The sequence below is a fragment of the Halobacteria archaeon AArc-dxtr1 genome (assembly GCA_025517425.1).
Lineage (GTDB): Archaea > Halobacteriota > Halobacteria > Halobacteriales > Natrialbaceae > Halostagnicola.
Map to the genome: position 1 here is coordinate 282,504 of JAOPJY010000001.1, position 110,926 is coordinate 393,429.

Consider the following 110,926-nt stretch of genomic DNA (forward strand, 5'->3'; position numbering starts at 1 on the left):
GCCCTCTCCAGCACCGGCAGTGTAGAACGACCCGGAGTAGCCCGACGGATACGTTGGGTTGTTGTAGCTCTGGAGGACCTGTACCTCGTAGGTCTCCATCAGGAAGACGCCACTGTTACCTGGCCCCTGACCGTCGCCACCTTCGTCGATGTCGACGAACCCTTCGTACTCTTCGGGGACACGGTACTCGACGTGGACGTGACAGTCTCCGAGTTCTTCTTCGGTGCTGATGTCACCGGTACCGAGGTCGACTTCGAAGTAGTCGTCGTGTTCGTCCCACTCGGCGGGTTCGCCGCCGCTGTCGAAGGCTACCCAGTCGTCTAACGTAGCGTTCTCGCCGTCCCAGAGGATCGTCGCGTCCTCGGGTGCCTCAGCGCCGACATTAAGCGGGCTCGAGCCGGGGACGACACTCTCCGGCGTGTCGTCGGGCGCGTCGTACTCGTCCCACGGGTTGTCTTCGCCGTTGCCGTTCGGATCGTCGGCGTCGTCGCCGTTTGCGTCGTCACCGTTCTCCTCGTCGTCGTCACCGAGACAGCCGGCGAGGCCTGCGATACCGAGTCCGCCAACGGATTGGAGGATGCGTCGTCGTTCAGCCGATAGCGACTGGTTGTCTGTTGGTTCGTTCACAGACGCTATTATACTATTCTTGGATAAATATTTGCGGGGTGTCTCTCTGTTAGCTTTTAATCAGGTGTAGTCTCCCCCTATCAAAGAAACCAGTCCGTACAGGACGTTATTGCAGTTACAAGCGGTCTGTGTCGGGTTTTACTCGAGCGACCGGATCCAGGTATTCTGGACGCTAACGTCGCTGCCGTCTTCTGGTGGTTCTGCCAGACGGATCAAGCGGTCACTTTCCTCCTCGTCGCCAGCATTTGGCTCGTCGGTCCGGAGGCGCGACTGGACGACGATGCCGTTGAGCAGGGCGGTGATCTGGGCCGGACCGTCGTCCCGTGGTCCCTGGAAGACGACATCGAGTGCCTGCCACTCGCCGGACTCGCGCACCGCATCGTAGTACGGGCCTACGTGATCGGTGTAGGCGCCGGCCCACTCTTCTGCGTCGACAGGGTTGTCGTGGGTGTCGAGAATCTGGATCTCGTACTCACCGATCTGGAGACCGCTGTTGCTTCGCCACGGTCCCATCGCGTCGGCGTCGGCGTCGGCCTGCCACTCGACGTGGACCTGGCAGTCGCCGTACTCGTCGTCGCTCTCCCAGCCGCCGTCGCCGGCGGCGAGCGTCTCCTCGCCGTCGATCAGTACGTCGGCGTCACCCGGCGGATCGCCCGTCGTCCCGACGCCGCCGGGATCGACCATCTCCGGGAACTCTTCTCCGTGAGCGCTGTCGTACATGGGCATCCCGTCTGGATCGTCGAGGTCGACCGGCTCCTCGGGGAGGTCGTAGAACCAGATATTTCGGAAGTACGCCATGTCGTTCTCGGCCATGTGGTCTTGCAGGTAGAAGGGTACGTGTTCTAGGAACTCGCCGTCGTCGCCGGTGTGGTGGCCGTGCTGATCGTGGTCGAAGGGGTGGATTCCCGCCCAGTTCGGGCCCGGAACGTCGAAGTGATTCTTCACGCAAACGCCGTTGAAAAAGACCGTCAGCTGCGGGTAGCGGATCAGCTCGCCGTCCTCAGATCGCGGGCCGCGCCAGATGATGTCGAACTCTTGCCACTCGCCCTGCGGCCGGGCCGGCATCGCCAGGGTCGGCTCCGTGGCGTAGTACGAACCTGCCTCGTTCCCGGGCGAGGTTTCGTTCTCGTAGTTATCGAGAACCTGGATCTCGTAGCGCTCCATCATGAAGACGCCGCTGTTACCGCGGCTCTGTCCGTCGCCGCCGACCCACTCGGGGACCATCCACTCGATGTGGAGGTGACAGTCGCCCATCTCGCCGCCGGCGCCGTCCCACTCGGGGCGGATCTCGCCGGTCCCGAGGTTGACCTCGAAGTGGTCGTCCTCCTCGACCCACATCGCGTCGTCGCCGTCCTCGCCGTCGCCGCCCATCGGCGACGCCGTCGAGTGCTCCCACTGGTCGAGCGTCGCGGTGTCGCCGTCCCAGAGGATCGTCGCGTTCGCCGGCGGTTCGCGGCCGAGCCCGACGTTTTCCGTATCGACGCGCTCCGGCCACTCGTCCTCCGGTGGCGCGTCGTACTCGTCCCAGGGCTGCTCCTCGCCGTTTCCGTTCTCGGTATCGTCGCTGTCGTCGCCGTTTGGCTCGTCGTCACCGTCGTCATCGCCGAGGCAGCCGGCGATCGAGAGGGCGCCGAGTCCGCCGACGGTCTGCAGGATGCGCCGTCGCTGCATCCACTCGCTATTGCTATCAGTTGTCTCGGGATCGTCCATGAACTCACGTCTCTCACAGGACGCTATATATCTGCTGACGGATTTGATGAACAGTTATGATGGATGTGTCTGCGGGCTGTGTTCCTCTGACAACGGCGATCTTCTCGCTTCGCGAACGGCGAAGCCGTTCGCGGTTCCGTGGCGCTAACCCGCCACGCTTCGCTCGTCGTCGTTGTGTCGTCAGAAATGGGTTGGGGCAGATTTGAACTGCCGGCCTCCTCCATGTCAAGGAGGTGTCATAACCAGACTAGACCACCAACCCGCCTGGTTTTCTGCGCTCCGTCGCGGCGCGCATCTCGCAACTCATCGTTGCCCGCCGCCGTAATTGAAGGTTTCGAATCGCTGGACGTACGCGAGCCACCAGCATGGCGCCGTTCGGTACCCTTAAGTCGATGCACTCTTTTGGACATTGTAAGACAACTCCGTACATCGAGGATCACAATGAAAGAGTACGTCGAACACGTTACGGATGGATCGAATCTCTCCCAAGCGGAGGCGAGAGCGGCCTCGACGGCCGTTTTCGAGGAGGCAACGGAGGCACAGATCGGCGCCCTGCTCGCGGCACTGCGCGCGAAAGGCGAGACCGAAGCCGAGATCGCCGGCTTCGCGGAGGGGATGCGTGAGGCGGCGCGGACGATCGAACCGGACCGCGAGCCACTGGTCGACACCTGCGGGACCGGCGGCGACGACCACGACACGATCAACGTCTCGACGACCAGCGCCATCGTGGCGGCGGGTGCGGGCGTTCCGATCGCCAAACACGGGAACTACTCCGTCTCCTCCTCGTCGGGCAGCGCGGACGTACTCGAGGAGGTCGGCGTCAACGTCGAGGCCGAACCGTCGGCCGTCGAGGCCGCAATCGAGTCCGATGGCATCGGCTTCATGCTCGCACCCGTCTTCCACCCGGCGATGAAGGCCGTCATCGGTCCGCGACAGGAACTCGGTATGCGGACCGTCTTCAACGTCCTCGGACCGCTGACCAACCCCGCGGGCGCCGATGCCCAGGTCGTCGGCGTCTACGATCCCGATCTCGTTCCCGTGCTCGCGAACGCGCTCGCGCGTATGGACGTCGATCGGGCGCTGGTCGTCCACGGCTCCGGGACCGACGAAATCGCAATCCACGGTGAGACTCGCGTCGCTGAAGTCGATGGATCTGCTGTCGAAACCTACGAGATCGAACCGGCCGACGTTGGCCTTGACCGACACGCGATCGAGGATATCGCGGGTGGCACACCGGCCGACAACGCGGCCGACCTGCGCGGTATCGTTGCCGGCGACGTGACCGGCGCCAAGCGCGAGGTCATCCTCGCGAACGCGGGTGCGGCGATCTACGTCGCCGGCGAGGCGGACTCCCTCGACGCCGGCGCCGATCGCGCCCGCGAGGCGATCGAATCCGGCGACGCGGCGGCGATGCTCGACCGACTCTCCGACACAGTTCCGGAGGCTCAATGACCCGGGTCAAAGTCTGTGGTATCACGCAACCGGCAGACGTGCAGGTCGCCGCCGCCGCCGGCGCCGACGCAGTCGGCATCATCTGCGACGTTCCCGTCGAGACACCCCGGGAGGTCGACGTCGAGCGCGCCCGCGAGCTGGCCGCCGGTGCACCACCGTTCGTAACGACGGTGCTGGTGACCATGCCCAGAGATCCCGAGCGAGCCGCCGAGCTAGTCGACCGAATCCAGCCCGATGCGATCCAGCTCCACGGGGCGATCGAACCCGACGCGGTCGCCACGGTCCGGGCTAACCTCCCCGTCGACGTCCTGCTCGCGATCGACGCGGCGGACCTGGACGACGCAAACCGCTTTGACGACGTCGTCGACGGCTTCGTCGTCGACTCGACCGACGAGCACGGCGGCGGCGGCACCGGCGAGACCCACGACTGGGAGCGCACGCGCGACGAGACCGCCGACCTCGACTCGCCGGTCGTCCTCGCCGGCGGACTGACTTCCGACAACGTTGCCGACGCCGTCGAAGCGGCGGCCCCGTTCGGCGTCGACGTCGCCAGTGGCGTCGAGTCGAGCGGCGGCGTCAAGGACCACGACGCCGTTCGATCGTTCGTTGCGAACGCAAAGGCCCGCCGCGAGACGGCGGGCGCAGAACCCTGACTCACTATGGTTTCCCCAACACTCGACCTCGACCGAAGCGCGTTCCGCGAGCACGCCGGTGATCGCGAGGACCGGCCCGCCGTCGTCAGAACCGTCGCGACGCTTGACGTGGAGACGACGCCGCTTTCGGCCTACGCCGCCCTGACCGGCCGGTCGGAGACCAGCGATCGCGACCGATCTCCCTATGCCTTCCTCCTCGAGAGTGCCGAGAAGACCGCCTCGAGCGACCCCGACGGTGCCTTCCGTCCCAGCGCGGCACGCGCCGATCGCCACGCCCGGTTCTCCTACGTTGGCTATGATCCCGAAGCCGTGATCACGGTCGGCCCGGAGGGAGCCGACGTCGAGGCGCTCTCCGAGGATGCGCCGGTCGACCTGCTCGCGAACGGCGCGGACGGCGACACCGTCGATTCGCTCCGGGCGGCGCTGCCCGACGTGCGGCTCGCGAACGTCCCCGAGCACGACCGCCAACACTTAGAGGGCGGCTTGGTCGGCTTCCTCGCGTACGACGCGGTCTACGACCTCTGGCTCGACGAGGTCGGCCGCCAGCGACCGGACTCGCGCTTTCCCGACGCCCAGTTCGTGCTTACGACCAAGACGGTCGCGTTCGACGAGCGCGATGGGTCGATCACGCTCACGTTCACGCCGATTCTCGATGCCGACGACGATCCCGACGCGGTCTACGACGAACTCCGCGCGGAGGCCGACGCCGTCGCCGAAACGCTCGCCGCGGCCGACGAACCTGAAACCGGCGGCTTCGTCCGGCAAGGAGAGGGATACGCCGGCCCACAGGCGGAGTACGAAGAGAGCGTTCGTCGGGCGAAAGAGCACGTTCTCGACGGCGACATCTATCAGGGCGTGATCTCTCGCCGACGTGAACTCGAAGGCGAGGTCGACCCGCTTGGCTTCTACGAGGCGATGCGGGAGGTAAACCCTTCACCGTACATGTATCTCCTGGCACACGACGATCTCACGGTCGTCGGTGCCAGCCCCGAGACGCTCGTCTCGGTTCAGGGGCGCCGGATCGTCTCGAACCCGATCGCCGGCACCTGCGACCGCGGCTCGAGCCCCGTCGAGGACCGTCGGCTGGCCGGCGAGATGCTCGCTGACGGGAAAGAGCGCGCCGAGCACACGATGCTGGTCGACCTGGCGCGAAACGACGTGCGCCGGGTCGCCGAACCCGGCTCGGTCCGCGTCGAGGAGTTCATGAACGTCTTGAAGTACAGCCACGTCCAGCACATCGAGTCGACCGTGACGGGGACGCTCGCTGCGGAGGCGGACGCGTTCGATGCGACTCGGGCCGCCTTCCCGGCCGGGACGCTCTCGGGTGCGCCGAAGATCCGGGCGATGGAGATCATCGACGACCTCGAAGCGGAGCCCCGGGGGCTCTACGGCGGCGGCGTCGGCTACTACTCCTGGACCGGCGACGCTGACTTCGCGATCGTGATCCGGACGGCGACCGTCGAGGAGCAAGCGAGCGGGACCGACCTCATAACTGTCCGCGCGGGTGCGGGACTGGTTGCCGACAGCGACCCGACCGCCGAGTACGAGGAGACCGAGAAGAAGATGGGTGGCGTTCTCGCCGCCGTAGAGCGTATCGAGCAAGATGTCGAGGAGATTTCAGACTGGGACGAGTCGGCCGCCGAGGACGAGTCGACAGCGGAACCGGAGGTGTCGCGATGAGTGCAACGGTCTCGGGTGGAGACGACCGCCCGCACGTCGTCTTCGTCGACAACTTCGACTCGTTTACGTACAACTTGGTCGAGTACGTCAGCCAGCACGCCGAGACGACGGTGTTCAAAAACACCGCGTCGTTGTCCGAGATCCGCGCAGCCGAGCCGGACGCGATCATCGTCAGCCCCGGCCCCGGCCACCCGAAAAACGACCGCGACGTCGGCGTCACGATGGACGTCCTTCGTGAACTTAGCCCCGAAATCCCGACACTCGGAGTCTGTCTGGGACTCGAGGCGGCCGTCTACGCCTACGGTGGCTCGATCGGCCGCGCACCGGCGCCGATCCACGGGAAGGCCTCTGCGATCGATCACGACGGCGAGGGAGTCTTTGTCGGACTTGAGGACGGCTTTCGCGCGGGCCGGTACCACTCACTCGTTGCACACGACGTTCCCGACTGCTTTGAGGTGTCGGCGACCGCAGACCACGACGGACACACGCTCGTGATGGGTGTTCGCCACCGCACCCATCCGATCGAGTGCGTCCAGTTCCACCCCGAAAGCGTGCTCACCGCCGTCGGGCACGATCTGATCGAGAACTTCTTAGACCGTGTCTCGAAGCCGGCTGATGGCACAAGCGACTAGCTCCAGTCCGAAAACCGAACACTACTCCCACGTTCTGTTGCCGGCTCCTAGAACACGCCCAGATAGCCGGCGGTGTAGTACGATGCGAGGACGACCGCCGCGACGATGCCGACGCGGACAGCGAGTTTGATAGCGATGCGAATAGCGATAACGGCGACTGCGAACGCGGCCAGCGCCGCAAGAACAAGCAGTCCGGTCGACCCTGTCAATGCCTCAAGCATACCCGGGTATGTCGAACGAAAGTACGTAACCTTTCTGGTGTCGTGAATGACAACAATCCGTGAGTTGCGCGTCGAGTCGCCGTCGGCGCCTCTCCGAGATCTACGTTCCGACTCAGCCTGGGGGACGACCGCCGAGACCACTTTCGCTGCGGTCTGAAAATCGTTAAGACCGTTCGCCCCGTACCTACTGACAGGCGGTCAGACGGCCGTTTGACTCACGGCCCAGACCTCGTCACTACACAGAGTCTTCTATACAATTTCAGTTTCAGTACTACAAGCAAACACGAACTACAACATTACGTTTATATTGTATGCACGACTACCGAACCTTCGCCACGAATGATACACGCCTGGACCCGGACCCACGACAGAATCGGCGTACGAGGCCGCGGTAGCATCGAGGTGTCGCGCGCATGAGCGGCTCCGAGCTCTCCGCGGACGAACTGACGCTGCCGATCAAACGCACCGAGGGCGACACGCTCGAGGAGCGCATGACGGCCAACGCCTACCACAACATCCTCCCCGCCCGCTATCTCCGCAAGGACGCCGACGGCGAACTCGTCGAGACCCAAGAGGAGCTGTTCACTCGCATCGGCCAGAATATCGCACTCGCAGAAGTTCCCTACGAGGCCGCAAAGCGCGACGTCGAGATCACCGTCACGCCCGAGCAGTTAAAGCCCGGCCACCCCCGCCGAGACGAGCTCGCCGCGGAGGTCTTCGGTGCAGGAACGACTGCCGAAGACGACGTCGAGACCGCGCTCACCGAGCACAACGTCAACAAGTTCGCCTACGAGACCGTCGTCCCCGAGTTGCCCGCGGAGATCCGCGAGCACGTCGAGGACGTCGCCGACACGTTCGTCGAGGGGATGGAGAGTCTCTCCTTTATGCCGAACTCGCCGACCCTGATGAACGCCGGCGACGAACTCCAGCAGCTCTCGGCCTGTTTCGTCATGAGCCCCGACGACGACCTCTCGGACATCCACGAGACCGCCAAGAAGGCCGCGGAGGTCTTCCAGTCCGGCGGCGGCGTCGGCTACGGCTTCTGGCAGCTGCGCCCCTTCGGCGACTCCGTCGGCTCGACCGGCGGCATTGCGTCGGGCCCGATCACCTTCATGCGGACGTACGACCAGCTCTGTGAGACCATCGCGCAGGGTGGCACGCGACGCGGTGCCCAGATGGGGATCATGCGCGTCTCCCACCCCGACGTCATCGAGTTCATCCACGCGAAGAACAAGGACGTCTCCCTGGCTCACACGCTGCGACTCAACGACCCGGACGACTACACCTACACCTCGTTCTCGGAGGCCTTAGAAGAGGCCCGCGACCTCATCGACGAGGACGGCCGCGTCCCCAAACACCTCCGCAACGCCGTCGAGGGCCACCTCTCTAACTTCAATATCTCCGTCGGCGTCACCGACGACTTCATGGAGGCGCTCCAGAACGGCGAGGAGTACACGTTCACAAACCCGCGAACCGAAGAGCCCCACATCGCGACCGAAGAGACCAAAGAGATGTACGGCCGCTACGATCTCGGCGAGCACGTCGAGGTCGGCGAGCCGCTTTCGATCCCCGCCGATCTCGTCTGGGAGCGTATCGTCTCCGGCGCCCACGAGAACGGCGAACCCGGCGTAATCTATCTCGAGCGCGTCAACAAGGAACACTCCTTCGACGTCGAGGCCCACCCCGACCACCGGATCCTCGCGACGAACCCATGCGGTGAACAGCCCCTAGAGGAACACGAGGCCTGTAATCTCGGCCACATCAACCTCTCGACGGTCGCGGATCTCGACGCCCCGGACTGGCGCGTCTGGTCCGAGGAACACGGCGACGAGTACGACTCCCAGGAGGCGGCCATCGAGGCGTTCCTCGAGGACGCGATCGACTACGACGAGTTCGACGAGCGCATCGAGTACGGCACGCGCTTCTTGGAGAACGTCGTCACGATGTCTGACTTCCCCGTCGAGGAGATCGAGCAGACGGTTCGTGACATGCGCAAGATCGGCCTTGGTATCATGGGGCTGGCCCAGCTGTACATCCAGCTCGGCATCAAGTACGGCAGCGACGAGGGTGACGAGGTCGCCCGCCAGCTGATGACTCACATCAACCACGGCGCGAAAGCCAAGAGTCACGAGCTTGCCGAAGAGCGCGGCTCGTTTAACGACTGGGATGAGTCGAAGTATGCGAACCCGACCGAGTACCGCGAGTGGTTCGAGCACCAGACCGGCGAGGACGCCAACGACTGGGAAGGCGGCTTCCCGATCCGGAACCACAACGTGACCACCATCGCGCCCACGGGCACGACCTCGATGGTCGGCAACACGACCGGCGGCTGTGAGCCGATTTACAACGTCGCCTACTACAAGAACGTCACCGACGACGTGCAGGGCGACGAGATGCTGGTGGAGTTCGACGACTACTTCCTGCGCGTGCTCGAGGCCAACGACATCGACGTCGAGGCCGTCAAAGAGGAAGCTCAGGAGCAGATGGCGACCAACCAGTTCGACGGCGTCGAGGGACTCGAGACCGTCCCGAACGCTATCGGCGAGCTGTTCGTCGTCACCTCCGACGTCTCGGCGAAACAGCACGCGGCGGTCCAGTGTGCCTGCCAGAAGGGCGTCGACTCGGCGATCTCGAAGACGGTTAACGCGCCTAACGACTCCTCGCTCGAGGACGCCAAGGATGTCTTCGAATGGGTCTACGAGAACGGCGGTAAGGGCGTTACCTACTACCGCGACGGCACTCGTAGCAAGCAGGTGCTGACCACACGCGCAGACAACGCCGACTTCGCCGACGAAACCGAGGCCGCAGAGGCACTCGTCTCCCAGATCGACGAGATCTTCGGCGGGCTCGAAGCCTTCCTCGAGAGCGACGACGTCCAGGACAGCCTCGGGGACGATGCCGAACCGCTCGTCGGCGACGCTCCAGACCCCGTTCAGGTCGACTTCACCGAGAAGCGCGAACGACCCGACGCGCTTCAGGGCGTCAGCCAGCGCATCGACACCGGCTACGGGAAGGTCTACGTAACGATCAACGAAGATCCCGAAACCGGCCAGCCCTTCGAGCTGTTCGCGAACATCGGTCACTCCGGGGGCTTCACGAACTCCTTTACCGAGGCGCTGGCGAAGGTCATCTCGACCTCGCTGCGCTCGGGCGTCGACCCCGAGGAGATCGTCGACGAACTCTGTGGGACTCGAAGTCCCAAAGTCGCCTGGGACAAAGGCGAGCAGATCCAGTCCATTCCGGACGCCATCGGTACCGCGATGCGACGGTATCTCGACAACGAGATCGACAAGCCGTACCCGACCCAGCAGACCTTAGAGGACGCCGCCGACGCCGACACGACCGTCGAGTTCGACGGGCCGGAGACCGACGGCGGGGCAGCCACCGAGGCCCCTGCTGGCGATGCCGACGACGCCGTCCAGGACCTCATCGATGCCGGTGAATCCCCCGAGTGTCCCGACTGCGGCTCGCTCTCGCTGTACTACTCGGAGGGTTGCAAAACGTGCAATAGCTGCGGATGGTCCGAATGCTGACGCAGTAACGCGTTCGATACCGCTCAACTCTCGAAACAATCTTCCTATTTCGCTCTCCTGTTCGAGTTTTTACCCGAAGACGATCCCACACATTCGTATGGTAACGGTAGACGAGTGCCCCGCTTGTGGGAGATCGGATTTTAAGAATGAGTACGGAATTGGTATCCATCTCGTTCGGTATTGTGACAAGTGTACTGAATCTCAGAAAGAGTTCGGCCGAGAGCTGATCTCCGGGGAGAACCATCCGATGTATGGGTACAAAATGTCCGAAGAGACGAAACGAAAAATCGGCGAGGCGTCGTCAGGGAGAAAAATGCCAGAAGAGGCAAAACAAAAAATTAGCGATTCTCTGAGTGGACACGAGGTGTCGGAAGCGACTTGAGAGAAAATAAGTGAATCACTCCAGGGAGAACGGAATCCGTGGTATGGAGTTACCGGAGAAGACCATCCCAGGTACGGTGACTCATTCGAGCTAACTGAACAGAGCCGGAAACGACTGTCCCAATCACTCAAGGAGACCTATGCAGACGATCCGACCAAGCACTCGATGTATGGACGAACCGGAGAGGATCATCCGCTCTATGGCTACACCTGGAGTGATGAACAGCGGCAGAAATTGAGCGACGCGTTGCGGGGTACAGTTCCGGGAAAAACCAAACCACGCCAAGTCATAAAATCCAGACATGTCGTCAGAAATGGCTGGGAAGCCGCAATAGACCTAATTCTGCACGACTCACCGTTCGAATACTCGTACGAGGACGTTTCGTTCCAGTTGAGCGGTCAATCGTATACGCCGGACTTCGTAGCCGCAGGTGTGGTAATTGAAGTGAAAGGAATGGTATGGTCCGGGGACGACGATAAAGCCAAGACATTCATGGAGTTGTATGATCGCCCATACGTCGTCGTGGGTTCCGAGTTGCCATGCGACGAACACCTTCCGTGGGATGAGCGAGAACAGCTCCCTGGCGTCATCGAAGCACTTCGTTGACTAGGTACGCCTCTTTCAAAGGCGTTCCAGCCGTCCCCGATGAACAAATCAGACCCCGAAAATATTAGCACGTGATCGAATAAGACTCGATATGACCGCTGACAGGGATACTTCAGGTGACATTCCGACGTGTCCGTTCTGTGAGGCTCCCCTCTACAGGCGCCACTGCAAGTACGTCTGTCCCCAACACGGGGTCGTGATCGACTGCAGCGATCCGTTTCTCTAATTCTTCTCTGGCTCCGCCGACGCGTTCTCACGACAGATCACCGGTCCGATAGCCGGAACGCTTTTGCGAATCGCCGAAAAGCACCCACCGATGGACGACCGCGTCGAGCGTGGATTGGCCCTACTTGAGCGCTTAGAACACGAGTCGCTACCGCTGGCTGACGCCGTCGACCGGCTCGAGGCGGTGACCGCCGATCCCCACGTCGTCAGAACCACGCTGGACGAGGCGGAGCTTCGAGGCATTATCGAGCGCGAGGACGGGATTGTCAGGCCGAAGAGTCGCCAGTACGTCCGCTTTGGTGAAGACGTCGTGACCAAAGAGGGAGAGTTCACGTGTCAACGGTGCGGGTCGTCGCTGTCGACCGGCCACTTCATCGATCTCGATGCGGGCGAGATCGGACCCTTCGGCTCGTCGTGTATTCGAAAAGTCACGGGTCGAGAGTAACGCTGAGACGGCCGTCCGTTACCGTCCGCGACGGAGCTCTTCGATGAGTTGTTCGATCGTCTCTTGTTGGTGTTCGAGCAGTGCGTGTTGCTCTTCGATCGCCTCTTCGAGGTGGTCGATCCGCTCGAGCAGGGCCGGATCGGTGGTGTCTGCGGGCTCGAATCCGCTTCCCTCGAAAACGTCGGCGTCCGCGGTTGTAGCTGTCTGCTCGTCGGTGTCTGGATCGGCGGTGCTCACGGATTGGTGTGCCTGGCCGCCGTCCTCACTCGCTGCGGTGCTGGTCAGCGGTTGCGATTGGTCGGTCGTCGGCTCCGACGCCGAATCTGATACCCCACCGAACCCGGAGAGCGGGTCGTCTGTCTCGGACGACGGCTCTGTGGCCGCCTCGTCGTTGCTCTTGTCAGCGCTGCTCGCGCTCAGGGGTTCGACGCCCTCGCCGAAGGCAGATGCGGGATCGGCTGGGTCGTCGTCGGTCTCGTCCTCGACTGCGAGCTCGTCTAAGGATCCGACGCCGTGGTACGAGCAAATCGCGCGCTCGAGGCGCTCGCGAAGATCGTCGGCGTCCTCGTTGGGTGCTTTGATCCGCTGTGGTCGCCCGTCGACGACGAGGACGATCTGGGTCGCGACGTTCCCGTCCTCGATCGAGAGGTCGGATACCTTATCGAAGTGATACTCCTCGAAGTCGCCGTCCCAGACTGCCTCTCCGATATGTTTGACCAGTCGGTTGCTGGTGAGGATCACCGTGAGCTCGCTAAAGCGGTAGGTCTGTACCACGGATTCGCCGGGCTCGGTGATTCCGTTGCCGCTCAACACGCCCGCGAGCACGGCGTGGAGGGTACTCTCCGTGCTACTGGATGGAACGGTAAACTCGTGCGTTCCCTCGAGCGTGTACTCCAGCCCGATTCGCGTCTTGCGTCGGCCCTCCGAGAGAGTCAGCCGGTCGGCGTCGTGTCCGTACTCTTCGACCGTCTCGTCGCTCAGCAGGCCGTCGGCACGGTAGACGATCGTCCGCGTCGGTGTGACAAACAGCTCGTCGTCGCCGCCCAGAGAGACGCGAGTAGCGACGTCCTCGCCGTCGAGAGTGGAGTGTACGATCTCGGGAACGCTCATGCTGGCGGGTTGGTTAGGCCTCGTGATAAATCCGTGGGTGTCCGTTGCACGCGAGTTTCGAATGGGAAGGTTAAAGAAACGGACCCGACTACTCGAAGATGAGCCCGGGTGGCTTAGCTGGACATAGCGCCGCACTCATAGGGTTCAGAGATTCGGTGCGGTTTCGCCTTGGAAGCCTGCGTGTCCCCCGAGGACTCTGCCGAGCCTCGAACCTGGGACATGCGGAGATCGAGGGTTCGGAGCCCTCCCCGGGCACTGACTTTCTACACGACGTCACGAGTCGGAGACGAATGAGAACGCCGAGTTCGGGATCTCTCGAACAGGAAGGCACTGTCTAGTTTCGCACCTCGTCAGCTGGCGATCGTCCATCAAGCGATTGATGCGGTCTCTGATGGTTGGAGTAATGTACAAACTGCTCAATCCAGTTACGGGTGCTCCGCCAACTGCCCACCCAGGAGTTATCGAAACGGTCAACTCGCATTTTGAAGGTGTGGACAAACTGATTCGGTAAACACAGGAACTAAACTAGGATGTAGTTCACTCAAGTAGCTGTTTGACCATAGAATGCACCATATTCACACGTGGACAGCTACCGGCCCGGTGTAGATCTCTCGAACGGGATACTGACGATCAACTGCTCAAAATCGAGATAGATGGTGTGGGGTCTGCTAGGGACGGGTGATGGTGGTTTCGTTGTCCCACAGAGTGTGCTCACCGTGGTTCACTAGTGAGCGTTTGAATGTTCGGTCAGTTGTATATAATCCTTTGGCACATTCTGATTGTCTGGGAGCGTGGAGTCCGGTCCAAGTACGGGCGTGACGCAGCCGGCGTCGATTTCAGTGACGACGGCACGTTTTGGAGTTCGGTGGGGGAACACGCCCGTCTTCACTCCTCCCCACGTGCTGTCTGGAACATCTCCAGGGCCGCCTCCCGGCGCGTCGCGTGGTCGACGATGGGATCGGGGTACGAAGGAGCGATCTCGGCGCGCTCCTCGGCAGGAAGCTCCGACCACTCGTGGATCGCCTCTGTCGGGGCATCGCGAAGTTCGGGGACGTACTCGCGGATGTAGTCGGCGTCGGGATCGTAGCGTTCCCCCTGCGTCGTCGGGTTAAAAATTCGGAAGTATGGCTGGGCGTCGGTACCGGTGCTGGCTGCCCACTGCCATCCGCCGCTGTTGTTCGCCGGATCGTGATCTGCGAGACGCTCGCGGAACCAGGCGTACCCCTCTCGCCAGTCGATCAGCAGATCCTTCGTGAGGAAGGAGGCGACGACCATCCGGACGCGGTTGTGCAGATATGCCTCCTCGCGAAGCTGGCGCATTCCGGCGTCGACGAACGGATAGCCGGTCTCGCCGCGTTTCCAGGCGTCCAGTCCCTCGGGGTCGTCGGCCCACTCGATCGGGTTCTCGTACTCGCGGTAGTTTCGGCTCACGACACGGGGGTGAGCTGCCAGCACATGGGTGTAAAACGCCCGCCAGGCGAGTTGAGAGGCGAACTCCTCACAGGAGTCGGCACCGTCTGCATCGGGCGCCGTATCTGTCGCCTGCTCGACAGCCTCACAGACGGTTCGGATACCGATCGTTCCCCACCGGAGGTGGGGGGAGAGTCGCGACGTGCCCTCCTCGGCAGGGTAGTCGCGTGCCGCCTCGTAGTCGTAGATTGGGGCCTCACAGAACGCCTCGAGCAACTCAGCTGCGACCGCCATGCCGCCGTCGGGAACCGTCGCCGCAGGCTCCTCGAAGCCGAGATCCGCCGCTGTGGGAAGGGGGTCGCCCTCGACGGTCGCGAGTTCGGTCTCACTCGGCGCCTCGTACGGCGGCGTCTTCTCGCGGTCGCGCCACTTCTTCCAGAAGTACGAGTAGACCGCGTATGGCTCGCCCTCGTTGGTCGTGATCGAGCCTGGTTCGTGGACAATCGCGTCGTGGTAGGCGGCTGATTCTACGCCGACGTCGGTAAGTGCCGCCTCGACGTCGGCGTCACGCGCTCGCGCCAGGTCCGAGTAATCTCGGTTCCAGACGACGCGATCGCAGCCGTACTCGGTCGCAAGCGACGGGATCGCCTCTCGCGGATCACCCGTCGCGATCACGAGGTCGCTCCCTCGCTCCCGGTACCACGACCGGAGATGAGAGAGCGAATCGAGCATGAACGCGACTCGTGGAGACGACGCATACTCGAGAACGTCCGGATCGAAGACGAACGCGGGGACGACGGTATCTGTCGCGGCTACCGCAAGCCCTCGATTATCGGTCGACCGGAGGTCGCGACGGTGCCAGTGGAGTTCCATGGGCCGAGAACGGACGCTATGACCGTATAAGTGGAGATTTTCTCTCAGAGACGATGTGTGTCTATCAATGTGTGTCTATCAGTGTCACAGTGAACTCGTATGAATCAACTGCCGGTGACGAGTATGGGGCACCAAGTTTTCAGACGAGATTATACCCACACACATATATAATTATAAACTATTATGTATTGTTAGACCGTCCATTCGACTATGGAACACTCGAATCGGGATACCAAAATGATTCGGGGGACCTACGATTGGTCCCAAACGGTGCCGAGCCTGGCCGTTCTCGACGCCATCGCAAAACTGGAAGGGGTGGCCACTCCAGCGCTTCAGATCGTGTTGTACGATCACATCGACCCCGACGCTCTGGACGCGCTCCTCACGACTGAGAAAGCTGTCACCGTTCGGTTTCAGGTCGAGGGATACCAGATTCAGATCGTTGGTGACGAGCTAACTGTTTCGCTGGTATACTGACTCAGAGAGCCCACCATCGATGGCCCTCTCTGTGCCAGACTCGACAGACCGGTCAGGTCGTCACACTCGCGATCGCCTCTTCTATCTCTGACTGAGCGTCTGGCCACTGCGTTTCGATCCACTCGATCGTCGCGACGATGTCCATCCGAAGTTCGTACTCGTATTGTTCTTTCAGACAGTCGGCGTACTTCGAGGCATCTGTCTCACTGTCGGCGTCGAGGATCTCGGTCGACTCGACGCAGTCTTCGGGTTCGTCATCGGGCGCGATATCGCTTTGATCGATCGAAATAGCAACTGCGCCAGCCGGTCCAACGAACAGCGCCGCCGTAACGAGGAGAGCGATCAGTGCGGTCACCAGACGCATATGTACTGGGGTGGACCATGACTGGCCACATACCTCTTGTGTCGAGTTTCAGGCTCTCGAACGGCTCCTCTCGTGGGTAATAGTCGTTCGCCTGCGTATCAGCTACGACGAAACTGACGCAGAGTTATCTACCCGAGCGAGGAACGGTGAGTCGGAAACGATCATGTACCGTGAAGGACACATTGGGCTGAACGCGCTCCTTTACTCACCGGTCGCTGTCGGCCTCCTCGTCACGGGTCACGTCGAGCTGGCGGCACTCGGCGCCGTCGTGGCGATCGGAACGTCGACGCTTCCGGATCTCGATCTCGTGATCCCCTGGATTCGACACCGCGGAATTACCCACACCGTCTGGTTTGCCGTCACCGTGGGTCTCGCGACCGGCTATCTCGCGACGTTCGTCCCGCTGTCGTACGAGCCGACCGTCCTGTTCGCATTCGGCGCCCTCGTCGGCGCTGGCGGCATCTTGGGCCATCTCCTCGGAGACGCATTCACGCCCCTCGGTGTCGAACCGTTCCGGCCACTCAGCAACTCTCACTACACGCTTGGTCTGTTCACTGCCGAAAACTGGGTTGCGAACAACGTCTTCTTGCTGGTCGGCGCAGTCGCATTGGCGCTCTCGTTTAATCTATGGTTCGGAGTCGTCTGACTGTCCCTTCCCAGTGAGAGCAACATACTTGACTGACCACCCGAAGCAACGACTGTGATCGTCGTCGCATTGGGACACCGGCTCACCGATCCGACCATCCACCCACACCTCCGGAGACGCGTCAACGCTGCCGTTGACGCCTATCAGGCGACCAGCGCCTCGGCGTTGCTCGTCAGTGGCGGCCGGCGCAACGAGGCGGTCGACCGGTCGGAGGCGGCAGTGATGTACGAGCACGCTCGCGAGCGCGGCGTTCCGGCGACACGGCTCCTCGCGGAAGACCACTCACTCGATACGATCGGCAACGCCTACTTTACACGCTGTCTGCTCGATCGACGAGAGATATCTCCGGAGACCCTCCTACTGGTTACAGCCGACCAGCACGCAGACCGGGCCGCGTTCGCCTTCGAGCAGTGTTTCGAGGACGTCGAGATCGATGCGTCGGTTACTGTCGAGGCGCCACGAACCGAATCGGGCCACGACGAGGGAGAACAGTCAGGTGCAGGTCCTCGCACCCGTATGGACCGAACGCGGACCTTCTTCGAGCCAGTTGAACCAGGCGATCGGATCGCGATCGCCCGTCGACTCGTCGATACCCACGACTGCTACGGACCGGGCGACGTCGCCGATGCAGTCGACGAGACGTTCCCACGCCGTTCGGTTTAGGGGGTGAAGAACCGCTTCAGTTTCGCCACGAGCCCGCCCGAGGAGTGAGCGTCGTCGCTCGATTCGGTCGTGTTCCGCTCGTCTCCCTCATCCGAGCCGTCGGCGGGGCCCTCGATCGTCGCCCGCGTGGGTGAGCTGGCGTCGATGTCGTCCAGCGAGAGGTCAATCTCGTCGACGTCGGGGGTCGGCTCGCGTCCCTCGCCGGCTTCCGCCTGTCTGACGTCTGCGCCCGTCACTGCGCCTCGCTCGATTCGATCGGCGAGCTCGTCGGGATCGGGCCGCTCGTCTGCCGGCTTCTCGGCTGTTGATTTCTTGTCTTCGGCTGTTTCGTCTGCCGGCTTCTCGGCTGTTGATCTCTCGTCTTCGGCTGTTTCGTCTGCCGGCTTCTCGGCTTCTGGCGCTTCGTCGTCCTCGCCGACGGTCGGCTCCGAACTGTGCTCCGCCACGGACGCGTCCGGCTGCGACGCCGGCGGCTCGTCGTCCGTCTCGTTTGGCCCGGCCTCCTGCTCGTCGTCTTGGCGCGTGATCGAGTTGAGGATGTCGTCGACGCTGGTGTCTGAGACGACTCGCTTCGGGCCACCGCCGGGCTCCGACCGGTCGGCGTCCTCGTCGGAGGGCTGGTTCGTGTGGTCGTCGGCCATCGTCTCGGTGTGACGAGGCGGGCGACATAACTGTTCCTCACTTCGTGGGTCCGGGACTGGGGTTCAGGCCGCAAGCGAGGGACGCGACACGACGACGTTCACGACTGCTCCGAGCAACACCACGATGCCGGCCAGGTAGAGCCACGTAACGAACAACAAGACGGCACCCAGCGCGCCGTAGGCCTCGTACTGCCCTGCGTTCGCCGCGTAGAGCTGGAATCCCGCCTGCAGGACCACCCAGCCTACGGCAGCCACTCCCGCTCCCGGGAGCGCCTCTCGAAGCCCGATCGAAATCGGCGGCAAGACGTAGTACATCGGGAGAAAAACCACCACCAGACCGAACAGGAGGACGAACCAGCCAAACACCCCGACGTAGGGAATCGGCGTCAGCCGCAACAACGTCCCGACTGCGAACATCAGTGCGAGGCCGCCGACTCCCGCAACGAGGACGATCACTCCCTCCCGGAGCTGGTCTACGAACGAATCCTCCTCGACCGTCCCGTAGATCCGATCGAACGCGAGGCTCAGCCCCCGAAACACCTTGAGGGCACCCCAGGCGGCGACGAGCAGTGCCACGACGGTCGCCTCAGCACGGCCCGACTCGGTCGTCAGTACGTCCATCACGAGGTCTTCCCCGGCGTCGGGAAGGAAGTCCCCCGCCAGCACGACGAGCTGTTCGGCGGCAGCCTCACCGTCGACCAGCGAGCCGATTACCACTGCCAGTAAGACAAGCGGAATCAGTGAGACGAACGCGTAGTACGCGAATCCAGCCGCGAGGTACGTCAGGTCCCGATCGCTCGCAGTCCGGTAGACGGCGAGCCCGGTTGACTTTACTCCGTCGACGGTCATACACTACGTTTACCGACGACGACCAAGAGTGTGTCACTCCATCGCAGCGAACGCAGCCGTCGTCTGACTGTCGCGGAGGACATTACTGGGTAAACGTGATCGGGAAGCTGTCGGCCTCGATGCAGAAGTTGTGCGTCGCGTACACCTCGCCCGAGCCGGTAATGTAGACGCCGACGCCGCCGCGGTCCCACGAGTCAGTCTGGTTTTCCTCTAAGATCGCTGCGCGGTGATCGGTCGAGTTCATCCACTGATCGACCAGCCCCTCGGCGATCCCCTCTGCGGTGTGGTACTCGACCGTTCCACCGTTGCCAGGCTGCTCGACGGGGCCATCGAGGTGGTTCAGTGCCAGGTTTTCGCCGTACCGTTGACAGTAGTCAGCCACTTCCTGGAAGCGATCATGGGGTTCCTGTCCGTCGGGATTCGTGTGGGCGAAGTAGTCTCGATCGGACATATCGTAGCTGTGGGCACGTGACACCGACGCGATCGTGCCGTCCCAATCGATCGACTCGAGCCCGTGATCGGCACGACGGTCGTTGACTTCGGCGTGGACGAAGTCTTCGACTGTAGCCGAGCTGACGACCTCGACTTGCGTCTCGTAGCTCGATTCGTTCGGATCGTCTGGATGGACGAGATCTGGGTCACGGTCGCCAGTCTCCGGCGGGTCGCCGCTCGGAGCGGGGAGTTCACCGGGCGAGAACGGCCCCCGATCGAGTTCGTCGACGATCGCCGGGCCGAAAGTGATGGCTCCGGCGACGAGCACCACGACGAGCCCGATCGTTCCGAGCAGGCGTACTATGCTCCCGGCTGTGCCCGTGTCGCTCGTCGACGCCTCCCTGCGAGCGACGGTGTCGGTCCCCTCGCTTTCGTACTCGGGTGTCTCCCAGTCGATGACGTCGGACGGGCTGGTGTCATCGTTTTGGGGACGAGCCCCCGTCGAATCGTCCGGCGAACGGTCGGGGGAGTGTGAGTCCATACGATCTTCGTGTCCAGAAACGGGCGGCCAAAATAAGACCACCGGGATCGATCGCAGCTGCTGCGAGGTACCCGGTCGAGGAGTCACCGGCCCACTCACTCCGACTCGGGAGGCGACATCGCCGGCTCGCCGAAGATCGTCTCGTGAAACCCGATGACGAGTCCGGGAACGACGGCCATAAAGAGGTGTTCTTCTATCGGAATGCCGGCGACGTCGACGCCGGTCCGGAGCTGAATGTCGAAGACGCCGACGGCGAGCGTGTACCGATCCCAGAGGTACGCGATCGGGTACAGCGCGAGGATCGTCGCGCCCGCGCGGCGAAGTGCGTTTGCACGCCACAGCAAGACGAACGCGATTGCCCCCCAGAACAGTTCGGTGGCCAGATACGTGTATCGGCCCAGAACGCTGATATCGAGGCTCATGGGCGCATATCCACCGCCAGCGACAAAAGCGCAGACCCGGCAACGAATCGGCCTGCCGCAGGGTTGCGTGAGTTCCCACGGGGCAGTCACCGGCGGTACGTTGAATATCCCGGCGCGAGTAGCCTCGCCCGGAACGATGAATATCGCTGATATCGCCACCACGGAGTACATCGACGTGGACGCCGGAACGCGAATGGGGAAGGTCCGTTCGACCTTCGAGAACGGAAACCCCAAGGGTATTATTGTCACTGACGACGGCGAGTACGAGGGCGTCATCAGCGAGCGGGAGGTCCTCCAGTCGCACGTCGAAGACGACGCCAAGGTGGCGGCGCTGATCAAGCCGAGTCGGAAGGCCCCCGCACCGAAAGTCGACAGACACGAGAACGTCCGGGAGGTCGCACGCGTCCTTATCGAGGGGAACTCGAAGGTTGCGCCGGTGTTCCAGAACGACGAGCTCTGGGGTGTGATCACCGACGACGCGATTCTCCGAGCCGTTCTCGAGAATCTGGATGCTCTGTCGGTTGCGGACATCTACACGGACGACCCGGTCACCGTCCAGGAAGACGACGGCATCGGGAAGGCGATCAACTACCTCCGCGAACACGGAATCTCGCGACTACCCGTCTTGAACGAGAACGGCTACCTCACCGGCGTCGTCACGACTCACGACATCGCCGACTTCGTCATCCGCCAGAACGAGCGGATGACCACCGGCGACCGAGTTGGAGACAACGACCGGATGCTCGACGTCCCGATCTACGACATTATGAACAGCCCGGTCCAGACGACCTCGCTCGACGCCACCGCCCGCGAGGCAGTCGAGCAGATGCTCGAGTCCGACTACGCGGGGTTGATGGTCACCCCAGAGGACGACGATCGGATCGCCAACGGCGTGATCACCAAAACCGACGTGCTCCGGGCGCTGACCTTCACCGAAGAAGAGCACATGGACGTCCAGATCACGAACGTCTCGCTGCTCGACACCATCAGCCGAGAGTCGGTCGTCGAAAGCATCCAGCAGGTGGCCGATAAGTACCAGGACATGCAGGTGCTTCACGCACACGTGCGCTTGCACGAACACAACGAGAAGCTCCGTGGGACCCCCCTGATCCGCGCCCAGATTCGGCTGCGGACGAACAAGGGACAGGTCGCCGGAACCGGCGAAGGGTACGGCGCCGAAAACGCCTTCCGCGTCGCCCTCGATAAACTCGAGCGCAACGTCTTAGAGGTGAAGGGCGTCCAGAGCGACGAAGAGTACCGCGGTCAGTTGCTTCGGAAGCTAAACGAGCTGTAGCCGGCCCCGGTTCGATCAGCAAAGCATTATTTTCGATTCTCACGGACAGGTTGTTATCCGTCGTGCCGCCAGTCCAGCGCCGACCGCGATCACCGCGACGGCTGCGGCGCCGACACCGAAGCCGGGAATCGCGCTCTCGGTGCTCGCGACCGTGACGGTTATCGACTCGACCGCGCCGCTTTCGACGGGATCGGTCGCCACCTCGCCGTCCTCGTAGCCCTCGGCCATAGCACTGAGGGTGTAGCTATCGCCGGTTCCAGGAACCGTGACCGTCACCTCGCCGTCGGCGTCGGTCCCGTCGCCGACTGTGAACGCCGAGCCGTCGGGGCGTTCGACAGTCACCGTCGCGTCTGCAACTGGCTCGTTCCCGTCGGATGCGACGACGACCTCTACCGTCGCGTCGCCTGCGAGCGAGACCGATTCTGCGGTCGTCGTGGCGGGGTTCGTGACGTCGACTGCGACCGATTCCTCGTCGTAGCCCGCTGCGCTTACGGTGAGGTCGTAGTTGCCCCCGCTCGGAACGGCGTCGATCCGGTACGTGCCGTCGCTGTCGTGAGTTCCCTCGTAGGTCCCCTGGTCCCCGGACCCCTCGACGGTCGCGTCGGTAATCGCGTCGGTGAAGTGGGAATCGGTCACGTCGAGTTCGATGGCGGCGTCGCCGGCGAGCGTGACGTCGGTTGCCTCACCGACCGGGGCCGTCTCGGTGGTCGTCTCGTAGCCATCGGCACCGACGGACACGTCGTAAGCCGACGCTGCTCCGGAAACGATCACATCGAGCTCGCCGCTGGCGTCGGTTTCGCCGGGCGCCTCGAACGTGGCGCCGTCTGCGCGCTCGACCGTGATGGTCGCAGCTTCGATCGCGGTTTCTGTCACCGTGTCGGCGGCTGCGATCTCGACCGCCGCGGCTCCCGAGAGCGCGATCGGATCGGCGGTCGTCGTCCCCGGATCAGCGACGGTCAGCTCCACTGCCTCGGACTCGTAGCCATCGGCAGCGGCCGTCAGCTCGTAGGCGCTCTCGCTGGGTAGCGCTTCGACGACCAACGTGCCGTCGTCCGTCTCGGAACCGGGGTAGGTTCCTCGCTCTCCGCTGGCCTCGACGGTCACGTCGGTAATCGCGTCCTCGAAATGGGCATCGGTCACGTCCAATTCGACGGCCGCGTCACCGGAAAGGTCGATTGCGATCGATTCCTCGTCACCGCTTCCGAGCGACGGCGTCGCGTCGGTTTCCGCCTCATAGCCCGTGGCTGCCGTCTCAACGTCGTACGCCTCCCCTGTTCCGGGCACGGTCACCGAGAGCATTCCGTCGGCATCGGCTTCGCCGGGCGCCTCGAACGTAGCGCCGTCTGCGCGCTCGACTGCGACGGTCGCGTTCTCGATCGCAGCCTCGGTCACCGAGTCGGCGGCGTCGACCTCGAACGCCGCATCGCCTGAGAGGGCAACCGAATCGGCGGCTGTCGTGCCGGCGTCCGTGACGTCGACCGAGACCGTCTCGTCGAGGTATCCATCGGCGCTCGCGGTGAGGTCGTAGTTTCCGAGGCTGGGGACGTTGTCGATCACGTAGGTGCCGTCTTCGTGATGAATTCCCTCGTAGGAACCCTGGGAACCCGAGAGCGTGACATCCGCGTCGGCGATTCCATCCGCAAAGTGGGCGTCGGTGACGTCGAGTTCGATGGCGGCGTCGCCGGCGAGTGCGACATCGTGGGCGACAGTGTCGCCAGGTCCGATCGTTTTGGTCTCCTCAGCGGGGTCGTACCCATCGGCTGCAACCGAGATCGCGTACGCCTGTTCGGTGCCGGGAACGGCAACGGCGAGATCGCCGTTGCTATCGGTTTCCTCGTGCGCTTCGAACGTAGCGCCGTCCTCGCGCTCAACCGCGACGGTGGCGTTCTCGATTGCCGCCTCAGTCACCGCGTCGGCGGCGGAAATCTCAACCGTCGCGTCGCCGGAGAGCGCGATCGGATCAGCGACCGTCGTGCCGGCGTCCGTGACGTCGAGTTCGGTCGTTCCGTCGTCGTAACCCGCCGCGCTCGCCGTGAGATCGTAGCCGCCGACGCTTGGAACGGCTTCGATCCGGTACGTGCCGTCGCCCTCGTAGGCGCCTTCGTAGGTTCCGTGTTCGCCCGACACCTCGATGGTCGCGTCGGAAATGTCGTCTCCGAAGTGGGCGTCGGTGACGTCGAGTTCGACGGCTCCATCGCCCGTCAGTTCGACCGCAGTAGACCCGTCACCCTCCGCGGAGGTCGTCACCGACACTGGCTCTGCGTCGTGGTATCCGTCCGCGTCGATACTCAGATCGTATGCTGCTTCGGCCCCGGGAACGGCGACAGCGAGGTCGCCGCCGCTATCGGTTTCGTCGGGCGCCTCGAACGTGGCGCCATCTTCGCGCTCGACCGCGACAGTTGCATCTTCGATCCCAGCCTCTGTCACCGCGTCCGACACCGACACCTGGATCGACCCGGAGCCGGTCATGGAGACGTGCTCGGTAACGGTCCCTGGCTCGGTGACGATGAGTTGTGGATATACGTCCTGATAGCCGGCTGCGGCAATGGTGACGTCGTACCGATCGATACCGGGAACGTCCGGAATCGTATAGGTGCCGTCGCCGTCGTACGTTCCCGGGTAGCGCTCTCCTGCCGTCGCCTCAGCCTCGACGGCCGCGTCAGCGATCTGATCGCCGAAGTGGGCGTCGGTGACGTCCAGTTCGATGGCGGCGTCACCCGCCAGCGAGACGTCGTGGACGGTCGTCTCGCCGTCGTCGATGAACCGGTCTTCGTCGCTGCTCTCGTAGCCGTCTGCCTCGATTGTGACCGCGTACTCGTCCCCACCGTCGATTCCCTCGACCTCGTAGGTGCCGTCGCTTGCGGTCGTCACCTCGCGATCGTCGACCGTGACGGTCGCGCTGCTGATCGGCGCGCCGGTCACGTCGTCGGTGACGGTGCCGGTGAGCGTGGCCGTCGTCGCCACGTCGTCAACAGCTGCGTGGGCGTCGATCACCCCGTCACCGTACCGAACGTCTTGGTCGTCCGGCTCTCCGTCGGGCTTCCAGGCAGTCTCGCGCAGTGCCGACTCGATCTCGTCGGGCCCTACCACCCGGTCGGTCGCCGACTGCATGAGTGCAACCGTGCCGGCGACGTGAGGTGCGGCCATGCTCGTTCCGGTCTTTGTATCGTACCCACTGGGAACTGCGCTGTGAACGCTGACACCCGGTGCGGCGACTGTCGGCGTGACGTACTCGTCGGGCCAGTGGTCTGGAACGTCCGATCCCCACGCGGATTCGGTGGTAATGATGGTGCCGCCCGAGTCCTCCCAAATGTCGCCGCTGGTCGTCGTCGCCCCGACGCTTATCGTGTCGTAGACATTCCCCGGCGAGCCGGTACAGCCCTCGCCGTCGTTTCCGATCGAGCCGATTACCACCGTTCCAGCCTCGCGGGCGTTCTGGATGGGGGCGATGCTCCCCTGTGCATACGTCTGGCAGGAGGTTCCGAGACTCATCGCGATCACGTCGACGTCGGCTTCGATCGCCCACTCCATCCCAGCATACACAGCACTCATCGACCCGCTTTCTTCGCCCAGTACTTTTCCGTGCCGGAGCTTGGTCTCCGGTGCGACGCCAATCGCCGTCCCACTCGCGTCACCGCCGGCAACCGTACCGCTGACGTGCGTACCGTGGTCGCCAGCGTCGTACGGTGTCGACGCTTCGATCTGTTCTCCGTCGTCGTTGAACTCCGCCCATCCGCCGGGGTACGTCGGATCGTCCGGATCGTCGGTGTAGAGGTCGATATCCGAGTGGGACGGATCGACGCCGGTATCGAGGACCGCAATCGAGGTGCCCGCTCCGCGCGTGTCGAAGGTCTCCCAGACGTCCGGTGCGTTGATCGCCGCGAGATCGTTCGTGACGTGACTCTGCGTGCCGAGATTCGGCCCGCCGGAAGTTGGTGTTGGCCCGGTTCCGCCCCTGTCGGAGGAGGCTGGCTGGCTGGCAGTTGCGCTCGCTGGCACCGTTTCGTAGTTTTCGGTCAGCGCAACCACGCCGTCGACGGCCGCAAGCGCAGAGAGCGACGTCACGTCGCGATCGACGGTGACGAGCGCAGCGTTCGCAATCCAGAAGCTTCGGTGGTGACTCACACCGTCGGTCGCCTCGGCGTAGCGTTCGAGGGCGCTCTGTTCCGTGGCGGCGTGGGCCTGTAGCGTGCGCGTCGCGTCGGCGCTCGTCATTAGCATCTGGCTGTCGGCCTCCGCGAACCGGACCAGCACATCTATCTCTCCGCTTCCGTTCTCGAGCGCTGGTTCGATCGTCGCCGAGCTGTCCTCGCTGGGCTCCACACGTTCGTCGATGGCAGCGAGTTCCGTGGTCGATTCTACTCCGGCGCCCACATCGAGTTCGGCGCTTCCTGTTGCTCCGAGCCCGGTCGGTGCGAGGAGTGCTGTGGCGAGAACGATCGCCAGCACGAGCACCCACCACCGCCGACCGGTCGGCGAAGACGACATTATCTGGAAGAATAAACTCATCCGGATAAAGATATTGGTCGATCTAGATCCGAAACTGGTCAGATCCTGGGAACTATCGATAGATTATATATATCTATAAGTCATACGTTCACTCTCGAAAATCAATCGGTGGACGGTGACGTCTCAGCCGCCGACCGACGCATCGACGCGTTCGGCGGCCTCAGGCTCCGCCGGTTTCGCTACTGCTGAGGCCGGTTTCCGTGATCTGAAACGTCGCGGACTCGCCTGCGGGCTTCGATCGATGTTTCTCCAGAGTCGCCCGTCGGTTCCCTCCGCGGAACCGGTCGATTCGGAGTACCGTTCCAGTCCAGTGTTCTAACGTATTCCCGCCCAGTGCGCGGGTTCGGTCACCGTCCGGATCAGCGAACACCTGGTTCGTGAGCACGACCGCGAGATCGTGCTTTCGTGCCAGTGAGAGCAGGTGGGTTACCTGCCGGGTGACGCTTCGCAGCGCCTCGCCGTCGTCGCCACCCCCAGTCCGTTCGAGCCGGTAGAAGCCGGTCGCACTGTCCAACACGATCAGGTCCGCCTGGGGCGCGAACTCCGCGGCGTCCCGGACGGCCTCCTCTTGCTCGCCGAAGTCAAGTGCGTCCTCGATGACAATTCGAGAGGCGACGGCCTCGACGTCCTCGACGCGAGCCGAAAGGAGTTGCTGAAAGCGGTCGACTGAGACACCCTCGGTATCGATGTACACCGCTGTCGCGCCCGCTGCTGCCGTTTCGACGGCTCCCGAGAGCGCGAGATTCGTCTTTCCCGCTGCCGGCGGACCGTACAGCTGCGTGACGGTCCCCCGTTCGAATCCCCCCTCGAGTAGCTCGTCGATCGGGTCACACCCGGTCGGAATCCGCTCGTCGTTCACGATCGGAGTTAGAATGGGATCAGCAAAAAGCCCCCGGAACGGGCGGTGTCGCCACGTGGACTCGATACGCCGCCGGGCTGGCTCCACCGACGCGGGCCTGCCCGGATCGTCGCGTACGTTTATTCGGGTCGACCGCGAACGACCAACCGTGATCGTCGTCGCTACGTCTGATTTCGAGGTCTACCACGGCGTCGTCTCCGAGCTTCGCGACCGCGGATCCGAGTTTACCACGGTTGAGCCCGACGACGAGATTCCCGATCGAACCGCAGTCGTCGTGACGGACGCCGACAACGCAGACCGATTCGGGGCCGTTCCGGCGATCGTGGCCGACCCCGACGCGCCACGGCGCGCGGTCGACCAGGCCCTGTCGACCGTCCGAGGCGGCGACGGGAGAACCGTCATCGGCGTCGATCCGGGTCGGAAGCCAGGGATTGCCGTGCTCGCAGGCGACACTGTCGTCGCCGCTTTTCAGGTCCCCCTCACCGACGCCGTCGACCGCATCGAGCGCGAGGTGGCGGAAGCGCCCGCCCCGATCGTCCGCATCGGCGATGGGTCCCGTCTCGAGGGAGCGACGCTCGTCAACGACCTGCAGGATGTCCGGGTCGAACTCGTCGACGAGACCGGCACTACGCCCTACCTCGGAACCGGGGCACGCGGGATGGGCGACGTCCTCGCGGCGATCAACATCGCCCGTCTCGAGGGTGAGGAAGTCGACAGCCGCCAGATCGAACCCACGGAGGGCGAGTTGCGCGTCATCAAAGATCGCTCGAGAGAGCACAGCGACCAAAACCGTGAGATCGACGAGGTGCTGGCCAGGCGCGTCGCTGCGGGTGAGTTGACGATCGAGGAGGCGCTGGCCGAACACCGCGACCCGGGCGAGGGGAGCCCCGACAGCTGACGATTGGACCCGTGGTGTGGGTGGGTCGCCGTCGAGGTAGCCGGGCGGTCGAGATTAGTCGTCCGTGCAGCTACAGAGCGTCCCGGCGTCGGCCTCGGCGATCTTGACCCCGTCGTAGAACAGGGACACCGGCTTGAGCGTCTTCTTGAAGTCGACGGTGAAGCCTCGCTTCGTCTCGGCAGGGACGGTGACCTTCCCACCCTCTTTGTTGTTTTTCACACTCCAGGAGAGCTTGAGTTTGTGCTCGGTCTCGTTGTACACCGCGTAGGTTACCGTCTTCCCACCATCAGTGTTCGTTTCAATTGAGACGGATTTCATCTGCACGCCGTCTTTGACGTCAGATTTCTTCTTGTCGTCTTTGTCGTCTTTGTCGTCCTTGTCGTCTTTCTTCTCGTCTTTCGTGAACTGCTTGATCTCGCCGAAGAACGTTCCGTCGTTCGCTGTGACGACTGCACGGAACTCGTAGGTGCTACCTCGGTCGAGACCCGACACGGTCTCACTGAACGCACTCATCTCCGTGCGCTGTTGGGGCTCTGTTGCCTCCCACTCATCAGTGCCTTCCAGACGGTATTGGAAGAAGACGAACACCTCCTCGAAGTCGCCGAGCGTGGTGAGAGAGCCGTTGAGCGTCGCCGTGGACTTGTTGACGTCGGTCGGCTTTTTCGTTTTGACCTTCGGCTCTCGGGGGTCGTCGACCTCCTTAGTAAACGTCTGGATGGCACCCTCGAAGCGCTCGTCGTTTGCCTCAAGAATCGCGCGGAACTCGTACTCCGTGTCGTCGTCGAGGTCGTCGATCTCGGCGCTGAACGGCCCCGAGGCCGTGAGCGTCTGGGGCTCGGTCGGCAGCCACTCTTCGGCGCCGATTGCGCGGTACTCGAAGAAGACCGTCACCTCCTCGAAGTCCCCAAGTGAGGTGAGAAAGCCGTTGAGCGTCGCGCTCGATTCGTTTACCTCCGTGGCAGGCCGGGTCTCGAAGTCAGGGTCTTCAGGTTCGGTTTTGATGAATCCGAACACGTCACCCGAGACGACGATCTCTTGGTCGTTACTCCCGCGTGCAACCGCGAAGAACTCGTACTCGGTGTCGAGATCCAGGTCGGTGAGGGTTTCGCTGAATGGGCCGGGTGCCCCCAGTGTCTGTGGCTCCGTTTCCTGGAACTCGTCGGTTCCGACCGCTCGCCAGCGGAAGAAGACCTCGACGGAGCCGAAGCCGCCGAGGTCGAGCAGGTTGCCCTGCAGCGTTGCGCTCCCCTCGTTGACTGCGGTCGCGTCGAGGGTGATGACGTCGAGAGCCGGCCGTTCGCCGTCGTCGTCGACGCAGGCTCCTTCACTGATGGTGAGAATTGGGTTCCCGCCGCCACCGCTGAACGTGACGCTGGCGTCAGTGACCGTTCCACCGCCCTCCTTGTAGACGAAGAACTGGACCGCACCGGAGCCACCAGGCCGTAGCTCCCCCTCGACATCCTCGATCACTGTTCCGTCCTCGAACTCGACCGTGAGCGTCGGGACGGGATCGGGTGCGATCGAGGGCTGTCCGCCCGGTGTGAGGATCCACTTCCAGAAGCCGAACTCGTCTTCGGCACAGTCTTGCGTGGCGAACTCGCTTCCCTGTCCGCCCCACTCCAGCGTTCGCTGGTTTGGGTTTGACGACGGGTTTCCGTTGTCGTCGTTACCAGTATCGTCGCCACCGTTGTCGTCGCCACCGTTTTCCGCACTACTCAGGCAGCCAGCTAAGCCGGCACCGACTAACCCGCTCGTCGCGATGACGCTTCGTCTGGATGGATTTCGATCCATGGACGAGTGTCTACCAATATGGTATATTGTTTATCACTGTGTACCCAGTAGCGATGGTTCGTCATTTTGTTCACCTCTTCTGAACGAAAATGTAGCACAACCGTTCTGAGAATGGCGATCAGTTACCAGGTGCCTTCACCGCCATCGATCATCTCGGGTCGCTGTGCGATTTTCCTCGGTGTGGAGGGTTGGAATCGGGAGATACGCTCTGAGGTCACCGGTGAAGCACTCTCGGGATTGGTACGACGTCGATACTCACCAGTAGTGACAACATACTCAAACTAGTGATCGTCATCGTCTGCCACAGGTTACTCCTCGAAACGAAACCGGGAGGTGTCGGCCGTGGGGTGCCATCAAATCCAAGATCCATGATGACTCGACGATTCGAACCTGAACGTCCCGTGGTGTCGATACTCGGTCTCAGTATGTTGCTCTGTGCCCTTGCCGTCGCCGTCGTCGCCAGCTCGGCAGCGATTCCGGTGATGGGGGCAGTGGCCGAATCCGACGAGATCTCCGAAGAACCGTTCCTCGAACCGGTCCCCGACGCCGACGACGACTATTTCGAGGCCGAAGCGAGTGACGGAAGCTGGATCAGCTACGTCAATCCGCGAGACGAGTACCGAAGTCCGTATCTGGGAGAGGGATCGGGGAAGATCTGCGTCACTCTGGTGAACGAAGCCGGCGAGCCCGTAGTCGGTGAGAGCGTCTCCGAGACGACAGTCACGATCCCGACGGGTGACTCGCTGGTCTGGCACACCGGTGCCGATCCACTGACCGTCCAGTATCCACTGACCGACCACTACGACCGGCCGCTTGATGCCGACCAGTTCGGCACGACCGACGAGTTACCCCAGGGCGACGGCTACCTGGACAGTCACTGCATCGAGTTCCACGGGCTCCCCGAGGATGGTGAGATCGAGTACGGTGAAGTGATGGTCGACGGTGCCCACGCCGACCGGATCGAACTCGCGGGCTACATCCAGCAAGACGACCAGGCTTGGGAGACGGACGTTGACCCGATAGCAGATGCCGTCTCCTACGAGGAAGCCGGCGGCGGCTGGACGTATTCGGAGCCGGAATCACACGGCCAAGTCGTTGCCGTCTTACAGCTCACAGCCGACGATTCCGACGGCGACTCAGCTGATGGCGCGGACGATACTGGTGACGATGCAGACGACGCCGCTAGCGACGATGCCACTGCTGGCCCGAGTGACGACGCCGGCGACGCTGCTGACGGTGCCGAAAGCGACGACCCCGAGAATCACGGTGATGACGATCGCACCGACTCGGTCGAGCAGGCTGCGGGAGGTGACGATCCAAACGACGACGACACGCTGGCTGGCTTTGCGACGGTTCTCGTCCTCCTCGCGACTGCTGTGGGCGCCGGGGTGTGGTATACGACGAGCCGAGAGTAACTGCTTCGAATCCGCCTCCGACTTACCGTCTCGGAATCGAACGTCGCGCTCGTTTTCACCCTCACTGTCGCGGTGACATCGTTTCGGCGGGACGAACACACCACACCAGCGCCCGCTGTGTCTCGTCGAGACCGTTCGCAACTCGATGTTCGTGCCGATGGCGCGTGATTCCGACGCAAATTCCACACCTACCACCGACCACCGCCGGGGGCCTCTCGGTAGCGATACTGGTGTCCGCTGTCTACAGTGGGACGTGGAGTTCACAGCTGCGACATCCGGTTTCCGGGTTGGTTTTGCTTCGAGTCTCTCCGTTGGCTACGCCTGAGTTCGGTCCGTCGTGATGATCCGGTCGGCCACATGGGGCGTCGTCTGTTGGGTCCAGCGACGTAGTCGCCTCGTCGTGTAGATCTCGCCTGAGCGTGCGCCGGAGAGACAGTATGAGATCCGCCGATCAATCTCCCACATCCGGATTGCCCCGCTTGGATTCCGTCGTGAACCGCCTGTTTGTACGACGCTAACTGCGTCGACTCAGCCAATCCTCCGTGGATGACATACGGGTCGGCGGCGACGTCGAGTCAAAAAGTAGCCAACAATACGTCGAAAGGCAGACTCGTGGGAGCGAGTTCCTTAGAGCTGCTCGCGAGCCGCTAACAGTGCGGCACCGAGCATCGCAGTGATCGCGACGGCGATGCCGAATCCGGGCGCCTCGTCGTCGTCGTCATCGCCATCGTCATCGTCGTCGGCGTCGATGTCGGCGTCGTCATCATCCTTCTTGTCGCCCTTCTTGTCGTCCTTGTCTTTCTTATCGTCCTTCTTGTCGTCCTTCTTGTCGTCCTTGTCTTTCTTATCGTCCTTCTTGTCGTCCTTCTTGTCGTCTTTATCGCCAATGATACTGGTCGACTCGCTGGAGTCGATCTGAACGTGTTCATTTTCCTGCATCGTCAGCTGCACCGCGGAGGCATCACCATCATCGTCGGAGATAGCGAGGGCCGTATCGGACGCCGCGTTCAGCTGAGTGACGTTCTGAACCTGTTCGAGCTCCGCCGTCGTGTACTGGTCGACGACGTTGAGTTCGTCGTTACTTCCGTCGTAGTCGAAGGCGACGCGATCGACGCCCTCGACATCGTCACCGCCGACGACGACGCCGGTGGTCTCGGTCAGGACGTATCCTTTGTACTCCTCACCGGCGTCGTATTTACTGTCACCGTCGGTATCTTTCGTGGCCTCCTCTAAGAAGACGTTGAGGGCGTCTGCGGAGCCAACCTGCGCGTTGATGTTTTGCTGGAAGGTCATCTGGACCGCTTCGGCCGAGCTACCGTTCGTCCCGACTGCAACCGCCGAGCTGTTGGTGTTGATGTTTACTTGCTCGACGCTCTGGTACTGTGTGACGCTCGCCTGGGCGACCTGATCGGTGCTATCGTCCTTCTTGTCGTTCTTGTCGTTCTTGTCGTTCTTGTCGTCGTCCTCAATTTCGACGCCGTCGGTATCGACAATATCGCTACTGGCATCCACACCGGCGGTGGCGACGTTCATGCCTGCTGACTGCATCATGACGTTGATCGCCTCGGCCGTTCCGAGCTGCTCGTTCAGGTTGGTCTGGTCAGAGATCTGGAGCGCAGTGGCACTCGAGTTCTCGCCGACTGCGACAGCGATGGCGCTGTTCTGTTCAGCGACGTTCTCCTGACCGACGGTTTGTACCTGCTCGACATCGCCATCGGTCTGTGCGGACAGGGTGGTCGCCTTCTTGTCGTTCTTGTCTTTCGAATCGTCCCCGTCTTCGACGTAGGCGTTCGAGGTGGTCGCCGACGCCTCCTGGAGGTTCAGGTTAGACTGTTCGGTGAGCTGAATCGCGGTCGCGTCGCTCTCGTTCTCCGCGAGTGCGAACGCAGTCGTCTCTTCGTTGACGTTAGCCTGTTCGACCTCCTGAGTCTGAGAGACCGACGCTTCGGCGGTCTGCGTGACCGTCGCGTCGCCGTCGTCAACGGCTGACCAGCCGTCGTACGTCTGGCCGTCACCCATGATCATGTAGACGTCACCGACGTCCTCGATGTTCGTCTCGTGATCGATCTGTTGGTTCGTGGCTGTAGCCTCACCAATCTGCTCGTTGGTGTTGTACTGGGTTACTTCCTGAATCGCAGTTGCCTCACCGCCACCGATGGCGATCGAGATGGCCTGGCCATGTTCGTGGATGTTCACCTGCCCAACGTCTTCGTACTGGATCACCTCGCTGTCGGTCTCACCGTTCGCGTGCGCCTCGACGTGTTCCTCTAGGGATTGATCGTCGAGATCCGCACCGAAGGATATGTACAGGTCTTCGTCGTTTTCGAGCGTTTCCACCGTCTGCGTGGCCCCATCGTCGGCAATAGCTGCTGGCCCGGCAATCGCCACCATCGAAAGCGCGACCATACAGGCTAGCAACACTGCCGCAGTGCGTGATTGTACTGACATTGGAATAGTTCTGGATTGGGTTCTGAAGTCCGTGAGAGTCGCTTCTCGTTGTGTCTCTCGGACTCGGACCAGTCTCTCTCGAAGACATGCTTTGTTATCTGGCCAATTACCGCGAGAAGAAGATAGCTACCGTCATTGGTGGGCTGAGACGTGTTTTTCGAACGGACAGCGTTGCGGAAGATAGGACAGTCGTGCAACCCAGTGATACGCCGCTTCGAACCCATCACGAGAGACGGCAATCTGGAACCGAATTATGAGTGGTATACCAACACCTATGCGATCAGTACTGTTTCGCGTATCTAACACGGCAATAGCTGTGACCGAGCCAATCGTCTCGTTCTCTTTCCAGGCTGGTACCGGTTTCTTTCGATTGAATTTCTTTGATTCGTGGCCGACGATGTCACTGTTTCAGCGTTCATCGCTTCACGCGTCTATCCGATCCTCGCACCGCGATTTCGACAACGCGTTAGAACTCTATTGCCGGCGAAGCGGTTTGGCCGGTTGATCATGTACTCCCGTGTCTGTCGACCAGCCGCTACTCGCCTGTCGACCCGTGTCTGTCTGCGACCGAGCACTCGGCGAGGCGAGCGATTTCGCGAATCGGTCGGCCGGTCTCTCGGGCAACTGCGGCCGCGTCGTCGTACTCCGTGCTCGCGTCGTAGACTGTCCCCGCTTCGTCACTGGCCACCTTCACCGAAACCTGGTACTGCCCCTCACCGACCTCGATTTTGACCGTCTCGAACGTTCGCTCTGCGACCCACCGGTGTGTCACGCCCGCATCCCGGACGCCGAGCGTACCGGTCTCCTCGGCCAGTCGCCGAGCCACGCGCTCTCGGTCTGCGGGTCGACAGATCACCTTCACCAGGTGGCCGGGACGGGACTTCTTCATCGTCGCCGGGAGTACCGAAACGTCTCGCGCGCCCGCGTTGGCGAGTGTCTCTTGGAGTCCGCCGAGTATCTCCGGGGGGACGTCGTCGACGTTCGTCTCGAGCACTGCGATCTCCTCTCTGGCGAGGCCGCCCTCAGCCTCCCCCACGACCGCCCGGAGGACGTTCGGATGCGGGTCGAGGTCGTAGCCGCCCGCGCCGTAGCCGACCGCATCGACCGAGAGCGCCGGGAGAGAGTCGACGCCCTCGGCGACGTGACCCAGGATCGCCGCCCCGGTCGGCGTCAGCAGCTCCCGATCGACGGGGCCACCTCGAAGCGACCAGTCTGCCCGCGTCGCGATCTCGACGACGGCGGGCCCGGGAACGGGATACTCACCATGACTCATCGAGACGGAGCCACCGCCACCCGCGATCGGCGTCGTGATGACGCGATCAGGGTCGAGGTCAGCCAATAGCAACGCCGCGCCGACCACGTCCGCGATCGCGTCGTCTGCGCCGACCTCGTGGAAGTGGATCGACTCGATATCCTCGCCGTGGACGCTCGCCTCGGCCGCTCCGAGTAACTCGAATATTGAGAGCGCGTCGCGCTCGGCATCGGCTGGGAGCTCCATCCCGCGAACAACCTCGCGGACTTCGCGGTAGCTGCGGTGGGGACCGTGTCCCTCCGCAGGGACGTGGTCCTCGTCTCTCCCAGCATCGTGGTGGGTGTCGCTGTGCTCGTGGTGGGTGTCGCTGTGCTCGTGGTGGGTGTCGCTGTGCTCGTGGTGGGTGTCGCTGTGCTCGTGGTGGTCGTTACCCTCCTCGGTGGAGTCGTGCTCACCCGTCAGAACTACGTCGACCGTCGTCGCCGCGATTCCGCACGTGGTCGTGTTCTCAACTCGATACTCGAGACCGAGGGCCTCCTCCACTGGGACGAGCGTGCTACGGTCGGCACCAGCCGCCAGCAGGGTGGCGAGAATCATGTCGCCGCTGGCGCCCGTACGGCCATCGAAGGCGAGAACTGTCATATGTACGATGGCGCCCGGTGTGACCAAAAACCCACCTCTTGTGGTCAGATCGACAGCCGAATAGCGGTGGAAATCACCTGCTGAGTTGGGGATGTGAAGCTTGCCCCACGACGACCACACTGCAGGGAGTCGACACAGCTATGTACGCCGGCCGTTGAGACTATGGTACATAGTGCCACGGTGTGGCCGACAGAGACGACGAAAATGCACGTGAGCAAAAAGCCTTTCCGGCACGGAATCGGAGTCACAGGTATCGCCGTCCCCCTCGAATCATGAACGAAGTCCAACTGGAAGTCGCGAAAGCGTACCCGAACGACTCGGGTCGTGGTATTGCCCGGCTCGACCCGGATACGCTGTTGCATCTGAAGCTGAGTCCGGGTGACATCATCGAGATCGAAGGCGCCGACACCACCGCTGCGAAGGTGTGGCGTGCAGACCGACAGGACTGGAACACAGACACTGTCCGCATCGACGGGTTCACCCGTCAGAACGCCGACGTGGGAATCGGCGAGCGGGTGACGATCCGCAAAGCCGAGGCGACGAAAGCAGACAGCTTAGTCCTCGCGCCGCCGGAAGAGGCGTCGGTGCAGTTCGGCTCGGACGCCGCCGGGATGGTCAAACGCCAGATCTTGAAGCGCCCGGTCGTCGGACGGGACATCGTCCCGGTCATGTCCTCGACGAACCACCCATTCATGCGCTCGCCCGGCCAAGCGATCCCGCTGATCGCCGTCGAGACCGAGCCCGAGGGCGTCGTTCTCATCACCGAGGACACCGACGTCGAACTCCGCGAAGAGCCAATCTCGGGCTTCGAGAAGACCGGTGGTGGGATCACCTACGAGGATATCGGCGGTCTCCAGGGTGAGATCCAGCGCGTCCGCGAGATGGTCGAACTGCCGATGAAACACCCCCAGATCTTCAAGAAACTGGGGATCGAGCCGCCACAGGGCGTCCTGTTGCACGGGCCGCCCGGCACGGGGAAGACGCTGCTCGCGAAGGCGGTCGCCAACGAGACCTCCGCGAGTTTCTTCTCCATCGCGGGCCCGGAGATCATCTCGAAGTACTACGGCGAGTCCGAACAACAGCTCAGGGAGATCTTCGAGGACGCCAGTGAGGAGTCCCCGGCTATCATCTTTATCGACGAGTTAGACTCGATCGCACCCAAACGCGAGGACGTCACCGGCGAGGTCGAACGCCGGGTCGTCGCACAGTTGCTGACGATGATGGACGGACTCGAAGCCCGCGGCCAGGTCATCGTCATCGCGGCGACCAACCGGGTCGACAGCGTCGACCCCGCCCTTCGCCGGCCCGGCCGATTCGACCGGGAAATCGAGATCGGCGTCCCCGACGAGGTCGGCCGCGAGGAGATCCTCCAGATCCACACCCGCGGGATGCCTCTCTCTGACGACGTCGACCTCTCGCATCTCGCAGACGAGACTCACGGCTTCGTCGGTGCCGACATCGAGAGCCTAACCAAAGAGGCCGCGATGAAGGCCCTGCGCCGATACCTCCCCGAGATCGATTTAGACGAGGAAGACATCCCGCCGTCCCTGATCGATCGGATGATCGTCAAGCGCGAGGACTTCGGCGGCGCGTTGAACGAGGTCGAACCCTCGGCGATGCGGGAGGTGTTGGTCGAACTCCCCAAGATCTCCTGGAACGACGTCGGCGGCCTTCACGACGCCAAAGAGCAGGTCCAGGAGGCAGTCGAGTGGCCGCTCAACACTCCCGAGCGCTTCGACAGGCTCGGCATCGACCCGCCTGCGGGCGTCTTGCTGTACGGCCCGCCCGGCACGGGGAAGACGCTGATGGCGAAAGCGGTCGCCAACGAGACGAACGCCAACTTCATCTCGGTGCGCGGTCCGCAACTGCTCTCGAAATGGGTCGGCGAATCGGAGAAGGCGATCCGTCAGACGTTCCGGAAGGCCCGGCAGGTCTCCCCGACGGTGATCTTCTTCGACGAACTGGACGCGCTCGCCCCCGGTCGTGGTGGCGAGGTTGGCAGCAACGTCTCCGAACGAGTCGTCAACCAGCTGCTGACCGAACTCGACGGGTTAGAGGAGATGGGCAACGTGATGGTCATCGGTGCGACCAACCGCCCGGACATGATCGACCCCGCGCTGCTGCGCTCGGGTCGGTTCGACCGCCTCGTCATGATTGGTGAGCCCGACATCGACGGCCGCGAGCGCATCCTCGACATCCACACCCAGGATACGCCGCTGGCCCCCGACGTCAGCCTCCGTGAGATTGCCGAGATCACTGACGGCTACGTCGGCTCCGACCTCGAGTCGATCGGTCGCGAGGCCGCCATCGAAGCGCTTCGTGAAGATCCCGAGGCAGACGTCGTCGAAATGCGTCACTTCCGGGCCGCAATGGAGAACGTCCGGCCGACGATCACCGACGACATCTTAGAGTACTACGAACGCATCGAGGAGGAGTTTACCGGTGGGTCGGCGATGACCGAGCCCGGAACCGGCCGCCGGGGCAGCCGCATCGGATTCCAGTAGGCGGCCCCTACGAGGGGGGAGCACTGCTCCCGTACGAAACGGTTTTACCTGACACGCTCGTCCACCTGATACCGGTCCTGACCGGAACGTTGGATGTCGAACCAGTCACCGACGAAGAACGACTCCGCAGCCGAGGAACCGTCTCCGAGCGATCGCACCGACCAGCGGACGCTAGAGCGAGTGCTCCCGTCGCTGGCAGCGCCGATTCGGTTCGCGAGCTTCTGGCTCGCTATCTTCCTCCCGTTTTTGTATATTCCACTGCTGTTGAACGGACTGTCGACCGGCTTTGAGGTGGTGTCGGCGCTCGGGTTAATTGCCGCGAACGTCGTCGTCCTCTACGTGGGTCACGCACACCGCCAGTGACTCCGGTTCGATGCGTCTGCTCTCCACTGATGAGCCACCTCTCTACTGATAAGCCCCCTTTCCACTGCTGCGTCTGGGCCACAGGTTTAAGGTTGCGACACCCCCAACGTGTGGTATGGCCGCCCACGGCCGCCCCGCGCTGCGGGACCTGTTCGACGAGTCGCCGACACCCCACATTGCCCACCCCCCGCGCACCCACCACCGTGATTTCTACGTCGCGACCGACGGCTCCTTTCGTGAGTCGGGTGGCGGACTCGGTGCGGTGATCGAGACCCGAGACGGGACGCGCGTCGCCCGCCTCGCGACCGTAGACGCCCCGCCGGACAATAACGTAGCCGAGTATCGGGCGTTGCACCTCGGCCTCGACGTCCTCGCTGCACGCGCGCCCAAAAACGCCCGCGTCGGCATCCTCGTCGATCATGACTCGCTCGCGAGCGACGTCAACACCGCCGTCCTCGCCGCCAACGAACCCGACCGAACCCCGCCACGACCGTTCTCTGCGCCGACGGAAACGCGTCATCACTGGCGGGGGATTCGTGCGCGTATCAGTGGCTTCGGCGAGGTCCGTGCCGCCCGTATCGCCAGCGACCAGAATCCGGCACACCCGCTTGCGAACGCTCCTGACCAGTACCGCCACGTCAATCGGGAGGCCGACCGCTGCGTGTTGCCTGAGCCACCCCAGTCGACGGGCCCCGAGATCCCACCGCCCTCGCGGGCCAACCGCAACGGCGGCGGTCGAGCCTCTGACTGACAGTTGCCACCGACTTGGCTGCCGACCACCTCCGACTCCGGCTGACGACCGCCACCGTTATCTCGTCGGTCGAGCAACGTCGGTTCGATGAGTCTTCGCGTCGCCGTCGCCGCACCGTTCGTCCAGCACGGCAGCCGCCGCCTCCGGGAAAACGAGTTCGTCGTCGCCCTCTCGCTCGACCGCGACTGGTTCTCGCCCGACCAGACGAAGCGACTGATCGACGTCGCCGCCGCCGAGAACCTCCTCGAGCGCGTCGACGGCGAACTCGCCTGCGCGTTCGATCCCGCCGATGTGACGATTCCCGAGGGGTTCGTTCCTGACGACGACCTGCTCCGCGGGCGCTCGGCCTTCGAGCGCGTGCTTGAGGCGGTGGTCGAGGCGGGTGTCCCAAAGCGTGATGCGGTCGGCGAGATCAACCAGCTACAGAGCGACCTGGCCCTCACCATCGAGGCGGCCGCGGTCGTCTATGCGCGCCGCGAGGGAGTCGACGTCGCCGACCTGGCCCCCGCGGCTCGCGAGGGGGTTCTCGGAACCGACGACGTCGGAGGTGTCTGACTGTGGTCGAGCGCCGAATCACCGACGGCCGGCGGATCGCCGAGTTGCTCGCGAGCGAACTCGACGGTCGCACTGATGGTGCGTTGGCCCACCTGGCGGTCACCGACGCGAACCGGGACGTCGAGCCGACTTCGGAGGGGTCGCGGGCCTACGACGTCCGGCGTACCGTCGGAGAGACAGACACTGCGGACGACCGCGTCGAAACGGCACGTGACGATGCCCCCGTAGAACCCGCACGCGATCGCCTGCTCGCGCAGGTGTTCGTCCACGACGAGGGCGCGACCGTCGTCGTCGAGACGGCTCGAGAGACGGCCCGAGAGGCTGCGACCGCCCGTGATCTCCCGGTCGATGCCGACCCCTCGCGGTTCGACGGCATCGCCGTGACCGTCCCGACCGGCGCGGCAACCAAGCGCGCAGCCGACGTACTCGCAGCCGTCGCTCGGGTGGCAACCGAGTACGACCGTGACTGAGCGGCGACGCTAGGCCAACTCCGCGAGCAACGTCGGGAGTCGAGTTGCGAGTTCGGCCTGCCGAACGTGGGCGACGGCACGCTCGTCTTCTGGCGGGCCGTCTGGCGTTACCACCTGGATGGCGTCGAGCCCGACCGCGGTCGCGCCACCGACGTCGGCGTCGATATCGTCGCCGACGTAGACCGCGTCCGTAGCCCCGACGCCGAGTTCGTCGAGGATCGCCTCGAACGCCCGTGGATCCGGCTTGCCAGCCTCGAGTTCGCCCGTCACGAGCGACACGTCGAACGTCCCCTCCCAGCCGAGCGTCGCAAGCTTGTCCCGTTGGGCCCGGATCGGTCCGTTCGTCAGCAGGCCAATCCGGTACTCGGCTTTGAGGTCTGCGAGCATCGACTCGACGCCCGGAAGCGGAGCCAGCGAGTCGGCGATCGTCTCGCGGTAGGCCGTCGCGAGCGCGCTCGGATCCGCCTCGCAGTCTGCGAGCAGTTCCTCGAAAATCGGTTCACGAGTCTCCTGTGTCAGGTGCCGGCTGTGGGCGTCGAGGTACGCCGCTCTGGAGATCGGCGGTGCACCCGCGGCCGCAGCGGCGTCTTCGAGGATCGTCGCCCGGTCACGATCCGGAACCGCAAGCGTCTCGTCTAAATCGAAGACGACCGCTGTGAGCATACCTGCTCGAAGGACAGCGACGGGTTTGAGGTTGTCGGAGACGGTCGAGCAGCGTCGGGCTAGTCCGGCGCTCGACGCGTCCACCACCGTCTTCGAGTCGGCTGAGTCTGCCGTCCACGACGTCGTCTTCCGACAGCGTTAATTCTCGGCCCGCAAAAGCCCGATCAAATGCAATGCTTTCCGAGGTAGCTCTCAGCGTTGATCTTGCCATTATCCTCTTGAGCGCGACGATTGCCGGCTTCCTCGCGAAACGGACGGGACAGCCGACGATCATTGCCTACATCGTCGCGGGGGTCGTGTTGGGACCGGCTGCGCTCGGTCTCGTCGAAGTCACGACTCTTACCGAGACGCTCTCCGAGCTGGGGCTCGCGTTCTTGTTGTTTTTGCTCGGTATCAAGATGCGACTCGAAGAGATCAAGCACGTCCTCGCACCGATCGTCAAGATCTCGATTCCGCAGATGGTCGTGGTCTTCCTCGCGGGTGCCGGCACCGCGGTCGCACTCGGCTTCGGCCCGGTTGAAGCCCTGATCATCGGGCTGGCGGTGATGTACAGCTCAACTGCGGTCGTGATCAAGATGTTAAATGACAGGGACGAGGCGACGTCGCTACACGGGAAGATCGACGTCGGTGTCTTGCTCGTTCAAGACGTTGTTGTCGTCATCATTCTGGCCGTGCTCGCGGCCGGCCGACCGGACGACGTCGCCGAGGTTGCGACGACGCTCGGCGTCGTGCTCGTCCTCGTCGCGCTCATCACCGTCGCCGCGATCGTGGCCTCCCAGACGCTACTGCCGAAACTGTTCCGGCGGATCGCCGACAACAAGGAGGTCTTCTTCCTGATCGCGATCTCCTGGGCGTTCCTCTTCGTGTTCGTCTCCGACAACATCAACGTCTTTCTCGCGCCGCTCGGCATCACGGCGTACCTCTCGATCGAGATGGGCGCGTTCATGGCTGGGCTGGCCATCGCACAGCTGCCCTACAGTAAGGAGCTACAGGATCGGGTCAACCCGCTGACCGACCTCTTCGTGATGATCTTCTTCGCCTCCGTTGCGCTGGATCTGCAGACCAACGAGTTGCTTGCGTTCTGGCAGGAGGCGGTCATCGCCGCCCTGATCCTGATGCCGATAAAGTTCCTCGTGTTCTTCTACCTGATCGACTGGCAAGGGTTTGGTACAGAGACGACGTTTCTCGGGAGCATCAACATGATCCAGGTCAGTGAGTTCGGGATCATCGTCGCTGCCGTCGCGTTCGAGGGCGGCTTCATCGACGCGGAGGTGCTTGGCTTCATGACGCTGCTCGCGATCTTCACGATGGCCGTCTCGGTGTACTTCATCGAGTTCAGTCATCCGCTGTTCGAGCGGTTCGAACCGACGTTCTCAAAGTGGACTGGCGACGGCGACTTCGAGGGTGGAAAACGGGAGTACCGCGATCACGCGATCGTCATCGGCTACGACGACGTGACGCGCAACGCCCTCCCGATTCTCGCGGAGACCTACGACGACGTCGTCGTCGTCGACCGAACCGTCGATCACATCGAGGAACTCGAAAAAGAGGGATACGACGGAATTTACGGCGACTTCCGAAACGCCACGATCCGGAAGGATGCGGCCGTCTCGAAGGCAGCGTTCGCCCTCTCGTCGTCGGTCCAGCCGGAAGTGAACAAGGCGTTGCTCAGACAGGTCGGCGAGGACACGACCGTCTTCGTCGAAGCGGACCGGATCGAACACGCACACGAGCTGTACGACAGAGGTGCTCACTGCGTCATCATGCCGTCGTACTTCGCTGCCGATCGGCTCGCCGACTACCTCCGGTCGTATCTCGAGGAGGACCAACCGCTCGAAGACATGATGGAACACGACGTCGAACTACTGGACAGTTCGGACCCGTTCCCAACAACGGCCGACCGGATCGGGGGTGGTAGCGATGACTGACCTGCTCACCGCGGTCTCGATAATCTTCATCGTCGCGGGGCCGTTCTTGCTGGTAGCCAACCGGTTCAACCTTCCAACCGTCCCGTTTTTGGTCCTCGCGGGGGTCGTCGTCGGCTTCTTCGTCGAGCCGGAGCTCACGCTCGAACTCGCGCAGTACGGGATCGCGCTGCTCGTGTTCTCCTTCGGCGTCGAAATCAACCTCTCTGCGGTCCGAACGGTGCTGGTCGACAGCGAACTCGCCGCACTCGGACAGATTCTCGTCGTCGGTTCGCTCGGGTTCGGGTTCGGGCTCGTACTCGGCGTTCCACCCGGCGAATCGATCTTCCTCGGCGCCGCTGCAGCGCTCTCGTCGACGATTGTCGGAACCGCACTGTTACAGCGAGAGTTCAACGCGAACCTCGTTCGCGGACGGCTGGCAAACTCGATTCACTTCGTCCAGGATCTGCTCGCCATCCTGTTCGTGCTCGTCTTGGGCGCCGCGACGCTCGCCCCCGGCCCCGTCGCGACGATGCTCGGGTACGGACTCGCACTGCTCGTCGCTGCCGTCCTCGTTAACCAGTACCTGTTCGACCTCGTCGGCAGGCTCGCTGGGGACTCTGACGAACTCATGATTCTGGCGGTCGTCTCGCTGCTCGTGCTGTTCGTCGGCGCAGCCCAGTTTGCTGGCGTCTCGATCGTCGTCGGCGCCTTCGCGGCCGGACTCGCCGTCCGTCACGACCCGGTCGAATACCTGGGACTGTTCAACGGTCTCCAGTCGATCCGGGATTTCTTCGTCGCCATCTTCTTCGTGACGATCGGGGCGCTCGTCGTCTTGCCGTTCGTCGAGATCGGTTGGACGGAGTCCGTCGAGAAGCTGCTCTTGGCGGGCGGGCTCGTGCTTCTGACGGCAGTGGTAAAGCCAGCGGTCACCACGGTGATCTTACTCTCTCAGGGTTACGAAGCGCGTACAGCGACGCTGACGAGCTTCAACACCGACCAGGTCAGCGAATTCGCGCTCATCATCGCGATCGAAGCGCTGTTGCTCGGACTCTTGACCCAGTCAGTGTTCGACGCGATCATTTTCGCTGCGGCGGTGACGATGGTGACGTCGAGTCTCAGTCAGCGCTACGACGAGGAGATCTACCGGTGGCTTTCGGCCCGTGGACTCCTCGGAAGCAGACACGAGAAGATCGACGAGTGGAGCGAGGTCCCCGCAGATCTCTCCGATCACGTCGTCATCGTTGGCTACGGCCGGCAGGGCCAGAGACTGGTCGAAACCTGTGAGGACCTCGGCCAGCCCTACGTCGTCATCGAGAACGATCCGGCCCGCAGAGACACGATCACCACCAATTGTGACGCATTCGTCTTCGGTGACGCGATGGAGCAATACACCTGGACGAAAGCAAACGTCGACGATGCACGACTCGTGGTTTCAACGATCAAATCGGCCGTCGTCTCCAGACGGCTCCTCTCGTTCGAGTTCGAATCCGACCTGACCCTGCGTGCAGGCAATCGAGAGAGCGCGCTGGAACTGCTCGATTCGGGAGCGCTGTACGTCAGCCACTCGGAGCTGCTCGCCGGCCAGCAACTCGCCACGCAGCTTCGAGCGCTGGTCGACGGAGAGCAAACGCCAGACGAGCTTCGCGACGAGCAGCGAGCCGAACTGGAGGGCCGCGCCGATCCCATCTTCAACCCGCTGCGCTGACGCGACAGATCATCGGCCGGCAACCCACGTACGCTATCCCGCGTTCGGCCAGCACGACCGCGCTCGTCGTGCCGACTCGGAAACGATACCGCCAAGCGTTTTACACCTGCTCGAGACGTAGCGATACTGATGTTCGAGTCACTCGACCCGGTTCGTCTGCTCCGAAACCTCGGCGTCTACACCGTGGCGGTTCTCGTCGCAATCGTCGGCGCAATCGGGCTGATCGACGTGATCGACATTCCCACCGTCCTCGCGGGGTCGTTACTCGTTCTCGGCCTCGGCATCGTCCTCGCCGTTCACGAGTATCTTGGCGGCCCGTTCTGAGAGAGAACCCTCCGACCGCGCCGACTGAAACGCGAAGACCGGACTCAGTACTGTTCGCGCTGCGTGGTGAAGCCGTACCGTTCGAGTTCGGCCAAGCGATCGCGGTGGTCGGCGGCGAGCGTCTCGATATCCGTCTCGCCTTTCAGCAGCGCGTCGATGACCTCTCTGAGCTGCTCGCCGGCCAGAATGTCTGGGACGGTGACGTACGTCGCCCCCGAGTCGACGAACGCAGCGGCCTCCTCGGCGTCGGCAGATCGGAGGATGATATCGGCGTCGGGCTCCAGTTCGAGCAGATGCTCGGACACTGGTCGGTGGTCGACCGTCGAGACCACGAGCGTGGCGTCTTCGAGGTGGGCCTTCTCCCAGGGGTACGTCGACATCGCATCACCGAAGACGTAGTGTCGACACTCGGCCTCGAGTCGGTCGTACAGTGCGGGGTCGTTCTCGATGACGACGTAGGGCTGGCCGAGGTCCTCGCAGGTCTCGACGAGCCGACGGCCTTGTCGACCGTAGCCAAGCACGATGACGTGATCGGAGAGAGTGTCCTCGACACGGCTGTGTTGATCGACTTTCCGGGTTCGTTGCTCGGTAAAGAACCGCGGGACGACCGTCGCGTACAGATCTTCTTCGGTCCGTCGGATAGCGGCAGCGAGCACCATCGTCACCGCTGCTGCGAGGATGATCGCGTCGAACATATCCTCGGTGATCGTTCCCATGAGCAGCGCCTGGATGGCGATCACGAGCGAGAACTCGCTGACCTGATTGAGCCCGGTCGTGGCGAAAAACGCCGTTCGCACGTCGTACCCCTCGTAGACGAACGCGAGGAGTAACACGACTGGATTGACGACCGCCACGAGCGCCACGAGTACGAGCGCGACCGTCGCGGCCTCGAGCGACGGGATCGACACCAGCGCCCCGACGGTGACGAAGAAGATGGTGACGAAAAAGTCCCTGATCGAGGCGATTCCGTTTCCGACGGCAAGTGACTGTGTGCCGTCGTTTCTGATCGCAATCCCGGCGGCGAAGGCGCCGACGACGATCGAGATCCCGACGTACTCGGCGGCCGCGAGGAACGCAACCAGAATTGAGACACAGCCCATCAATACAAGTTCGTCGGAGCCGTCGGCGGCTCGGACGAGCAACGGGAACCCGTGGCGGTAGATCACGAGTCCGACGGCGAGCAACACGACGGCGTACCCGATCTTCGACGCGACGGCGTCGGCAGTCACGACCTCCGTACTGAGAATCAACAGCAGTACGATCGCGACCAGATCGTCGAAGAAGTGAATCGAGGAGGCGAGCCGTCCGTGAACGAGGTTGTCGCGGATCTCCGTCTCGAGCATCCCGGCGCCGACGAGCGTCGAGCTCAGCGTGACGGCGGCGCTGAAGTATACCGCGTTTCTGAACGGCTCGGCGAAGCCAAAGAGCTCACCGAGGACGTAGCCGGCACCGAACGCGACCGGCGCGACGACCAGGAGCTGGGTGATCGCGGCCACCTCGCCGTCTCTGAGAACCGACTGGACGTCGCCGAGATCGAGTCGAATGCCGAAGACGAACACGAGAAACGCGATCCCCCACTGGGCAAGCACCAGCAACTCGTCGAGTCCAATGGTCCACCCGATAGCCAGTCCGGCGAGGAGGTAAAACGGCACCGTCGGCAGCCGGAACTGGTTGGCGACGAACAACAACGCGCCGGCGGCGACGAAGATGATCCCGAGGTCGACGATGAGCGCTTCAACCATCGATACCACCTTCCTCGCCGACCATGTCAGACGCCGGCTCGTGTTCGCTTCGCCTGAGGCGATCGAGATCGTCGTTGACCGTCTGATCGAACGACGAGCGATCCTCGAGGTACCGTTCGAGATACTCGCTGATCATCTCTGCAGTCAGGTGTGTGCTCATGACGACGTACGTAGCCCCACGGTCGTAGAGCGCGTTCGCGTCATCGACTCGCTCTGCCTCGACGAAGACGATGGTGTCCTCGTCAACCTCCTCGAGGAGCGCTTCGTTGACCTCGCGCTCGACGCTCGAGCTGAGGACGAAGCGTGCCTCCGCGAGGTTCGCCTCCTTTCTGACCTCCGAGTGACGGAAGTCGCCGAAGAGCTGATCGTAGGGCTCGCCCCCACTGTCCTCTACGTGTCCCGCTTTGCGGTCGATGAGGACCACCTCGTCGTAGTGATCGACCAGGAGCGGGAGGATCCGTTCGGAGATGTCGTCTCGGCCGATCACGATGGCGTGGTCGCTGTAGGTCGCGATCTCCGCATCGCGGTCGCCGGCTGACTCGAACCGACGGAACCACGGCTCGACACGCTCGTAGATCGCGTGATTGTTGGCGACGATATACGTCGAGATGGTCATCGTCATCAGTGCCATCAGCGTCAGGTAGCCGAGGATGTCGGGCCCGATGTACTCCTGTTGGATGGCCAGCGCACCGACGATCAACGAGAACTCGCTGACCTGGACCATGTTGATCGACGCCAGAAACGTCGGCTCGACGCCAAAGCCCTCGCGATCGATGAGGTAGAACATGATCCAGAAGTTCCCGATCATCAGTACAACCGAGGCGATGATCGCCTCCTGCCAGTAGGCGAAGAGACTCGCAGCGCCACCTTCGATCTGGAGGCCGATGCTCGCGAAGAACACGAGGATGAAGAAGTCGGTGATCGGCGTGATTCGATCCTCGAGTTCCTTGCTGTAGGGCAACTGTGCGAGGCTCAGTCCGGCCAGGAACGCACCGATCTCGATGCCGCCGTCGAACTGGCTCTCTGCAGCGGCGATGAACAGAAACGCCCAGGCGATTGCGATGATCAGGAAGATGTCCTTGTTGTCTGCGACGCGACGGAACAGCCGCGGGAGAAGGTACTTCGAGGAGGCGATGGAGACGATCCCGATAACGGCGATCATCGCGAACACGACTGCCAGTGTCTGGAGGATCTCGCCAGTACTATCGAGTGAATCCGCGCTGAACATCGCGAGGACGACCACGAGATAGATGTCCTGGACGATGAGGACGCCGACGTCTATCTTCCCGGGGAGCGTCGTGATCTCGTCTTTGTCGGTCAGCACCTTGACGATGATCGGCGTCGCACCGAACACCGTCGCCAGCGAGATGACGATGATCTCTGTCGTCCCGAACCCGAGCGCCAACGCGACTGCAAATGCGAGTGCCGTCTGCAACACCGTCTGTCCGACGGCGACGTTCGTCACCGGACGCAGGATCTCTCGAATGTCCGAAAACCGCATCTTCATCCCGAGTAAGAACAGCAGAAAACCCAGACCGAGCTCGGCCATCAGGTAGACCAGCCCCTCGTCGGTGACGATATCGAACATGACCGGGCCGAGGATCACTCCGGTGGCGATGTACGCGATGATCGTCGGCTGCCCCAGCTGTCTGACGAGAATACCGATGATCGTCGCAACGACGATGATGATCGCGAAATCAGCAGCTAGGGCGATGTCGCTCATCTACGCTCGCATTTGGGAATCGTGCGGTTATACGTTCGGCTTTTCACTCAATAGCTACCTCACAACCGTCCTGCCGTGCGCTCTTTTGCCACCGTGAGACGCGTCTTGTCGTTACCCATCTCGGTTCGAGACGCCCTCGATCAGGTACTCCGCACCCGCGAGGTTAGTCGCGAGCGCGGTATCGTGGACGTCACAAATACGCAACAGCGCGGAGATGTCCGGCTCGTGGGGCTGTGCCCGAAGCGGATCGCGCAGGAAGACGATTCCGTCGAGGCGGTCGTTGGCGACCTGGGCGCCGATCTCGAGATCGCCCCCCAGTGGTCCCGACTGTTTGCGATCGACGTCGAGGTCGGTCTCCTCCATCAGCCGCTTGCCCGTCGTGCCGGTCGCGATCAGTTCGTACTCCCGGAGCGTCTCCTCGTGGGTCTGTGCAAACTCGATCAGGTCTGCTTTTTTCTCGTCGTGGGCGATCAGCGCGAGTCGCGTCATACCGGTCGGTTGGGCGCTCGGCTATTAATGATGGGTCTTCCGGCGACTTCCGACCCACCAGGGACTTCTGACCCACTTTCGCCCGGCGGTCGAAGCGTTTTTGTCCCGCTCACCCGCCCTCGCAGGTATGCCCGAACTCGACGCCCACCACGTGGGTCTGACCGTCTCGGATCTCGACGAGTCGATCGCCTTCTATCGCGACGTCTTCGGCCTCCCCGTCCGCCAGCGTTTCGAGGTCGGCGGCGAGGCGTTCGCCGACGCCGTCGACGTCGACGGCGCGAGTGCCGACTTCGCCCACCTTGACGCCGGCGGCGTCAGGATCGAACTGGTTTCCTACGAACCCGAGGACGACGAGCGCGGGACACCCGAACTCAACCAGCCAGGTGCGGGTCACGTGGGACTCTCGGTCGACGACCTGGAGGCGTTCTACGACGGACTTCCCGACGACGTTCCCACGCTGAGTGAGCCACGGACGACCGAGAGCGGCACGTCGATTCTGTTCGTTCGGGATCCCGACGGAACCCTCGTCGAAGTGCTTGAAACCTGAGGCGCGGTGTCCACTGTGCGAGGGAGCGCGTGCGTTTCCGACCGGGCGGATAGCAACACTTTCGACCCTCGACCGGCGACTCGCGAGCATGAACTTCTTCGATCGGCTCCACGACCGCATCGTCTCGGTCGACAGCGTCGTCAGCGTCGGCTTGGACCCCGACCCGAAGCGGATTCCCGACCACCTACAGGAGTACGACCTCCCCCGGTGGGCGTTCAACCGCCGAATCATCGACGCGACCCACGAGCACGCCGCGGTCTACAAGCCAAACGCCGCTTTCTACGAGGACCCCGACGGCTGGGCCGCTCTCGCTGAGACCGTCGCCTACGCCCACGGGAAGGGCGTTCCCGTCTTGCTCGACGCCAAGCGCGCCGACATCGGCAACACCACGCGACAGTACGCCGAAGCCCTCGGCACCGGCGGGCTCGACGTCGACGCGATCACGGTCAATCCCTATCTCGGTCAGGATTCCCTCCAGCCGTTTCTCGACCGCGAGGAGGCCGGGGTCTTCATCCTCTGTCGCACATCGAATCCTGGCGGCGCGGACCTGCAGGACCTCGAGCTCGCGGGCGGCGAGCGCGTCTACGAGCACGTCGCCGACCTCGCTAGCGAGTGGGACGAGAACGACAACGTTGGACTCGTCGTCGGCGCGACCAACCCTGACGAACTCGCCGAGGTCCGCGAGCGGGTCCCCGATCTTCCCTTCCTCGTCCCCGGCGTCGGCGCCCAGGGCGGTGATGCCGAGGCCGCCGTCGAGCACGGACTCGCGAACGGCGTCGGACTCGTCAACTCCTCGCGAGGGATCATCTTCGCCGGTGAGCGTGTCGGCCCCGACGGGAGCGGGTCGGACGAAAACGGCTTCTACAAGGCGGCTGGTTCAGCCGCAAAACAGCTCAAACGGCGACTCAATCAGTACCGATAGGCGTCAGTCTGCCCGTTTCGAACGTCCTCTCCCGTCTCAGAGCCGGTGGATGTCCGTCTCGTCGATCTCCCGACCGGGATCTGCCTGCGAGGCACAGTCCGCACACAGCCCCATCCCCTGATCGTAGTGCGCTTGACAGGCGAACGTCCCGCAGTTCTGACAGCGCTCCTGGGCTGGGCGCGACTCGCAGATCTGACACAGGCCGCTAACGCTCATAGTCGCGGTAGGTGATCCAGGGGCTTGAAACCGCGCCCGGAATCGCGAGCGTCACGGCCTGCGTCGCCGTGTGATTCTGTTACACGCTACGCGAAGTCTTTTTGCGTGCTCCCCTCTATCACCCCTCATGAGCCGTAACCGGGCTCTACTGGAGCGAGCCCTGGAACGTGGCGAACGGGACGGTGGCAGCGTCGAGTTCAAAGAGCGCCTCCTTCGGGACGTCCACCTGGAGGGAGGCCGCCGAGAGAGTCTGGCCGCGCAGCTTCGACACCGGGTCCTCTCCGGCGACGGCGAGGCGACCTACGTCATCGGCGTCACGGACGACGGCGGTCTCGCCGGCATCGATCCCGACACCTTCTCCGAGTCGATGGACGTCCTCTCACTGCTGGCGGCAGAGGCCGACTGCCACATCGACGAGGTCCAGACCTGGGGTGTCGACAGTGAGACCGGCGTCACCCCTTCCGAGCGCGGAACCGACGTGCCCCGAGACCGGGGTCTCGTCGGCGTCGCAACCGTTCGCGAGGGCGCCGTCTTAGATACCGACGACGAGCACGTCGTCGTGGGCACCGCGGGCCACGTCGACCACGGCAAGTCCACGTTAGTCGGCTCGCTGATCACCGGACGGGCCGACGACGGAGACGGCGCGACCCGGGCGTTTCTGGACGTCCAGCCCCACGAAGTCGAGCGCGGCCTCTCGGCTGATCTCTCCTACGCCGTCTACGGCTTCGACGAGGAGGGTCCGGTCCACGTCCGAAATCCCAACCGGAAGGCAGACCGCGCCCAGGTCGTCGAGGAGGCAGACCGACTGGTCTCGTTCGTCGACACGGTCGGCCACGAGCCGTGGCTGCGGACGACGATCCGCGGGCTCGTCGGCCAGAAGCTCGACTACGGCCTGCTGGCGGTCGCAGCCGACGACGGACCCACGCGAGTCACCCGCGAGCATCTCGGCGTCTTGCTGGCGACCGATCTGCCAACGATCGTCACGATCACCAAAGTTGACGCGGTCGACGACGAGCGCGTCGAGGAGGTTGAACGCGAGGTCGAGCGCCTTCTGCGCGACGTCGAGAAGTCCCCGCTGTCGGTCGCACGCCACGGCGTCGACGCCGCCGTCGACGAGATCGGCGAGACGGTCGTCCCAATCGTTAGAACCAGCGCGATCACGATGGAAGGCTTAGACGTCTTAGACGAACTGTTCGATCGTCTCCCCAAAACGTCGGGCGACGACGGCGAGTTCCGGATGTACGTCGACCGGAGTTACGCCGTGACGGGCGTGGGGGCGGTCGCCTCGGGCACCGTCATGGCCGGCGAGGTCGAGGCGGGCGACGAACTCCTGCTCGGACCGATGCCAGACGGCAGCTTTCGGGAGGTCGAGGTCCGCTCGATCGAGATGCACTACCACCGCGTCGACACCGCCCAGGCGGGCCGAATCGTCGGCATCGCGCTCAAAGGCGTCGCCGAAGCCGACATCGAGCGCGGGATGGTCTTACTTCCGGCCGACGCTAATCCGGAGCCAGTCCGCGAGTTCGAAGCCGAGGTGATGGTGCTGAACCACCCGACGCGGATCGGTGACGGCTACGAGCCCGTCGTCCACTTAGAGACGATCGGCGAGGCTGCCGCCTTCTACCCCGAGAACGGGCGGCTCCTGCCAGGTGACACCGGCCGCACGCGCGTTCGTTTCAAGTTCCGGCCGTACCTCGTCGAGGAGGGCCAGAAGTTCGTCTTCCGCGAGGGCCGCAGCAAGGGCGTCGGGACGGTCGTGGACACGGACCCGGACGCGTAGTCCGTCGACCAGCAGGACACTGGCAGTGGCTGCGAGAAGCGGCCGCCGGAGTCCATCGCCCGACCGAAACCAAAGTTGGTATGTCGCGCTCGGTTCCTCAGTATACCCAAGATGGTAGAGACGAGCGTAATCGGTTGTGGAAACATGGGTAGCGCCCTGATACGCGGTCTCGACCGCGCCGGCGGGCACGAGGTCACGGCCTGCGATCTCGACCCCGGCGCGCGCGAGGCCGTCGCGCCCTACTGCGCACAGACGACGGACGACGTCGCCGAGGCTGCCGAGGCCGACGTCGTGGTCGTCGCGGTGAAACCGGATCTCGTCGGCGTGGTGCTCGACGACCTCGAACTCGCGCCCGAACAGACCCTGGTCTCGATCGCTGCCGGCGTCTCGACGGCGTTCGTCGCGGCTCGCACCGACGCAAACGTCGCGCGGGTCATGCCGAACCTCGCGGCCGAGACCGGCGACATGGCCGCAGCCGTCACCGGCGAGGTGACCGACGACGTGCGCGCGCTGCTCGACGACGTCGGCGAGTTCGTCGAGATCGAAGAATCCCAGATGGACATCGCGACGGCGGTCAACGGCAGCGGTCCGGCGTTCGTCTTCTACCTGCTGGGCGCGATGGCCGACGCTGGCGTCGCAGGCGGGTTAGATCCCGACGACGCCGAGACGCTCGCCGCCCAGACGTTCAAGGGCGCCGCCGAGACCGTCCTCCGGTCCGAGCGATCGGTCGACGAACTGATCGACGCCGTCTGCTCGCCCAACGGGACGACAATCGAGGGAATGGAGGTCCTGTGGGACAGTGACGCCGATGTGGCCGTCTCCGAGGCGGTCGGCGCGGCCGAGCGACGCTCCGGGGAACTGGCCGCCGAATTCGACGATGGTTGAGCCGGTTCCCGAGGCCGAGGTGGCCGCGGCGCGGAAGCTTGCCGCCGACGCCCAGCGTGTCGTCGTCAAGGCCGGGACCAACTCCCTGACCGACGACGAGTCGAACTTGGATGAGGAAAAACTCGGCAAACTCGTCGACGACATCGAGGACCTGCTCTCGCGGGGCAAAGAGGTCGTTCTCGTCTCCTCGGGGGCGATCGGTGCCGGGACGGGACGGATCGCAGAGTCGACCGAGACCGTCGAGGAGTCTCAGGCGCTGTCGACGGTGGGACAGAGCCACCTCATGCACCGCTACACCGAGAGCTTCGAACGCTACGACCGGAAGGTCGCCCAGTTGCTCCTGACCCAGCACGATCTCGAAAATCCCGAGCGCTTTACGAACTTTCGCAACACCGTCGAGACGCTGCTCGAGTGGGGCGTCGTCCCGATCATCAACGAGAACGACGCGGTCGCGACCGCCGAAATTCGCATCGGGGACAACGACATGCTCTCGTCCTCCGCGGCGATCGGCGTCGACGCCGACCTGTTGGTGACGCTGACCGACGTCGGCGGCGTCTACACCGGCAACCCAAAGCGCGACGAGGACGCCGAACTGATCGAAGCGGTCGGACACAACTACGACACGGTCGAAGAAATCGTCGCCGGGGGAAGCGCCGAAGGCGTCGGCTTCGGCGGCATCGAGACGAAAGTCGCCGGCGCCCGCGACGTCAGCGAGTACGGCGTTCCGGCAATCATCGCGAAGTCCACCGAGCCCGGCGTGCTCGAACGAATCGCCACCGCCAAATCCGTGGGAACCATATTCGTTCCTATCAACGGCGTAACCGACGACTGAACCCGCGTCTTACGGTAAATACCATCCAAAGCCATGACGAACATCGAAACCGAACGGAAGGTCGAAGCAGCACAGACCGCAGCCTTACAGCTCGCACAGCTGTCCGACGAGGAGCGACAGGCGGCGCTTTACGACGTCGCCGATGCACTCGAGGCGCGAACCGACGAGATCCTCGCGGCGAACGAGGACGACGTCGAAGCCGCCGAGGAACTGCTCGCAGAGGGCGAGTACACCCAGGCGTTCGTCGACCGACTCACCCTTTCGGAGTCAAAGATCGAGAGCATCGCGGAGATGGTCCGCAGCGTCGCCGAGCAGGACGACCCACTCGGGAAAACCCTCGAGTCACGCCGACTCGACGAGGGACTCGAACTCTACAAAGTCGCCGTCCCGATCGGCGTCGTCGGCGCCGTTTTCGAGTCCCGCCCCGACGCGCTGGTCCAGATCGCCGCACTCGGACTCAAGTCCGGCAATTCGGTCATCCTGAAAGGTGGCAGCGAGGCGCTGCACTCGAATCGGACGCTGTTCGAGATCATTCGGGAAGCGACCGCGGACGTCCCCGACGGCTGGGCCCAGCAGATCGAGGCCCGTGAGGATGTCGACACCCTCCTCGAGATGGACGGGGCGGTCGACCTGCTCATGCCCCGTGGCAGCTCTGCGTTCGTTGAGTACATCCAGGACAACACGAGCATTCCCGTTCTCGGCCACACGGAGGGGATCTGTCACGTCTACGTCGACGAAGCCGCAGATCTCTCGATGGCCGAAGAGATCGCCTACGATGCGAAGGTGCAGTACCCCGCGGTCTGTAACGCCGTCGAGACGCTGCTGGTCAACGAGGCCGTCGCCGAGGAGTTCCTGCCGGCGATCGTCGACCGGTACGAGGGCGCCGACGTCGAGGTCCGGGGCGACGAGGCCACCCGCGAGATCGTCGACGTCGAGGCCGCGACGGAGGCCGACTGGGACACCGAGTACGGCGATCTGATCGTCTCGGTTCGCGTCATCGACTCGATGGACGCTGCGATCGAGCACATCACGACTCACGGCTCGAAGCACACCGAATCGATCGTCACTGAAGATGCAGATCGCGCGGGCACGTTCATGCGGAGTCTCGACTCCGCGAGCGTCTTCCACAACGCCTCGACTCGCTTTGCCGACGGCTACCGGTACGGCCTCGGCGCCGAGGTCGGTATCAGTACGGGCAAGATCCACGCCCGCGGTCCCGTCGGCCTTCAGGGACTGACGACCTACAAGTACCACCTCGAAGGAGACGGCCACCTCGTCGCGACCTACGCCGGCGAGGACGCGAAGCCGTATCTCCACGAGGAGTTCGACGGCGAGTGGGCACCGGGTCGGCTGTCCCAGGAGTAACGCCGTCTACTGCGTCTAATGGGCAGCTCTCGCCCGCTCACAGCCTGTCTCCGCGGGAGGAGACGGTACCCGTCTGACCGCGAGACACAGTACTCGAAGCTCAGTACCCGCGCGAGGAGCAGACTCTGAAAGTGGGCACTTACCGATCCTCGAGTTCAACGTCTGGCGCGTTCTCGGTCTGGCTCCCGTTCGACGCTGTGGATCGATTTGTATCGCGATTCAGGCTCGCGGACCGGTCGGAGTCGAGTATCTGCTGAAGCTTGTACTCGAACGCTTCCTCGGTGAGTTCTCCCTCAGCGTATCGCCGTTTGAGTGTCTCTACCGGATCGTCGTCTGACGCTTGCCCGTACTGTTCGGCCGTTTCTTCACCCCACCACTCCTCGATATCCTTTCGGTCACCAAACAGCAATGCGACGGTCGGGGTCAGAACGAACAGGCCGACGACGCCAATCAGTAACACCCAAGGCCCCGTAAAGAGGCCGACGACGAGTATCGCCATGAACACGAGTCCGACGACGGTTGGCAGGTTCTCGCGGAGTCGGGTGAACGCCGTCTCTCGGCTCATACGCGAGTGTACCGTCTACGACGTGAAAAAGTGTAGGTCACCAAACACTGTGATGATCCCATCTCTCTTCCCGTCGACTATCTGAGTCCGAACGACTCGACGAGCAGGTCCTCGTCCGTCTCGCCGTGGACGTACGTCGGCCCGCCAAGGACGTCGATCGTCACCGTCGCGGGCGCGAAGAGATCCGCCGGAACGTCCGAAAAGTCCCAGTCTACCGATTCGAAGATCTCGGCGAAGGGGCGGCCGTGCTCGTCGGCCGCCGTCGAGGGAACCGCGTCGAAGAACTCCGCGTCCTCGCGGACGACGAGGTGGGCGGTTCCACCGTAGGCGAGTGCGTCGTTCGTCCGTGCGATCGCGTCCTGCTCGCTCTCGGCGACCGGCGCGACCGGGGCTCGACCCGACGCTGAGACGATATCCCGCGGATCGTAGCCCAGCTCCGAGAGCCGGAAGGTCGCGAGCTCTGCCGCTCGCGCGGCGTTCGTGACGCTGCCAGCGACGCTCGCGGTCGGGTAGGCGAGCAAGAAGACGCCGCTGGTCTCGACCTCTGCGAGTTCGGCAACCTGCTCTGCGGCCGCTTCGGTTGGCGGCTCGTCGGTCTCGACGGCCAGTGCGGTCAGATCGAAGGCGTCGGTGTAGCCGATCCGGCGGAACTCGTCCTCTTCAGCGACTAACGCTCGGGCGGGGCCGCTCCCGAGTCCCTCGAAGTCCTCGGTCGTCAACTCCCAGCCTGCCTTCTGAGAACACAGCAGCGACAGTGCGGGCTGGTCGGTCGCGAGTTCGACGTAGGGGATCGGTGCGCCGCCGATCTCGCCTAGCTCTCGCCCCGGGGTTGCGAGGCCGGCGGTCTGAATCTCTGTGAGCAACAGTCCGGCCTCGATTCCGCCGTCGAACTCGACGCCGAAGTCGAGTACTGTCGCCTCGTTCTCTAGGTCGTAGCCGCCGACGTTCAGCTCCTCGGCGTATTCGAGTGCTTCGTCCACGAGCTCGATTGCCAACCGGTTGAGACTGTCCATACGCGGGGTTCGCTGCCCTCCCTGAAACAGTTTATCAGTCCGAGCGCCGGAAGCGGCGCTCGAGAACGCTGCGGTGTCCGCTGGCTACTTGTTCGTCGGCGGCCGGCCGAGTTCGGATTCAACCGACTCGACCTTGTCCGCGGCGCTTCGATCGACGGTACGTTTGTCGTCTACTTTCAACACCGTGCTGACGCGGTCGGCTTCGATCGCATCGTGGGCGGCCTGAGCGGCGGCGAATAGCTCGTCCGTGCTCTCGGCTTCGATCGTCGTCCCCATCGGTCCGGTCTCGTAGCTCACGTCGTACTCTTCTAAGGTGTCGATTGCCGCGGCAATTTCGGAAGCCATGCTGTCTTCGACGACGGGTGCCGTACTCAGGAAGCCGATCACGCTCATACGCTCGTTGAAACCGGCCACGACTAAAGTCGTATCCTTGCGTTGCGGTGGATCGACTCAGCGCGACGGATCGTGAGCGTCGTGGGGCGAGGGTGCGTGCTCGGCAGGATAGATCACGATGTCGCCGTCTGCGTGGACGTACACCTCGTGGTCGAGTGCGCTGAACGCGACGTGGCCGCGCTCGCGACCGGAGCCGTCGGCTTTCGTGGCGAACAGCCGTTCTAAGGCGTCGGGGTCGATACTGTCGTAGAGGGAGAACTCCCCTTGGGAGACGTCGGTATCCGCAATCGTCGCGATGGCGTGAACGATGGTCGTCGTCAGTGTCGCGGTTCCGTCGGGATCGTACTGACAGACGTACCGGTCGTGTTCGTCGTCGTATTCGAGGTCGGTGGTGTCGTGTGTGGAGGATGCGTGTGCTTGCATTTCGATACTAGACTGTGCGATCGTCTACCGATAAATAGAGAACCATTGTATAAAAGTCAACCGGACGGGAAAACGACACGAGTTCGTGAGGCTTTTCTCGGAATACTATTCACGTCTACTGTATTTTCTTACTGACTGAGGTATGAATCTGGGAACACGCAGCGCTCGCGAGGGTGTGTTCGGAGAAATGCGCTGGCTGGGATTTGAACAACGCGAAGGCAGTCCTGCTCGCTCACTTCGTTCGCTGTGCGGGCTGTGACTTCTCTTGTTCAAATCCACAGAACGATGTTTCTGCTCGCGAAATTGCTCGCAGAAACATGCGCTGGCTGGGATTTGAACCCAGGTTGTGACCATGGCAAGGTCACGTGATACCACTACACTACCAGCGCCCTGTTGCATCTATACCTACTACCGGATGGATGTATAAGGGTTGCGAATCCTCGCAGCTTCGTGAGCGTATCGCATGACGGCGTCGCCGTCGGGAGACTGGCGGCAACTCGTTCCGGAATACAAAATTCTCACGCTTTCAGTCGCACGTCCATGCACCCGAATCTCACGATTTCTGGGGTGTGGGGCGTTCACACCCGGGATCGATTCCGCTATCCTTTTAAGACGGTATCCGCAACACATCGCTACAGTCTAGTGACGCGGCGCCGAAGCGTCACGGCATGACAGTCAGCGTACTCGTCCCGTCGTCGCTCGCCAGAGAGGCCGAGGACAAACGCGAGGCAACTCGCAAGCTCGGATACGTCGCCCGCGCGGCGACGATCTTTCGGGCAGATCGCCTGGTCGTCTATCCGGACTTGGATGGCGAACCGGGAGAACTCGACGGCGGGTTCGTCAGTACCGTGCTGCGGTACGCCGCAACGCCGCCATACCTCCGAAAGGAGGCGTGGGGCAAGCGGGACGAACTGGAGTACGTGGGCGTCTTGCCGCCGCTCCGCGCGGCGTCACAGACCGGCTCCGAATCCAACGGTTCGGGGTCGTTAAGACACGGAATCGTGACCGAGGTCGGACCTGATCAACGCGTGCGGGTCAATTGCGGCTTGCAACACCCGATCTCCCTCAACACGCCTCCCGGAATGGAGGTCTCCGAGGGGGAGCGCGTGACCGTCAGGATCTCTTCGCGACGACCGGTCCGGGCGAAGCTCGAAGACGTCTCCCTTCCGGGATTCGCAGTCGAGCGGACGGACCTTTCGGCAGCACTCGGCCGTGAGGACGCCGGCGTTCGAATCGCCGCCTCCCGATTCGGTGAGGAACTCACCGTCGGGCGGCTCGAGACGCTGGCCGGGCGCGTCGAAGGCGACGGGATGACCGTCGCCTTCGGTGCCCCCGAGAGAGGGCTGCCGGACATCCTCGGCGTCGACCCCGACGCAGTCGGGGCAGGCAACGCGGACGGAACTGCCGACGCCGAGACAGGAAGCGACGACGCAAACGTCGAACCCATCGATCCGGGGTTCGACCTCTGGCTCAATACGGTTCCACACCAGGGGAGCGAGGTGGTGCGAACGGAAGAGGCTCTGTTCGCCACCCTCGCACCCCTCTCACTGCGAGTGTGATAGCATGCCACAAGCAAATAGACCACGCAAAGGCTCACTCGGGTTCGGTCCACGACAGCGTGCAACCAGCGAGGTTCCACGCTTTAACTCGTGGCCGGACGACGATGGACAGCCGACGCTCCAGGGATTCGCGGGCTACAAGGCCGGCATGACCCACGTGGTACTGGTCGACGACGCGGCGAACTCGCCGACCGAGGGAATGGAACAGACCGTTCCCGTTACCATCGTGGAGACGCCGCCAATGCGCGCCGTCGCCCTGCGTGCGTACGAAGACACACCATACGGCAAGAAGCCGGTTACCGACGTCTGGACCGACGAGCTCGATTCCGAGCTCGACCGCGTTCTGGACCTGCCTGGTGACGACTACGACGCCGACGCCGCCGAAGACGAGCTTCGGGGCCTCTTAGAGGAGGGTCGCGTCGACGACGTTCGCGTCATCACGCACACGGTTCCCGGCGACGTGCCATCGGTGCCCAAGAAGAAACCCGACGTCATGGAAACGCGCGTCGGCGGCGGCTCCGTCGAGGAGCGCGTCGACTACGCGCTCGACTTACTCGGCGAAGATGGCGGCGAACACGTCATGAACGACGTGTTCCGCGCCGGCGAGTACGTCGACGCCAGCGGCGTCACGAAAGGGAAAGGAACCCAGGGTCCCGTCAAGCGATGGGGCGTCCAGAAACGAAAGGGCAAGCACGCCCGGCAGGGATGGCGCCGTCGCATCGGTAACCTCGGCCCCTGGAACCCCTCCCGTGTCCGCTCGACGGTCCCCCAGCAGGGGCAGACCGGCTACCACCAGCGGACGGAACTGAACAAGCGCCTCGTCGACATCGGCGACGGTGCGGACGCGACGGTCGACGGTGGCTTCGTCAACTACGGCGAGGTCGACGGCCCTCACGTCCTGATCAAGGGCTCGCTCCCCGGGCCGAACAAGCGCCTCGTGCGCTTCCGCCCGGCGATCCGACCCGGAGACCAGCCGCGCCTCGATCCCGAGGTCCGGTACGTCTCCACCGCATCCAACCAGGGATAATACATGGAAGCTACAGTACGAGACCTGGATGGCGACGACGCGGGCTCACTCGAGCTCCCGGCGGTCTTCGAGACCACCTACCGCCCGGACCTGATCGCCCGCGCCGTACGCGTCTCCCAGGCAAACAACAAACAGGACTACGGCGCCGACGAGTTCGCGGGCATGCGCACGCCCGCGGAGTCGTTCGGTAGCGGTCGGGGCATGGCCCACGTCCCCCGACAGAACGGACGCGCACGACGTGTCCCGCAGGCTGTCAAGGGACGGAAGGCCCACCCGCCGAAAGCCGAGAAAGACCAGGGCGAATCGATCAACAAGAAAGAACGGCAGCTGGCCACCCGCAGCGCCATCGCGGCGACCGCGGACGCAGAGCTCGTCGCCGAGCGCGGCCACGCGTTCGACGAGGACGCCGAGGTGCCGGTCGTCGTCTCCGACGAGTTCGAAGAGCTCGTCAAGACGAAGGAGGTCGTCTCCTTCCTCGAGGCCGCCGGTCTCGAGGCCGACATCGAGCGCGCCGAGGACGGCAAGAGCGTCCGGGCCGGCCGCGGGACGACCCGTGGACGGAAGTACCAGACGCCCGCGTCGATCCTCTTCGTGACCTCGAGCGACGCCGGTCCATCGAAGGCCGCCCGCAACCTCGCGGGCGCCGACGTGGCGACGGCCGACGAGGTCAACGCCGAACAGCTCGCACCCGGCGCCCAGTCCGGTCGGCTGACCGTCTGGACCGAGAGCGCCGTCGAGGAGGTGGCAGACCGATGAGTTCGATTATCGACTACCCGCTGGTGACCGAGAAGGCGATGAACGACATGGACTTCGAGAACAAGCTCCAGTTCGTCGTCAACCCCGACGCGACCAAGCCCGAGATTCGGGAGGTCGTCGAGGAGCGCTTCGAGATCGACGTCACCAACATCAACACGCAGGTCACGATGAACGGAAAGAAAAAGGCGATCATCACGCTGGGCGAGGACGACGACGCCCAGGAAGTCGCCTCGCGAATCGGGGTGTTCTGAGAATGGGACGACGCATTCAAGGACAACGACGCGGCCGTGGTGGATCCACGTTCCGTGCTCCATCCCACCGATACAAGGCAAAACTCGACCACAAGAAGTCAGAAGACGGCGACGTCATTCGCGGAACGGTCGTCGACGTCGAGCACGACCCCGCCCGTTCGGCGCCGGTCGTTGCAGTCGAGTTCGAAGACGGCGACCAGCGGCTAATCCTCGCCCCCGAGGGCGTTAGCGTCGGCGAGGAGATTCAGGTCGGTGTCTCCGCCGAGATCAAGCCCGGGAACACGCTCCCGCTGGCAGAGATTCCGGAGGGAGTCCCAGTCTGTAACGTCGAGGCCAAGCCCGGAGACGGCGGCAAGTTCGCCCGCTCCTCGGGTGTCAACGCCGACCTGATCACCCACGACCGCAACGCGGCGGTCGTCCAACTGCCAAGTGGTGAGGTCAAGCGTCTCGATCCACAGTGTCGCGCCACGGTCGGCGTCGTCGCTGGTGGTGGACGGACGGAGAAGCCGTTCGTCAAAGCTGGAAAGAAGTATCATAAGATGCGCGCCCGCGGGACCAAGTGGCCCCGCGTGCGGGGTGTGGCCATGAACGCCGTCGACCACCCATTCGGTGGTGGCGGCCGCCAGCACCCCGGCAAGCCGAAGTCCGTCTCGCGGGACGCACCGCCGGGACGGAAGGTCGGTGACATTTCCTCGCGCCGCACCGGCCGAGGTGGTAACAAATGAGTTCGGAATACCGTACCGGCCGTGAGGGTGAGGAGTTCACCTACCGCGGTCACACGCTAGAAGAGCTACAGGAGCTCGACCTCGAAGAGGTCACAGAGCTGCTGCCCGCTCGCAAACGTCGAAGTATCGAACGCGGCCTCTCCGTCGAGAAGCAGAAGCTCCTCGAGGAGGCCCGCGAGAAAGACGAAGAGGAGACGGCAAACTCGCCGATCCGAACCCACCTTCGGGACATGCCGATCCTGCCCGAGTTCGTCGGACTGACGTTCGCCGTCTACACCGGACAGAGCTTCGAACGCGTACGCGTCGAGCCAGAGATGATCGGTCACTATCTCGGTGAGTTCCAGCTGACCCGGACCTCGGTCGAGCACGGCCAGGCCGGTATCGGTGCGACCCGCTCCTCGAAGTTCGTCCCACTGAAGTGATCATCGTATGGGAATCAACTACTCGGTCGACGCGGACCCGGACACCACCGCGAAAGCAATTGCCCGGGAGCGTCACATGAGCCACAAGCACAGCAAGGAGGTCGCTCGCGCGATCAAAGGCAAAACGGTTGCCGACGCCCGAGCATACCTGCAGGACGTCATCGACGAGAAACAGTCGGTTCCGTTCAAGTCCCACAACACCGGTGCGGGACACCGTTCGGACATCGACGGCTGGGACGCCGGCAAGTACCCCGAGAAGGTTTCGGGCGAGTTCCTCGACCTGCTCGAGAACGTCCAGGCCAACGCCGACAGTCAGGGCTTCGACGGCGAGTCGATGGAGATCGTCCACGTCGCCGCCCACAAGGTCGGCGAATCGGTCGGCCGCAAGCCCCGCGCGATGGGGCGAGCGACCGCCTGGAACACGCCGCAAGTCGACGTCGAGATCGTCGTCAGCGAGGAGCCACGCTCCTCGGAAGACACGGAGGAGGATAACTGATGGCAGACGAACACCAGTTCATCGAAAACGGCCTGCAGCGGTCCCAGATCGACGAGTTCTTCCAGGAAGAGCTCGGCCGTGCGGGCTACGGCGGTATGGACGTCGCAAAGACGCCGATGGGCACGCAGATCGTCCTCAAGGCCGAAAAGCCCGGGATGGTCATCGGCAAAGGCGGCGAGAACATCCGGAAGGTCACGACGGCTCTCGAGGAGAAGTTCAACCTCGAGGATCCACAGATCGACGTCCAGGAGGTCGAAGAACCAGACCTCAACGCACGGATCGTCGCCGACCGTCTGGCCAACGCCCTCGAACGAGGGTGGTACTTCCGGAAGGCCGGCCACACCACGATCGACCGGATCATGGACGCCGGCGCACTCGGTGCGGAGATCGTCCTGGCCGGAAAGGTCACGGGCGCTCGCTCGCGCGTCGAGAAGTTCAACCGCGGCTACATCAAGCACAACGGCGAGCCCGCCGAGACCATCGTCGACGAGGGTCAGGGCGTCGCCGTCATGAAACTCGGGACGATCGGTGTCACGGTCAAGATCATCCCGCCAGGAGCCGAGCTCCCCGACGACTTCCAGATCCACGACGATATGGATCCTGAGGAAGTCGTCCCCGACGCCGTCGAGGCGAACGAGGGTGTCGAGGAACTGCTCGAGGGCGAGCCTGAGGAGGCCGAGGCCACGGAGGAAGGCGCCGAGGCGTCCGCCGACGAGGCTGTCGAGCCCGAACCCGAAGACGAGACCGTCGACGAGGATGTCGTCGAAGAGGTTCTCGAGGAAGAAGTCCCCGGTGAAGATGAGGATGTCGACATTCCCGACGAGTCCCCGATCGAGGAAGATCTCGACGAACTCGAAGAGGATGTCGAAGCCGAAGCCGAGGAGCTCGTCGCCGAGATGGACGACGAGGAGGCGGACGCTGCGGACGCAGAATCCGACGAGGAAGACGAGGGAGGTGACGCCTGATGGCGATCCTTCACGTCGCCGAGATCCGCGACATGACCCCCGCCGAGCGGGAGGCGGAGCTCGAAGAGCTCGAGACCGAACTCCTCAACCAGAAGTCCGTCCTCGCGGCCGGTGGTGCCCCGGAGAATCCGGGCCGCATCGGCGAGCTGGGTCGTACGATCGCCCGGATCAAAACGATTCAGCAAGAGGAAGGCGACTTCGAAGACGAGTAACTGAACACAGAACCACCATGGCACTGACACCCGAGACCTTGTCGCGACACGAACTCAACGGACTTCCCGTCCGCGTCGTCGAGAGCGACGACGCCGGCCGGGAAGGGATCGAGGGTCGCGTCGTCATCGAGACGACGAATACGCTCTCGATAGAGATTCGAGAGGACGGCAGCTCTCGGGTCGTCATGGTGCCGAAATCGGGCTCGGTGTTCGAATTCGCGATCACAGATGACGCCGCCGCGGACGCAAAGTCTGCGGGGACCGCGTCCAAACTGGCCAACACTCAACCCGACTCCTCCGAGTCGGACCGAGCCGGCGGCGACGCCGCCGGCTGTGTCCGTGCCAGCGGGCACCCAAACCGTGCCGGCTGGCACGCTGCTGGCGAGGACGTGGCTTACGTTACGGTCGATGGATCGCGATTGCTCTCACAACCCGCCCGACGCACGGAAACAAGTGGTGACTCACCATGGCAATAGGACTAGATGTAGACACCCCTCCGGAACCCGAAAACCCGGAGGAATACGACTACGAGACGTGTCCGTTCTACGGCGAGCTCCCCGTTCGAGGACAGATCCTCGAGGGGCAGGTCGTCTCGACGGACATGGAGAAGACCGTAGTCGTCGAACGAGAGTACGACGTGACGGTTCCAAAGTACGACCGTCAGATGAAGCGTCGCTCGCGCATCCCGGCGCACGTGCCGGGCGTGCTCGAGCCGCTCTCGGTTGGCGACTCGGTCAAGATCGCAGAGACCCGACCACTGTCGAAGACGAAATCGCACGTGGTCGTCGAAGTAACCGACGAGGCAACCGCCGAAGATCTCGCCGAGCTGACCCGTCAGGCCGAGCCTGACCGACAGCTCTCGGCCGAGGACGTCGCGGCGGACGCCGACGAAGACGAGGGTGATCAGTGATGGAGGCAATGAAAGCCGACGTCACGCAGGGACTCAAGAAGGGGTCGCTGGTCACGTGTGCCGACAACACTGGCGCACGCGAGCTGAAGGTCATCAGCGTTTCGGGCTACCACGGCACCAAGAGCCGCCAGCCGAAGGCGGGTCTCGGTGACAAGGTGACCGTCTCGGTCACCAAGGGGACCCCCGAGATGCGCCGCCAGGTGCTCGAAGCGGTCGTCATTCGCCAGCGGAAATCGGTCCGCCGGCCCGACGGCACCCGCCTCAAGTTCGAGGACAACGCGGCCGTCATCGTAGACGAGAACGAAGAGCCCCGTGGAACGGAGATCAAAGGCCCGATCGCCCGCGAGGTCGCGGAGCGATTCGGCGCGATCGCCAGCACGGCGACGATGATCGTATAGAACCATGAGCAAGCAACCACGCAAACAGCGAAATCAGACGGCGCGTGCCCCGCTGCACGAGCGACAGAAGCAGGTTCACGCCCCGCTCTCGGACGAGCTGCGCGAGGAGTACGACCAGCGTCGCACCCGCGTCAACGCGGGCGACACGGTCGAAGTCATGCGCGGCGACCACGCCGGGACCGAAGGCGAAGTGCTTCGCGTCGATCTCACGGAGATGGTCGTCCACGTCGAGGACGTCACCGTCGAGACGGCCGACGGCGAGGAAGTTCCTCGTCCACTCGACCCCTCGAACGTTCGGATCGTCGACCTCGACTTAGACGACGACCGCCGCGAGGCGCGCCTGGAAGGTGAGACAGAATGAGCAACCACCAGAAACGACTCTCGGTACCGAAGTCCTGGCCGGTCGAGCGAAAGACGGGGACGTTCACCGTCAAAGCCGACGCAGGCCCACACGGCGAGTCCGGCGTTCCCCTGGTCGTCCTGCTGCGGGACGTCCTCGGGTACGTCGACTCGAAGAAGGAAGCGCGCTACGCCCTGAGCGAGGACGCGATCCTCGTCAACGGCGAACCGATCAACGACGAACAGCGTCCCATCGGGATCTTCGACATCGTCGCGTTCCCGGGCCGCGAAGAGTACTACCGTGTCTTCCCCGACGAGGGTGGACGCCTTGCACTCACGGAGATCGACGCCGAGGCCGCAGGCAGCCGTCTCGGCAAGATCGAAGGCAAGCGCCAGGTCTCCAGCGGCGACACGCAGCTGACGCTGCACGACGGAACGAACGTTCTCGTCGACGATGGCAGCGAGTACGCTGCGAACGACTCGATCGTCGTCGACAACGAGGACAAATCGATCGTCGCACACTTCCCCTACGAGGTGGGTGCGCTCGTCACCGCTGTCGAGGGCAACCACGGCGGCAAGATCGGTGAGATCGACGCGATCGACGTCACCCCCAGCAGCGGTTCGAACACCGTCGGCGTCTCCACGGACGACGGCGGCTTCGAAACCGTCGAGGAGTACGTCGTCGTCATCGACGAGAACTTCACAGGTGATGACGATGAGTAGTGACGCAGAGTCCGAGGGCGAGTTCCACGAGATGCGCGAACCGCGCGTCGAGAAGGTCGTCGTCCACATGGGCGTCGGTCAGGGTGGCCGCGAACTCGGTAGAGCAGAAGACATCATCGAGGAGGTCACCGAACAGCAGAGCGTCCGGACGCAGGCAAAGCGAACTGAGCCCGACTTCGGCATCCGTCAGGGTGACCCGATCGGGACGAAGGTCACGCTGCGCCACGACGACGCCTACGACTTCCTGGAGACGGCGCTGCCACTCGCAGACCTCTCTGCGAAGCAGTTCGACGACACCGGCAACTTCAGCTTCGGCGTCGCCGAACACACTGACTTCCCGAGCCAGGAGTACGACCCGAACGTCGGGATCTTCGGACTCGACGTCACGGTCAACCTGGTCCGACCCGGGTACCGCGTCGCCAAGCGCGACAAGGCGAGTCGCTCGATTCCGTCGAGCCACCGACTCACCCCCGAGGACGCGATTCGCTTCCTCGAGGCGAACTTCGACGTGACCGTGGAGGCCACTGACGATGAGTGAAAGCGAAAACGAACAGACGGGCGAGCACGCCGCAAAGCGCACCGGGCAGGAAGTTGCCTGTCAGCGCTGTGGTCGCAAACAGGGACTGGTCGGCAAGTACGACATCAACCTCTGTCGCCAGTGCTTCCGCGAGATCGCCCGCGACATGGGATTCAAGAAGTACCGATAACATGACCGGAAACGATCCACTCAGCAACGCGCTCTCGGGACTCGACAACGCCGAGAGCGTCGGTAAACTGAGCCACGAAGTAACGCCAGCATCGAACGAGATCGGCAGCGTCCTCGAGGTCTTCTACGACCGCGGGTACATCGACGGCTTCGAGTTCGTCGACGACGGTAAAGCCGGTCAGTTCGAGATTGAACTGAAGGGAGCGATCAACGAGTGTGGCCCCGTCAAGCCCCGCTACGCCGTCGGTGCCGATGACTTCGAGAAGTGGGAGAAGCGATTCCTCCCCGCTCGAGACTTCGGTGCGCTCGTCGTCACGACGAGCAGTGGCATCATGAGCCACTACGAGGCGCGTGAGCAGGGAATCGGCGGCCAGGTGATCGCATACGTCTACTAACCATGCGAATCGAACTGGAAATTCCCGAATCCGTATCCGTCGAGGTCGACCATCTCGACGTCACCGTCGAGGGCCCCGAAGGCAGCGTTAGCCGCCGCCTCTGGTACCCGAACGTGACCGTCGAGGTCGAAGACGACACCGTGGTCATCGAAAGCGACGCCGAGGACGCGAAGACGAACGCGACCGTCGGCACCTTCGAGAGCCACGTGCGAAACGCCTTCCACGGCGTCACCGAGGGCTGGGAGTACGAGATGGAAGTCTTCTACTCTCACTTCCCGATGCAGGTGACCGTCGAGGGCGACGACGTCGTCATCGAGAACTTCCTCGGCGAGAAGGCACCGCGACGAACGACTATCCACGGCGACACCGAGGTCGCCGTCGACGGCGAGGCGCTGACGCTCTCTGGTCCGAACAAAGAGCACGTTGGCCAGACCGCCGCCGACATCGAACAGCTGACGAAGGTCAAGGGTAAGGACACCCGCGTCTTCCAAGACGGGGTCTACATCACCCGAAAACCCGCAACCGGAGGTGCCTGATAGATGGCAGACGACGAACACGAATCTGAAGACGCTCCGGCCGAGGACGGTCCCGAGGAACTCGAGGATATCAGTGGCGTCGGCGCCAGCAAGGCGGAGGCGCTTCGAGAGGCCGGCTTCGAGTCCATCACGGACGTCAAGGAGGCCGACCAGGACGAACTGGCCGAGGCAGACGGTATCGGTAACGCCCTCGCTGCGCGTATCAAAGCCGACGTCGGCGATCTCGAAGTCTCCGAGGAGACCGAAGCCGAGATCGAAGACGAAGACGCCGACGAAGAAGAGCCGGCCGAGGACGTCGAGACGGAGCTGCAGGCCCGCGGGCTGACCGAGAAGACGCCCGAGCTCTCCGAGGACGAGCAGCGACTGCTCGCCCGCCGCAAGGCCGAGGGCAAACCGCAGTTCAAGCGACAGGACTACCACAAGAAAAAGCGGACGCCGGAATCCTGGCGACGACCCCGTGGCGGGCTCTCGAAGCAGCGCCGCGGCGTGAAGGGCAAGGGCCCGAAGGTCGCAGCCGGCTACCGAACTCCCACAGCCGTCCGCGGGAAACATCCCAGCGGCTTCGAGGAAGTCTACGTGGAGACCGTCGACGACATAGAAGGCGTCGACGGCGACCGCGAAGCAGTCCGCATCGCCTCCGCGGTCGGCGCGCGAAAGCGCGAGCGCATCGAGGAGGCAGCCGAGGAGCAGGGCGTTCGCGTCCTGAACCCGACCTACGAGGAAGTCGAGGTGGAATCAGATGACTGATCTCACAGCACAGAAGCGACTCGCAGCCGACGTCTTAGACGTCGGTCAGAACCGCATCTGGCTCGATCCCGACGCCCAGGGCGACATTGCCCAGGCGATCACCCGAGAGGAGATCCGCGACCTCGTCGACGACGGCCTCATTCAGGCCGAAGACGCCCGCGGTAACTCTCGCGGTCGCGCCCGCGAACGCAACAAGAAGCGTGCGTACGGCCACCAGAAGGGGCCGGGCAAGCGCCGCGGTAAGAAGGGCGCCCGCCAGAACGAGAAAGAACAGTGGCAGAACACGATCCGCGCACAGCGCCGGAAGCTGCGCGAACTCCGCGACCAGGGCGAGCTGACGCCCACGCAGTACCGCGAGCTCTACAAGAAGGCTGGCGGTGGGGAGTTCCGAAGCGTCCGGTACCTGCTGAACTACGTCGACGACAACTACGGTGACCAGTGATGGCGACAGGACCACGATACAAAGTTCCGATGCGTCGTCGCCGCGAGGTCCGGACGGACTACCACCAGAGGTTGCGCCTGCTGAAGTCGGGTAAGCCCCGTCTCGTCGCTCGAAAGAGCAACAAGCACACCACGGCGCAGCTGATCTCTCCCGGACCCCAGGGCGACGAGACGCTCGCGAGCGCACATTCGAGCGATCTCGAGGAGTACGGCTGGGACGCACCCACGAGCAACATTTCCGCGGCGTACCTGACCGGCCTGCTGGCCGGCCAGCGCGCCGTCGAGGCCGGTCTCGAAGAGGCCGTCCTGGACATCGGCCTGAACACCGCCACACCTGGCAACAAAGTGTTCGCCGTCCAGGAGGGAGCCATCGACGCCGGACTCGAGATTCCGCACAACGACAGCGTGCTTGCAGACTGGTCGCGTACCCGCGGCGAGCACATCGCCGAGTACGCCGACCAGTTAGACGAGCCGCTGTACAGCGAGTTCGACGCGACCGAACTCCCAGAACACTTCGATGAGGTACGAGAGGCGATTCTAGAATGAGTGGTAACGACTACAACGACGGCTGGCAGCCGGTCACTCGTCTCGGCCGGATGGTCCAGGAGGGCGAAATCGACACGATGCAGGCTGCCCTTGACTCCGGACTTCCGCTCAAGGAACCCGAAATCGTCGACCAGCTCCTCCCCGGACTGGACGACGAAGTGCTGGACATCAACATGGTCCAGCGCATGACCGACTCCGGACGCCGCGTGAAGTTCCGCTGCGTCTGTGCCGTCGGCAACCGCGACGGCTTCGTCGGCTACGCCGAGGGTCGAGACGACCAGGTCGGCTCCGCCATCCAGAAGGCGATTGGTATCGCGAAGCTGAACATCATCCAGGTTCCCCGCGGCTCGGGTTCCTGGGAGGACCGCTCGGACCGACCGCACTCGCTGACCCGACAGACGACAGGGAAGGCGGGCTCGGTCGAAGTCGAGCTTATCCCGGCTCCTGAAGGGCTCGGACTCGCAGCCAGCGACACCGTCCGTGCGGTGCTCGAACTCGCCGGACTCGAGAACGTCTGGACGAAGAGCCACGGGAACACCCGAACGACGGTGAACCTGGCGAAGGCGACGTTCAACGCCTTAGAGAACGCCTCGCAGTCCCGCCAGCCCCAGTTCCAGGGCGGTGAGGAGGTGCCAGAACAATGAAGGCGATCGTCCAGATCCGCGGCGAGGTCAACCGACAGGAGGGCGTCGACGATACGCTGTCGATGCTCAACATCCACAACGTCAACCACGCAGCGCTGGTCCCTGAGACCGACGCCTACCGCGGCATGATCACGAAGGTCAACGACTTCGTCGCGTTCGGCGAGCCGAGTCAGGAGGTCCTCGAGACGCTGCTGGAAAAACGAGCAGAGCCCCTCGAAGGACGTCAGGCAGACGTCGACGAGGAGTGGCTCGCCGAGAACACCGACTACGACGACTTCGGTGCGCTCGCGACAGCGCTCCTCGACGAGGAGACGACCCTGCGCGAGCAGGGACTCTCCCCGACGCTTCGACTGCACCCGCCACGCGGCGGTCACGAGGGTATCAAACACGCCGCCATCGAAGGCGGCCAACTCGGAAAACATACAACGGAGGAAATTAACGCCCTCCTAGAATCGATGCGCTAACCATGACGAGCAAAAAACGACGTCAGCGCGGCTCGCGGACCCACAGCGGCGGCACCCACAAGAATCGACGCGGTGCCGGCCACCGTGGCGGACGCGGCAAGGCGGGACGCGACAAACACGAGTTCCACAACTACGAATCGCGCGAGAAACACGGCTTCAAGCGCCCCCAGGACATCCGCGAGACGGTCGCGGAGATCGACGTCCAGAAGCTAGACGAGGACGCGATCCTGTATGCCGCCGAGGGGCTCGCCGAGGAGTCGGGAGACGGCTACGAGATCGACGCTCGAGACGTCGTTGAAGACGGCCACGAGGTCGACACAGTCAAAGTCCTCGGCAACGGCCAGGTCCGCAACGAGCTGTCGGTGACCGCCGATGCGTTCACTGACGCTGCTCGCGAAAAGCTCGAGGCTGCAGGCGGCGAGGCCGCCCTCTCCGAGCGAGCCGAAGACGACGAAGACGACGAACCGAGCGACGACGACGAGACAGTAGACGAATAAATATATGGGATGGAAGGAAGCCGCCGAACCGGTCCTGACGCGGATGCCCGCAGTCAAGCGTCCAGAGGGACACGTTCCCTTCAAGCGCAAGCTGGCGTGGACAGCGGGCATTCTCGTGTTGTACTTCTTCCTGACGAACATCGACCTGCTCGGCGCGGCAGGTGGGGAGGACCTCTTCGGAAACTTCCGATCGGTCCTCGCAGGCGAGCATGGCTCGCTGATGCAGGTCGGTATCGGACCGATCGTCACCGCGAGCATCGTCATGCAGTTGCTCGGCGGCGCGAACCTGCTCGGACTCGACACCGACGACCCGCGTGACCAGGTCCTCTACCAGGGACTCCAGAAGCTGCTCGTCATCATCATGACAGCGCTGACGGCGCTCCCGATGGTGTTCGCCGGCGGCTTCCTGCCAGCGCAGCAGTCGCTCGCACTCGGCGGAATGAGTTTCGGACAGTCCGAGATACAGCTGCTGATGTTCTTCCAGATCTTCCTGGGAGGCATCTTGATCCTCTACATGGACGAGGTCGTCAGTAAGTGGGGGATCGGTAGCGGGATCGGGCTGTTCATCATCGCTGGTGTGAGCCAGCGGCTCGTCACCGGGTTCATCCAGCCCGAGGCTGGCGGGTTCTTCTACGACTGGTTCCAGATCATCACCGGTAGCGTGGCCGTGGGCTCGATCGTCGGCGGTGACGGGCTCTACACCCTGCTGTTAGAGGAGGGCCACATCATCGCCCTGCTGACGACGATCCTGATCTTCGCGATCGTCGTCTACGCGGAGTCCGTCCGCGTCGAGATCCCGCTCAGCCACGCCCGCGTCAAGGGCGCCCGGGGGCGATTCCCCGTCAAGCTCATCTACGCGAGCGTCCTGCCAATGATCCTCGTTCGTGCAGTGCAGGCGAACGTGCAGTTCATGGGTCAGATCTTGAACGAGCAGTGGGCCGGGATGCCGGCCTGGCTTGGGAACTATGCCGAGGGAGAACCCGTAAGTGGGTTCTTCTACTACACCGCACCCATCTACGCGCCGGAAGACTGGATGTGGTGGACTGCCGGCGTCACCCAGGACTGGTGGATGGTAATGATCCGCGTCAGCGTTGACCTCACGTTCATGGTCGTCGGTGGTGCGATCTTCGCCATCTTCTGGGTCGAGACCACCAACATGGGTCCCGACGCAACGGCACGGCAGATCCAGAACTCGGGAATGCAGATCCCCGGCTTCCGACAGAACGTCGGCGTCATCGAGAAGGTCATGGAGCGGTACATCCCGCAGGTGACCGTCATCGGTGGCGCCTTAGTCGGCTTGCTCGCCGTCTGGGCGAACATGCTAGGCACCATCGGTGCGGTCGACGGGACCGGACTGCTGCTCGCCGTCTCCATCACGTACAAACTGTACGAGGAGATCGCCGAGGAGCAGATGATGGAAATGCATCCGATGATGCGCCAGATGTTCGGTCGGGAGTAGGTCAGTTACGCAACCCGACCCGTTCCGATTTCTTCTGTTCTTCAACGCCCGTAGCGAGTGCCACACGTACCTCTACTGGCAAAGAGATGATCCCCACCGTTCTCTCAATAAGACGTGTTCTCCTGCTCTGCCGTGTTCCATACCGTCTTCTAATGGACACTCGTCGGTATCGCGCGTAGATACAGCTTCGTCGAGACGGTTACCTACCCTTTCGTATCACTCTTACCGGTGTCTGACGTCCGGAGATACCGTCTGTGATCGCTCAGGGGAATTGACTGCAAGCGCTTGGGAGCTCGTCGATGTGTCCGACAGACCGAGTCGCTGCGACGATGACCAGACTTGTTTGTCGGCGAGAAATGGCATTAGGTGAGTAGTGAGCTGTTTGCGAGTGGTCCCGGGTGTTCCCCTGTCGAACTCTGTTAACTGTGGCCCAACACAGCCGGATCGAGCTCCAATTAGATGCAGAGTCGGCTCTGATGCGATGACCTCGACGCCGTCAGGATGACCACTGCTGGTGTCTACATACGCGCGAGTTGAACACGAGCATTCGCGCGAACGAGCGGTCCGAAGGACCCCGGTAGTGAGCGCGATTCACCGGCCGAGCGGAGCGAGACCGGCTTTTTGGCATCATCAGAACCGCAAGCGGTTCTGATTAGCAGTCAGAACGCACGGCGTTCTGACGACATGAACGGGTTTTCGCCGAGTGGTGCGCGAAGCGCTCTCGAGGCGAAAAGAGGTTCCTCTGTACCGAACGCGAGTTCCACGACCCACTCGGAATAAAGAAGCCGTGCTACTACCAACAACTGGTTCCTATCCCGAAACGGCAAAGCGAATCTCTGATGGCCTAACTGACTCCTCTGTGAGTGCCTCCAAAATTTCGTCGTCGACGTTGCGGACGATTCCCTCAACGGCGAAGGCAATCGTACCGTCCGAAACGCCAACATCGACCGTGTGTAACTCCAGTGCAGCCGTCTCGTCCAGTGAGACGACGATTTCGTTCATACGTAGTGTTAGCCGCCAGGCTCAATAGGCATGTTGCATGCTACCACCCATCGTTCATGTGTGGAGATGAAAGACGAAGACGCGACGAACAACCGAGTTACTGGATCGAGAAGCCTGCGGCGACGGTGAGCAAGAACACCATGAAGACCGCGGTCGCCATCATGTACGTGATCGACCGCGGCTCTTCGATGAGGTGCTGGTAGAAGCCCGCGATGAGTAGGGATTTGGCCACTGCAAGCAGTAGTGTCGCCCCGATTGCGATCTCGTAGGCGAGATTCAGTTCGTCCATAAAGAACACGAACTTCGCAGTACCCAGTACGAGCAACACGACGTATATGATTGTGTAGGTCCGTACACTCGACATTGATAGTAGCTTGTGTCTGAGAGGCACTTATACCTTCCTCATGCCGTCCGACGGAGTCTTCTAGCGGTTGTACTGTCGGTGTAGTGGATACGCAGTCATTACAGACTGCTGGTCGGTGAGTGATTCGAATCGCAGAAGAAAATCGGCCGGAAAAGCCGCCTACATCAGGTAGAACAGTGGGAAGAGGAAGACCCACACGATGTCGACGAAGTGCCAGTAGAGTCCGAAGAACTCCACTGGTCGGTGGTCCTCGAGATAGGCGTCGATCGAGACGATGCGATAGAGCATGAACCCGGCGACGATGAGCCCGAGAATCACGTGTAAGGCGTGTAGGCCGGTCGTGACGAAGTAGACGGAGTACTCGATTCCGCTGAACCAGTACTCGCCGTCGCTGAACTTCACGGCGTACTCGTAGGCCTTGACGCCCATGAACACGAGCCCCAGCAGCATCGTCGCGCCGAGGGTCGCGAGCAGCCCCTTCTTGTTACCGCGCTGGGCCATCACGAGCGCGAGGATAACCGTGAAGCTCGAGGTGAGCAACACGTAGGTGTTGAGCAGTCCCGGCCAGGACGCGAACGGAATCGTCTCCCACTCCGACCAGCCCATGTGCAGTCGGAGGAAGACGAAGCCGCCGATGATTGCACCGAAGACAACGACGTCAGATGCCAGGAACACCCAGACACCCATCTTGGTGTTTCCGACACCCTCGAACGGCCAACGCTCGGCGACCGCCATCGTGGGCGCCTCGAACTGCTCGACGCCGAACTTGAACAGCGTGTACGCCATAATGCCGAGACCGATCACCGTGAGTGTCGGATAGACGTGAATCAGGTCGAACCAGACGGTCGGATCGCCGGCATCCGGTAGCGTATCGCCGTAGAACAGCGCCCCGTCCTCCTCGACGGCCGACTGGACGAAGTCTGCGACGTACGGCGTGAGTCCACTCAGGCCGAGGAAGAACACGAACGTCCCGATACCGATGCCAAGCGGCCAGATGCTCGCGTGGTCGGCGTGTTCTTCGTCATCCTGGTGGTGAGTTCCAGCTGCAGTCTCGTCAGCCGTGACGCCGCCGTCGGTGGCGGTCTCGTAGCCGCCATCGGTGGTAGCCTTCGAATCGTCGACGAACTCGAGCGAACCGCTCGCGTAGGTGGGTCGACCGTCCCAGTTGTCAAGCGGTGGCGGGGACGGGATCGCCCACTCTGCTGTACGCGAGAACTCCCACGGGTTGTCGGGCGCGCGTGGCCCGTACAGGTAACTGTGGGCGAACGTCGCGAACATGATCGCAAACGACAGCGCCAGCACGAACGCGCCGACGGTCGCGATCTGGTGGTAGATCTGCATGCCTCCTTCGTAGTGGAAGACGCGCCGCGGCGTCTCCCAGGCGAGGAACATCGGGAAGTAAAGCAGGTTGAACCCGATGAAGTAGACCGCGAAGTTGAGCTTTCCGAGTCGCTCGGAGTACATCTTTCCGGTAATCTTTGGCCACCAGTAGTAGAGGCCGGCAACCAGCGCGGTTACACCGGAGACCATCACGTAGTGGAAGTGTGCGACGACCCAGTAGGTGCCACGGAACTCGTAGTCCAGTACGACGGCGCCGAGGAAGACCCCGGTAATGCCGCCCAAGATGAACAGCACGAGCGCGCCGAGGCTGAACAGGAACGGCGTCGTAAACCGGACGCGCCCCTTGACCAGCGTGTAGATTAGCGCGAAGACCATCAGGTCGAACGGTAGTGAGATCCCGATGGTCGTCGCCATCATCAGCGTCTTGATCTCTAAGTTGATCGTCGTCAGGAACATGTGGTGCATCCAGACGAGGAACGACTGAACGGCTACGAGGACCATCGAGATGATAACCCACTTGCGGCCGACCAGTCGTCGTCCAGTAAACGTCTGGAACGTCTCGAACATGATCCCCAGCGCGGGGAAGAAGACGATGTACACCTCTGGGTGGCCGAAGAACCAGAACAGGTGGGCCCACAGCAGTCCCGACCCCTGATCGGTCGCGAAGTACTGGGTCAGCATGACCCGGTCGACCGCGAGCAGCAGGCCAGCTGCCAGCAGCGCGGCGAACGCGAACAGCATCATCCAGACGGTGAGCAGCCACGACCAGGTGAACAGTGGTACGTTCCAGAGGCCGAGCCCTTCAGCACGCGACCGGTGGATGGTGACGAGGAAGTTGATCGTCCCCATAGTAATGGAGATGACGAACATCGCTAACGCCAACACCACCGCGGTACCACCGGTTGTCGCCTCCATTGCCGGTGTGTACGTCGGCACGTTCAGCGGTGCGTACATCGTCCATCCGCCGGCGAACGAGCCGCCCATGAAGAACGAGAGCATGAACAGCAGCCCTGAGAACAGGTAGAACCAGTAACTCATGGCGTTCAGTCGCGGGAACGCAAGGTCTTTGGCTCCGATCTGCAGTGGAACGAAGTAGTTCGCGAAGCCGGACGCGACCGGCGAGAGGAACCAGAAGACCATCAAGAGGCCGTGTGTCGAGACGGCCTGGTTGAACAGATTGTCGCTGAGCAGTCCGGTTCCGCCGCTCTCCCAGAGATGGGCGCGGAAGACGAGTGCCAGAACCCCACCGAGGACGAGGAAGAACAATGCTGTCGCTAAATACAGAATTCCGACGTCCTTGTGGTTCGTGGTAACGAGCCAGCGCTTGATCGACCGCTTCGGGGGCAGATCACCCATTAGTTCTCACCCTCCTCGTCATTTTCATCATCATCTTCTTCTTCGAGTTCGAGTGTAATCGTCTCCTCGACACCGCCGTCAGAGCCAGTGTGGCTGATCGAGGTTTCCTGAGTCTCGTACGCGTCGTCATCCGGCGTGATGACCACGTCGTACGTGCCACCCTGCTCGATGTCTTCGACGGTAACGCTCTCATCCTCGACGTCCTCCTCGGTGAAGGTGTTGCTGTAGACGTCGGCGTCGTCTGCGTACTCGAGTTCGAGCGTGAAGCCACCGTCATACGGCACTTCCTCAATCTCCGTCTCGTCTTCGTCGTCTTCAGCTTCAACCTCCTCTTCGGCCATGACCGAGATGTTGAGCGTGAGTTGCTCGGCGACCCAGGCATCGTAGGCATCCATGTCCTCGAGGACGTGGAGGTCGTCTTGCATTGACGAGTGTCCAGCGCCACAGAGTTCGAAGCACTCGACTGCGTCTTCGTACTCACCTGGATCTTCGGCGGCGAACCACGTTTCGTCGACCTCGCCGGGGATTGCGTCGGCTTTCACCCGTTCTTGGGTGATGCCGAACGTGTGCCAGACGTCTGACGAGGTTACCGAGACTGCGACCGGTTCACCGGCCGGAACGACCAGTGGGTCACTCGGCCCTTGCTCGATACCGTTGTCGTATTCGTACGCGAAGAAGAACGCCGCTGCCTCCACGTCGATCTCGATCGCATCTTCGTCTAGCTCGTCCGGGCCGTCCTCGACGTACAGTAACATGCCGTACGTCCAGACGATGAGCGAGATCACCACGATCGCGCTCAGGAAGAACGAGACGAACAGTTTCTTGCCGCTACCACCGCCTGTCGGAAGTTCTCCGAGTGTCGGTAGATCGTCGGCGTCGCGCGTACCATCATCACGGTACTTGTACGCGTTGTACATCGTGTATGCCACGACGATGACGCCTACGAGCGTACCGAGTCCGAGGAACACGAGGAAGATCTCCTCGAACACGTCGACTCGTGTGTCTACCTGCATCGGGACTGGGAATGGGATGTAGATCGTATTCACCTCTGTTGGGTATATGTCGGACGGTGCTTGCTGGGTGCACTTATGTATTTGGAAACGGCCCAACCCCGTCCGACCTCTGTGCCGGGCCTCCGGCAGGTCGGGCACATCGTGTCCCAGCGTCTTCCGTCACTTCTTCGTTCGACTGGTGGGTCTTTTTTCTATCGTTCTTGCCGGCCGTGGAACGGCGCTAACAGACTGGTAACTCTGTTGGTAACCCAGCCGTGACTCCGTTCGTGTTGGTAGTACTGTATTACTCTCGGTAGTAGCGTATATACGGGGCGTCTCGGTGACGTCGTATTCGTCGTCAATCGAAACGGTACCGTTCACCGACACGCTCTATATGCTCGCTCTCCAATGTGGCTGTATGCCCGAAGAGATCCTCTTTAAATTCGAGCGCGGAATGGACCGACAGGAGATCGCTGCGTACCTTCGAACGGTCGCTGACACGCTCGAAGAGTCGAATGAGCTGACTCTCGAGGCGGGTTCGGATTCGGTGACGCTCACCCCGCCTGCGCGACCCACGTTCGAAATCAAAGCCGAACGCGAAACCTCGAGTTCCGGCGGACCCGACGAGCTGAGTGTCGAGTTCGAACTCGAGTGGGACGACGGCGAGGAGGGGAGTGAGGAGCAAGGCGACCTGCGAATCGAGTAGCCTCCCCTTCGAGTCGATCCGCTCGGATCGATTCGCATCGCGGGGCGATCCGTTTCTTTAAGCCTTTATGCGCTGCCAGCAAACGCCGTCGTATGACAGACCCACGAATCCTGATCCTTGGAGCGCCCGGTGCAGGAAAGGGCACACAAAGCGCGAATATCGAATCCGAGTACGACGTCGAACATATCACCACAGGTGACGCGTTACGCGCGAACAAAGACATGGACATCTCGGACCTCGGTCTCGAGTACGATACGCCTCGCGAGTACATGGACCGCGGCGAGCTGGTTCCCGACGAGGTCGTCAACGCGATCGTCGACGAAGCGCTCTCCCAGGCCGACGGCTTCGTCCTCGATGGTTATCCGCGAAACGACGAACAGGCTGAAGAACTCACAGAGATGACCGACCTCGACGTCGCACTCATGCTCGACGTCAGCGAGGAGGAACTTGTTGGTCGGATTACCGGCCGCCGTCTCGATCCAGAGACCGGCGACATCTATCACCTCGAGTACAATCCGCCAGAAGACCCCGAGGTCGAGGAGCGACTCGTCCAGCGCGACGACGACACCGAGGAGACGGTCAGAGAGCGACTGCGGGTCTACCGTGAGAACACCCAGCCAGTCGTCGAACTCTACGAAGATCGCGGCGTTCTCGAACGAGTCGACGGCGAACAGTCACCCGACGCAGTGTGGGAGGACGTTCGCGAGACGATCGAGGCTGCAGTCGAGTAATCCTCGCGAGTGCGTGGCCGCCGGCGCCACGTACCCGAAGAAAAACACTTGTATACCACACGCGACTATCTGCGGCTAGATGACGCGCACAGCTGAGAAGATCGACGCGCTCGTCCGCGAGGACGGCTCGATGGTAGATTCCCTCGAGTCGATCCGCGAGGCGGCCGACCAAAACGGCGGTGAAGTCGAGTGGTCGGACGTCCGCGACGACCTCACCAGCGGCCAGTGGGGTCGGCTGATCGAGAAGGGCGTACTTGTCGACGGCGAAGACGGATTCGAAATCGCCGACCGCGAGGCCTACGACGATGCCCTCGACGGCGACGGTGAGACCGGTTCGTCGATCACGGTCCCGGAACTCGACATCGACGAGGAGGCGTCGAAGTGGTCTCAGTGGGACAAGATGGCGGCAGTCGGTTCCGTACTGCTGATGGTCGGCTACTGGCTGGATTCGGTTCGAGAAACGGTTGGCTCGACAATTGACCTGATCTTTGCACCGCTTGACGCGGCGCTGCCGTTTTACGCCGTAATTATCGTCGTCGCGTTGCTAACCGGTCTCTACTCGACGCTCCTCCAGGCCAATCTGACGAACCGCGAACGCATGGCCAAATACCAAGATCGGATGAAGGCTATGCAAGAAAAGCAAAAGGACGTTCGAGAGCGCAAGAAAGCAGCCGAAGAGCGCGACGCCAGCGAGGCCGAACTCGAGCGCCTCGAACAGGAAGAGAAGGAGGTCCGCGAGGAGCAGATGGAGGCGATGGCCGACAATCTGGGCATGTTCAAAGAGCAGTTCCGGCCGATGGTCTGGATCATGCTCTTTACCATCCCGCTGTTCCTCTGGATGTACTGGAAGGTTCCGAACCTCACCGGCGCCGAGCAGTACGTCGTCATGCCCATCGCTGGTGAAGTCGCCTGGGAGAGCTCGCTCGTCGGACCGATCTTCGCCTGGATTATCTGGTACTTCCTCTGCTCGATGGGGTTCGGTCAACTGCTACGAAAGGCGCTCAACATCGATATGACGCCATCGGGCAGCTAACCCGATTCAAAACCCATTTTACGCGCCGGCGAGGAGGTGGGATATGTTACTGACCGTCTCCGGCCCGCCGGGAAGCGGGAAGAGTACAACCGCGGGGCTATTGGCAGATGCGTTCGATTTAGATCACGTCAGCGGCGGCGACATCTTTCGCGAGCTCGCAGACGAGCGTGGCTACACGCCACTCGAGTTCAACAAACTCGCGGAGGAAAACGACCAGATCGACCACGATCTCGATCGTCGACTCCGCGAAATTGCCGTCGAGCGCGACGGACTGGTCCTCGAGTCGCGACTCGCAGGCTGGCTCGCTGGCGACCAGGCCGACTTCCGGTTCTGGCTCGACGCGCCGGCGCACGTCCGCGGACAGCGAATCGCCGAGCGCGAGGAGAAAGATCCCCAGCGGGCAACCGAGGAGACGCAGGCTCGTGAAGCCAGCGAGGCACAACGCTATCAGGAGTACTACGGGATCGATATCCGTGATCTGACGATCTATGACCTCTCGGTGAACACCTCGCGGTGGGATCCCGACGCAGTCCTCGATATGCTCCTTACGGCCGTCGACGAGTACGAATCCGATGGCGACGAGGGAAAGACGCCCCTCGAAGTCGACTACGAGTTCTAGTTCGATGACTCTGCGCGCTCCACCCGAGGAACGGTCTCCCGCCGCGTTGCTCTCGTTTGGCGTCGCCAACATCGACAAGCCACCGGGACCGTCCTCACACCAACTGAGCGGCTGGCTCCGCGATGCTGTTGCCGACGCGCTCGCCGATCACAATGCCGACACGACGATCGATCGAGCCGCCCACGCCGGCACCCTCGATCCGAAAGTGACCGGCTGTCTTCCGGTAATGCTCGGCGACGCGACGCGGCTGGCACAGGCGTTTCTAGAGGGACAGAAGGAGTACGTCGCGGTACTCGAGTGTCACGGCCCGGTTCCCGCAGACGCCGAATCGATCGTCGCCGAGTTCGAGGGGCCGATCTACCAGAAACCCCCCCGAAAGAGCGCCGTCTCCAGGCGCCTCCGCGTGCGGACGATACACGAACTGACCGTTCTCGAAGCCGAGGAGCGCCGCCTCCTCCTCCGGATTCGCTGCGAGAGCGGAACCTACGTCCGCAAACTGTGTCACGATCTCGGGCTGGCGCTGGGAACCGGCGGCCACATGGGCCACCTTCGCCGGACGGCAACCGATCCGTTCGACGACGCCTCGTTGTGCACCCCCTACGAACTGCTGGACGCGCTTGCGTTCTGGGTCGAAGACGACGATCCCGACCCGCTCCGGCAGATCGTCAAACCTGCAGAGCGCATCCTCGACCATCTTCCATCGGTCGTAATCGCTCCCAGTGCAGCCAGCGAAGTCGCAAATGGAGCTCCGGTGTACGCACCGGGCGTTCTGGAGGCCGACGACGTCGAGTCCGGAACACTCGTCGCCTGTTATACGCCAAATGGCGCCGCGGTCTGTCTGGGCGAACACGTCGGGGAACCCGAGGGTGACAGCGGCGTCGTCGTCGATCTAGAGCGTGTGTTGGTCTAACTCGCGCCAACGCTGAAACGACACGCTTAAACACGACACGCCCATCGATTCGGGTACGGGACCGTGGGGTAGTGGTATCCTCTGCGGATGGGGTCCGTAGGACCCGAGTTCAATTCTCGGCGGTCCCATATTTGCGTGTTCTCTCGGTAGTCAGCCACTTCTTCGGGCAGTCGCTGACACACGATATATAATACGTTACCAGTGACAGGCAAACGGACTCGTGTCTCGCTTCGAGGAACGGGATATGTACAGTGCCTCTCGGGCGGACCACCCACTGCCGACACGGACGACGTACGATGCTGATACGAACTACCAGACCATTTATCTCGACGTATTGCCGGCCACCGTCGACGACCTCACAATCCAGGTCGGGTCGACACAACTCACGGTGATCCAGACTCGCCGAAAGCAGCGTACTGCCCGCGTGTTCTCCCCGCCAACGTCGACGCATCGCTTTGTCTCGGGTGGGACTGCCACCTATCATCATGGCGTTCTCGAAATCGTGGTGCCAGTTGTGGACAGGTGAAGTGGGGCCGTCTGAGCCCACCGGTCGCCAGTTACTAGATGGTTTGCAGAGGGTAACAGTTTAAACGGGAAGAGGGGGCCAAACCGGCCACACCGAATAGATCGGAGCGTGCTGACGGCAGTCGGCTTCGAGCCGCCACGACCGTCGTCGCTGCCTGCTCCGACGACTGGTGGGAGTCTACCAAGATGCAAGCCGAACCTGAGAGCAGCGAGTCAAGCCGTACGCCGAGCGACGAACAGCCTTCGACGGACCACCGGGCAGTAAGTCCGGTCCTCGGGGTCGTCCTGATGGTCGCGATCACTGTCGTGCTGGCTGCCGTTATCGGGGCGTTCGTTCTCGATATCGAGCCCGCCGACAGCACCGTGCCAAACGCGAATTTCGACTGGATCGAAGACGAGAACGGATCGGTGACGATCATCCACGACGGGGGGCAGGCGTTCGATGCCTCTCGCATGAGCCTCTCTGGCGAGCCGGTCGGCGATGATCTCGAACTTGAAGGGGTGGATTCTGGTAGTTGGGGTCCCGAGACGACGGCTGGCGATCGGATCACGGTTTCCGACGACAGCCTTCCCGAATCTGGTGAGTTGGTGTTGCGTTACGATACTGGCGGCGGGATTTCGATTATAGACGACTTCACGTACGCTAACCGCTCCGCAGAAACGTAGCGAAAAACCACGCCAAAACCGTATCCAGCCGAAATCAGCTCCGGGAGTTGCTTTCCGGAGTCAGTAGAACAGAATGCCGACCAGTTCCATCTGCAGGAACATCGCGACCCACAGACCGATAATGAGCCCAAAGAAGATGCCACAGCCAAGCAGCGCGGTCTTTAGGTCTCGTGGCTTTCCGAGGAACCATGCGGCGAGCATGACGTACACCGGGACCAGAATGACTCCGAAGATCAGGAAGGTTCCGATGTTGGGGAAGCCAGTGACGTTGGTTCCCTCTGCACCGTGGGTCATGAGTATCTCAGAGAGTGCCAGTGCCGCCTGTGTCGACGTAATACTCATGCTTCCACCTCCGTCTCGGCGTCACCGTGTGCGTGGTCCTCGTTTAAGTGTTCGATCGCGTGGAGTTCGACGACAGGGACGATCTTTGCGACAACGAGGAAGATCAATGTTACCATGCCGATCGTTCCCAGAACCGATGCCATCTCAATCAGACTTGGCCAGTACTCGCCGGGAGTGGCTTGGTAGATCCCCATCGTTGGGTACATCAGGCCGGCGACGACGAAGTAGACCTTTTCGACGAGCGTCGCGGTGAGAACCACGACACTCGCCACGATAGCGCGCGTCTTCGTGAACAGCGACGGTCGGACCGCCTGCGCGAAGATGTACCCCAGCGTGATCAGGACCATCCCGATCGGGATCAGGTACGCCGGGTGGGACATCTTCGAATCGAAGGTCTGGCCCTGGTCAATCGGCGCGAGGAATCCGCCGCTCATCAGCTGCTGGAGTTGGAGCCAGAGGAACAGCAGCGAAAAGAACCCAAGCCAGAGAGTCAGTCCGCGGAAGACGTCGTCGGTGATAATGTGATCCCAGTCGTAGGCCGCGCGGAAGGCGTAGGAGAGCACGATGACGCCGCTGATAGCCGAGGTGAGCGCGATCGTGAGGAACTGCGGCCCCTGTACGGCACTAAACCAACCGGGCATCGTCGGGATCAGGGCGAACAGCCACGGGATCACGCCGCCGTGAAGCAAGAGCGGCGCGAGGATGATGATCGCCAGTGCGAGCCACCAGACCATCCGTTCAACGACCTTGTCCTCTTTCTCGGTGTAGCCGATGGTGAGGACTTTGTAGATCGGTGAGAAGTGGTCTGGAAGCTGGTCGCGAAGGCGTGTAACGTCGTACCGAAGCGTCAGTGCGAGATATGTCGCGGTCAGCACGAGGTAGAGCGTGATGACCGTCACGTCCCACACCAGCGGCGAGTTGTGGACGGTGATGTGGTAGTGGCCGATGATGCTGGTGACCATCCGGTCCGGTCGGCCCATGTGGACGATGATGTAAAAGCCAGCCGCAGAGAGGCCGGCGATCGTCAGCAGTTCAGCGAGGCGGGCGACCGGCATGTACCGGTCCATCCCAAGGAGTCGGACCGCAGCAGAGAGGATAATCCCGCCGTGGGCAATTCCGACCCACCAGATGAACGCGCCGATGTACAGTCCCCAGGTGACGCCGCCACCGCTACCCCAGTCAGAGAGGCCGGTGACAGACATCCCCTGCTGGAGCTGGTACGTCCAGCCGATGAGGAAGATGCCAAAGGCAATTGCTGCCGCGCCGAAGAGGTAGTAGTACCGCTTTGACGTGTTCTTGATCGGCCGGAGGATGTCCTCCTCACTCGGCGTTTTAGTGCTCATAACGGCAGGCCTCCGGTGATGTAATCGAAGTCGACGGTGTCTTCGTCAGTGACGTCCTTGCGCGCGTCAGCCAACTGCCCTTCTTCGCCGTCGGCGCGGTCGAAGGTCACGTTCTCGTAGACAACCGAACCCTGGACCTCTTCTGGCGGAACCTGCTCGGCTCGTGGGCCTGGTTCGTCACCCATGTAGAGGACGTTCGGGTTGGTTCCGTACTCCTCTAAGAGCTTGAAGGTCGACGTGGGCGACGGTGCGTTGTGTCCGGTGCTGTCCTGAACGAAGGTGTCGAGGATGTGTCTCGCTTCCGTCTCGACGTCGTCATCTTCGTCGATGTCGAGGTTGTCGAGTACGTCGTCGCGGTCGAGGTCGCTGTTTTCGAGCATTGCGACGATCTCGGTTTGCCGGACCTCGAAGCGGCGGCTCGTGCGATACTCGTCGAGAGCATCCGTGTCGTCGGGATCGAACGGTGGGTCGTCCCAGTCGAACTCGAGGAGCAACGCGACGGCCTGAATGACTTCGACTCGCTCATCGTCGTCGATGTCGTCGAGTTCGGCCTCGGTATCGAGGTCTCCCGCAACGAACCGCAGCGCGCGCCCCATCGACGGGTTGTCGGCGTACTGCTGTGGGTCGCTGGTCTCGTCGTTCATGTTCCCGAACTGGATCGCTTCGGGCGGACAGGCGTCCTGACACGCGGTCGTACCGACCATGCCGTCACCCATGTCGCCGTCCTGTCGGGTCGGACACATCGTACACTTACTCATGACGCCGCGGGGGGCCCGACTGTCGACGGGGCGCCCGCGCTTGTCGTAGATGTGGTCGCCCATGCCCTGCTCTTCGTAGTGCTCGACGATGTCGTCCTGGGAGACGTCCGGTTCGTCCCACTGGAAGTAGTTGACGCCGTACGGGCAGGCGACCTGACAGTATCGGCAACCGATACAGACGTCGTAGTCGGTAAGCACGAGTCCGTCACTCTGTCGCGTGTGTCGGGCCGTCGTCGGGCACACCTTTTCACACGGCGCGTCGGTACAGTGCTGACACGGGCGGATGAGTCGCCCGCGACTGGCGTTCATGTCCTCGTCGGGATCCTCGTAGTCGAGGATGTACATCCAGTTGACGCCGCTGTCTAAGTTGTTCTCTTCGGAACAGGCGGAGACACAGGAGAGACAGCCGTCACACTGCTCTAGGTCGAGCACCATCCCCCACTGGGTGTCGCGCTCGTCGGCGGCGGTCTGGTTGTCGTCGACGTTCAGTTCCCGGTCGCCGTCGTCAGCGGTTGCCCAGGCACCGAGCCCGACGAACGCGGCTCCGGCGCCCATCTTCTTCATCACTTCACGGCGATCCATGTCGCCGTCCTCGAAGGCCTCGAGAGCGCTGGCGATCGAACCGCCCTCACCATCTTCGGCTTCGAGTTCCTCGAGTGCCTCGGCCGTCGGCCGGTCATCCTGGCCGAACTCTTCCATCACGGCGTCGTGATACCGATCGTGGAATTCGGCCTCGGAGAGATCGCCCTTCGTGACGGCCATTGCATCCTCGGCCATCTCGAATCCGAGCTGGGTGTCGTACTCGGTCTCGTCGAGCATCGACTCGAGCTCGTTCTCCCAGTTTTCCCCCATCGGGTGGAACGACTCGTCGTCCGCACTCATCGGGAGAAAACACCTCCAAGACGCGACCGTCCGAACTGGCTGTGACGTGTTCGCACGCGGCTACATACGGTCATTTGTGAGTCCTCTAGGGGGACTCACCACTGTGTAGTTTTGTACCATCACGTCGATTTCCAGCCGACGAGAATAGGGACGAACATGTTCGAGCATACATATTGGCTTGCGTTGATGGGTCGTTACGTCGACGATCGCCCCTCGACGAACTGCTTGACCACTGCCTCCTCTGCCCGATGGAGTGTCTCGCTGCAGGTCGACTTTGCAATGTCGAGATGATCGGCGAGTTCGGTCAGCGTACATTGGCGCGGCGTGTCGTAATAGCCCTGCTCAACCGCGGTTATGACGATATCGAGCTGTCTGTCCGAGAGTCGATGTCGGTCGTAGATTGGCTCTCGTGCGTGTTCGATCCGATACTGGATACCGACGCGCTCGAGTCGGTCGGCGAGAGCGGCGAGTTGGTCTCGTGAGCCGACAACGTCGAGTTCCGCCTCGCCGTCTTCGACGCGGGCTGGCAGCCGAATCGGGAGTTCCGAGGCGTCCGGCGAAAAGAGCACCAGCGGCGCGTTCGTCTCGAAGTGAACCGTCGCTTCGTCGCTGTGGTGTTCGGTAACCACGTGTAGCTCGCGCAACTGGTCATGTGCGTCCATGGCCTCGACGACCGTCGGCACGTCCGGCCCGGTGATCCGGCTGACGACGAACCCGAACTCCGGGCCGGGGACTGCCGCGAGGATTCGAAACGTCGTCTCCGAGTGCGCCCTCGAAAGTTGCGTGATCCACATCGATTCGGGCAGCGTAATCCTGAGCGTTGCTTCCACCATTTACCGGAGAGACGGTTTCGAACGTACGAATATGTTCGGTCCTGTGCTGCCGCATTCGGTTCCCCGGAGTCGGTCGAATGGAACGCGTCCTGATCGGCCGTTTCCCGATACGGTTTATACTCATCGGCCGACACAGACTCCGTATGGACATCTACACGGGTCGCGGCGACGAGGGCCAGACCGATCTCCAGACGATGGATCGCATCTCGAAGGCCAGCCCCCGGATCGAAGCGTACGGAACGGTCGACGAACTCAACGCCTTCCTCGGATCGACGCGTCCGGCGCCGTACGACGATCTGGAAGATCGCCTCCGAGAGATCCAGAACCACCTCCACATCGTACAAGCCGACTTCGCGAACCCCGATCTCGACGCTGAGTGCCCCCGAATCGATCCAGACCACATCTCGCAACTCGAGGACTGGATCGACGAGTACGATTCCGATCTGGAGCCGTTGACCTCCTTTATCCTCCCGAGTGGCGGTGACCTGGGGAGTCGTCTTCATCACGGGCGGACCATCTGCCGGCGCGCAGAGCGTCGTGCCGTCGCACTTTCCAATGAGGCCGATATCAACGACCACGCCGTCACCTACCTGAATCGCCTCTCGGACGCCCTGTTCGTCTTCGCTCGCCTTGCGAATGCGCGTGACGACGTGTCAGAGGAAGAGCCGACGTACTGATCCGCCAGAGGAGGAGTTGACGGACTCATCCCGCCGGGATCCGGAACTGTCGGAGCGGTTTCGAACTCGTCGACGCCGCTCGTATCGAAACGCTTACTCCCGACAGGGCGGTTCGACTTCGTATGAGCGACGACGCCGTGAGCCCCGAGGAGGTCCGCCACGTCGCCGAGTTGGCCCGAATCGATCTGGAGGACGATCAGGTCGATCAGTTCAGCCGGCAGTTCGCAGACATCCTCGAGTACTTCGAGACCCTAGACGAGGTGCCGTCGGTCGATCGCGAGGCCGACCTGACGAACGTGATGCGACCCGACGAGGTCCGCGATTCCTTAGCAAGCGATGACGCGCTTGCGAACGCGACCGAAACCGAGGACGGCTACTTCAAGGGGCCGAACGTCTCCTGACCATGTCTGGCAACATTTTCATCACCGACGAGCGGATCGACGGCGACGGCGACGGCCCCCTCGCGGGGCGGACGGTCGCCGTCAAGGACAACATCTCGACAGCGGGGCTGCGGACGACCTGTGGCTCACAGATGCTCGCCGACTACGTCCCGCCTTACGACGCCACCGTCGTCTCCCGACTCAAGGAGGCAGGAGCGACGATCGCCGGCAAGACGAATATGGACGAGTTCGGGATGGGGACGACCACCGAGACCTCCCACTTCGGCCCGACCGACAACCCCGCTGCGCCGGGCCATGTCCCCGGGGGCTCTTCGGGCGGCTCCGCTGCCGCCGTCGCAGCCGGCGAGGCCGACCTCGCACTCGGCTCCGACACCGGCGGCTCGATCCGCTGTCCGGCTGCCTTCTGTGGCGTCGTCGGCATCAAGCCCACCTACGGGTTGGTCTCGCGATACGGGCTCGTCGCCTACGGCAACAGCTTGGAGCAGATCGGCCCGTTCGCGAACTCCGTCGAGGACGCGGCGGCACTGCTCGACGTCATCGCCGGGCCGGACGAGCGCGACGCGACGACGCGCGAGGCACCCAGTGCCTCGGATAGTCGAGCGGACGACGCCCGGGCCCGCAGCGAGGGCGAAGGCTCCGCGTACGCCGCCGCGGCCGACGGCGACGTCGACGGGCTCACGATCGGCATCCCGACGGAGCTCGTCGAAGGCGCCGACGAGGGCGTCCTCGAGGCGTTCTGGGACGCGATCGACGAACTCGAAGACCGGGGCGCGAAGTACCGCGACGTCTCGCTTCCCTCCGTCGAGCACGCCGTCGAAGCCTACTACGTGATCGCGATGTCGGAAGCCTCCTCGAACCTCGCCCGGTTCGACGGCGTCCGCTACGGCCACGACGCCGAGGCCGACGGCAACTGGAACGAGCGATTCTCACAGACCCGCAAGGAGGGCTTTGGCGACGAGGTCAAGCGCCGCATCCTCCTCGGAACCTACGCCCTCTCGGCGGGTTACCACGACAAGTACTACAAGAAGGCACAGGACGCCCGCGCCTGGGTCAAACAGGACTTCGACGAGGCGCTCTCCGAGGTCGACGTACTCGCCTCGCCGACGATGCCCGTTCCGCCGTTCGAACTCGGCGAGAGTCTTGACGATCCGCTCCAGATGTATCTCGCGGACGCGAACACGGTTCCCGTCAACCTCGCGGATCTCCCCGCTATCTCGGTTCCGATCGGCGAGACCGACGGTCTCCCCGTCGGCCTCCAGTTCGTCGGCCCCGCATTTGGTGAGGAGAGGATTATTCGGGCTGGCAGCGCGCTGGAGTAACTGCCCTCACCTATTCTATCGTTGGTTGCGCGTCGTTTTCAAACCGCGTTCTGAACGGATAGTCCCCATTCGATCACTACGCGTGCGAATGTATCGCCAGATAACCTTCCAGTTGCGACAGATTTTCGTAGGGTCGTGCAAGAAGCACAGTGCAAATCTAGCATAACAGCAATCCCTGAGTGTGGGAATTAGATTCGTTTAACATGGAGGGTGTTTCCCACCGAATTAGCCTCTCTCCAGATCACTGAGACGGATGGTTCTGTCACCGTTCATGGAAACCGCCACAGTTCTAGTACTGGAACGTGACCATTCCTTTCAATCGGGGAGAATTTTCGGTAGTTGGATCCGCAGAAATTGAATGGTGACAACCATGATGAACGGGCCGAGGAATATCCCATACCACCCGAAAATTGCTGGTCCCAGGAGATACGCGAACATGACCATCCCCGTGTGAAAGAGACGTCCGGAAAGGAAGGGCCGGACATACGTCCGGATGATGTTGTCGAAGAGGACTCCCATCACTACGTAGAATATGATCGGGAACCAAATATATGACAAATTTGTTTGGAAGGCTACGACAGTGAGATAAAGAACGATCGACCCATACAGCAGATTCCGACCGAGGAGTGGAATCACTGAAATCAGTCCAGTGACTAAACCGAGAAGTATCGCATGAGGGATTGCGAGACCTGGCGGAGCAACGAGATTCAACACGTTATAGATAAGTGCGGCCACAAGACCGATCACAATAATAGTAAGCGTATATCCAAAATAGACCGAAGCGAGCCCTCGATCAACCGCTTTCAAATATTCGTACACGTTTGACTCCCGCTTTACAATGGTGGATCGAAACCAGGAAGTGATTCTTCGCTCGTCTCGAATCAGGAAAAACGCGAAGATGAATGTGATCAATGCGTTGAATACTTGTCCAGTAAACGTCCCGACGAACCCGATCACCAACGGAGCAAACGTGGCGATGGTTGGATCGCTCCGTAGGGTTTCAATGAACGCGTAGAGTTCATCCTCACTTGTGGGGAGTGTCTCTATATCAAGCCCGGGAAATAGCGTTTCCAGTACCCCTTCGACGTCCGTCGCCTCTATCGCTGCAAGCTCTGCAAGTAGTAAAACGATTAACACCCCCAGAACTGCGACGAATGGCAATATAACCAGACCAAGTGAAAGGAGAGCAGAGAGTCCCGGTGAAACGCCTTGCTGTTGAAGACGTCTGGCAACTGGCCGCATGACGTAGTAAAGGAAGAGTCCAAACACAATCCATCCAAGGTAGGTGTGCAAGGCCACAACGAGGACAAGTGCAAGAGCGAGCGCGAAAACCCACCAGCCGATCGTCTCAGAGGGTCCTCCGCCGTTCGAAGAATCGCTCCATCTCATAAGATACGAAAATCATGGTTTGGATCCACATAAGTAGCGTCAATCTACCAACGGCTAATCGGTCAGCTACGGCTCAAAAGCGGACAGCGTGGCTCAAATGAGTTTGTTCATGCGTATTCGAAACAGAATGGTATTCAATTGATCATGTTTGGAGTGTAATTTCCATCCGGCTCCATAACCAGTTGGATTTATAAAATAATCTTAATATAAGCGTGTGAGAATAAAATACTCTCGTGCTGGATATATCCTCTGCATGTTTTAGGCTAATTCTGACAATTTTGGTAACGGTGATTCAGCACGTGATGAATCCACGGCACGAATCAGTCACGGAGGGCAACTGCTACATACGGATTTAGGATTGGTTGATGTGGATCGAAACAACCCGACAATCACTCCGGAGGTTCAGGCTGAACCATGGGATTGAATCCACCAGTGAAGTTGTTCTTCGGGGTGGTTTCGGTCGAGATGTTCCCCGAGGAGTACTCCAGTTTCGAACTCCTGGCTACAGATATTGCAGTAATAGTGATGATTGCGCCACGGGGTAGACTCTTTCGTGATGTCACCTGGTGCGTGTTCGGTATGTGAACCGTCGTTGCCAAAGATCGACGACCGGATTAGCATAGATAGTCGATCAAAGTGCAGAAATTTCGGATGGTCAACGATGAGTTCAGAAAGGATGGCAAAGGGGATGGCGATTAGAACAACTACGATGACGATGTCGGTAGAAAGCTCTGCATCAGTTGCAATTAGAACCGCCAGAATATCTTCAGTCACTCCAAAAACTATCCCGATTACAAAAAACTCCAACAACCGTTTGAGTCTACCGTGATCCATGAATTGTTATCCGATTGCGATAGCTTACCACGTTCGGTCGGTAATAAGTATCGTGCTGAGTGAGAGCCTATACAGTCGGAACTGAAGTCGGTCAAATTTCTCAAAGTGAGAGATCTGATCGACAGCCACCGCACAGTCTGTACGCTTACGAATTGTCGGATTCTGTTGATTAAATCGGAACGAATGCAATCGCAGTGATGCACTCACATTCTATAGTCAATAGGCGACTTTTCGCAGATCCAAGAGAGATCGATAGTGGATCCGGTAACTGCTCGACCTACACTGACCGCGAGTTTCGCGTAGCTTTCGAATATGCGCTACTGTTTTAATTTGCGTAGCGCTTACGACCGTCTTCGGAAGAATGGACCACCAACGGCTCTTGGACGGTTCGATCGAGAGTGCTGGAAAAGACCGACGCGACTACTCCTGGTAGGCCAGGTTCATGATCCACTGCGAGAAGGCGTCGCTGTTGGGATCGACCTCCTCCTCGCCGATAAACGGCGAGAGCATGTCGCCGGCCATCAGCAGTGTGAAGTCCAGATCACGGGCGGTCGGCGTGATGTAGTAGGTGTTGTGTCCGCCGTAGACCGCGTCCTCGCGGTCGACGAGTTCCTTCTCGACGAGCGATTCGACGATTCGGCTTCCCTTTCTCGAGGAGACGTCGAGTTCCTTCCAGAAGTCGCTCTGGTGGATGCCGCCGGTCTCGCGGACGAGTTCGAGCCCGGCGCGCTCGTCCTCGGATAGTTCGGCTTCGAGGGCTGAGAAACTCATCGGACCCACCTCGCGACCACGGTCGAAACGAGAGACGGCGCTACGCACATACCACAACGACAGTCGGGAAGGCGCTTAAATGTGGCCTTCGCGGTCGATGGAGACCGGTTCGTAGGGAGTCGAACACGGCGCCCCGTCCGCGAACAGGTACCGATCTTCGGACCCGAGTGCGAGCAACGACGACGACCGGGTGCCGAACCCGTCGCCGTGAACGCAGGCGCCGTACTCGTGGTCGCCGAGGACCGACCGAGCCCGGTCGAGCCACGACGTGAGGTCTTCGACTGGTTCGGGCTCGAGTTCGGCCCGAATCGCGCCGGCGCTGTCGGCCTGCAGTCGGGCGGCTTCCACTCGCGACCGTGGCACGTCGACTGCGTCGTCGACGGCGACATTGACCACCACGTGGACGCCCGGGTCGAAGGCGATTCGTTCGAGGTCACCGTCCCAGGTGTAGCAGACGGCCGTCTCTGCGTCGGCCACGACGAGACTGAACCCGTCGTACTCGTCGCGCTCGACAGCGGCTTCGATCCGATCGGCGGCTACCGCTGCGGTCGGCGCCGCGAGCGCATCACCGACGAGCAGCCCGCGGGAGCGCTCGCTCCCGAGATCGGCGTCGGTCCACCGGTTGGTGATCCCGGCGAAGACGCCATGCTCATTGTACCCGATCCAGGTGCCTCCGGCCTCGGTGTCGCGGGGGGCGATAACGAGAGGGGCTTCGCGATAGACGGCCGGCCGGGTCGACGGCCTGCCGACGGCCTCGTCGCGGTTGGCCGCGACGGCAACCGGTGCGTCGGCGAACACCTGCCAGGCGAGAACGAGGGTGCACACGGTCTCCAATTGAGTCGCGAGTGGCTTAACTCGTCTCCTGGGGTTCCACTCCGTCGTACTCGAGACGCTTTCGGACCGCTTCCCGGTCGACGGTCCCCGACGGCGTCCGGGGGAGCTCTTCGGTGTATCCGACCGTCTTTGGCCGTTTGAAACCGGCAAGACGATCCTCACAGTGGTCGAAAACCGACTCCAGAGACGGACATGGCGTCGCGTCCTCAGCCCCATCCGCGTTCCGCATTTTGGTTCCGGACGCAGGCACCACCAGCGCGGCGACGCGCTCACCCCATTCGGGATCTGGGAGGCCGACAACGGCCGCGGTGCGAATCTCGGGGTGGCTCTCGAGGGCGGCTGTCACCTCCTCGGGATCGACGTTCTCGCCGCCGGTGACGATCCGGTCGCTTCGCCGGCCCGTAATTCGGAGTCGACCGTCCACGTCACGAGAGCCGAGGTCGCCGGTCCGGAGGCCGTTCTCGCAGAACGCCGTCGCCGTCGTCTCCGCGTCGAGGTAGCCGGGAGAAACTGTCGGCCCGGAGACGACGATCTCGCCAGTCTCGCCGGACCCGAGTGGCTCGCCCGTCGCGTCGACGATCGTCACCTCGGTTCCGAGGAGTGGCTGGCCGACGGTTTCGGGGTGGTCGCGGACCTCGTCGGGCGTCGCAGTCGCGACCTGGGAGGCGGTCTCGGTCATCCCGTAGGTCGGATAGACCGGTACGCCCGCGTCCAGACACCGCTCTATCAGCGCTTCGGACGCGGGTGCGCCCCCGAGCAGTACGAACCGCAGCGACTTCGAGGGCGTCCACCCCGCGTCGAGCAGCCGCTTACACATCGTCGGCACGAGCGAGACGCCTGTGATTTCGTGCTCCGCGAGGATGTCGGCGGTCGCCCGCGGCTCGAACGAGCGCTGGATCACGAGGGTGGTGCCGTACAACGTCGTCCGGATGAGGGGCGCGAGTCCGCCCATGTGGTACATCGGGAGCGCACAGAGCCATCGATCGGCTGGGCAGACGCCGAGTCGGAACGCCGAGGCGGTCGCGCTCGCGACGAGGTTTCCGACCGTGAGCCGGACGCCTTTCGGTCGGCCCGACGTGCCAGAGGTAAACGAGAGGAGGAACGTCTCGTCGCGCTCTCTGGGGACCGGCTCGATCGCTGGCGGCTCGTCGGTCATCGGTTCGTCAGCCGTCAGTTCGTCGCCAGCTTCGCCGTCCGGAACGAGGTCGTCGATCTCTCGGACGGGGACGTCCGCGATCGCCGCAGCCGCCGACGTCGTCGCCGACTCGCAGACGATCAGGTCGGGATCGATCCGCTCGCCGACCGCCGAGAGTTCGCTTCCCGTCTCGCGGGTCGAGCACGGTGCGAGCACTGCGCCCGTCCGCATCGCGGCGAAAACGAGTCCCGCGAACGCCGGCCGGGTGCCGACGACGGTCGCGATCCGATCGCCCCGGAAGACCCCAAGGTTCCGGACCATCCCGTCGACGTACCGGTCGAACTCCCAGTAGCTCCACTCCCGGCCTGTTTCGACGTCGACGACGGCGGTTCGCTCCGGCGTCGCCTCTCGCCGGTGGCGCAGCAGGTCCCTTGTCGGCCAGTCGACTGGCGCGTCCATCACTCCTCCCAGAGGTCCGAAACCCCAAGACCCTTCGCCTGCGGAACGACCGCCGCGCCGTTCTCGAACAACACCGGGTCGCGCGCGAGATCGGTCGCGAGCCGGTCGCCGGTCGCCAGCCCGCAGGCGGGCACGTCCGGGATCGCGGCGGCGAGATGCACCGCGCCCGTCCTGGCGGCGACCGCGTCGATCGTCGTCGTCACGATCGTCTTTACCCCGAGCTGGCTGGTCCAGATCGCGATATCTCGCGCGCGATCGACGCCGCCAAGTGCCATTGGTTTCAGGACGAGCGCGTCGGCCGCCCCCGAGCCGATGATCGCGTCGACGCCGTGCTCGTGGACGCCCTCGTCGAGGGCGATGTCGACGCCCTGATCGCGCAACGCGGCGTGGCCCTCGAGTTCGTCGGCCGGCAGCGGCTGCTCGAGCAGCGCGAGATCGTGCTCGGCGAACCCGGAAACGGCCTGCCGGGCCTGTTCATCGCTCCAGGCACCGTTGGCGTCTGCTCGCAGTTCGATCTCGGGGCCGACCGCCTCTCGCACGCGACGGATCCGCTCTACGTCCGCCTCGACGGCGCGCTGGCCAACCTTCAGCTTGCAACACCGAAAGCCGCGCTCGACGGCCCGCTTGGCGGCCGCGACGGTCTCGTCGGGTCCGCCATCGCCAAGCGTTGCGTTGGCCGGGACGCGGGCGACCATCGATTCGGCGCCGAGGTGGCGATACAGCGGCGTCGAGGCGCGCGTCGACCGCAGGTCGGCGAGCGCAAGCGTCACCGCGTGGCGGGTCGCCGGGATATCGTCGACGGCCTCGACCGCGGCGAACGCGCCCTCATCGATCGCTGTAGTGGCCCGCTCGAGGGCGCGCTCGCAGTCGGCGAGCGGTTCGGTCCAGCCCGGAAGCGGGGCTGCCTCGCCATAGCCGACGGTTTCACCGTCGTCGATCCTGACGAGAAAGCCCTCCCGGCGATCGATCTTCCCGGCGGCGGTCTCGAGGGGATCGGACAACTCGAGTGAGAACTCCCGGTACGCGAGGTTCAGGTCGCGCTCGTGATCTGGATCGTAGGTTTCAGTCACGCAAGCACCACCCCGGCGGCGAACAGCGCAGCGTAGAGTGCGAGCAGCTTTCCGGTCGCCTCGAGGGCGGGGTTCAGCGCCTTCCCGTCGGTCCGCGCCAAGACGGGTCGGGCGACGACCGCGGCGAAGGGGAGCGTCACCAGGGGGGCGAGCACCGCCGGCCCGAAGCCGGCCGCGAGCCAGAACCAGACCGGAACGAGGTACGCGAGCGCGAGCAGCCCGACGTACTGGAGTCGGCTGGCGCGGTAGCCAAGACGCACCGCGAGCGTCCGCTTGCCCGTCTCACGGTCCGTCTCCAGATCGCGGACGTTGTTGACGACCAGAATCGCGGTCGCGAGCGCCCCGATGGGGAGGCTCGCGACGAACGCCTCGATCGGGATGGTTCCCGGAGGAATCGTCGTCGTCAGGGGTTCGGCGAGCGTCGCGGCCGCCTGCACGTAGACGGTCCCCATCACGGCGACGACCCCGAAGAAGACGAAGACGAAGACGTCGCCGAGTCCGTGGTAGCCGAGGGGGTAGGGGCCACCGGTGTACGCCCAGCCACAGAGAACGCTCACGAGTCCGATCGCGAGGATCGGGAGGCCGCCGACGTAGACGAGGTAGGTGCCCGAAAGGATCGCCAGCCCGAAGGTGACGACCGTTGCGAGCTTGACTCGTTCGGGCGGAATCAGTCCCGCCTGGGTCACTCGCGTGAAGCCATCTCGGTCGTCCGTGTCCGCGCCGCGGACGGCGTCGTAGTAGTCGTTCGCGAAGTTGGTGCCGACCTGGATCAGGGCCGCGCCGACGAACGCGAGAAGCGCCGGTACGGGTGCGAACACGCCCTCGTGGACGGCGATCGCCGTTCCGACGAGGACCGGCGCGGCGGCCGCCGGCAGCGTCTGCGGGCGGGCGGCCATCACCCAGGCTCTGGTCCGCGAGACCGTGGCCGTACTCATTGGTCTCGTCTCCGACACGCGGGAGTGTCAACGTTGGCATTGCGGAGCGGAACGGTCCGGTTGACTGACCGCCGGATCTCGTTCCGATCAGCAGTGCCGTGGACGTCGTTCCGGTCAGTAGTGCCCGGGTCCCTCTTGATCAGTAGTGCCAGGGGAAGTCATCGAAGTCGGGATCACGGCCCTCGAGGAAGGCGTCTCGGCCCTCCGCGGCCTCGTCGGTCATGTAGCCGAGCCGAGTCGCCTCGCCGGCGAACACCTGCTGTCCGACCATGCCGTCGTCGGCCATGTTGAAGCCGTACTTCAGCATCCGCATCGCCGTCGGGCTCTTCGCGTTGATCCGTTCGCCCCATTCGAGGGCCGTCTCTTCGAGTTCCTCGTGGGGGACGGCCTCGTTGACCATCCCCATCTCGGCTGCCTCCGCGGCGGAGTAGGTCTTTCCGAGGAAGAACACCTCGCGGGCTTTCTTCTGGCCGATCTGTTTGGCGAGGTACGCCGAGCCGAAGCCGGCGTCGTAGCTCGCGACGTCCGGGTCGGTCTGGAGGAACTTTGCGTGCTCGTCGCTCGCGAGCGTGAGGTCACAGACGACGTGCAGCGAGTGGCCGCCGCCGACGGCCCAGCCGGGGACGGCGCAGACGACGATCTTCGGGAGGTGGCGGATCTGGCGTTGCACGTCGAGGATGTGGAGGCGTCCGGGCCCAGGGGCGGAATCGGTGCGTTCCTCGGCGTCGGCCGCTCCGTGATCGGTGTTCTCCTCTGCGTACTGGTACCCGTCTTCGCCCCGGATCGACTGGTCACCGCCGGCACAGAACGCCCAGCCCCCGTCCTTCGGGGAGGGGCCGTTCCCGGTCAACAGGACGCAGCCGACGTCGGTCTGGCGCTTGGCGTGGCTCAACGCTTCGGAGAGTTCGTCGACAGTTTCTGGCCGGAAGGCGTTGCGGACCGCGGGTCGGTCGAACGCGATCCGCAGCGTTCCCGAGTCCACGGCACGATGGTAGGTCAGGTCACGAAAGTCGAAGCCTTCGACCGGCTCCCACCGGTCCTCGTCGAAGAGTGCCGAAACCATACCTGAGATCCGGACCTGAAACGCAAATAGCTTCCCGTCGTCTGACTCCGTTCGGCGACCGGGGCCCGTCTTCGCCTGTTGTTCCAGCCGAGACAACACGCACGCCACACTTCCCAAACTCTAAACATATATATATATATATATATATATACGGCCTCTCGACGAACGACCGGCCGTGTCCACGAGAACGAGGGGTGCAGCGCGCTGCACTGAGTGTGGTCGGGCGCTCGCCGTCTGGCGATCGTCGGAGGGACAAACCGTCCCGATCGGGAGCGTCGATGGCTGTCCGTGCGGGGGAACACAGTTCCAAATGCTGTGAACGGGTGACCGTCTCCGGGCCCGCTTTTTTGGTGCTGTCGGACGTATCTTGCCTGTGTCCCAGACCGCCGAAGCGGTCAACGCGATGGAGTCACTCGGTCTGACGGAGTACGAATCTCGATGCTTCGTCGCACTGACACGGCTGTCGAAGGGGACGGCGAAGGAAGTCGGCCGGGTGGCCGACGTCCCGCGCTCGCGCGTCTACGACACCGTCAAGCGCCTCGAAGAGCGGGGTCTCGTCGAGGTGCAGCGGTCGGAACCCCAGGAGTACAAGGCCGTGCCGATCGACATGGCGACCCGGCGCATCCGCGAGGACTACGACTCCCGGGTCAACGCCGCCGAAAACGCACTCCAACAGGTCGAAGAACCCGAATCGAAAGACGACGAGGGAATGTGGGCGATCACCCAGCCCGATCACGTCGCCGACCGTATCGTGACGTTCGTCGACGACGCCGAGGAGACGATCCACTACCTCCTGGCCGACGAGGAGGTCGTCGAACAGCGGACCCTCGACGCCGTCCGGCGTGCGACCGACCGCGACGTCGACGTGGTCGTCGAAGTACCCAGCGACGACCTCTGTGATCGGGTCGAGCGCGGTGTTCCGGACGCGAAGATCGTCGTGGAGTCGGATCTTGGGGCGACAAACCCGGTCTACTCCGAGTGGCCGGGACAGCTCCTGATGGTCGACAAGGGGGCGATTGTCGCGGCGGGGCTCAAAGAGAGCGGCCTCCCTGACGTGACCCAGCAGATGGCGATGTGGACGTACGGACACGACCACGGATTTGCCGCGTGGCTGCGCGAACTGCTCGACGATCGGCTCGGGCGCACGGACGCCGGCGCCTGACGACCGTCTGTGCCTCGAAGCAGGCGTTGCTGGTCGATTTTGCAACCGACCGTGCCAACCCCTCAGACGTTGTTACTGCCGTAACAACTCCGGTGTTACCCCTCTTGGATTCACACAATCGTTTTTTCAGACTCTTTCTGAGTGACGGTCGAAGGCGATGGGGAATACCGACGGCGGGTCTCGGATCATTGGTGCCTGTACAGCGTGTGGATCGATGTATGCGGCAGTCGAACTCTCAGGCGGAGGCGTGCTCCCGATCGGCAGCCGGGACGGCTGTACGTCCTGTGGTGGGACGGAGTTCGTCGCCCTCTCGGAACTCTCGATCGACGACGACTCCGACTAAGTTCCCGTCTCGAAGCACGCCGAGATGGACACGCGTTTCTGCTTCCGTTCGTTTCACGCTGAGACGGACGACCGTTCGGACCCATCTCCAGGCGACCTCCGTCCCTACTGGCTGGTGCCGTCACGGATAGCCGATCGGACCGAGTCGGCGAGGCGCTCTCGGCGACGGTGGCTCGTTTCGGCGTCGAACTCGACGACGAGCACCTGCGTCCCCGGTGTGGCCAGGGACGTCCGGTAGGCATCTGTGAACGACGCCGGCTCGACGCGTTCACAGTCGAGACCGTAGCTCGCCGCCAGCGAGGCGAGATTGATCCCGTGGGGCGTTTTGAACTGCTCGGTAAAAGGCGGATCGTGGTCCTCGATCGGCAGCATATGGAAGATACCGCCGCCGTCGTTGTCGAGTACCACGATGGTCGCGTCCACCCCACAGCGCTCGACGGCGAGCAAGCCGTTTGCGTCGTGGCAGAACGCCAGATCGCCGGTCACCAGTACGAGCGGCTCGTCCGTCGCGCTACCGGCGCCAAGCGCCGTGCTCGCGATGCCGTCGATGCCGCTCGCGCCCCGGTTCCCGAGCGCCGACAGCGACGCCTGGCGCGGTCTGGCGAACCGGTCTGCGTCTCGGATCGGCATGCTGTTCGAGACGAAGATTGTACTCGGGTCGGGCGCCTCGGCGAACACCCTCGACAGGATCGCCCCTTCGAAGGAATCGCCGTCACCGCCTTCCAGCGCTCGGTCGAGCTGGCCCCAGTGTACGTGCTCGGCCGTCTCGAACGCTTCGAGCCACGACGAGCGCTCGCTCGACGCAGCGACGTCCCCACCTGTTTCGACTCGTTCGGCCAGTGACGCCAGTGTGGGACCCGGCTCGGCGGCACACAGGTCTGTCGCGGTGAACGTCGCCTCTCGCCACTCGCCAGCGGGGTCGAGAAGGAACTGGCGCGCCCCCGACGCCGCGAGGTACTCGCGCAGTCGTTTCGAGGTGGGCGACGCGCCGATCCGGACGACCACGTCGGGTTTTGGGAGCGCGTCGACGTAGCCGTCGTAGCCGCCACAGACGAGCGCTCGATCGACGTGCGGACCGAACCGACACGCAGAGAGTGGATCGGCTAGAATCGGCGCCCCGACGGCGTCTGCGAGTCTCGCAGTCGCGTTCGGACCGGCGGCCAACGCGTCGTAGTCTGACGAATCGGTTGGCGTGTTCCCGATCGACGTCGGGTCGGCCGGGCCGGCGACTAGCAGGGGTCGATCAGCGGTCTCGAGCGCCGTTGCGATGGCTTCTACGCGCTCCTCATCGGCGGTCGCCGTTCCCGCACTCGTCCGAACGAAGGGGCCGTCTCGCCCGCGTGCAGCGACCGTCTCGAGCAGCGAGTCCGGCACGTCACCCGACACCGGTGTGGGCTCGAGGGGCTTTCGGAACGGACAGTTGAGGTGGACTGGTCCCGCAGGCGTCCCGATCGTCTTCGAGAGCGCCCGGGCGACTGAGACTCGGAGAGAGCGAAGCGTCCGGGCCTCGGGCTCGGGTACCGGAAGCTCCGCGTACCACCGGACGGCGTCGCCGTAGAGCTTTGCCTGATCGACCGTCTGGTTGGCGCCGCTGTCCCGCAGTTCAGGGGGTCGGTCCGCGGTCAGCGCGAGCAGCGGGACGCGACCCTGATTCGCCTCGACGATTGCAGGGTGGAGGTTCGCGGCCGCGGTTCCGGACGTGCAGACGACCGCCGTCGGCTCGCCCGTGCGCCGAGCACGACCGAGAGCGAAAAATGCCGCCGATCGCTCGTCAATGTGTGAGTAGACAGTTATATCCGGGTGATCGGCAAACGCCACCGTCAGCGGCGTCGATCGACTTCCGGGAGCGATACAGACCGCTTCGAGCCCGCCCGCGGCGAGTTCGTCGACGATCGCACGTCCCCACAGCGTCGCCCGGTTTGGCACCTCGGGGGTCATCTGAGCTCCCCGAGGATCGGATCGAATTTGAGCGTGACTTCGGCCCACTCCTCCTCGGGGGCGCTGTCGGCAACGATTCCGTTACCGGCGAACAGCGTGACGGTTCCGTCCCCGACCAGTCCCGACCGGAGCGCAACGGCGAACTCGCCGTCGCCGGCCGCGTCGAACCAGCCGACGGGTGCGGCGTACCAGCCCCGGTCGAACGACTCAGTCGAGCGAATCGTCTCGCGGGCGGCCCCAGGTGGCACGCCGCCGACGGCGGGCGTCGGGTGGAGGCTCTCGACGGTGTCGAGAACGTGGCGGTCGGTTTCGAGACGCGCCTCGATCGGCGTCTGGAGGTGCTGGATGTTCGCCAGCCGACGGATCGTCCGCTCGCCGACCGACAGCGTCGCGGCGGCCCCAGATAGCTGGTCACGGATGGCGTCGACGACTAACTCGTGCTCGTGGCGGAGCTTCTCGCTGTCGCGCATCTCGTCTGCCAGCGCCTCGTCTTCCTCGGTCGTCTCGCCTCTCGCGATCGAGCCGGCGAGGGCCTCCGTTTCGATGTGGTTGCCCCGCTGGCTGACGAGCCGTTCGGGCGACGCCCCGAAGAACGGCCCGGCCTCGTCGTAGTCGATCGCGAACCGGTAGCAACCCGGATACCGGCGGCGCAATCGCTCTAGGGTCGCCGGGACGTCGATCGGTTCGGCCAGCGACACCGACAGCGACTGGGCCAGTACGACCTTGGTCAACTCACCAGCGCCGATCCGGTCGACGGTCGCCTCAACGTTCTCGATCCACGCCGCTTTCGTCGTCGTCCAGGTCGTCGATTCGATGCCGGGGCTATCCCCGCTGGGTCGCATCGCGGGCAGCTCCTCGATTCGCGTCTTCCACTCCGAACGCGTCTGCTCTGCTGCGGCCTCACCCTCGGCGGTCGCGGTAAGCCAGCAGCCCCGATCGCTGCGTGTCACCTGTACCCGCGGGATGACGAACGAGGCCGCGCCGAACCCCTGCCAGATGCCCGTCGGGACGTGGTCCTCGTGGAACGCGAAGCCCCCGAACGCTCGCGGTCTGGCGACTGCTGGGCCCTCGTACTCGAGCCCGTCGAATGCACGTTCGGCCTGGGAACGAATCTGCGAAAATCGGTCGCCGTCCGTCGCTTCGAACCGCGCCGCGACGCCACAGCCGACGACTTCGAGACCGTCAGGGGTTGCCCACTGGACTCGCGGTGCGTGGTCGGTGTCGACGATCGCGCCGAAGGAAACGTCCTCGAGGGCACAGCTTCGACTGTGGAGATCGGCTCCCCGCCGGCCACCGACCTCCGTGAGTTCCCGCCCGCCCGACGGTCGATTCATCGACGAATGGTCAGGACCGCCGCGCCTTCAGCCTAACTATCTCGCCGCCCGTGTGGCTGCTGTCACGCATTCCCGACCACTCTTGTTCGGCCGTTGGTAATCCGGCGATCGAACTACGGTTCGGACCGAGTCATGCGCTGTCTCGGCACCGCTTTTTCGCAACGTAACACCACATTCACCGGACGGCAGCCCCGTTCTAACGGTCCGAAACGGTTGTCCCGTCGATCCAATCCAGCTATACCGATCGAAACCCTCGCCACGGCTTAGTACGCGCCCGCCGACCGCAAGTATTGCATGGCATCGAAACAGCAGATGACTGAACGGGAGATATCCGATGAGGCTGCACAGGAAGTTGGCGAGCAGGCGATGGGTCCGGCAGCGGTTGCGGCAGCCGCGTCGGTCGGCCTGGCATGGTACTACTTCTTCCTTCGCGGGGACCGCCAGCGGGGACTGTTTGTCGGGCTCTGGCCGCCGACGATCCTCGCATTCGCGAGTTACTTCAATCAGCGAAAGATGCGCCGGCAGCTCGATACGATCACCCAGCCTGGCACCACCCTGAAGAACGCGTTCGACTCCATGATGGGAAACCGCTAACCGCGGGCGCCGTCAACTCGGACGACCGTCGTACTGCATAAACGGATCCCGTTGATCCGGCAAGTCACCTTTCAGCCCCGAAAACAATTCTTTCCCCTCGAGATAGAATCCCCGTCAGAGCTAAATACCCCCTCGCCGAAACGCGAATCAGATGCCGAAAGTAGAGATCACGATACCCGAGCACCTCGAGATGCAGATCGCCCAGATGGTCGAGCGTGGGGAGTTCGTCAACCGGGAGGAGGCGATCGAAGACCTCCTCTCGACCGGTATCAAAGCCTACAAAACGAGCGGACCGATGGACGACGACGAACCGGGCGGACTGGAGGACGACGGAATGATGGGCCACGACGACGAGTACGTCTTCTGAGAACGACGAGTGCGGCTTTTCACTCCATTCTAGAGCGCGAACAGCGGGACGCCGAACGCGAGCACCGATCCGACGAGGAGAACGACGACTCCGACGGCAACGTCGCGACCCGTAAACTCGCTCATCGGCGCTGTCGTTCGCTCCGCAGAGCGGTCGTGCCCGACGTCCGCGCCGGTATCCGGTCCAGTTACGTCTTCGACGTCGTCTGCCATGTGTTCGACTCGTCGGGTCGATTACTTAACTGCTCTGGCCAAGCCCGAACGCGAATCGCGCCGCCGTCGAAACCGTCAAACACCGGTCGCTCTAAAGACGCCACATGCTCACCAAACGGATTATTCCCTGTATCGACGTCGATCTCGACGAGGACGGGAATCCGGCGGTCTACACCGGCGTCCACTTCGAGGATCTGAAATACACGGGCGACCCGGTTGAGATGGCCAAAGCGTACAACGAATCGGGCGCCGACGAGTTCGTCTTCCTCGACATCACCGCCTCCGCCGAGGGCCGAGAGACGATGCTCGACGTCGTTTCGCGCGTTGCCGACGAGGTGTTCATCCCGCTTACCGTCGGCGGGGGTATCCGAACGACCGAAGACATCAAGGAGACACTCCGCGCAGGCGCGGACAAGGTCTCGATCACCACCGGCGCGCTCGAACGTCCCCAGCTGGTCAACGAGGGCGCCGCAGCCTTTGGCAGCCAGTGTATCGTCATCAGCGTCGACGCCCGGCGTCGGTTCGACGAGGGGGGTGAACACTACGTCGAGGTAGATGGCGAGTCCTGCTGGTTCGAGTGTACGAAAAAGGGTGGTCGCGAGGGAACCGGTATCGACGTCCTCGAGTGGGCGGCCGAAGCCGAATCCCGTGGCGCTGGCGAACTATTCGTCAACTCGATCGACAAGGACGGAACGAAAGACGGCTACGATATCCCTCTGACGAAGGCGGTCTGTGATGTCGTTGACACGCCGGTGATCGCCTCCTCTGGGTGTGGCGGCCCCGAGCACATGCACGAAGTATTCACCGACGCGGGTGCCGACGCCGGTCTCGCCGCCTCGATTTTCCACTTCGACGAGTACTCTGTTGCTGAGGTAAAAAAGGATCTCGACGAGCGTGGCGTTCCGGTTCGGCGATAACGACGGCCGCTGGTTATCTTCTACGAGAGTCCGTCTCAATCTGAGGTTGGGCAGATTTGAACCACGATGGTTCGCGTTGCGTCACCCCCTGGTTCAAACTTCCAAATGTCATGATTTCGTCGCTCGCGAATTTGCTCGCGACAGAAGTAGTGGGTTGGGGCAGATTTGAACTGCCGACTTCCTCCGTGTGAAGGAGGTATCATAACCGGACTAGATCACCAACCCGCAGCCGTTGCTATCCCGGCGTTGGACTTAAGACTTCCTTTCAGTCGTGGATGAGGGTGTTCGGAACGCTGGCTGCTATGCTCCACTCCCCATCCCTTGAATTTCATATTGCAGCATGTGATTTACCAGGGTGGGGTGCTTCGCGCCAACCAGTACGTTAAATGTGATCCGGTCCCTGCTCACCAGTATGGCTCAGGAACTCGAACACGAGTGTCCCGACTGCGGTGTGAAGACGTTCTATCGCGCCGCGAGCACGACCCTCCACCTCGGCGAGAAGGTCAAGTGGCACTGTCCGGACTGTGAGTACGGTTTCGTTCAGATCAACGGCATCGATTCGAGCGCCGCATAGTCACGCAGCCGACGAGACGACTCGAGACGGCGCCAAAGATCCAGAAACCGGCCCGGAACTTGTCATACTCACCGCTCTTTTGTCGGTGTGCACTTCGTTCATAGCTCGGCATGGGGCGTAACGGACGCTGATTCTCGAAGGTGGGTGACGACTTCGCCGAGCCTTCCGAACCTCGACACTTGTTTTGAGCGTTCGCTCGACCGTGGTCGTCTCTACTCCTGAATTTCGAAGTGGGTCTGGAGCAGTTGCTACTCCAAACCGACGCTACGACGATCAATAAACCAATATCTGCGATACATAATCTCGACGAAGAGTACCAGCACGTCGACACTGCTGGCGCTCGTCGGTTGAGAAGCAGTACAGAACAAGACCCGAGAACTGCGTTACTCGACGAAGCGATACTTTCGCTCGCCCATCCGACCCCAGCCGTCGAAGACGAACTCGCTACTGGGTGCCGTCAATGGTTCGATATCCACGTCCATCTCGTGGTTGTGTACGTCGTGGATCATCTCGTAGTCCGCCCAGGAGAGATCGTAGCGCGCGTTGAGTTGCTCGTCGACGTTGAGTGCTGCAAGCTCGTCCTCCCACCCATCCTGGACGACCTCGGTGTGGATCTCCGCCTGTGCACCGCTACCGTACGAGCCGACCGCGAGCGTGTCTCCGGACAGGTCCTCGCCGGCGTCGAACGCGCTCTTGAGCGCGCTGACGCGGGCGACGTGAACCGAGCCCGTGTACCAGTTCCCGACCTCTCGGGAGATCGTGAGCGTCGGTTCGACCGTCTGGGCGTACCAGTCCTGATACCGTTCGGTCCGCTTCAAGGCGTCCATGTACTCTCGGAGCGCTTCGTGGTAAGCGTCTTCGCCATCAAATGCCTCCGAGCGCGGCTGGCGGCCAATCTCCTCGGCGAGTACGTCCTCGATCGCCGTATCGCGGGTGATGTGTCGGTACGCGAGCAGAGCCGCCTTCCGGACCATTCCCGGGAAGGGCGTATGGAATGGGACGAATCGGACGTCGTCGGGGTGGACGTCACCTGCGATCGTCTCGTAATCCTCAAGTGCTTCGCGCATGCGTGCGAGGTACACCTGCACCGAGCGTTTGCCGTCGACCGAGGGGAACTGCTGGTTTGGTTTTAAGAAGTCGGTCTCGTCGGCCGAACCGTAGCCCTGCTCTGTCGAGAGCGAGACGAGGTCGGGATCCTCGTCGATGAGCATCGCGACGGCGCCCGCGCCCTGGGTCGCCTCCCCGGCGTCTCCCCGGGCGTACAGTGCTGTGTCACTCGCGATGACCAGCGCCGCTCGCCCGCGGTTGCGGCCCGCGCGGATCCAGTTGTAGGCATCGTCTAAACTCTGCGTGCCGGCGATACAGGCGAACTTTCGCTCACCTTTGTTGGCATGATGGAAGTCGCCCTCAAAAACGGTCTCCAGACAGCCTGCGACGTACGTCGAAACCGGCTTCGAGTTGTCGAAGGAACTCTCAGTGGCAACGTCGATTCTGCCAATATCGTCGGGTTCGAGCCCCTTTCGATCCATCAGCCGGTAGGCAGCATTGGCCCCCATCGTGACGATGTCCTCGTAGCTATCAGGGAACGAGCTGGCGTTCAGCCCGAGCCCCTTCGTGTACTTTTCGGGGTCCTCGCCCTTCTCGGGTGCAAACGTCCCGGGTAAGTCCAGCTTGAGGTTCCCGGTCCAGATTTCGACGGCGTCGATACCGACCGTAGACATACCTGTCTAGTGTGGGTGTGGCTACAAGGGCGTGTCGTTCGATTGTTCGACGATCGACGAACTCACTGGGCAACCAGCTGGCTGTGAACTGATCGGGCGACTACTGAGATGTGAGGAAAACGGAAACCGCTGCTCGGCCACCTTCTCAGTCTTCTTCTTCGACGACTTCCGGGTCACTCATCGCACTCTGGAGGCTGTCGAGTCCGTTGACCCACTCGGTGACCAGTCCGTACTCGAGCTCTTCGGCCAGCGCCATGTCGAGTTCCTCACCGTCGACGATGAGCGTGCCGGCCTGTGCGGCGTAGCCGAGGGCTGCGTCTAAGTCCTCTTCGACCTCGGCGTCTGCGGCTGCCCGGACGTAGTCGTCGACGCTTCCCTCTTCGGCCGGTCCGTTGGCGACGTACTCCTCCGCTGCAAAGAACACACAGACGAGGCTCGTCTGAACACCGTCGACGAGGATGAGCTTCTCCTCGTCCTCGATGTCGACCTCCGAGAGGACGATCTCGCGAACCTCGCCGATCTCTGAGAGGGCAGCCTCCTCGTCTAGCTCTCCGTCGTCGTAGGCAGCGACGATCTTGGCGATGGCGATCGCGGTGTCGTCCTGTAGGTTCAACAGCAAGCGCGCCGAAGACTCGTCTTCCGGATCGATCTCTTCGTCTTTGATGCGACCGATCCAGTTTTGCCAGCGTTCGGCCGAGTAGAACTCTGTCGGGGGATTGCTCATACAGACACCTACACCGGCCGCTTGAAATGCCTTTCTCTACTCTGCGAACGCGGTACGGCCTGACAACGGCGCGATCGCCACTCTTGCAGGCGATTATGTGCGTTCGAGCGTCGCCACCGTGTCGATTCCGTACACCTGCCGGGGTGTCTCCACGTGGGCGACGCTGACCGCGTCCTCGAACCCCGATTCGAGCAGCCACGAGACGCGGCGTGGCACCGTCTTCGGACCCAACACTGCGCCTGGCCGATCCGGATCGTCGACGAAATCGGTTTCCATCAGGAACGGCTTGCCGCGCTCGGCGGCGACTTCGAGACGGTCTTTCTCGCTCATCACGCTCGGCGTCGGCCCCGCGAGCCGTCCCGCAGCGTAGTGCTTTACCACCTTGTGGGCGGGGACCCCTGCCTCCTCGGCCCAGTCGGTGACCTCTCGGAGATCCTCGCTCGCTTCCGTATGGAGTTGGACGGCACAGTCGCGATCACCCGCGAGATCGAACGCGTGGCGCATGACCGCGTTCGAGGCCTCCCAGACGGCGTCCTCGACCTCGTAGTGCGGACGGCCGGATTTCAGCGCAAGCGCCTCGCCACGGTCGACGTACTCCGCCGCGACGTCGAGACCCCCCTGCATGATCGCCCGCGCTTCCGCAGGGGAGTACCCGCGGTCGATCAGCTGTGAGATCAACCCGGGATGGACACCGAGGACCGGCCACGCGCGACCCGGAAGGACCTCCGACGCTGCCGAAACGATCTCGACGGTCCGCTCGAAGACCGGACGGAAGTCTTCCCCTGCGTCGGCCTCGACGCCGAGGTACCACGAGGGTTTGTTCACCACCAGCAGGTGGGTGCCGCCGAGTCGAACGAAGTCCTCGACGGCGTCCAGCCCACGACCGTGGTCCGGATCGAGGTGCATGTGGTTGTCGAGTACCGGCATCTCGTCGTCTTCCATACCCAGCTGTGTGAACGCTGCAGATGAAAATGCCTCGGCTTTGATCGCCCTCTCGTCCAGACGGCCCGCCCGGCAGCACTCGCACGTGGGGCCGTTACTGCTCGAGAGTCACGGCGTCGTCTGCGGCGTTTCGAAGCGCGTCCGAGCGCCCGTGGCTGCCCGGCGCAATCGCGACAGTCCCGATCCCGAGGGTGCCAGCGTACTCGAGGACGGGTTTGAAGTCCGTATCTCGGGAACCGATCACCAGCCGGTCGATGGATCGCTCAGCACAGAGCGCCGTCGCGTCGACCGCGAGTTTGACGTCGACGTCACCGCTAGTGACGACGACTTCGAATCCTCGTGCCTCCGCCGCCTGGATGAGTCCGGGCGTCGCGTGTTCATCCAGATAGAGACGCGTTACGCCGACCCGACCGTACTCACCGGCAGCGACCCGCAGATCGTCCAGATCGACGTCGAACTCGTCCCGGAGGACGTTCGGTCCGTCGACGAACAGTCCGACTGTTGGCTCCGTTGAGCCGCTGGCTGGAGAATCGGTGAGCCGATCGCGCAGGTGTTCGAGGACGGACATGCGTTTTCGCGACCGTACTCGGGGGGACGCGATAGGTGTGACGAAAGCGCGGCGGGCGCTCCGATTCGCTCACCTGGCTTGTACTCACAGGTGTCACCGTTTAGTTCGGTCGGCACATTTGACCACGTGGCTCCGGCCCGATCGGTTACGAGAGCACACTCGAACGCGGCGACGGAACGGCCGCCGGAGCCGATCGGCGGAGGTCCCCCACCTCCGCCGTTCGATCGTCGACGCCGAGCGCTAGCCCACACGTTCGGCCCGTCCCAACTGCGACCCACCCCAACGCTCGTTCGGTCGCCGCTTTTGTAGCCCTCACTCGTCCACTCGATGGAGACGGTAGACGCCGCCACCTTCGCGGTCGTAGTGGACGTGGGTAGCCGAGAGGGGGCCGACGGCAAGCGTCATCGCCCTCTCTCTGCGAGCACGACGGATTCTCCCCGCTCGGCCGATCGCTTCGCGGCCAGTGCGAGCCGCAGCGAGGCGATCGCTTCCTCGCTCCCGACGTCGGGTTCGGTTCCCGACTCGAGGCAGTCGACGAAGTGTTCGAGTTCGCGCCGATAGCCGCCGCGAGCGAGCGGGCTCTCGACGACCGACTCCTCGCCGGTCCACTCGCGGTAGGGGTGCTTGCCGTCGCTCGAGAACTCGACGAGTCCGTCCTCGCCGGCGAACTCGAGTTCGACGGTAAACGGCCGAGTTTCGGGCTGGGCCCACGAAGCCTCGACGTAGCCAACGGCCCCACTCTCGAAGCGCAGCGTCGCGAACCCGTGGGCGGACTCCTCACTGCGGTGCTGGCGGGCGAAGACGCGCTCGACCGGACCCCAGCACCACCGCAGGTAGTCGAGATCGTGGATTGCCAGGTCGACGAAGATGCCGCCGCTCTTCTCGGAATCGGCGAACCAGTTCGCTGACCCCCAGTCGGGGAACGGGCTGAGCCGGCGCGCCCGGGCGATGCCCGGTTCGCCAATCACGAGGTCGCGGGCGCGCTGGTGGCTCGGCATGAATCGAACCACGTGTCCGACCATGAACGTTAGCCCCGCCTCGGAGACGAGTGCCTCGATCTCGTGGGCCTCCTCTAGGTTGTTCGCGATCGGCTTCTCTACGATCAGGTCGGTCTCCGCCTCGACGGCCGCCTCAACGGCCTCGCGGTGGGTGTGCGTCGGCGTACAGATGTCGAGGAAGTCAAT

General features: G+C 62.9%; 117 protein-coding genes, 5 tRNA genes and 1 pseudogene (2 of these 123 only partly in view). 71 read left to right on the top strand and 52 right to left on the bottom strand.

Annotation, left to right across the window (positions count from 1 at the left end; genetic code table 11):
* The 3 genes from OB905_01455 to OB905_01465 form a co-directional block, all read right to left on the bottom strand.
* A protein-coding gene (locus tag OB905_01455; GenBank protein ID MCU4924653.1) for a DUF1080 domain-containing protein crosses the window boundary here: on the bottom strand, positions 1-627 show its beginning. It extends 1,005 nt beyond the left edge of the window; only the first 627 of its 1,632 coding nucleotides appear in the window; the start codon lies at positions 625-627; its stop codon lies beyond the left edge, outside the window.
* A gap of 138 nt (positions 628-765) precedes the next feature.
* Positions 766-2,337 (bottom strand): DUF1080 domain-containing protein, encoded by a 1,572-nt coding sequence (locus OB905_01460; GenBank protein ID MCU4924654.1) that lies wholly within the window; start codon positions 2,335-2,337, stop codon positions 766-768.
* 187 nt (positions 2,338-2,524) lie between these two features.
* Positions 2,525-2,599: transfer RNA gene (locus OB905_01465), tRNA-Val, on the bottom strand.
* A 179-nt stretch (positions 2,600-2,778) separates the two neighbouring features.
* Here OB905_01465 and trpD point away from each other — a divergent pair.
* The 4 genes from trpD to OB905_01485 are packed head-to-tail and all read left to right on the top strand — an operon-like array spanning position 2,779 to position 6,754.
* A complete protein-coding gene (trpD, locus tag OB905_01470) occupies positions 2,779-3,789 on the top strand; it encodes an anthranilate phosphoribosyltransferase (protein MCU4924655.1) in 1,011 nt (336 codons plus the stop codon).
* Positions 3,786-4,442 (top strand): phosphoribosylanthranilate isomerase, encoded by a 657-nt coding sequence (locus tag OB905_01475; protein ID MCU4924656.1) that lies wholly within the window; start codon positions 3,786-3,788, stop codon positions 4,440-4,442. Before trpD ends, OB905_01475 begins: the two co-directional genes overlap by 4 nt.
* A 6-nt stretch (positions 4,443-4,448) precedes the next feature.
* A complete protein-coding gene (gene trpE, locus OB905_01480) occupies positions 4,449-6,122 on the top strand; it encodes an anthranilate synthase component I (protein MCU4924657.1) in 1,674 nt (557 codons plus the stop codon).
* The gene (locus OB905_01485) at positions 6,119-6,754 is read left to right on the top strand and encodes an aminodeoxychorismate/anthranilate synthase component II (protein MCU4924658.1); all 636 of its coding nucleotides are present in this window, start codon (positions 6,119-6,121) and stop codon (positions 6,752-6,754) included. The genes trpE and OB905_01485 overlap by 4 nt, the downstream gene beginning before the upstream one ends.
* A gap of 47 nt (positions 6,755-6,801) precedes the next feature.
* On the opposite strand, the gene OB905_01490 is transcribed toward OB905_01485, so the two are convergent.
* Positions 6,802-6,975 (bottom strand): hypothetical protein, encoded by a 174-nt coding sequence (locus OB905_01490; protein MCU4924659.1) that lies wholly within the window; start codon positions 6,973-6,975, stop codon positions 6,802-6,804.
* A gap of 413 nt (positions 6,976-7,388) precedes the next feature.
* Between OB905_01490 and OB905_01495 the strand changes: the two genes are divergently transcribed.
* From OB905_01495 to OB905_01515, 5 genes are all read left to right on the top strand, one after another.
* Entirely contained in the window at positions 7,389-10,508 is a 3,120-nt protein-coding gene (locus tag OB905_01495) for an adenosylcobalamin-dependent ribonucleoside-diphosphate reductase (GenBank protein MCU4924660.1), read from the top strand.
* A 97-nt stretch (positions 10,509-10,605) separates the two neighbouring features.
* Positions 10,606-10,890, top strand: coding sequence for an NUMOD3 domain-containing DNA-binding protein (locus tag OB905_01500; protein ID MCU4924661.1), 285 nt, complete (start codon positions 10,606-10,608; stop codon positions 10,888-10,890).
* Between the two features lie 165 nt (positions 10,891-11,055).
* On the top strand, positions 11,056-11,496 hold the full coding sequence (locus OB905_01505; GenBank protein MCU4924662.1) for an NUMOD3 domain-containing DNA-binding protein: 441 nt from the start codon (positions 11,056-11,058) through the stop codon (positions 11,494-11,496).
* Between the two features lie 91 nt (positions 11,497-11,587).
* Positions 11,588-11,722 (top strand): hypothetical protein, encoded by a 135-nt coding sequence (locus tag OB905_01510; GenBank protein ID MCU4924663.1) that lies wholly within the window; start codon positions 11,588-11,590, stop codon positions 11,720-11,722.
* A gap of 90 nt (positions 11,723-11,812) precedes the next feature.
* A complete protein-coding gene (locus tag OB905_01515) occupies positions 11,813-12,166 on the top strand; it encodes a DUF5830 family protein (protein MCU4924664.1) in 354 nt (117 codons plus the stop codon).
* An 18-nt stretch (positions 12,167-12,184) separates the two neighbouring features.
* Here OB905_01515 and OB905_01520 read toward each other — a convergent pair whose 3' ends face one another.
* The gene (locus OB905_01520; GenBank protein ID MCU4924665.1) at positions 12,185-13,276 is read right to left on the bottom strand and encodes a hypothetical protein; all 1,092 of its coding nucleotides are present in this window, start codon (positions 13,274-13,276) and stop codon (positions 12,185-12,187) included.
* A 102-nt stretch (positions 13,277-13,378) separates the two neighbouring features.
* Here OB905_01520 and OB905_01525 point away from each other — a divergent pair.
* Positions 13,379-13,531 (top strand) — tRNA-Met (locus OB905_01525).
* Positions 13,532-13,610: 79 nt separating this feature from the next.
* Here the strand turns inward: OB905_01525 and OB905_01530 are convergent.
* A pseudogene (locus OB905_01530) lies at positions 13,611-13,778 on the bottom strand (integrase core domain-containing protein).
* Between the two features lie 383 nt (positions 13,779-14,161).
* The gene (locus OB905_01535) at positions 14,162-15,559 is read right to left on the bottom strand and encodes a DNA photolyase family protein (protein MCU4924666.1); all 1,398 of its coding nucleotides are present in this window, start codon (positions 15,557-15,559) and stop codon (positions 14,162-14,164) included.
* Positions 15,560-15,769: 210 nt separating this feature from the next.
* On the opposite strand from OB905_01535, the gene OB905_01540 reads away from it, so the two are divergent.
* On the top strand, positions 15,770-16,036 hold the full coding sequence (locus OB905_01540; GenBank protein ID MCU4924667.1) for a hypothetical protein: 267 nt from the start codon (positions 15,770-15,772) through the stop codon (positions 16,034-16,036).
* 52 nt (positions 16,037-16,088) lie between these two features.
* Here OB905_01540 and OB905_01545 read toward each other — a convergent pair whose 3' ends face one another.
* Positions 16,089-16,400 (bottom strand): hypothetical protein, encoded by a 312-nt coding sequence (locus OB905_01545; GenBank protein ID MCU4924668.1) that lies wholly within the window; start codon positions 16,398-16,400, stop codon positions 16,089-16,091.
* 163 nt (positions 16,401-16,563) lie between these two features.
* Between OB905_01545 and OB905_01550 the strand changes: the two genes are divergently transcribed.
* Both OB905_01550 and OB905_01555 read left to right on the top strand, forming a co-directional pair.
* Entirely contained in the window at positions 16,564-17,046 is a 483-nt protein-coding gene (locus OB905_01550; GenBank protein MCU4924669.1) for a metal-dependent hydrolase, read from the top strand.
* Positions 17,047-17,100: 54 nt separating this feature from the next.
* Entirely contained in the window at positions 17,101-17,709 is a 609-nt protein-coding gene (locus tag OB905_01555; GenBank protein MCU4924670.1) for a YdcF family protein, read from the top strand.
* Here OB905_01555 and OB905_01560 read toward each other — a convergent pair.
* The 4 genes from OB905_01560 to OB905_01575 form a co-directional block, all read right to left on the bottom strand.
* A complete protein-coding gene (locus tag OB905_01560) occupies positions 17,706-18,350 on the bottom strand; it encodes a hypothetical protein (protein ID MCU4924671.1) in 645 nt (214 codons plus the stop codon). The two genes, OB905_01555 and OB905_01560, sit on opposite strands and share 4 nt — an antisense overlap.
* A gap of 63 nt (positions 18,351-18,413) precedes the next feature.
* Entirely contained in the window at positions 18,414-19,199 is a 786-nt protein-coding gene (locus OB905_01565) for a YihY/virulence factor BrkB family protein (GenBank protein ID MCU4924672.1), read from the bottom strand.
* An 82-nt stretch (positions 19,200-19,281) separates the two neighbouring features.
* Entirely contained in the window at positions 19,282-20,172 is an 891-nt protein-coding gene (locus OB905_01570; protein ID MCU4924673.1) for a CAP domain-containing protein, read from the bottom strand.
* A gap of 95 nt (positions 20,173-20,267) precedes the next feature.
* A complete protein-coding gene (locus tag OB905_01575) occupies positions 20,268-20,594 on the bottom strand; it encodes a lycopene cyclase domain-containing protein (GenBank protein MCU4924674.1) in 327 nt (108 codons plus the stop codon).
* Positions 20,595-20,730: 136 nt separating this feature from the next.
* Between OB905_01575 and OB905_01580 the strand changes: the two genes are divergently transcribed.
* Positions 20,731-21,888: a CBS domain-containing protein gene (locus OB905_01580; protein ID MCU4924675.1), complete on the top strand. Its 1,158-nt coding sequence runs from the start codon at positions 20,731-20,733 to the stop codon at positions 21,886-21,888.
* A gap of 39 nt (positions 21,889-21,927) precedes the next feature.
* Here the strand turns inward: OB905_01580 and OB905_01585 are convergent, their stop codons facing one another.
* Together OB905_01585 and radB are read right to left on the bottom strand one after the other, a co-directional pair.
* Entirely contained in the window at positions 21,928-26,376 is a 4,449-nt protein-coding gene (locus OB905_01585) for a carboxypeptidase regulatory-like domain-containing protein (GenBank protein ID MCU4924676.1), read from the bottom strand.
* A gap of 181 nt (positions 26,377-26,557) precedes the next feature.
* Positions 26,558-27,256, bottom strand: coding sequence for a DNA repair and recombination protein RadB (radB, locus tag OB905_01590; GenBank protein ID MCU4924677.1), 699 nt, complete (start codon positions 27,254-27,256; stop codon positions 26,558-26,560).
* 148 nt (positions 27,257-27,404) lie between these two features.
* On the opposite strand from radB, the gene OB905_01595 reads away from it, so the two are divergent.
* Positions 27,405-28,154 carry a hypothetical protein gene (locus OB905_01595; protein ID MCU4924678.1) on the top strand — a complete coding sequence of 250 codons (750 nt, stop codon included), beginning with the start codon at positions 27,405-27,407 and terminating at the stop codon, positions 28,152-28,154.
* 54 nt (positions 28,155-28,208) lie between these two features.
* Here the strand turns inward: OB905_01595 and OB905_01600 are convergent, their stop codons facing one another.
* Positions 28,209-29,945 carry a hypothetical protein gene (locus tag OB905_01600; protein ID MCU4924679.1) on the bottom strand — a complete coding sequence of 579 codons (1,737 nt, stop codon included), beginning with the start codon at positions 29,943-29,945 and terminating at the stop codon, positions 28,209-28,211.
* A gap of 425 nt (positions 29,946-30,370) precedes the next feature.
* On the opposite strand from OB905_01600, the gene OB905_01605 reads away from it, so the two are divergent.
* Positions 30,371-31,360, top strand: coding sequence for a PGF-CTERM sorting domain-containing protein (locus OB905_01605; protein ID MCU4924680.1), 990 nt, complete (start codon positions 30,371-30,373; stop codon positions 31,358-31,360).
* A gap of 627 nt (positions 31,361-31,987) precedes the next feature.
* Here the strand turns inward: OB905_01605 and OB905_01610 are convergent.
* Both OB905_01610 and larC read right to left on the bottom strand, forming a co-directional pair.
* The gene (locus OB905_01610) at positions 31,988-33,808 is read right to left on the bottom strand and encodes a PGF-CTERM sorting domain-containing protein (GenBank protein ID MCU4924681.1); all 1,821 of its coding nucleotides are present in this window, start codon (positions 33,806-33,808) and stop codon (positions 31,988-31,990) included.
* 535 nt (positions 33,809-34,343) lie between these two features.
* Complete coding sequence (larC, locus tag OB905_01615) at positions 34,344-35,702, bottom strand: nickel pincer cofactor biosynthesis protein LarC (protein MCU4924682.1); 1,359 nt, start codon at positions 35,700-35,702, stop codon at positions 34,344-34,346.
* Between the two features lie 272 nt (positions 35,703-35,974).
* On the opposite strand from larC, the gene OB905_01620 reads away from it, so the two are divergent.
* The 5 genes from OB905_01620 (at position 35,975) to OB905_01640 (ending at position 40,345) form a co-directional block, all read left to right on the top strand.
* Positions 35,975-38,206 carry a CDC48 family AAA ATPase gene (locus OB905_01620; GenBank protein ID MCU4924683.1) on the top strand — a complete coding sequence of 744 codons (2,232 nt, stop codon included), beginning with the start codon at positions 35,975-35,977 and terminating at the stop codon, positions 38,204-38,206.
* A 93-nt stretch (positions 38,207-38,299) separates the two neighbouring features.
* Positions 38,300-38,569 carry a hypothetical protein gene (locus tag OB905_01625; protein ID MCU4924684.1) on the top strand — a complete coding sequence of 90 codons (270 nt, stop codon included), beginning with the start codon at positions 38,300-38,302 and terminating at the stop codon, positions 38,567-38,569.
* 115 nt (positions 38,570-38,684) lie between these two features.
* Entirely contained in the window at positions 38,685-39,320 is a 636-nt protein-coding gene (locus OB905_01630) for a ribonuclease H (GenBank protein ID MCU4924685.1), read from the top strand.
* Between the two features lie 87 nt (positions 39,321-39,407).
* Complete coding sequence (locus OB905_01635; protein MCU4924686.1) at positions 39,408-39,875, top strand: DUF2240 family protein; 468 nt, start codon at positions 39,408-39,410, stop codon at positions 39,873-39,875.
* Positions 39,876-39,877: 2 nt separating this feature from the next.
* Entirely contained in the window at positions 39,878-40,345 is a 468-nt protein-coding gene (locus OB905_01640; protein ID MCU4924687.1) for a hypothetical protein, read from the top strand.
* Positions 40,346-40,354: 9 nt separating this feature from the next.
* Here OB905_01640 and OB905_01645 read toward each other — a convergent pair whose 3' ends face one another.
* On the bottom strand, positions 40,355-41,008 hold the full coding sequence (locus OB905_01645) for an HAD family hydrolase (GenBank protein ID MCU4924688.1): 654 nt from the start codon (positions 41,006-41,008) through the stop codon (positions 40,355-40,357).
* A 173-nt stretch (positions 41,009-41,181) separates the two neighbouring features.
* Here OB905_01645 and OB905_01650 point away from each other — a divergent pair, with 173 nt between their 5' ends.
* The 3 genes from OB905_01650 to OB905_01660 all read left to right on the top strand — a co-directional run bounded on the left by OB905_01650 (position 41,182) and on the right by OB905_01660 (position 44,944).
* The gene (locus OB905_01650; GenBank protein ID MCU4924689.1) at positions 41,182-42,936 is read left to right on the top strand and encodes a cation:proton antiporter; all 1,755 of its coding nucleotides are present in this window, start codon (positions 41,182-41,184) and stop codon (positions 42,934-42,936) included.
* Positions 42,929-44,620, top strand: coding sequence for a cation:proton antiporter (locus OB905_01655; GenBank protein ID MCU4924690.1), 1,692 nt, complete (start codon positions 42,929-42,931; stop codon positions 44,618-44,620). Before OB905_01650 ends, OB905_01655 begins: the two co-directional genes overlap by 8 nt.
* Positions 44,621-44,749: 129 nt before the next feature.
* Positions 44,750-44,944: a hypothetical protein gene (locus OB905_01660; protein ID MCU4924691.1), complete on the top strand. Its 195-nt coding sequence runs from the start codon at positions 44,750-44,752 to the stop codon at positions 44,942-44,944.
* 44 nt (positions 44,945-44,988) lie between these two features.
* On the opposite strand, the gene OB905_01665 is transcribed toward OB905_01660, so the two are convergent.
* From OB905_01665 to OB905_01675, 3 genes are all read right to left on the bottom strand, one after another.
* Positions 44,989-46,686: a cation:proton antiporter gene (locus OB905_01665; GenBank protein MCU4924692.1), complete on the bottom strand. Its 1,698-nt coding sequence runs from the start codon at positions 46,684-46,686 to the stop codon at positions 44,989-44,991.
* Complete coding sequence (locus OB905_01670; protein MCU4924693.1) at positions 46,679-48,409, bottom strand: cation:proton antiporter; 1,731 nt, start codon at positions 48,407-48,409, stop codon at positions 46,679-46,681. The genes OB905_01665 and OB905_01670 overlap by 8 nt, the downstream gene beginning before the upstream one ends.
* A 111-nt stretch (positions 48,410-48,520) precedes the next feature.
* A complete protein-coding gene (locus tag OB905_01675) occupies positions 48,521-48,898 on the bottom strand; it encodes a methylglyoxal synthase (GenBank protein ID MCU4924694.1) in 378 nt (125 codons plus the stop codon).
* Positions 48,899-49,025: 127 nt separating this feature from the next.
* On the opposite strand from OB905_01675, the gene OB905_01680 reads away from it, so the two are divergent.
* Both OB905_01680 and pyrF read left to right on the top strand, forming a co-directional pair.
* Positions 49,026-49,445: a VOC family protein gene (locus tag OB905_01680; GenBank protein ID MCU4924695.1), complete on the top strand. Its 420-nt coding sequence runs from the start codon at positions 49,026-49,028 to the stop codon at positions 49,443-49,445.
* 88 nt (positions 49,446-49,533) lie between these two features.
* On the top strand, positions 49,534-50,367 hold the full coding sequence (pyrF, locus tag OB905_01685) for an orotidine-5'-phosphate decarboxylase (protein ID MCU4924696.1): 834 nt from the start codon (positions 49,534-49,536) through the stop codon (positions 50,365-50,367).
* Positions 50,368-50,403: 36 nt separating this feature from the next.
* Here pyrF and OB905_01690 read toward each other — a convergent pair whose 3' ends face one another.
* The gene (locus OB905_01690; GenBank protein MCU4924697.1) at positions 50,404-50,583 is read right to left on the bottom strand and encodes a hypothetical protein; all 180 of its coding nucleotides are present in this window, start codon (positions 50,581-50,583) and stop codon (positions 50,404-50,406) included.
* A gap of 127 nt (positions 50,584-50,710) precedes the next feature.
* Here OB905_01690 and OB905_01695 point away from each other — a divergent pair, with 127 nt between their 5' ends.
* From OB905_01695 to OB905_01710, 4 genes are all read left to right on the top strand, one after another.
* Positions 50,711-52,363, top strand: a complete 1,653-nt coding sequence (locus tag OB905_01695) for a GTP-binding protein (GenBank protein MCU4924698.1) — start codon at positions 50,711-50,713, stop codon at positions 52,361-52,363.
* 111 nt (positions 52,364-52,474) lie between these two features.
* Positions 52,475-53,248 carry a pyrroline-5-carboxylate reductase gene (gene proC, locus OB905_01700; protein MCU4924699.1) on the top strand — a complete coding sequence of 258 codons (774 nt, stop codon included), beginning with the start codon at positions 52,475-52,477 and terminating at the stop codon, positions 53,246-53,248.
* Entirely contained in the window at positions 53,241-54,080 is an 840-nt protein-coding gene (gene proB / locus OB905_01705) for a glutamate 5-kinase (protein ID MCU4924700.1), read from the top strand. Before proC ends, proB begins: the two co-directional genes overlap by 8 nt.
* Positions 54,081-54,113: 33 nt before the next feature.
* Positions 54,114-55,445, top strand: coding sequence for a glutamate-5-semialdehyde dehydrogenase (locus tag OB905_01710; protein ID MCU4924701.1), 1,332 nt, complete (start codon positions 54,114-54,116; stop codon positions 55,443-55,445).
* A gap of 139 nt (positions 55,446-55,584) precedes the next feature.
* On the opposite strand, the gene OB905_01715 is transcribed toward OB905_01710, so the two are convergent.
* The 5 genes from OB905_01715 to OB905_01735 all read right to left on the bottom strand — a co-directional run bounded on the left by OB905_01715 (position 55,585) and on the right by OB905_01735 (position 58,228).
* On the bottom strand, positions 55,585-56,010 hold the full coding sequence (locus tag OB905_01715; GenBank protein ID MCU4924702.1) for an SHOCT domain-containing protein: 426 nt from the start codon (positions 56,008-56,010) through the stop codon (positions 55,585-55,587).
* Between the two features lie 77 nt (positions 56,011-56,087).
* Complete coding sequence (gene mch, locus OB905_01720) at positions 56,088-57,023, bottom strand: methenyltetrahydromethanopterin cyclohydrolase (GenBank protein ID MCU4924703.1); 936 nt, start codon at positions 57,021-57,023, stop codon at positions 56,088-56,090.
* Positions 57,024-57,107: 84 nt separating this feature from the next.
* On the bottom strand, positions 57,108-57,416 hold the full coding sequence (locus OB905_01725; protein ID MCU4924704.1) for an MTH1187 family thiamine-binding protein: 309 nt from the start codon (positions 57,414-57,416) through the stop codon (positions 57,108-57,110).
* 57 nt (positions 57,417-57,473) lie between these two features.
* On the bottom strand, positions 57,474-57,839 hold the full coding sequence (locus OB905_01730; GenBank protein MCU4924705.1) for a hypothetical protein: 366 nt from the start codon (positions 57,837-57,839) through the stop codon (positions 57,474-57,476).
* A 318-nt stretch (positions 57,840-58,157) separates the two neighbouring features.
* A tRNA-Gly gene (locus tag OB905_01735) sits at positions 58,158-58,228 on the bottom strand.
* 279 nt (positions 58,229-58,507) lie between these two features.
* On the opposite strand from OB905_01735, the gene OB905_01740 reads away from it, so the two are divergent.
* The 25 genes from OB905_01740 to secY are packed head-to-tail and all read left to right on the top strand — an operon-like array spanning position 58,508 to position 73,057.
* Positions 58,508-59,398 carry an RNA methyltransferase gene (locus OB905_01740; GenBank protein MCU4924706.1) on the top strand — a complete coding sequence of 297 codons (891 nt, stop codon included), beginning with the start codon at positions 58,508-58,510 and terminating at the stop codon, positions 59,396-59,398.
* Between the two features lie 4 nt (positions 59,399-59,402).
* Entirely contained in the window at positions 59,403-60,425 is a 1,023-nt protein-coding gene (locus OB905_01745; protein MCU4924707.1) for a 50S ribosomal protein L3, read from the top strand.
* Between the two features lie 3 nt (positions 60,426-60,428).
* Positions 60,429-61,181, top strand: a complete 753-nt coding sequence (gene rpl4p, locus OB905_01750; protein MCU4924708.1) for a 50S ribosomal protein L4 — start codon at positions 60,429-60,431, stop codon at positions 61,179-61,181.
* A complete protein-coding gene (locus tag OB905_01755; GenBank protein MCU4924709.1) occupies positions 61,178-61,432 on the top strand; it encodes a 50S ribosomal protein L23 in 255 nt (84 codons plus the stop codon). Before rpl4p ends, OB905_01755 begins: the two co-directional genes overlap by 4 nt.
* A gap of 2 nt (positions 61,433-61,434) precedes the next feature.
* On the top strand, positions 61,435-62,157 hold the full coding sequence (locus OB905_01760) for a 50S ribosomal protein L2 (protein ID MCU4924710.1): 723 nt from the start codon (positions 61,435-61,437) through the stop codon (positions 62,155-62,157).
* Positions 62,154-62,579 carry a 30S ribosomal protein S19 gene (locus OB905_01765; protein ID MCU4924711.1) on the top strand — a complete coding sequence of 142 codons (426 nt, stop codon included), beginning with the start codon at positions 62,154-62,156 and terminating at the stop codon, positions 62,577-62,579. Before OB905_01760 ends, OB905_01765 begins: the two co-directional genes overlap by 4 nt.
* A 7-nt stretch (positions 62,580-62,586) precedes the next feature.
* Positions 62,587-63,075 (top strand): 50S ribosomal protein L22, encoded by a 489-nt coding sequence (locus OB905_01770; GenBank protein MCU4924712.1) that lies wholly within the window; start codon positions 62,587-62,589, stop codon positions 63,073-63,075.
* On the top strand, positions 63,075-64,040 hold the full coding sequence (locus tag OB905_01775) for a 30S ribosomal protein S3 (GenBank protein MCU4924713.1): 966 nt from the start codon (positions 63,075-63,077) through the stop codon (positions 64,038-64,040). Before OB905_01770 ends, OB905_01775 begins: the two co-directional genes overlap by 1 nt.
* The gene (gene rpmC / locus OB905_01780; GenBank protein MCU4924714.1) at positions 64,040-64,252 is read left to right on the top strand and encodes a 50S ribosomal protein L29; all 213 of its coding nucleotides are present in this window, start codon (positions 64,040-64,042) and stop codon (positions 64,250-64,252) included. Before OB905_01775 ends, rpmC begins: the two co-directional genes overlap by 1 nt.
* A gap of 17 nt (positions 64,253-64,269) precedes the next feature.
* The gene (locus OB905_01785; protein MCU4924715.1) at positions 64,270-64,728 is read left to right on the top strand and encodes a ribonuclease P protein component 1; all 459 of its coding nucleotides are present in this window, start codon (positions 64,270-64,272) and stop codon (positions 64,726-64,728) included.
* Entirely contained in the window at positions 64,719-65,162 is a 444-nt protein-coding gene (locus OB905_01790) for a 30S ribosomal protein S17 (protein ID MCU4924716.1), read from the top strand. The genes OB905_01785 and OB905_01790 overlap by 10 nt, the downstream gene beginning before the upstream one ends.
* Positions 65,162-65,560, top strand: coding sequence for a 50S ribosomal protein L14 (locus OB905_01795; GenBank protein ID MCU4924717.1), 399 nt, complete (start codon positions 65,162-65,164; stop codon positions 65,558-65,560). The genes OB905_01790 and OB905_01795 overlap by 1 nt, the downstream gene beginning before the upstream one ends.
* Positions 65,561-65,564: 4 nt before the next feature.
* Positions 65,565-65,921 carry a 50S ribosomal protein L24 gene (gene rplX, locus OB905_01800; protein ID MCU4924718.1) on the top strand — a complete coding sequence of 119 codons (357 nt, stop codon included), beginning with the start codon at positions 65,565-65,567 and terminating at the stop codon, positions 65,919-65,921.
* On the top strand, positions 65,918-66,622 hold the full coding sequence (locus OB905_01805) for a 30S ribosomal protein S4e (protein ID MCU4924719.1): 705 nt from the start codon (positions 65,918-65,920) through the stop codon (positions 66,620-66,622). The genes rplX and OB905_01805 overlap by 4 nt, the downstream gene beginning before the upstream one ends.
* Entirely contained in the window at positions 66,615-67,160 is a 546-nt protein-coding gene (locus tag OB905_01810) for a 50S ribosomal protein L5 (GenBank protein ID MCU4924720.1), read from the top strand. The genes OB905_01805 and OB905_01810 overlap by 8 nt, the downstream gene beginning before the upstream one ends.
* A complete protein-coding gene (locus OB905_01815; GenBank protein ID MCU4924721.1) occupies positions 67,153-67,329 on the top strand; it encodes a 30S ribosomal protein S14 in 177 nt (58 codons plus the stop codon). Before OB905_01810 ends, OB905_01815 begins: the two co-directional genes overlap by 8 nt.
* 1 nt (position 67,330) lies before the next feature.
* Positions 67,331-67,723 (top strand): 30S ribosomal protein S8, encoded by a 393-nt coding sequence (locus OB905_01820; protein ID MCU4924722.1) that lies wholly within the window; start codon positions 67,331-67,333, stop codon positions 67,721-67,723.
* A gap of 2 nt (positions 67,724-67,725) precedes the next feature.
* Positions 67,726-68,259, top strand: a complete 534-nt coding sequence (locus OB905_01825; GenBank protein ID MCU4924723.1) for a 50S ribosomal protein L6 — start codon at positions 67,726-67,728, stop codon at positions 68,257-68,259.
* A 3-nt stretch (positions 68,260-68,262) separates the two neighbouring features.
* A complete protein-coding gene (locus OB905_01830; protein ID MCU4924724.1) occupies positions 68,263-69,006 on the top strand; it encodes a 50S ribosomal protein L32e in 744 nt (247 codons plus the stop codon).
* A complete protein-coding gene (locus OB905_01835; GenBank protein ID MCU4924725.1) occupies positions 68,999-69,448 on the top strand; it encodes a 50S ribosomal protein L19e in 450 nt (149 codons plus the stop codon). Before OB905_01830 ends, OB905_01835 begins: the two co-directional genes overlap by 8 nt.
* Entirely contained in the window at positions 69,448-69,993 is a 546-nt protein-coding gene (locus OB905_01840) for a 50S ribosomal protein L18 (GenBank protein MCU4924726.1), read from the top strand. The genes OB905_01835 and OB905_01840 overlap by 1 nt, the downstream gene beginning before the upstream one ends.
* Positions 69,990-70,637 carry a 30S ribosomal protein S5 gene (locus tag OB905_01845; protein MCU4924727.1) on the top strand — a complete coding sequence of 216 codons (648 nt, stop codon included), beginning with the start codon at positions 69,990-69,992 and terminating at the stop codon, positions 70,635-70,637. Before OB905_01840 ends, OB905_01845 begins: the two co-directional genes overlap by 4 nt.
* Entirely contained in the window at positions 70,634-71,101 is a 468-nt protein-coding gene (locus OB905_01850) for a 50S ribosomal protein L30 (protein ID MCU4924728.1), read from the top strand. Before OB905_01845 ends, OB905_01850 begins: the two co-directional genes overlap by 4 nt.
* Positions 71,102-71,103: 2 nt before the next feature.
* Positions 71,104-71,598: a 50S ribosomal protein L15 gene (locus OB905_01855; protein ID MCU4924729.1), complete on the top strand. Its 495-nt coding sequence runs from the start codon at positions 71,104-71,106 to the stop codon at positions 71,596-71,598.
* A gap of 4 nt (positions 71,599-71,602) precedes the next feature.
* Positions 71,603-73,057, top strand: coding sequence for a preprotein translocase subunit SecY (secY, locus tag OB905_01860; GenBank protein MCU4924730.1), 1,455 nt, complete (start codon positions 71,603-71,605; stop codon positions 73,055-73,057).
* Between the two features lie 810 nt (positions 73,058-73,867).
* Here secY and OB905_01865 read toward each other — a convergent pair.
* The 4 genes from OB905_01865 to coxB all read right to left on the bottom strand — a co-directional run bounded on the left by OB905_01865 (position 73,868) and on the right by coxB (position 78,133).
* The gene (locus OB905_01865; GenBank protein MCU4924731.1) at positions 73,868-74,059 is read right to left on the bottom strand and encodes a hypothetical protein; all 192 of its coding nucleotides are present in this window, start codon (positions 74,057-74,059) and stop codon (positions 73,868-73,870) included.
* Between the two features lie 97 nt (positions 74,060-74,156).
* The gene (locus OB905_01870; protein ID MCU4924732.1) at positions 74,157-74,423 is read right to left on the bottom strand and encodes a cytochrome C oxidase subunit IV family protein; all 267 of its coding nucleotides are present in this window, start codon (positions 74,421-74,423) and stop codon (positions 74,157-74,159) included.
* Positions 74,424-74,582: 159 nt separating this feature from the next.
* A complete protein-coding gene (locus OB905_01875; GenBank protein MCU4924733.1) occupies positions 74,583-77,120 on the bottom strand; it encodes a cbb3-type cytochrome c oxidase subunit I in 2,538 nt (845 codons plus the stop codon).
* Positions 77,120-78,133, bottom strand: a complete 1,014-nt coding sequence (gene coxB / locus OB905_01880; GenBank protein ID MCU4924734.1) for a cytochrome c oxidase subunit II — start codon at positions 78,131-78,133, stop codon at positions 77,120-77,122. Before coxB ends, OB905_01875 begins: the two co-directional genes overlap by 1 nt.
* Positions 78,134-78,530: 397 nt before the next feature.
* Here coxB and OB905_01885 point away from each other — a divergent pair, with 397 nt between their 5' ends.
* From OB905_01885 to OB905_01915, 7 genes are all read left to right on the top strand, one after another.
* Positions 78,531-78,818, top strand: a complete 288-nt coding sequence (locus OB905_01885) for an amphi-Trp domain-containing protein (protein ID MCU4924735.1) — start codon at positions 78,531-78,533, stop codon at positions 78,816-78,818.
* A 92-nt stretch (positions 78,819-78,910) separates the two neighbouring features.
* The gene (locus OB905_01890; protein ID MCU4924736.1) at positions 78,911-79,549 is read left to right on the top strand and encodes an adenylate kinase; all 639 of its coding nucleotides are present in this window, start codon (positions 78,911-78,913) and stop codon (positions 79,547-79,549) included.
* Positions 79,550-79,628: 79 nt separating this feature from the next.
* Positions 79,629-80,582 carry a DUF106 domain-containing protein gene (locus OB905_01895; protein MCU4924737.1) on the top strand — a complete coding sequence of 318 codons (954 nt, stop codon included), beginning with the start codon at positions 79,629-79,631 and terminating at the stop codon, positions 80,580-80,582.
* Positions 80,583-80,625: 43 nt separating this feature from the next.
* Entirely contained in the window at positions 80,626-81,201 is a 576-nt protein-coding gene (locus OB905_01900) for an AAA family ATPase (GenBank protein MCU4924738.1), read from the top strand.
* Positions 81,202-81,205: 4 nt separating this feature from the next.
* Positions 81,206-82,111: an RNA-guided pseudouridylation complex pseudouridine synthase subunit Cbf5 gene (locus OB905_01905; GenBank protein ID MCU4924739.1), complete on the top strand. Its 906-nt coding sequence runs from the start codon at positions 81,206-81,208 to the stop codon at positions 82,109-82,111.
* A 57-nt stretch (positions 82,112-82,168) separates the two neighbouring features.
* A tRNA-Pro gene (locus tag OB905_01910) sits at positions 82,169-82,239 on the top strand.
* Between the two features lie 583 nt (positions 82,240-82,822).
* A complete protein-coding gene (locus tag OB905_01915) occupies positions 82,823-83,302 on the top strand; it encodes a type IV pilin N-terminal domain-containing protein (protein MCU4924740.1) in 480 nt (159 codons plus the stop codon).
* Positions 83,303-83,362: 60 nt separating this feature from the next.
* On the opposite strand, the gene OB905_01920 is transcribed toward OB905_01915, so the two are convergent.
* The 4 genes from OB905_01920 to OB905_01935 all read right to left on the bottom strand — a co-directional run bounded on the left by OB905_01920 (position 83,363) and on the right by OB905_01935 (position 87,460).
* Positions 83,363-83,644 (bottom strand): hypothetical protein, encoded by a 282-nt coding sequence (locus tag OB905_01920; GenBank protein MCU4924741.1) that lies wholly within the window; start codon positions 83,642-83,644, stop codon positions 83,363-83,365.
* On the bottom strand, positions 83,641-84,987 hold the full coding sequence (gene nrfD, locus OB905_01925) for a polysulfide reductase NrfD (GenBank protein MCU4924742.1): 1,347 nt from the start codon (positions 84,985-84,987) through the stop codon (positions 83,641-83,643). Before nrfD ends, OB905_01920 begins: the two co-directional genes overlap by 4 nt.
* On the bottom strand, positions 84,984-86,627 hold the full coding sequence (locus tag OB905_01930; GenBank protein ID MCU4924743.1) for a 4Fe-4S dicluster domain-containing protein: 1,644 nt from the start codon (positions 86,625-86,627) through the stop codon (positions 84,984-84,986). Before OB905_01930 ends, nrfD begins: the two co-directional genes overlap by 4 nt.
* Positions 86,628-86,821: 194 nt before the next feature.
* Positions 86,822-87,460, bottom strand: a complete 639-nt coding sequence (locus tag OB905_01935) for a helix-turn-helix domain-containing protein (GenBank protein ID MCU4924744.1) — start codon at positions 87,458-87,460, stop codon at positions 86,822-86,824.
* A gap of 143 nt (positions 87,461-87,603) precedes the next feature.
* Between OB905_01935 and OB905_01940 the strand changes: the two genes are divergently transcribed.
* The 3 genes from OB905_01940 to gatA all read left to right on the top strand — a co-directional run bounded on the left by OB905_01940 (position 87,604) and on the right by gatA (position 89,857).
* Complete coding sequence (locus OB905_01940; protein MCU4924745.1) at positions 87,604-88,137, top strand: cob(I)yrinic acid a,c-diamide adenosyltransferase; 534 nt, start codon at positions 87,604-87,606, stop codon at positions 88,135-88,137.
* Between the two features lie 122 nt (positions 88,138-88,259).
* Entirely contained in the window at positions 88,260-88,538 is a 279-nt protein-coding gene (gene gatC, locus OB905_01945; GenBank protein ID MCU4924746.1) for an Asp-tRNA(Asn)/Glu-tRNA(Gln) amidotransferase subunit GatC, read from the top strand.
* 2 nt (positions 88,539-88,540) lie between these two features.
* Positions 88,541-89,857 carry an Asp-tRNA(Asn)/Glu-tRNA(Gln) amidotransferase subunit GatA gene (gene gatA / locus OB905_01950; GenBank protein ID MCU4924747.1) on the top strand — a complete coding sequence of 439 codons (1,317 nt, stop codon included), beginning with the start codon at positions 88,541-88,543 and terminating at the stop codon, positions 89,855-89,857.
* A gap of 315 nt (positions 89,858-90,172) precedes the next feature.
* On the opposite strand, the gene OB905_01955 is transcribed toward gatA, so the two are convergent.
* From OB905_01955 to OB905_01990, 8 genes are all read right to left on the bottom strand, one after another.
* The gene (locus OB905_01955; GenBank protein MCU4924748.1) at positions 90,173-91,246 is read right to left on the bottom strand and encodes an AI-2E family transporter; all 1,074 of its coding nucleotides are present in this window, start codon (positions 91,244-91,246) and stop codon (positions 90,173-90,175) included.
* Between the two features lie 402 nt (positions 91,247-91,648).
* The gene (locus tag OB905_01960; protein ID MCU4924749.1) at positions 91,649-92,080 is read right to left on the bottom strand and encodes a hypothetical protein; all 432 of its coding nucleotides are present in this window, start codon (positions 92,078-92,080) and stop codon (positions 91,649-91,651) included.
* A gap of 420 nt (positions 92,081-92,500) precedes the next feature.
* A complete protein-coding gene (locus tag OB905_01965) occupies positions 92,501-92,851 on the bottom strand; it encodes a MarR family transcriptional regulator (protein MCU4924750.1) in 351 nt (116 codons plus the stop codon).
* A 75-nt stretch (positions 92,852-92,926) separates the two neighbouring features.
* Positions 92,927-93,676: an NRDE family protein gene (locus tag OB905_01970; protein MCU4924751.1), complete on the bottom strand. Its 750-nt coding sequence runs from the start codon at positions 93,674-93,676 to the stop codon at positions 92,927-92,929.
* Between the two features lie 25 nt (positions 93,677-93,701).
* Positions 93,702-95,279 carry an acyl--CoA ligase gene (locus tag OB905_01975; protein ID MCU4924752.1) on the bottom strand — a complete coding sequence of 526 codons (1,578 nt, stop codon included), beginning with the start codon at positions 95,277-95,279 and terminating at the stop codon, positions 93,702-93,704.
* The gene (menC, locus tag OB905_01980; GenBank protein MCU4924753.1) at positions 95,279-96,349 is read right to left on the bottom strand and encodes an o-succinylbenzoate synthase; all 1,071 of its coding nucleotides are present in this window, start codon (positions 96,347-96,349) and stop codon (positions 95,279-95,281) included. Before menC ends, OB905_01975 begins: the two co-directional genes overlap by 1 nt.
* The gene (locus OB905_01985) at positions 96,346-97,284 is read right to left on the bottom strand and encodes a 1,4-dihydroxy-2-naphthoate polyprenyltransferase (GenBank protein MCU4924754.1); all 939 of its coding nucleotides are present in this window, start codon (positions 97,282-97,284) and stop codon (positions 96,346-96,348) included. The genes menC and OB905_01985 overlap by 4 nt, the downstream gene beginning before the upstream one ends.
* A gap of 139 nt (positions 97,285-97,423) precedes the next feature.
* Positions 97,424-98,347, bottom strand: coding sequence for a 1,4-dihydroxy-2-naphthoyl-CoA synthase (locus OB905_01990; protein MCU4924755.1), 924 nt, complete (start codon positions 98,345-98,347; stop codon positions 97,424-97,426).
* A 373-nt stretch (positions 98,348-98,720) separates the two neighbouring features.
* Between OB905_01990 and OB905_01995 the strand changes: the two genes are divergently transcribed.
* Together OB905_01995 and OB905_02000 are read left to right on the top strand one after the other, a co-directional pair.
* Positions 98,721-99,509, top strand: a complete 789-nt coding sequence (locus tag OB905_01995) for a TrmB family transcriptional regulator (GenBank protein MCU4924756.1) — start codon at positions 98,721-98,723, stop codon at positions 99,507-99,509.
* Positions 99,510-99,666: 157 nt separating this feature from the next.
* A complete protein-coding gene (locus tag OB905_02000) occupies positions 99,667-99,852 on the top strand; it encodes a hypothetical protein (protein ID MCU4924757.1) in 186 nt (61 codons plus the stop codon).
* 104 nt (positions 99,853-99,956) lie between these two features.
* Here OB905_02000 and menD read toward each other — a convergent pair whose 3' ends face one another.
* Together menD and OB905_02010 are read right to left on the bottom strand one after the other, a co-directional pair.
* Positions 99,957-101,789 carry a 2-succinyl-5-enolpyruvyl-6-hydroxy-3-cyclohexene-1-carboxylic-acid synthase gene (gene menD, locus OB905_02005; protein ID MCU4924758.1) on the bottom strand — a complete coding sequence of 611 codons (1,833 nt, stop codon included), beginning with the start codon at positions 101,787-101,789 and terminating at the stop codon, positions 99,957-99,959.
* Positions 101,786-103,123: an isochorismate synthase gene (locus OB905_02010; GenBank protein ID MCU4924759.1), complete on the bottom strand. Its 1,338-nt coding sequence runs from the start codon at positions 103,121-103,123 to the stop codon at positions 101,786-101,788. The genes menD and OB905_02010 overlap by 4 nt, the downstream gene beginning before the upstream one ends.
* Positions 103,124-103,417: 294 nt before the next feature.
* Between OB905_02010 and OB905_02015 the strand changes: the two genes are divergently transcribed.
* Together OB905_02015 and OB905_02020 are read left to right on the top strand one after the other, a co-directional pair.
* A complete protein-coding gene (locus tag OB905_02015; protein ID MCU4924760.1) occupies positions 103,418-103,717 on the top strand; it encodes a hypothetical protein in 300 nt (99 codons plus the stop codon).
* A gap of 151 nt (positions 103,718-103,868) precedes the next feature.
* On the top strand, positions 103,869-104,084 hold the full coding sequence (locus tag OB905_02020; GenBank protein MCU4924761.1) for a ribbon-helix-helix domain-containing protein: 216 nt from the start codon (positions 103,869-103,871) through the stop codon (positions 104,082-104,084).
* A gap of 29 nt (positions 104,085-104,113) precedes the next feature.
* Here the strand turns inward: OB905_02020 and OB905_02025 are convergent, their stop codons facing one another.
* Positions 104,114-104,296: a hypothetical protein gene (locus OB905_02025; protein MCU4924762.1), complete on the bottom strand. Its 183-nt coding sequence runs from the start codon at positions 104,294-104,296 to the stop codon at positions 104,114-104,116.
* A 104-nt stretch (positions 104,297-104,400) separates the two neighbouring features.
* On the opposite strand from OB905_02025, the gene hisF reads away from it, so the two are divergent.
* Complete coding sequence (gene hisF / locus OB905_02030; protein MCU4924763.1) at positions 104,401-105,213, top strand: imidazole glycerol phosphate synthase subunit HisF; 813 nt, start codon at positions 104,401-104,403, stop codon at positions 105,211-105,213.
* Positions 105,214-105,363: 150 nt separating this feature from the next.
* On the opposite strand, the gene OB905_02035 is transcribed toward hisF, so the two are convergent.
* A tRNA-Val gene (locus OB905_02035) sits at positions 105,364-105,438 on the bottom strand.
* A 187-nt stretch (positions 105,439-105,625) separates the two neighbouring features.
* Between OB905_02035 and OB905_02040 the strand changes: the two genes are divergently transcribed.
* Entirely contained in the window at positions 105,626-105,787 is a 162-nt protein-coding gene (locus OB905_02040; protein ID MCU4924764.1) for a hypothetical protein, read from the top strand.
* A gap of 383 nt (positions 105,788-106,170) precedes the next feature.
* On the opposite strand, the gene OB905_02045 is transcribed toward OB905_02040, so the two are convergent.
* From OB905_02045 to OB905_02065, 5 genes are all read right to left on the bottom strand, one after another.
* Positions 106,171-107,508 (bottom strand): hydroxymethylglutaryl-CoA synthase family protein, encoded by a 1,338-nt coding sequence (locus tag OB905_02045; protein MCU4924765.1) that lies wholly within the window; start codon positions 107,506-107,508, stop codon positions 106,171-106,173.
* 145 nt (positions 107,509-107,653) lie between these two features.
* Positions 107,654-108,232: a DUF2150 family protein gene (locus OB905_02050; GenBank protein MCU4924766.1), complete on the bottom strand. Its 579-nt coding sequence runs from the start codon at positions 108,230-108,232 to the stop codon at positions 107,654-107,656.
* 93 nt (positions 108,233-108,325) lie between these two features.
* Positions 108,326-109,174 carry a TatD family hydrolase gene (locus tag OB905_02055; GenBank protein ID MCU4924767.1) on the bottom strand — a complete coding sequence of 283 codons (849 nt, stop codon included), beginning with the start codon at positions 109,172-109,174 and terminating at the stop codon, positions 108,326-108,328.
* Positions 109,175-109,268: 94 nt separating this feature from the next.
* Positions 109,269-109,742, bottom strand: coding sequence for an NYN domain-containing protein (locus tag OB905_02060; protein ID MCU4924768.1), 474 nt, complete (start codon positions 109,740-109,742; stop codon positions 109,269-109,271).
* 401 nt (positions 109,743-110,143) lie between these two features.
* Positions 110,144-110,926, bottom strand: partial view of a Gfo/Idh/MocA family oxidoreductase gene (locus tag OB905_02065; protein ID MCU4924769.1) — the 3' portion only. Its footprint extends 180 nt past the window's final position; 783 of the gene's 963 nt are visible here — the last part of the coding sequence; the start codon falls outside the window, past its right edge — the gene reads right to left on this strand; it ends in the stop codon at positions 110,144-110,146.

What these genes read in the sequence shown, in the direction of transcription:
- OB905_01625 (MCU4924684.1), top strand. Translation starts at nt 38,300, where the DNA reads ATGTCGAACCAGTCACCGACGAAGAACGACTCCGCAGCCGAGGAACCG.
- OB905_01585 (MCU4924676.1), bottom strand. Translation starts at nt 26,376, where the DNA reads ATGTCGTCTTCGCCGACCGGTCGGCGGTGGTGGGTGCTCGTGCTGGCG.
- OB905_01550 (MCU4924669.1), top strand. Translation starts at nt 16,564, where the DNA reads ATGTACCGTGAAGGACACATTGGGCTGAACGCGCTCCTTTACTCACCG.
- OB905_01930 (MCU4924743.1), bottom strand. Translation starts at nt 86,627, where the DNA reads ATGAGTGCGGACGACGAGTCGTTCCACCCGATGGGGGAAAACTGGGAG.
- OB905_02015 (MCU4924760.1), top strand. Translation starts at nt 103,418, where the DNA reads ATGGCATCGAAACAGCAGATGACTGAACGGGAGATATCCGATGAGGCT.
- OB905_01985 (MCU4924754.1), bottom strand. Translation starts at nt 97,284, where the DNA reads ATGAGTACGGCCACGGTCTCGCGGACCAGAGCCTGGGTGATGGCCGCC.
- OB905_01695 (MCU4924698.1), top strand. Translation starts at nt 50,711, where the DNA reads ATGAGCCGTAACCGGGCTCTACTGGAGCGAGCCCTGGAACGTGGCGAA.
- OB905_01875 (MCU4924733.1), bottom strand. Translation starts at nt 77,120, where the DNA reads ATGGGTGATCTGCCCCCGAAGCGGTCGATCAAGCGCTGGCTCGTTACC.
- OB905_01545 (MCU4924668.1), bottom strand. Translation starts at nt 16,400, where the DNA reads ATGCGTCTGGTGACCGCACTGATCGCTCTCCTCGTTACGGCGGCGCTG.
- OB905_01765 (MCU4924711.1), top strand. Translation starts at nt 62,154, where the DNA reads ATGAGTTCGGAATACCGTACCGGCCGTGAGGGTGAGGAGTTCACCTAC.
- OB905_02045 (MCU4924765.1), bottom strand. Translation starts at nt 107,508, where the DNA reads ATGTCTACGGTCGGTATCGACGCCGTCGAAATCTGGACCGGGAACCTC.
- OB905_01815 (MCU4924721.1), top strand. Translation starts at nt 67,153, where the DNA reads ATGAGTGAAAGCGAAAACGAACAGACGGGCGAGCACGCCGCAAAGCGC.
- OB905_01610 (MCU4924681.1), bottom strand. Translation starts at nt 33,808, where the DNA reads ATGTCAGTACAATCACGCACTGCGGCAGTGTTGCTAGCCTGTATGGTC.
- OB905_01870 (MCU4924732.1), bottom strand. Translation starts at nt 74,423, where the DNA reads ATGTCGAGTGTACGGACCTACACAATCATATACGTCGTGTTGCTCGTA.
- OB905_02025 (MCU4924762.1), bottom strand. Translation starts at nt 104,296, where the DNA reads ATGGCAGACGACGTCGAAGACGTAACTGGACCGGATACCGGCGCGGAC.
- OB905_01770 (MCU4924712.1), top strand. Translation starts at nt 62,587, where the DNA reads ATGGGAATCAACTACTCGGTCGACGCGGACCCGGACACCACCGCGAAA.
- nrfD (MCU4924742.1), bottom strand. Translation starts at nt 84,987, where the DNA reads ATGAGCACTAAAACGCCGAGTGAGGAGGACATCCTCCGGCCGATCAAG.
- OB905_01845 (MCU4924727.1), top strand. Translation starts at nt 69,990, where the DNA reads ATGAGTGGTAACGACTACAACGACGGCTGGCAGCCGGTCACTCGTCTC.
- OB905_01620 (MCU4924683.1), top strand. Translation starts at nt 35,975, where the DNA reads ATGAACGAAGTCCAACTGGAAGTCGCGAAAGCGTACCCGAACGACTCG.
- OB905_01920 (MCU4924741.1), bottom strand. Translation starts at nt 83,644, where the DNA reads ATGAGTATTACGTCGACACAGGCGGCACTGGCACTCTCTGAGATACTC.
- gatA (MCU4924747.1), top strand. Translation starts at nt 88,541, where the DNA reads ATGTCTGGCAACATTTTCATCACCGACGAGCGGATCGACGGCGACGGC.
- OB905_01740 (MCU4924706.1), top strand. Translation starts at nt 58,508, where the DNA reads ATGACAGTCAGCGTACTCGTCCCGTCGTCGCTCGCCAGAGAGGCCGAG.
- proB (MCU4924700.1), top strand. Translation starts at nt 53,241, where the DNA reads ATGGTTGAGCCGGTTCCCGAGGCCGAGGTGGCCGCGGCGCGGAAGCTT.
- OB905_01820 (MCU4924722.1), top strand. Translation starts at nt 67,331, where the DNA reads ATGACCGGAAACGATCCACTCAGCAACGCGCTCTCGGGACTCGACAAC.
- OB905_01975 (MCU4924752.1), bottom strand. Translation starts at nt 95,279, where the DNA reads ATGGACGCGCCAGTCGACTGGCCGACAAGGGACCTGCTGCGCCACCGG.
- OB905_01690 (MCU4924697.1), bottom strand. Translation starts at nt 50,583, where the DNA reads ATGAGCGTTAGCGGCCTGTGTCAGATCTGCGAGTCGCGCCCAGCCCAG.
- OB905_01990 (MCU4924755.1), bottom strand. Translation starts at nt 98,347, where the DNA reads ATGGTTTCGGCACTCTTCGACGAGGACCGGTGGGAGCCGGTCGAAGGC.
- OB905_01510 (MCU4924663.1), top strand. Translation starts at nt 11,588, where the DNA reads ATGACCGCTGACAGGGATACTTCAGGTGACATTCCGACGTGTCCGTTC.
- OB905_01715 (MCU4924702.1), bottom strand. Translation starts at nt 56,010, where the DNA reads ATGAGCCGAGAGACGGCGTTCACCCGACTCCGCGAGAACCTGCCAACC.
- OB905_01915 (MCU4924740.1), top strand. Translation starts at nt 82,823, where the DNA reads ATGCAAGCCGAACCTGAGAGCAGCGAGTCAAGCCGTACGCCGAGCGAC.
- OB905_01900 (MCU4924738.1), top strand. Translation starts at nt 80,626, where the DNA reads ATGTTACTGACCGTCTCCGGCCCGCCGGGAAGCGGGAAGAGTACAACC.
- OB905_01790 (MCU4924716.1), top strand. Translation starts at nt 64,719, where the DNA reads ATGGCAATAGGACTAGATGTAGACACCCCTCCGGAACCCGAAAACCCG.
- OB905_01600 (MCU4924679.1), bottom strand. Translation starts at nt 29,945, where the DNA reads ATGGATCGAAATCCATCCAGACGAAGCGTCATCGCGACGAGCGGGTTA.
- OB905_01515 (MCU4924664.1), top strand. Translation starts at nt 11,813, where the DNA reads ATGGACGACCGCGTCGAGCGTGGATTGGCCCTACTTGAGCGCTTAGAA.
- OB905_01745 (MCU4924707.1), top strand. Translation starts at nt 59,403, where the DNA reads ATGCCACAAGCAAATAGACCACGCAAAGGCTCACTCGGGTTCGGTCCA.
- OB905_01605 (MCU4924680.1), top strand. Translation starts at nt 30,371, where the DNA reads ATGTTGCTCTGTGCCCTTGCCGTCGCCGTCGTCGCCAGCTCGGCAGCG.
- OB905_01710 (MCU4924701.1), top strand. Translation starts at nt 54,114, where the DNA reads ATGACGAACATCGAAACCGAACGGAAGGTCGAAGCAGCACAGACCGCA.
- rpmC (MCU4924714.1), top strand. Translation starts at nt 64,040, where the DNA reads ATGGCGATCCTTCACGTCGCCGAGATCCGCGACATGACCCCCGCCGAG.
- OB905_01850 (MCU4924728.1), top strand. Translation starts at nt 70,634, where the DNA reads ATGAAGGCGATCGTCCAGATCCGCGGCGAGGTCAACCGACAGGAGGGC.
- OB905_01500 (MCU4924661.1), top strand. Translation starts at nt 10,606, where the DNA reads ATGGTAACGGTAGACGAGTGCCCCGCTTGTGGGAGATCGGATTTTAAG.
- OB905_01475 (MCU4924656.1), top strand. Translation starts at nt 3,786, where the DNA reads ATGACCCGGGTCAAAGTCTGTGGTATCACGCAACCGGCAGACGTGCAG.
- OB905_01570 (MCU4924673.1), bottom strand. Translation starts at nt 20,172, where the DNA reads ATGGACTCACACTCCCCCGACCGTTCGCCGGACGATTCGACGGGGGCT.
- OB905_01865 (MCU4924731.1), bottom strand. Translation starts at nt 74,059, where the DNA reads ATGAACGAAATCGTCGTCTCACTGGACGAGACGGCTGCACTGGAGTTA.
- OB905_01890 (MCU4924736.1), top strand. Translation starts at nt 78,911, where the DNA reads ATGACAGACCCACGAATCCTGATCCTTGGAGCGCCCGGTGCAGGAAAG.
- OB905_01490 (MCU4924659.1), bottom strand. Translation starts at nt 6,975, where the DNA reads ATGCTTGAGGCATTGACAGGGTCGACCGGACTGCTTGTTCTTGCGGCG.
- OB905_02020 (MCU4924761.1), top strand. Translation starts at nt 103,869, where the DNA reads ATGCCGAAAGTAGAGATCACGATACCCGAGCACCTCGAGATGCAGATC.
- OB905_01505 (MCU4924662.1), top strand. Translation starts at nt 11,056, where the DNA reads ATGTATGGACGAACCGGAGAGGATCATCCGCTCTATGGCTACACCTGG.
- mch (MCU4924703.1), bottom strand. Translation starts at nt 57,023, where the DNA reads ATGGACAGTCTCAACCGGTTGGCAATCGAGCTCGTGGACGAAGCACTC.
- secY (MCU4924730.1), top strand. Translation starts at nt 71,603, where the DNA reads ATGGGATGGAAGGAAGCCGCCGAACCGGTCCTGACGCGGATGCCCGCA.
- OB905_01655 (MCU4924690.1), top strand. Translation starts at nt 42,929, where the DNA reads ATGACTGACCTGCTCACCGCGGTCTCGATAATCTTCATCGTCGCGGGG.
- OB905_01645 (MCU4924688.1), bottom strand. Translation starts at nt 41,008, where the DNA reads ATGCTCACAGCGGTCGTCTTCGATTTAGACGAGACGCTTGCGGTTCCG.
- OB905_01825 (MCU4924723.1), top strand. Translation starts at nt 67,726, where the DNA reads ATGCGAATCGAACTGGAAATTCCCGAATCCGTATCCGTCGAGGTCGAC.
- rplX (MCU4924718.1), top strand. Translation starts at nt 65,565, where the DNA reads ATGAGCAAGCAACCACGCAAACAGCGAAATCAGACGGCGCGTGCCCCG.
- OB905_01805 (MCU4924719.1), top strand. Translation starts at nt 65,918, where the DNA reads ATGAGCAACCACCAGAAACGACTCTCGGTACCGAAGTCCTGGCCGGTC.
- OB905_01560 (MCU4924671.1), bottom strand. Translation starts at nt 18,350, where the DNA reads ATGGCCGACGACCACACGAACCAGCCCTCCGACGAGGACGCCGACCGG.
- OB905_01840 (MCU4924726.1), top strand. Translation starts at nt 69,448, where the DNA reads ATGGCGACAGGACCACGATACAAAGTTCCGATGCGTCGTCGCCGCGAG.
- OB905_01540 (MCU4924667.1), top strand. Translation starts at nt 15,770, where the DNA reads ATGGAACACTCGAATCGGGATACCAAAATGATTCGGGGGACCTACGAT.
- pyrF (MCU4924696.1), top strand. Translation starts at nt 49,534, where the DNA reads ATGAACTTCTTCGATCGGCTCCACGACCGCATCGTCTCGGTCGACAGC.
- OB905_01755 (MCU4924709.1), top strand. Translation starts at nt 61,178, where the DNA reads ATGAGTTCGATTATCGACTACCCGCTGGTGACCGAGAAGGCGATGAAC.
- trpE (MCU4924657.1), top strand. Translation starts at nt 4,449, where the DNA reads ATGGTTTCCCCAACACTCGACCTCGACCGAAGCGCGTTCCGCGAGCAC.
- OB905_01960 (MCU4924749.1), bottom strand. Translation starts at nt 92,080, where the DNA reads ATGGATCACGGTAGACTCAAACGGTTGTTGGAGTTTTTTGTAATCGGG.
- OB905_01885 (MCU4924735.1), top strand. Translation starts at nt 78,531, where the DNA reads ATGCCCGAAGAGATCCTCTTTAAATTCGAGCGCGGAATGGACCGACAG.
- OB905_01855 (MCU4924729.1), top strand. Translation starts at nt 71,104, where the DNA reads ATGACGAGCAAAAAACGACGTCAGCGCGGCTCGCGGACCCACAGCGGC.
- OB905_01835 (MCU4924725.1), top strand. Translation starts at nt 68,999, where the DNA reads ATGACTGATCTCACAGCACAGAAGCGACTCGCAGCCGACGTCTTAGAC.
- coxB (MCU4924734.1), bottom strand. Translation starts at nt 78,133, where the DNA reads ATGCAGGTAGACACACGAGTCGACGTGTTCGAGGAGATCTTCCTCGTG.
- OB905_01905 (MCU4924739.1), top strand. Translation starts at nt 81,206, where the DNA reads ATGACTCTGCGCGCTCCACCCGAGGAACGGTCTCCCGCCGCGTTGCTC.
- hisF (MCU4924763.1), top strand. Translation starts at nt 104,401, where the DNA reads ATGCTCACCAAACGGATTATTCCCTGTATCGACGTCGATCTCGACGAG.
- OB905_01810 (MCU4924720.1), top strand. Translation starts at nt 66,615, where the DNA reads ATGAGTAGTGACGCAGAGTCCGAGGGCGAGTTCCACGAGATGCGCGAA.
- OB905_01575 (MCU4924674.1), bottom strand. Translation starts at nt 20,594, where the DNA reads ATGAGCCTCGATATCAGCGTTCTGGGCCGATACACGTATCTGGCCACC.
- OB905_02040 (MCU4924764.1), top strand. Translation starts at nt 105,626, where the DNA reads ATGGCTCAGGAACTCGAACACGAGTGTCCCGACTGCGGTGTGAAGACG.
- OB905_01725 (MCU4924704.1), bottom strand. Translation starts at nt 57,416, where the DNA reads ATGAGCGTGATCGGCTTCCTGAGTACGGCACCCGTCGTCGAAGACAGC.
- OB905_01650 (MCU4924689.1), top strand. Translation starts at nt 41,182, where the DNA reads ATGCTTTCCGAGGTAGCTCTCAGCGTTGATCTTGCCATTATCCTCTTG.
- OB905_01495 (MCU4924660.1), top strand. Translation starts at nt 7,389, where the DNA reads ATGAGCGGCTCCGAGCTCTCCGCGGACGAACTGACGCTGCCGATCAAA.
- OB905_01635 (MCU4924686.1), top strand. Translation starts at nt 39,408, where the DNA reads ATGAGTCTTCGCGTCGCCGTCGCCGCACCGTTCGTCCAGCACGGCAGC.
- rpl4p (MCU4924708.1), top strand. Translation starts at nt 60,429, where the DNA reads ATGGAAGCTACAGTACGAGACCTGGATGGCGACGACGCGGGCTCACTC.
- OB905_01955 (MCU4924748.1), bottom strand. Translation starts at nt 91,246, where the DNA reads ATGAGATGGAGCGATTCTTCGAACGGCGGAGGACCCTCTGAGACGATC.
- OB905_01565 (MCU4924672.1), bottom strand. Translation starts at nt 19,199, where the DNA reads ATGACCGTCGACGGAGTAAAGTCAACCGGGCTCGCCGTCTACCGGACT.
- OB905_01760 (MCU4924710.1), top strand. Translation starts at nt 61,435, where the DNA reads ATGGGACGACGCATTCAAGGACAACGACGCGGCCGTGGTGGATCCACG.
- OB905_01665 (MCU4924692.1), bottom strand. Translation starts at nt 46,686, where the DNA reads ATGGTTGAAGCGCTCATCGTCGACCTCGGGATCATCTTCGTCGCCGCC.
- OB905_02055 (MCU4924767.1), bottom strand. Translation starts at nt 109,174, where the DNA reads ATGGAAGACGACGAGATGCCGGTACTCGACAACCACATGCACCTCGAT.
- OB905_01775 (MCU4924713.1), top strand. Translation starts at nt 63,075, where the DNA reads ATGGCAGACGAACACCAGTTCATCGAAAACGGCCTGCAGCGGTCCCAG.
- OB905_01535 (MCU4924666.1), bottom strand. Translation starts at nt 15,559, where the DNA reads ATGGAACTCCACTGGCACCGTCGCGACCTCCGGTCGACCGATAATCGA.
- OB905_02050 (MCU4924766.1), bottom strand. Translation starts at nt 108,232, where the DNA reads ATGAGCAATCCCCCGACAGAGTTCTACTCGGCCGAACGCTGGCAAAAC.
- OB905_01520 (MCU4924665.1), bottom strand. Translation starts at nt 13,276, where the DNA reads ATGAGCGTTCCCGAGATCGTACACTCCACTCTCGACGGCGAGGACGTC.
- OB905_02010 (MCU4924759.1), bottom strand. Translation starts at nt 103,123, where the DNA reads ATGAATCGACCGTCGGGCGGGCGGGAACTCACGGAGGTCGGTGGCCGG.
- OB905_02000 (MCU4924757.1), top strand. Translation starts at nt 99,667, where the DNA reads ATGGGGAATACCGACGGCGGGTCTCGGATCATTGGTGCCTGTACAGCG.
- OB905_01670 (MCU4924693.1), bottom strand. Translation starts at nt 48,409, where the DNA reads ATGAGCGACATCGCCCTAGCTGCTGATTTCGCGATCATCATCGTCGTT.
- trpD (MCU4924655.1), top strand. Translation starts at nt 2,779, where the DNA reads ATGAAAGAGTACGTCGAACACGTTACGGATGGATCGAATCTCTCCCAA.
- OB905_01730 (MCU4924705.1), bottom strand. Translation starts at nt 57,839, where the DNA reads ATGCAAGCACACGCATCCTCCACACACGACACCACCGACCTCGAATAC.
- OB905_01660 (MCU4924691.1), top strand. Translation starts at nt 44,750, where the DNA reads ATGTTCGAGTCACTCGACCCGGTTCGTCTGCTCCGAAACCTCGGCGTC.
- OB905_01580 (MCU4924675.1), top strand. Translation starts at nt 20,731, where the DNA reads ATGAATATCGCTGATATCGCCACCACGGAGTACATCGACGTGGACGCC.
- OB905_01940 (MCU4924745.1), top strand. Translation starts at nt 87,604, where the DNA reads ATGGACATCTACACGGGTCGCGGCGACGAGGGCCAGACCGATCTCCAG.
- proC (MCU4924699.1), top strand. Translation starts at nt 52,475, where the DNA reads ATGGTAGAGACGAGCGTAATCGGTTGTGGAAACATGGGTAGCGCCCTG.
- OB905_01785 (MCU4924715.1), top strand. Translation starts at nt 64,270, where the DNA reads ATGGCACTGACACCCGAGACCTTGTCGCGACACGAACTCAACGGACTT.
- OB905_01675 (MCU4924694.1), bottom strand. Translation starts at nt 48,898, where the DNA reads ATGACGCGACTCGCGCTGATCGCCCACGACGAGAAAAAAGCAGACCTG.
- OB905_01935 (MCU4924744.1), bottom strand. Translation starts at nt 87,460, where the DNA reads ATGGTGGAAGCAACGCTCAGGATTACGCTGCCCGAATCGATGTGGATC.
- OB905_01795 (MCU4924717.1), top strand. Translation starts at nt 65,162, where the DNA reads ATGGAGGCAATGAAAGCCGACGTCACGCAGGGACTCAAGAAGGGGTCG.
- OB905_01680 (MCU4924695.1), top strand. Translation starts at nt 49,026, where the DNA reads ATGCCCGAACTCGACGCCCACCACGTGGGTCTGACCGTCTCGGATCTC.
- menD (MCU4924758.1), bottom strand. Translation starts at nt 101,789, where the DNA reads ATGACCCCCGAGGTGCCAAACCGGGCGACGCTGTGGGGACGTGCGATC.
- OB905_02060 (MCU4924768.1), bottom strand. Translation starts at nt 109,742, where the DNA reads ATGTCCGTCCTCGAACACCTGCGCGATCGGCTCACCGATTCTCCAGCC.
- OB905_01830 (MCU4924724.1), top strand. Translation starts at nt 68,263, where the DNA reads ATGGCAGACGACGAACACGAATCTGAAGACGCTCCGGCCGAGGACGGT.
- OB905_01460 (MCU4924654.1), bottom strand. Translation starts at nt 2,337, where the DNA reads ATGGACGATCCCGAGACAACTGATAGCAATAGCGAGTGGATGCAGCGA.
- OB905_01485 (MCU4924658.1), top strand. Translation starts at nt 6,119, where the DNA reads ATGAGTGCAACGGTCTCGGGTGGAGACGACCGCCCGCACGTCGTCTTC.
- OB905_01895 (MCU4924737.1), top strand. Translation starts at nt 79,629, where the DNA reads ATGACGCGCACAGCTGAGAAGATCGACGCGCTCGTCCGCGAGGACGGC.
- larC (MCU4924682.1), bottom strand. Translation starts at nt 35,702, where the DNA reads ATGACAGTTCTCGCCTTCGATGGCCGTACGGGCGCCAGCGGCGACATG.
- OB905_01965 (MCU4924750.1), bottom strand. Translation starts at nt 92,851, where the DNA reads ATGAGTTTCTCAGCCCTCGAAGCCGAACTATCCGAGGACGAGCGCGCC.
- OB905_01630 (MCU4924685.1), top strand. Translation starts at nt 38,685, where the DNA reads ATGGCCGCCCACGGCCGCCCCGCGCTGCGGGACCTGTTCGACGAGTCG.
- gatC (MCU4924746.1), top strand. Translation starts at nt 88,260, where the DNA reads ATGAGCGACGACGCCGTGAGCCCCGAGGAGGTCCGCCACGTCGCCGAG.